General features: G+C 31.7%; 108 protein-coding genes, 3 tRNA genes, 1 other RNA gene and 1 riboswitch. Of the genes, 45 read left to right on the top strand and 67 right to left on the bottom strand.

Annotated features, from left to right (window positions below; translation table 11 throughout):
• The first annotated feature begins 1,038 nt into the window (after positions 1-1,038).
• From thrS to rlmF, 5 genes are all read left to right on the top strand, one after another.
• The gene (thrS, locus tag T1L09_RS02750) at positions 1,039-2,979 is read left to right on the top strand and encodes a threonine--tRNA ligase (protein ID WP_322549418.1); all 1,941 of its coding nucleotides are present in this window, start codon (positions 1,039-1,041) and stop codon (positions 2,977-2,979) included.
• Between the two features lie 28 nt (positions 2,980-3,007).
• Complete coding sequence (infC, locus tag T1L09_RS02745) at positions 3,008-3,559, top strand: translation initiation factor IF-3 (protein WP_322549421.1); 552 nt, start codon at positions 3,008-3,010, stop codon at positions 3,557-3,559.
• A gap of 97 nt (positions 3,560-3,656) precedes the next feature.
• Entirely contained in the window at positions 3,657-3,854 is a 198-nt protein-coding gene (gene rpmI, locus T1L09_RS02740) for a 50S ribosomal protein L35 (protein ID WP_133610709.1), read from the top strand.
• A gap of 162 nt (positions 3,855-4,016) precedes the next feature.
• Positions 4,017-4,361 (top strand): 50S ribosomal protein L20, encoded by a 345-nt coding sequence (gene rplT / locus T1L09_RS02735; RefSeq protein WP_322549417.1) that lies wholly within the window; start codon positions 4,017-4,019, stop codon positions 4,359-4,361.
• A gap of 101 nt (positions 4,362-4,462) precedes the next feature.
• On the top strand, positions 4,463-5,383 hold the full coding sequence (gene rlmF / locus T1L09_RS02730) for a 23S rRNA (adenine(1618)-N(6))-methyltransferase RlmF (protein ID WP_422718386.1): 921 nt from the start codon (positions 4,463-4,465) through the stop codon (positions 5,381-5,383).
• A 62-nt stretch (positions 5,384-5,445) separates the two neighbouring features.
• Here the strand turns inward: rlmF and T1L09_RS02725 are convergent, their stop codons facing one another.
• Entirely contained in the window at positions 5,446-6,291 is an 846-nt protein-coding gene (locus T1L09_RS02725; protein ID WP_322549415.1) for an isoaspartyl peptidase/L-asparaginase, read from the bottom strand.
• A gap of 6 nt (positions 6,292-6,297) precedes the next feature.
• Complete coding sequence (locus tag T1L09_RS02720) at positions 6,298-7,173, bottom strand: cyanophycinase (protein ID WP_322549414.1); 876 nt, start codon at positions 7,171-7,173, stop codon at positions 6,298-6,300.
• Positions 7,174-7,400: 227 nt separating this feature from the next.
• Here T1L09_RS02720 and cphA point away from each other — a divergent pair, with 227 nt between their 5' ends.
• Both cphA and T1L09_RS02710 read left to right on the top strand, forming a co-directional pair.
• Positions 7,401-10,019 carry a cyanophycin synthetase gene (gene cphA / locus T1L09_RS02715; RefSeq protein WP_322549413.1) on the top strand — a complete coding sequence of 873 codons (2,619 nt, stop codon included), beginning with the start codon at positions 7,401-7,403 and terminating at the stop codon, positions 10,017-10,019.
• A gap of 81 nt (positions 10,020-10,100) precedes the next feature.
• Complete coding sequence (locus T1L09_RS02710) at positions 10,101-10,562, top strand: DUF1569 domain-containing protein (RefSeq protein ID WP_322549412.1); 462 nt, start codon at positions 10,101-10,103, stop codon at positions 10,560-10,562.
• On the opposite strand, the gene T1L09_RS02705 is transcribed toward T1L09_RS02710, so the two are convergent.
• From T1L09_RS02705 to tgt, 9 genes are all read right to left on the bottom strand, one after another.
• Positions 10,563-11,840 (bottom strand): asparagine synthetase B, encoded by a 1,278-nt coding sequence (locus tag T1L09_RS02705; RefSeq protein ID WP_322549411.1) that lies wholly within the window; start codon positions 11,838-11,840, stop codon positions 10,563-10,565. It lies immediately after the preceding gene.
• 339 nt (positions 11,841-12,179) lie between these two features.
• The gene (locus T1L09_RS02700; RefSeq protein ID WP_322549410.1) at positions 12,180-12,863 is read right to left on the bottom strand and encodes a response regulator transcription factor; all 684 of its coding nucleotides are present in this window, start codon (positions 12,861-12,863) and stop codon (positions 12,180-12,182) included.
• Positions 12,864-13,661, bottom strand: coding sequence for a sensor histidine kinase (locus T1L09_RS02695; RefSeq protein WP_322549409.1), 798 nt, complete (start codon positions 13,659-13,661; stop codon positions 12,864-12,866).
• A 624-nt stretch (positions 13,662-14,285) separates the two neighbouring features.
• On the bottom strand, positions 14,286-14,594 hold the full coding sequence (locus T1L09_RS02690) for a hypothetical protein (protein WP_322549408.1): 309 nt from the start codon (positions 14,592-14,594) through the stop codon (positions 14,286-14,288).
• A 93-nt stretch (positions 14,595-14,687) separates the two neighbouring features.
• The gene (gene dnaB / locus T1L09_RS02685; protein ID WP_322549407.1) at positions 14,688-16,235 is read right to left on the bottom strand and encodes a replicative DNA helicase; all 1,548 of its coding nucleotides are present in this window, start codon (positions 16,233-16,235) and stop codon (positions 14,688-14,690) included.
• Positions 16,236-16,378: 143 nt separating this feature from the next.
• Entirely contained in the window at positions 16,379-17,332 is a 954-nt protein-coding gene (locus T1L09_RS02680) for an acetyl-CoA carboxylase carboxyltransferase subunit alpha (protein WP_322549406.1), read from the bottom strand.
• Between the two features lie 56 nt (positions 17,333-17,388).
• Entirely contained in the window at positions 17,389-18,291 is a 903-nt protein-coding gene (locus T1L09_RS02675; RefSeq protein ID WP_322549405.1) for a DMT family transporter, read from the bottom strand.
• Positions 18,278-19,366 (bottom strand): LptF/LptG family permease, encoded by a 1,089-nt coding sequence (locus T1L09_RS02670; RefSeq protein ID WP_322549404.1) that lies wholly within the window; start codon positions 19,364-19,366, stop codon positions 18,278-18,280. Before T1L09_RS02670 ends, T1L09_RS02675 begins: the two co-directional genes overlap by 14 nt.
• A gap of 71 nt (positions 19,367-19,437) precedes the next feature.
• Positions 19,438-20,568: a tRNA guanosine(34) transglycosylase Tgt gene (tgt, locus tag T1L09_RS02665; protein ID WP_322549403.1), complete on the bottom strand. Its 1,131-nt coding sequence runs from the start codon at positions 20,566-20,568 to the stop codon at positions 19,438-19,440.
• 175 nt (positions 20,569-20,743) lie between these two features.
• Between tgt and T1L09_RS02660 the strand changes: the two genes are divergently transcribed.
• Positions 20,744-21,589: a transketolase gene (locus T1L09_RS02660; RefSeq protein WP_322549402.1), complete on the top strand. Its 846-nt coding sequence runs from the start codon at positions 20,744-20,746 to the stop codon at positions 21,587-21,589.
• 4 nt (positions 21,590-21,593) lie between these two features.
• A complete protein-coding gene (locus tag T1L09_RS02655; RefSeq protein ID WP_322549401.1) occupies positions 21,594-22,547 on the top strand; it encodes a transketolase family protein in 954 nt (317 codons plus the stop codon).
• Between the two features lie 75 nt (positions 22,548-22,622).
• Here the strand turns inward: T1L09_RS02655 and ric are convergent, their stop codons facing one another.
• From ric to T1L09_RS02605, 10 genes are all read right to left on the bottom strand, one after another.
• On the bottom strand, positions 22,623-23,348 hold the full coding sequence (gene ric, locus T1L09_RS02650) for an iron-sulfur cluster repair di-iron protein (protein ID WP_322549400.1): 726 nt from the start codon (positions 23,346-23,348) through the stop codon (positions 22,623-22,625).
• 12 nt (positions 23,349-23,360) lie between these two features.
• Positions 23,361-23,798: a hypothetical protein gene (locus T1L09_RS02645; RefSeq protein WP_322549399.1), complete on the bottom strand. Its 438-nt coding sequence runs from the start codon at positions 23,796-23,798 to the stop codon at positions 23,361-23,363.
• Positions 23,795-24,184 (bottom strand): group III truncated hemoglobin, encoded by a 390-nt coding sequence (locus T1L09_RS02640; protein ID WP_322549398.1) that lies wholly within the window; start codon positions 24,182-24,184, stop codon positions 23,795-23,797. Before T1L09_RS02640 ends, T1L09_RS02645 begins: the two co-directional genes overlap by 4 nt.
• Positions 24,185-24,196: 12 nt before the next feature.
• Positions 24,197-24,601, bottom strand: coding sequence for a cytochrome C (locus tag T1L09_RS02635; protein ID WP_322549397.1), 405 nt, complete (start codon positions 24,599-24,601; stop codon positions 24,197-24,199).
• An 8-nt stretch (positions 24,602-24,609) separates the two neighbouring features.
• Entirely contained in the window at positions 24,610-24,873 is a 264-nt protein-coding gene (locus tag T1L09_RS02630; protein ID WP_322549396.1) for a hypothetical protein, read from the bottom strand.
• Positions 24,863-25,105: a hexameric tyrosine-coordinated heme protein gene (locus tag T1L09_RS02625; RefSeq protein WP_322549395.1), complete on the bottom strand. Its 243-nt coding sequence runs from the start codon at positions 25,103-25,105 to the stop codon at positions 24,863-24,865. Before T1L09_RS02625 ends, T1L09_RS02630 begins: the two co-directional genes overlap by 11 nt.
• Before the next feature lie 12 nt (positions 25,106-25,117).
• Positions 25,118-26,119, bottom strand: a complete 1,002-nt coding sequence (locus T1L09_RS02620) for a cbb3-type cytochrome c oxidase subunit II (protein ID WP_322549394.1) — start codon at positions 26,117-26,119, stop codon at positions 25,118-25,120.
• Between the two features lie 10 nt (positions 26,120-26,129).
• On the bottom strand, positions 26,130-27,878 hold the full coding sequence (locus T1L09_RS02615) for a cbb3-type cytochrome c oxidase subunit I (RefSeq protein ID WP_322549392.1): 1,749 nt from the start codon (positions 27,876-27,878) through the stop codon (positions 26,130-26,132).
• A 49-nt stretch (positions 27,879-27,927) separates the two neighbouring features.
• Entirely contained in the window at positions 27,928-28,362 is a 435-nt protein-coding gene (locus T1L09_RS02610) for an RrF2 family transcriptional regulator (protein ID WP_322549391.1), read from the bottom strand.
• 170 nt (positions 28,363-28,532) lie between these two features.
• Positions 28,533-29,582 carry an FKBP-type peptidyl-prolyl cis-trans isomerase gene (locus T1L09_RS02605; RefSeq protein WP_322549390.1) on the bottom strand — a complete coding sequence of 350 codons (1,050 nt, stop codon included), beginning with the start codon at positions 29,580-29,582 and terminating at the stop codon, positions 28,533-28,535.
• Between the two features lie 78 nt (positions 29,583-29,660).
• Between T1L09_RS02605 and T1L09_RS02600 the strand changes: the two genes are divergently transcribed.
• Genes T1L09_RS02600 through T1L09_RS02590 form a run of 3 tightly spaced genes read left to right on the top strand, consistent with a single transcriptional unit; the run spans position 29,661 to position 31,120 of the window.
• Complete coding sequence (locus T1L09_RS02600) at positions 29,661-30,050, top strand: RNA-binding S4 domain-containing protein (protein ID WP_322549389.1); 390 nt, start codon at positions 29,661-29,663, stop codon at positions 30,048-30,050.
• On the top strand, positions 30,051-30,617 hold the full coding sequence (locus tag T1L09_RS02595; protein ID WP_322549387.1) for a class I SAM-dependent methyltransferase: 567 nt from the start codon (positions 30,051-30,053) through the stop codon (positions 30,615-30,617).
• Positions 30,618-30,625: 8 nt separating this feature from the next.
• Positions 30,626-31,120 (top strand): phosphoribosyltransferase family protein, encoded by a 495-nt coding sequence (locus tag T1L09_RS02590; RefSeq protein ID WP_322549386.1) that lies wholly within the window; start codon positions 30,626-30,628, stop codon positions 31,118-31,120.
• Here T1L09_RS02590 and T1L09_RS02585 read toward each other — a convergent pair.
• Positions 31,112-31,627: a shikimate kinase gene (locus T1L09_RS02585; protein WP_322549384.1), complete on the bottom strand. Its 516-nt coding sequence runs from the start codon at positions 31,625-31,627 to the stop codon at positions 31,112-31,114. The two genes, T1L09_RS02590 and T1L09_RS02585, sit on opposite strands and share 9 nt — an antisense overlap.
• Positions 31,628-31,756: 129 nt before the next feature.
• On the opposite strand from T1L09_RS02585, the gene T1L09_RS02580 reads away from it, so the two are divergent.
• The 7 genes from T1L09_RS02580 to T1L09_RS02550 all read left to right on the top strand — a co-directional run bounded on the left by T1L09_RS02580 (position 31,757) and on the right by T1L09_RS02550 (position 36,433).
• Positions 31,757-31,829: transfer RNA gene (locus T1L09_RS02580), tRNA-Lys, on the top strand.
• A 27-nt stretch (positions 31,830-31,856) separates the two neighbouring features.
• Positions 31,857-31,929 (top strand) — tRNA-Lys (locus tag T1L09_RS02575).
• Positions 31,930-31,971: 42 nt separating this feature from the next.
• Positions 31,972-32,054, top strand: a tRNA-Leu gene (locus T1L09_RS02570).
• A gap of 633 nt (positions 32,055-32,687) precedes the next feature.
• A complete protein-coding gene (locus tag T1L09_RS02565; protein ID WP_322549383.1) occupies positions 32,688-33,587 on the top strand; it encodes a MerR family transcriptional regulator in 900 nt (299 codons plus the stop codon).
• A 54-nt stretch (positions 33,588-33,641) separates the two neighbouring features.
• Positions 33,642-35,102, top strand: a complete 1,461-nt coding sequence (locus tag T1L09_RS02560) for a phytoene desaturase family protein (protein ID WP_322549381.1) — start codon at positions 33,642-33,644, stop codon at positions 35,100-35,102.
• 2 nt (positions 35,103-35,104) lie between these two features.
• Complete coding sequence (locus T1L09_RS02555; RefSeq protein ID WP_322549380.1) at positions 35,105-35,944, top strand: phytoene/squalene synthase family protein; 840 nt, start codon at positions 35,105-35,107, stop codon at positions 35,942-35,944.
• Between the two features lie 48 nt (positions 35,945-35,992).
• A complete protein-coding gene (locus T1L09_RS02550; protein WP_322549379.1) occupies positions 35,993-36,433 on the top strand; it encodes a sterol desaturase family protein in 441 nt (146 codons plus the stop codon).
• A gap of 114 nt (positions 36,434-36,547) precedes the next feature.
• Here T1L09_RS02550 and T1L09_RS02545 read toward each other — a convergent pair whose 3' ends face one another.
• From T1L09_RS02545 to T1L09_RS02525, 5 genes are read right to left on the bottom strand one after another with little or no spacing between them, the layout of a single operon-like run.
• Entirely contained in the window at positions 36,548-37,051 is a 504-nt protein-coding gene (locus T1L09_RS02545) for a hypothetical protein (protein ID WP_322549377.1), read from the bottom strand.
• Positions 37,052-37,095: 44 nt separating this feature from the next.
• Positions 37,096-37,629: a DUF4252 domain-containing protein gene (locus T1L09_RS02540; protein ID WP_322549375.1), complete on the bottom strand. Its 534-nt coding sequence runs from the start codon at positions 37,627-37,629 to the stop codon at positions 37,096-37,098.
• Positions 37,630-37,633: 4 nt separating this feature from the next.
• Positions 37,634-38,161 carry a DUF4252 domain-containing protein gene (locus T1L09_RS02535; protein WP_322549374.1) on the bottom strand — a complete coding sequence of 176 codons (528 nt, stop codon included), beginning with the start codon at positions 38,159-38,161 and terminating at the stop codon, positions 37,634-37,636.
• Positions 38,162-38,168: 7 nt separating this feature from the next.
• Complete coding sequence (locus tag T1L09_RS02530) at positions 38,169-38,612, bottom strand: hypothetical protein (protein ID WP_322549373.1); 444 nt, start codon at positions 38,610-38,612, stop codon at positions 38,169-38,171.
• Positions 38,593-39,108, bottom strand: a complete 516-nt coding sequence (locus tag T1L09_RS02525; RefSeq protein WP_322549371.1) for an RNA polymerase sigma factor — start codon at positions 39,106-39,108, stop codon at positions 38,593-38,595. Before T1L09_RS02525 ends, T1L09_RS02530 begins: the two co-directional genes overlap by 20 nt.
• Positions 39,109-39,192: 84 nt before the next feature.
• Here T1L09_RS02525 and T1L09_RS02520 point away from each other — a divergent pair, with 84 nt between their 5' ends.
• Positions 39,193-40,608, top strand: a complete 1,416-nt coding sequence (locus T1L09_RS02520; protein WP_322549370.1) for a S41 family peptidase — start codon at positions 39,193-39,195, stop codon at positions 40,606-40,608.
• Between the two features lie 92 nt (positions 40,609-40,700).
• Here the strand turns inward: T1L09_RS02520 and T1L09_RS02515 are convergent, their stop codons facing one another.
• The 4 genes from T1L09_RS02515 to T1L09_RS02500 form a co-directional block, all read right to left on the bottom strand.
• On the bottom strand, positions 40,701-41,660 hold the full coding sequence (locus tag T1L09_RS02515; protein WP_322549368.1) for a T9SS type A sorting domain-containing protein: 960 nt from the start codon (positions 41,658-41,660) through the stop codon (positions 40,701-40,703).
• A 16-nt stretch (positions 41,661-41,676) separates the two neighbouring features.
• On the bottom strand, positions 41,677-42,954 hold the full coding sequence (locus tag T1L09_RS02510) for a T9SS type A sorting domain-containing protein (RefSeq protein ID WP_322549366.1): 1,278 nt from the start codon (positions 42,952-42,954) through the stop codon (positions 41,677-41,679).
• Between the two features lie 69 nt (positions 42,955-43,023).
• On the bottom strand, positions 43,024-44,076 hold the full coding sequence (locus T1L09_RS02505) for a YncE family protein (protein ID WP_322549364.1): 1,053 nt from the start codon (positions 44,074-44,076) through the stop codon (positions 43,024-43,026).
• A 45-nt stretch (positions 44,077-44,121) separates the two neighbouring features.
• Entirely contained in the window at positions 44,122-45,951 is a 1,830-nt protein-coding gene (locus tag T1L09_RS02500) for a TonB-dependent receptor plug domain-containing protein (RefSeq protein ID WP_322549363.1), read from the bottom strand.
• A gap of 29 nt (positions 45,952-45,980) precedes the next feature.
• Positions 45,981-46,244, bottom strand: a riboswitch (cobalamin riboswitch).
• Positions 46,245-46,306: 62 nt separating this feature from the next.
• Between T1L09_RS02500 and T1L09_RS02495 the strand changes: the two genes are divergently transcribed.
• On the top strand, positions 46,307-46,822 hold the full coding sequence (locus tag T1L09_RS02495) for an energy transducer TonB (RefSeq protein ID WP_322549362.1): 516 nt from the start codon (positions 46,307-46,309) through the stop codon (positions 46,820-46,822).
• 118 nt (positions 46,823-46,940) lie between these two features.
• On the opposite strand, the gene T1L09_RS02490 is transcribed toward T1L09_RS02495, so the two are convergent.
• On the bottom strand, positions 46,941-47,093 hold the full coding sequence (locus T1L09_RS02490) for a hypothetical protein (protein WP_322549361.1): 153 nt from the start codon (positions 47,091-47,093) through the stop codon (positions 46,941-46,943).
• A 57-nt stretch (positions 47,094-47,150) separates the two neighbouring features.
• On the opposite strand from T1L09_RS02490, the gene T1L09_RS02485 reads away from it, so the two are divergent.
• The 4 genes from T1L09_RS02485 (at position 47,151) to T1L09_RS02470 (ending at position 51,340) form a co-directional block, all read left to right on the top strand.
• Entirely contained in the window at positions 47,151-48,281 is a 1,131-nt protein-coding gene (locus T1L09_RS02485; protein ID WP_322549360.1) for an ABC transporter substrate-binding protein, read from the top strand.
• Between the two features lie 417 nt (positions 48,282-48,698).
• Entirely contained in the window at positions 48,699-49,724 is a 1,026-nt protein-coding gene (locus T1L09_RS02480) for a FecCD family ABC transporter permease (RefSeq protein ID WP_322549359.1), read from the top strand.
• Between the two features lie 2 nt (positions 49,725-49,726).
• The gene (locus T1L09_RS02475; RefSeq protein WP_322549358.1) at positions 49,727-50,512 is read left to right on the top strand and encodes an ABC transporter ATP-binding protein; all 786 of its coding nucleotides are present in this window, start codon (positions 49,727-49,729) and stop codon (positions 50,510-50,512) included.
• Positions 50,513-50,581: 69 nt separating this feature from the next.
• A complete protein-coding gene (locus tag T1L09_RS02470; RefSeq protein WP_322549357.1) occupies positions 50,582-51,340 on the top strand; it encodes a dienelactone hydrolase family protein in 759 nt (252 codons plus the stop codon).
• A gap of 58 nt (positions 51,341-51,398) precedes the next feature.
• Here the strand turns inward: T1L09_RS02470 and T1L09_RS02465 are convergent, their stop codons facing one another.
• On the bottom strand, positions 51,399-51,965 hold the full coding sequence (locus T1L09_RS02465; RefSeq protein WP_322549420.1) for a pseudouridine synthase: 567 nt from the start codon (positions 51,963-51,965) through the stop codon (positions 51,399-51,401).
• A gap of 169 nt (positions 51,966-52,134) precedes the next feature.
• Between T1L09_RS02465 and T1L09_RS02460 the strand changes: the two genes are divergently transcribed.
• From T1L09_RS02460 to T1L09_RS02445, 4 genes are read left to right on the top strand one after another with little or no spacing between them, the layout of a single operon-like run.
• On the top strand, positions 52,135-54,336 hold the full coding sequence (locus tag T1L09_RS02460) for a TonB-dependent receptor (RefSeq protein ID WP_322549356.1): 2,202 nt from the start codon (positions 52,135-52,137) through the stop codon (positions 54,334-54,336).
• Positions 54,337-54,380: 44 nt separating this feature from the next.
• Entirely contained in the window at positions 54,381-55,754 is a 1,374-nt protein-coding gene (locus T1L09_RS02455; RefSeq protein WP_322549355.1) for a DNA recombination protein RmuC, read from the top strand.
• A gap of 11 nt (positions 55,755-55,765) precedes the next feature.
• Complete coding sequence (locus T1L09_RS02450; RefSeq protein ID WP_322549354.1) at positions 55,766-56,143, top strand: 6-phosphogluconate dehydrogenase; 378 nt, start codon at positions 55,766-55,768, stop codon at positions 56,141-56,143.
• A complete protein-coding gene (locus tag T1L09_RS02445; RefSeq protein ID WP_322549353.1) occupies positions 56,143-56,703 on the top strand; it encodes an acyl-CoA thioesterase in 561 nt (186 codons plus the stop codon). The genes T1L09_RS02450 and T1L09_RS02445 overlap by 1 nt, the downstream gene beginning before the upstream one ends.
• Before the next feature lie 72 nt (positions 56,704-56,775).
• On the opposite strand, the gene T1L09_RS02440 is transcribed toward T1L09_RS02445, so the two are convergent.
• The 5 genes from T1L09_RS02440 to T1L09_RS02420 form a co-directional block, all read right to left on the bottom strand.
• Positions 56,776-57,348: a hypothetical protein gene (locus T1L09_RS02440; RefSeq protein ID WP_322549352.1), complete on the bottom strand. Its 573-nt coding sequence runs from the start codon at positions 57,346-57,348 to the stop codon at positions 56,776-56,778.
• 168 nt (positions 57,349-57,516) lie between these two features.
• The gene (gene secA / locus T1L09_RS02435; RefSeq protein ID WP_322549351.1) at positions 57,517-60,873 is read right to left on the bottom strand and encodes a preprotein translocase subunit SecA; all 3,357 of its coding nucleotides are present in this window, start codon (positions 60,871-60,873) and stop codon (positions 57,517-57,519) included.
• 86 nt (positions 60,874-60,959) lie between these two features.
• Entirely contained in the window at positions 60,960-61,181 is a 222-nt protein-coding gene (locus tag T1L09_RS02430; protein ID WP_264549321.1) for a DUF2795 domain-containing protein, read from the bottom strand.
• A gap of 179 nt (positions 61,182-61,360) precedes the next feature.
• The gene (locus T1L09_RS02425) at positions 61,361-61,930 is read right to left on the bottom strand and encodes a cob(I)yrinic acid a,c-diamide adenosyltransferase (RefSeq protein WP_322549349.1); all 570 of its coding nucleotides are present in this window, start codon (positions 61,928-61,930) and stop codon (positions 61,361-61,363) included.
• A 107-nt stretch (positions 61,931-62,037) separates the two neighbouring features.
• Complete coding sequence (locus T1L09_RS02420) at positions 62,038-62,913, bottom strand: PPK2 family polyphosphate kinase (protein ID WP_322549348.1); 876 nt, start codon at positions 62,911-62,913, stop codon at positions 62,038-62,040.
• 82 nt (positions 62,914-62,995) lie between these two features.
• On the opposite strand from T1L09_RS02420, the gene T1L09_RS02415 reads away from it, so the two are divergent.
• From T1L09_RS02415 to T1L09_RS02390, 6 genes are all read left to right on the top strand, one after another.
• The gene (locus T1L09_RS02415; protein WP_322549347.1) at positions 62,996-63,817 is read left to right on the top strand and encodes a DUF6929 family protein; all 822 of its coding nucleotides are present in this window, start codon (positions 62,996-62,998) and stop codon (positions 63,815-63,817) included.
• 61 nt (positions 63,818-63,878) lie between these two features.
• On the top strand, positions 63,879-64,409 hold the full coding sequence (locus tag T1L09_RS02410) for an RNA polymerase sigma factor (protein WP_322549346.1): 531 nt from the start codon (positions 63,879-63,881) through the stop codon (positions 64,407-64,409).
• A 2-nt stretch (positions 64,410-64,411) separates the two neighbouring features.
• Positions 64,412-65,290, top strand: a complete 879-nt coding sequence (locus tag T1L09_RS02405) for a hypothetical protein (protein WP_322549345.1) — start codon at positions 64,412-64,414, stop codon at positions 65,288-65,290.
• A complete protein-coding gene (locus T1L09_RS02400; protein ID WP_322549343.1) occupies positions 65,290-65,631 on the top strand; it encodes an FEKKY domain-containing protein in 342 nt (113 codons plus the stop codon). The genes T1L09_RS02405 and T1L09_RS02400 overlap by 1 nt, the downstream gene beginning before the upstream one ends.
• Positions 65,632-65,644: 13 nt before the next feature.
• The gene (locus T1L09_RS02395) at positions 65,645-66,346 is read left to right on the top strand and encodes an SIMPL domain-containing protein (protein ID WP_322549342.1); all 702 of its coding nucleotides are present in this window, start codon (positions 65,645-65,647) and stop codon (positions 66,344-66,346) included.
• A gap of 46 nt (positions 66,347-66,392) precedes the next feature.
• Positions 66,393-67,040: a hypothetical protein gene (locus tag T1L09_RS02390; RefSeq protein WP_322549341.1), complete on the top strand. Its 648-nt coding sequence runs from the start codon at positions 66,393-66,395 to the stop codon at positions 67,038-67,040.
• A gap of 78 nt (positions 67,041-67,118) precedes the next feature.
• On the opposite strand, the gene T1L09_RS02385 is transcribed toward T1L09_RS02390, so the two are convergent.
• Entirely contained in the window at positions 67,119-68,750 is a 1,632-nt protein-coding gene (locus T1L09_RS02385; RefSeq protein ID WP_322549340.1) for an ABC-F family ATP-binding cassette domain-containing protein, read from the bottom strand.
• Positions 68,751-68,975: 225 nt separating this feature from the next.
• Between T1L09_RS02385 and T1L09_RS02380 the strand changes: the two genes are divergently transcribed.
• Positions 68,976-69,641: a hypothetical protein gene (locus T1L09_RS02380; protein ID WP_322549339.1), complete on the top strand. Its 666-nt coding sequence runs from the start codon at positions 68,976-68,978 to the stop codon at positions 69,639-69,641.
• Positions 69,642-69,680: 39 nt separating this feature from the next.
• On the top strand, positions 69,681-70,988 hold the full coding sequence (locus tag T1L09_RS02375) for a DNA cytosine methyltransferase (protein WP_322549338.1): 1,308 nt from the start codon (positions 69,681-69,683) through the stop codon (positions 70,986-70,988).
• A 65-nt stretch (positions 70,989-71,053) separates the two neighbouring features.
• On the opposite strand, the gene T1L09_RS02370 is transcribed toward T1L09_RS02375, so the two are convergent.
• Positions 71,054-71,272 (bottom strand): DUF2007 domain-containing protein, encoded by a 219-nt coding sequence (locus tag T1L09_RS02370; RefSeq protein ID WP_322549337.1) that lies wholly within the window; start codon positions 71,270-71,272, stop codon positions 71,054-71,056.
• Between the two features lie 323 nt (positions 71,273-71,595).
• Between T1L09_RS02370 and T1L09_RS02365 the strand changes: the two genes are divergently transcribed.
• Positions 71,596-72,321 carry a DsbA family oxidoreductase gene (locus T1L09_RS02365; RefSeq protein WP_322549336.1) on the top strand — a complete coding sequence of 242 codons (726 nt, stop codon included), beginning with the start codon at positions 71,596-71,598 and terminating at the stop codon, positions 72,319-72,321.
• Positions 72,322-72,438: 117 nt separating this feature from the next.
• Here the strand turns inward: T1L09_RS02365 and T1L09_RS02360 are convergent, their stop codons facing one another.
• The 3 genes from T1L09_RS02360 to T1L09_RS02350 form a co-directional block, all read right to left on the bottom strand.
• The gene (locus tag T1L09_RS02360) at positions 72,439-73,395 is read right to left on the bottom strand and encodes a hypothetical protein (protein WP_322549335.1); all 957 of its coding nucleotides are present in this window, start codon (positions 73,393-73,395) and stop codon (positions 72,439-72,441) included.
• A gap of 17 nt (positions 73,396-73,412) precedes the next feature.
• Positions 73,413-75,164: an MFS transporter gene (locus T1L09_RS02355; RefSeq protein ID WP_322549334.1), complete on the bottom strand. Its 1,752-nt coding sequence runs from the start codon at positions 75,162-75,164 to the stop codon at positions 73,413-73,415.
• Positions 75,165-75,341: 177 nt separating this feature from the next.
• Positions 75,342-76,544 (bottom strand): NAD(P)-dependent oxidoreductase, encoded by a 1,203-nt coding sequence (locus tag T1L09_RS02350; protein ID WP_322549333.1) that lies wholly within the window; start codon positions 76,542-76,544, stop codon positions 75,342-75,344.
• 152 nt (positions 76,545-76,696) lie between these two features.
• Between T1L09_RS02350 and ssrA the strand changes: the two genes are divergently transcribed.
• Positions 76,697-77,093: a transfer-messenger RNA gene (ssrA, locus tag T1L09_RS02345) on the top strand.
• 166 nt (positions 77,094-77,259) lie between these two features.
• On the opposite strand, the gene T1L09_RS02340 is transcribed toward ssrA, so the two are convergent.
• The 15 genes from T1L09_RS02340 to T1L09_RS02270 form a co-directional block, all read right to left on the bottom strand.
• Entirely contained in the window at positions 77,260-78,984 is a 1,725-nt protein-coding gene (locus tag T1L09_RS02340; protein WP_322549332.1) for a hypothetical protein, read from the bottom strand.
• Between the two features lie 3 nt (positions 78,985-78,987).
• Positions 78,988-80,865, bottom strand: a complete 1,878-nt coding sequence (locus T1L09_RS02335; RefSeq protein ID WP_322549330.1) for a hypothetical protein — start codon at positions 80,863-80,865, stop codon at positions 78,988-78,990.
• A 71-nt stretch (positions 80,866-80,936) separates the two neighbouring features.
• A complete protein-coding gene (locus tag T1L09_RS02330; protein ID WP_322549329.1) occupies positions 80,937-82,289 on the bottom strand; it encodes a putative sensor domain DACNV-containing protein in 1,353 nt (450 codons plus the stop codon).
• Between the two features lie 3 nt (positions 82,290-82,292).
• The gene (locus T1L09_RS02325) at positions 82,293-82,985 is read right to left on the bottom strand and encodes a M48 family metallopeptidase (RefSeq protein ID WP_322549328.1); all 693 of its coding nucleotides are present in this window, start codon (positions 82,983-82,985) and stop codon (positions 82,293-82,295) included.
• A gap of 1 nt (position 82,986) precedes the next feature.
• Entirely contained in the window at positions 82,987-86,121 is a 3,135-nt protein-coding gene (locus T1L09_RS02320) for a type I restriction endonuclease subunit R (RefSeq protein ID WP_322549327.1), read from the bottom strand.
• 4 nt (positions 86,122-86,125) lie between these two features.
• Positions 86,126-86,698 (bottom strand): Pycsar system effector family protein, encoded by a 573-nt coding sequence (locus T1L09_RS02315; RefSeq protein WP_322549326.1) that lies wholly within the window; start codon positions 86,696-86,698, stop codon positions 86,126-86,128.
• Positions 86,699-86,711: 13 nt separating this feature from the next.
• The gene (locus tag T1L09_RS02310; protein ID WP_322549325.1) at positions 86,712-87,698 is read right to left on the bottom strand and encodes an adenylate/guanylate cyclase domain-containing protein; all 987 of its coding nucleotides are present in this window, start codon (positions 87,696-87,698) and stop codon (positions 86,712-86,714) included.
• 6 nt (positions 87,699-87,704) lie between these two features.
• Entirely contained in the window at positions 87,705-88,502 is a 798-nt protein-coding gene (locus T1L09_RS02305; RefSeq protein ID WP_322549323.1) for an adenylate/guanylate cyclase domain-containing protein, read from the bottom strand.
• An 11-nt stretch (positions 88,503-88,513) separates the two neighbouring features.
• Positions 88,514-89,476, bottom strand: a complete 963-nt coding sequence (locus tag T1L09_RS02300) for a cyclic GMP-AMP synthase DncV-like nucleotidyltransferase (protein WP_322549322.1) — start codon at positions 89,474-89,476, stop codon at positions 88,514-88,516.
• Positions 89,418-90,521: a CBASS cGAMP-activated phospholipase gene (locus T1L09_RS02295; protein WP_322549321.1), complete on the bottom strand. Its 1,104-nt coding sequence runs from the start codon at positions 90,519-90,521 to the stop codon at positions 89,418-89,420. The genes T1L09_RS02300 and T1L09_RS02295 overlap by 59 nt, the downstream gene beginning before the upstream one ends.
• A gap of 4 nt (positions 90,522-90,525) precedes the next feature.
• Entirely contained in the window at positions 90,526-91,758 is a 1,233-nt protein-coding gene (locus T1L09_RS02290) for a restriction endonuclease subunit S (RefSeq protein WP_322549320.1), read from the bottom strand.
• Entirely contained in the window at positions 91,759-93,318 is a 1,560-nt protein-coding gene (locus T1L09_RS02285) for a nucleotidyltransferase (protein ID WP_322549319.1), read from the bottom strand.
• Positions 93,319-93,324: 6 nt separating this feature from the next.
• Positions 93,325-94,707 (bottom strand): Fic family protein, encoded by a 1,383-nt coding sequence (locus T1L09_RS02280; protein ID WP_322549318.1) that lies wholly within the window; start codon positions 94,705-94,707, stop codon positions 93,325-93,327.
• An 11-nt stretch (positions 94,708-94,718) separates the two neighbouring features.
• On the bottom strand, positions 94,719-96,230 hold the full coding sequence (locus tag T1L09_RS02275; RefSeq protein WP_322549317.1) for a type I restriction-modification system subunit M: 1,512 nt from the start codon (positions 96,228-96,230) through the stop codon (positions 94,719-94,721).
• Entirely contained in the window at positions 96,223-96,807 is a 585-nt protein-coding gene (locus T1L09_RS02270) for a restriction endonuclease subunit S (protein ID WP_322549316.1), read from the bottom strand. Before T1L09_RS02270 ends, T1L09_RS02275 begins: the two co-directional genes overlap by 8 nt.
• 323 nt (positions 96,808-97,130) lie before the next feature.
• Here T1L09_RS02270 and T1L09_RS02265 point away from each other — a divergent pair, with 323 nt between their 5' ends.
• A complete protein-coding gene (locus tag T1L09_RS02265; protein ID WP_322549315.1) occupies positions 97,131-97,646 on the top strand; it encodes a hypothetical protein in 516 nt (171 codons plus the stop codon).
• Positions 97,647-97,779: 133 nt separating this feature from the next.
• Here the strand turns inward: T1L09_RS02265 and mobC are convergent, their stop codons facing one another.
• The 6 genes from mobC to T1L09_RS02235 form a co-directional block, all read right to left on the bottom strand.
• Positions 97,780-98,136, bottom strand: coding sequence for a plasmid mobilization relaxosome protein MobC (gene mobC / locus T1L09_RS02260; protein ID WP_322549314.1), 357 nt, complete (start codon positions 98,134-98,136; stop codon positions 97,780-97,782).
• 108 nt (positions 98,137-98,244) lie between these two features.
• Entirely contained in the window at positions 98,245-99,093 is an 849-nt protein-coding gene (locus T1L09_RS02255; RefSeq protein ID WP_322549313.1) for a toprim domain-containing protein, read from the bottom strand.
• A gap of 188 nt (positions 99,094-99,281) precedes the next feature.
• Positions 99,282-100,259, bottom strand: coding sequence for a replication initiation protein (locus T1L09_RS02250; RefSeq protein ID WP_322549312.1), 978 nt, complete (start codon positions 100,257-100,259; stop codon positions 99,282-99,284).
• 79 nt (positions 100,260-100,338) lie between these two features.
• Positions 100,339-100,617 carry a helix-turn-helix domain-containing protein gene (locus T1L09_RS02245; RefSeq protein ID WP_322549311.1) on the bottom strand — a complete coding sequence of 93 codons (279 nt, stop codon included), beginning with the start codon at positions 100,615-100,617 and terminating at the stop codon, positions 100,339-100,341.
• A 102-nt stretch (positions 100,618-100,719) separates the two neighbouring features.
• Positions 100,720-101,394, bottom strand: coding sequence for a hypothetical protein (locus T1L09_RS02240; RefSeq protein ID WP_322549310.1), 675 nt, complete (start codon positions 101,392-101,394; stop codon positions 100,720-100,722).
• Entirely contained in the window at positions 101,391-102,644 is a 1,254-nt protein-coding gene (locus T1L09_RS02235) for a tyrosine-type recombinase/integrase (RefSeq protein ID WP_322549309.1), read from the bottom strand. The genes T1L09_RS02240 and T1L09_RS02235 overlap by 4 nt, the downstream gene beginning before the upstream one ends.
• A 341-nt stretch (positions 102,645-102,985) precedes the next feature.
• Between T1L09_RS02235 and T1L09_RS02230 the strand changes: the two genes are divergently transcribed.
• The 3 genes from T1L09_RS02230 to T1L09_RS02220 all read left to right on the top strand — a co-directional run bounded on the left by T1L09_RS02230 (position 102,986) and on the right by T1L09_RS02220 (position 105,321).
• Positions 102,986-103,837, top strand: a complete 852-nt coding sequence (locus tag T1L09_RS02230; RefSeq protein ID WP_322549308.1) for a L,D-transpeptidase — start codon at positions 102,986-102,988, stop codon at positions 103,835-103,837.
• 24 nt (positions 103,838-103,861) lie between these two features.
• Entirely contained in the window at positions 103,862-104,830 is a 969-nt protein-coding gene (locus tag T1L09_RS02225) for a flavin monoamine oxidase family protein (RefSeq protein WP_322549307.1), read from the top strand.
• Positions 104,831-105,006: 176 nt separating this feature from the next.
• A complete protein-coding gene (locus tag T1L09_RS02220; RefSeq protein ID WP_322549306.1) occupies positions 105,007-105,321 on the top strand; it encodes an HPF/RaiA family ribosome-associated protein in 315 nt (104 codons plus the stop codon).
• Positions 105,322-105,387: 66 nt separating this feature from the next.
• On the opposite strand, the gene T1L09_RS02215 is transcribed toward T1L09_RS02220, so the two are convergent.
• The gene (locus tag T1L09_RS02215) at positions 105,388-108,015 is read right to left on the bottom strand and encodes a valine--tRNA ligase (protein WP_322549305.1); all 2,628 of its coding nucleotides are present in this window, start codon (positions 108,013-108,015) and stop codon (positions 105,388-105,390) included.
• A gap of 299 nt (positions 108,016-108,314) precedes the next feature.
• On the opposite strand from T1L09_RS02215, the gene T1L09_RS02210 reads away from it, so the two are divergent.
• Positions 108,315-108,740: a DUF1573 domain-containing protein gene (locus T1L09_RS02210; protein WP_322549419.1), complete on the top strand. Its 426-nt coding sequence runs from the start codon at positions 108,315-108,317 to the stop codon at positions 108,738-108,740.
• A 32-nt stretch (positions 108,741-108,772) separates the two neighbouring features.
• Here the strand turns inward: T1L09_RS02210 and T1L09_RS02205 are convergent, their stop codons facing one another.
• Complete coding sequence (locus tag T1L09_RS02205) at positions 108,773-110,089, bottom strand: PDZ domain-containing protein (protein WP_322549304.1); 1,317 nt, start codon at positions 110,087-110,089, stop codon at positions 108,773-108,775.
• Between the two features lie 129 nt (positions 110,090-110,218).
• Here T1L09_RS02205 and T1L09_RS02200 point away from each other — a divergent pair, with 129 nt between their 5' ends.
• Positions 110,219-111,412 (top strand): pyridoxal phosphate-dependent aminotransferase, encoded by a 1,194-nt coding sequence (locus T1L09_RS02200; RefSeq protein WP_322549303.1) that lies wholly within the window; start codon positions 110,219-110,221, stop codon positions 111,410-111,412.
• 151 nt (positions 111,413-111,563) lie between these two features.
• Here the strand turns inward: T1L09_RS02200 and T1L09_RS02195 are convergent.
• The coding region (locus tag T1L09_RS02195; RefSeq protein WP_322549302.1) for a T9SS type B sorting domain-containing protein at positions 111,564-112,280 on the bottom strand (717 nt) is incomplete at its 5' end.

The following is a 112,280-nucleotide window of genomic DNA, read 5'->3' as shown; positions in this document are numbered from 1 at the left end:
TTTTTTTAGCCTTGTTTAATCCTCAATATGTGTCTGAACTTCTTCTCTAATGCGGGTGCAAAAGTAGAAAAATATTTCGCACTCACAAGCCTTTTAGTACTTTATTTTTAATCTTTTTTAACCCGTTGCCTTAACTCTCTGATAACAAGAAGTTAATATACAAAAGTTTTTTTGAAGTTTTTTTATGTTTGCATCATAAAGAAGCAATCTTTGTGATCTATTGCTCGTAGCACATAAGCCCACTCCTATTCAAATTAGTTGTGTCAATTTAAAAATAAAAGCAATTTTGTTGAAAATCGTCGTTTTTGGTTGCTTTTACACAATTCTAGCCGTGAAGCTTTTTAGCATTTTTATTTTAATGCAGATTTAAATTATGGAATTACACTTGAATTTTGGTTGTTTCGAAAAATCAATCCTTATATATAGGTGTGAATTTTACTATTATATTTAAAACACGCTTTTATTGTTTCTTAAATGGGAAGTAATTTAATTCCCAAGATAGGATTTGAAAGAAGCGCTCCTTATATATAGGTGTATATTTTATTATAATATTTAAAGTACGGTTGTATTGTTTCTTAAACAGAAAGTAATTTAGTTCCTAAGATAGGATTTGAAAGAAGCTCTCCTTATATATAGGTGTTGAAATAATGAGATACTGAAACGATTCCCGAAGGATCGGGATTGCAGGATAAGGATTGGCGAAATGGTTGGGGAAATTTATTCCTTATATATTAGGACTAGCAATTGAGACGCTGAAACGAGTCCCGAAATATCGGGATAGCAGGACAAAGTTTGGAAGGAAAGTGAATTGAAAAAATACTAGTGTATTATAGCCCCGATGGAAGTGGCATCCTTTTTAGAAAAACAGCAGGTTCAAAAACCTGGTGGGTTTATAAAAAGATAGAACGCACAGCGGGACCAAAAGTCTTATGAAATCCTAAACGTGTGCTGCTGGGAAAATAAATTTTAACATTATACCTTATATATATTGTATTGATTTTATTAAAGCTTTATATTTGCAGCTTATAAATTATAAAAATGATAAAAGTTACTTTACCTGACGGGTCGGTTAAGGAGATGGCTCAAGGCGTTTCTCCAATGGATGTTGCGAAAAGCATTAGTGAAGGATTAGCAAGAAACGTTATTTCGGCTTCTTACAATGGCACCACTATTGAAACTACGACGGAATTGACCACGGATGGTACACTTATATTATATACCTTTAATGATGTTGCGGGTAAGAAAGCATTTTGGCATTCTACTTCACACGTTATGGCTCAGGTTTTAGAGGAAATGTATCCAGGGATTAAATTGACTTTAGGCCCTGCGATAGACAACGGATTTTACTATGACGTTGACTTTGGTGATTTAAAAATCACAGATGCTGACTTTAAACAGATTGAAGATCGTATCTTAGCGATTTCCAGAGAGAAGCACGAATTTAAAATGCGTTCGGTATCGAAAGCAGAAGCATTAGAAGTATATAAGGATAATGAGTACAAAACAGAATTGATTTCGAATTTAGAAGACGGAACCATTACTTTTTGTGATCATGCTAATTTCTTTGATTTATGTCGTGGTGGTCATATTCCAAACACGGGTATTATTAAGGCGATGAAGATTTTATCTGTTGCCGGTGCTTATTGGAGAGGTGATGAAAAAAACAAACAGTTAACGCGTGTTTACGGAATTTCGTTCCCGAAGCAAAAAGACTTAACTGAATATTTAGAATTATTAGAAGAGGCAAAACGCAGAGACCATAGAAAATTAGGTAAAGAATTGGATTTATTCCATTTCTCTCCAAAAGTGGGTCAAGGCCTACCTTTATGGTTACCGAAAGGTGCGGCTTTGCGCGATAGATTAGAGCAGTTTTTGAAAAAAGCACAAAAGAAAGCAGGTTACGAGCAAGTGATCACACCACATATTGGTATGAAAGATTTGTATGTAACTTCGGGACATTATGCTAAATATGGTGCTGATAGTTTTCAACCAATTCACACACCAAATGAAGGTGAAGAATTCTTGTTAAAACCGATGAACTGTCCGCATCACTGCGAAATTTATAATGCAAGACCTTGGTCGTACAAAGATTTACCTAAGCGTTATGCTGAATTTGGAACGGTTTATCGTTATGAACAATCTGGTGAATTACACGGTTTAACTCGTGTAAGAGGATTTACTCAAGATGATGCCCATATTTTTTGTACTGCTGATCAATTGGATTCGGAATTTAAAAACGTAATTGATTTAGTATTGTATGTTTTTGGTTCATTAGGATTTGAGAATTTTACAGCACAAGTTTCTGTTCGTGATTTAGACAATCCGGACAAATATATTGGAGATGTTGCAAACTGGGAAAAAGCTGAAAATGCAATTATCAGTGCAGCGAAAGACAAAGGTTTAAATTATGTGATTGAATCTGGAGAAGCCGCTTTTTATGGTCCAAAATTGGATTTTATGGTAAAAGATGCTTTAGGAAGAAGCTGGCAATTAGGAACGATTCAAGTAGATTATAATTTACCAGAGCGTTTTGAATTAACCTATAAAGGAGCTGATGATAAATTGCATCGTCCGATTATGATTCACAGAGCGCCTTTTGGTTCGATGGAACGTTTTATTGCGATTTTATTAGAGCACACAGCAGGAAATTTCCCACTTTGGTTGATGCCAGAACAGGCTATAATCTTGTCTTTAAGTGAGAAATATGAAAATTATGCGAAAAAAGTTTTAGAATTGCTAGAAAATCACGAAATTCGCGCCGTGGTAGACAACCGAAACGAAACAATCGGTAGGAAAATTAGAGAAGCAGAAATGCAGAAATACCCGTATATGCTGATTGTAGGTGAGGAAGAAGAGAAAAACGGAACGATTTCTGTTAGAACACACGGACAAGAAGGAAAAGGGAATATAACTACAACTATTGAAGATTTTGCTTCAATGGTGAATGAAGAGATTAAAAAAACATTAAAAGAATTTTAAGTTTAACTAAAATTATAAGGCCATAGCAATTAGAAACAACAGAGGTTTTCAACCTCGTGAAGAGAAAAAAGCAGCACACAGAATCAACAATTTGATTCGTGTTCCTGAAGTACGTTTAGTAGGCGAAAATATTGAGCCTGGAGTTTATAAAATAGCTGAAGCACTTCGTTTTGCCGAGGAGCAGGAAGTTGATTTGGTTGAAATTTCTCCAAATGCTGAACCGCCCGTTTGTAAATTGATGGATTATGGTAAATTTTTGTATCAACAAAAGAAGAGAGATAAAGAATTAAAAGCAAAATCTACTCAAATTGTGGTGAAGGAAATTCGTTTTGGACCACAAACAGATGAGCATGATTATGAATTTAAGAAAAAGAATGCTTTAAAATTTTTACAAGAAGGTGCTAAATTAAAGGCGTTTGTATTCTTTAAAGGGCGTTCAATTATCTACAAAGAACAAGGACAAATCTTATTATTGCGTTTAGCACAAGAATTAGAAGAGTTTGGAAAAGTTGAAGCAATGCCAGTTTTAGAAGGAAAACGTATGATTATGTACATTGCTCCTAAGAAAAAGGCAAAATAATTTAGTGTGTTTCCTAACACATTCAAATAAGAAAAGAGTTGCAGTAAGTGCACTATAAAAATAAGTAAGTAAGATAGATTATAAATACAGGAAGAAAATGCCTAAAATGAAAACGAAATCTAGTGCTAAGAAACGATTCAAAGTTACTGGTTCTGGAAAGATCAAAAGAAAACACGCTTTTAAAAGTCATATTTTGACTAAAAAATCTAAAAAGCGTAAATTAGCTTTAACTCACTCTGCTTTAGTACATAAAACAGATGAAAGAAGCATTAAACAACAATTGAACTTAATTTAATCGCAAAATTTTGTTCCCGAAAGGAGCGAATAAAAACGATAAAATATTTCATTGATTGTTTGGTTAAAACAATTTAGTAACCCTGGAGTGGGCTTAACAAAGTATTTATACTGAGTTTAAAAGTATCGAAAGGTCGCCTTACTACAAAAAACATTTAAAATTATGCCAAGAGCAACAAATTCAGTAGCTACAAAAGCTAGAAAAAAGAGAATATTAAAACAAGCCAAAGGTTTCTTTGGTAGACGTAAAAACGTTTGGACTGTAGCTAAAAACGCGGTAGAAAAAGCAATGTGCTATGCTTACCGTGATAGAAAACAAAATAAGAGAAACTTCCGTGCTTTATGGATTACGCGTATCAACGCTGGTGCAAGATTACATGGTATGAGTTACTCTCAATTTATGGGGAAAGTAAAAGCTAACAACATCGAATTGAACCGTAAAGTTCTTGCAGATTTAGCTATGAACCACCCAGAAGCTTTCACAGCTGTAGTAAACACAATTAAATAATTTACGTCTAACACAGTTTATCTTACTTATATATTAAACCCCGATTTATCGGGGTTTTTTATTGCCAAAAATTATTTAACTTTGCACCATAAACATATCCTATTTTGAATACTACAAAAAGCACTAAAGGTTTCCATCCAAAAAACAAACACAACGGCAAATACGATTTTAAAGCCTTAATCAAAAGCAATCCCGATTTAAAGCCATTTGTGGGTCTTAATGAATTTGGCACAGAAAGTATTGATTTTTCAGATCCTGAAGCTGTGAAGATGCTAAACAAAGCTTTATTGCTCCATTTCTACGGCTTAAAGAATTGGGATATTCCAAAGGGGTTTCTATGTCCTCCTATTCCTGGAAGAGCCGAATATATTCATCAAGTAGCTGATATAATTGAAGAAATGTATGGCACGATACAAACTAAACATAAAATTAATATTTTAGACATTGGTGTGGGTGCGAATTGTATTTACCCCATTATTGGAGTAGCCGAATACGATTGGCGTTTTGTAGGAAGTGAAGTGGATAAAGAAGCTTTTGGAGCAGCAAAAACGAACGTGAATTGGAATCAGAAATTGCGTGAAAATGTAGAAATTCGTTTGCAAAGTTCTAAAAGAGCTATTTTTAAAAACATCATTAGAGCTGGTGAACGCTTCGATGTAACGATTTGTAATCCGCCATTTCACAGTTCAAAGGAAGAAGCACTGCAAGGAACTATTCGTAAAAATAAGAATTTAGGTGCCGACACTACTGAAAAACCAATCTTGAATTTTGGTGGTGTGAATACAGAATTATGGTGTGAAGGTGGTGAATTGGCTTTTATTAGCAATATGATTTATGAAAGTGTTCATTTTAAATTTCAGGTGAAATGGTTTTCTACATTGGTTTCCAAAAAAGACCATTTGAAACCGTTATTTGTTCATCTTAAAAAAGTAAAAGCTACTTACAAAATTGTAGAAATGCAGCACGGAAATAAAGCGAGTAGAATTTTATTTTGGAATTTTAAGGAAGAAGTATTAGAATAAAAGTATAAAAAAACAAAACCCGAAAGCACTACTTTCGGGTTTCTTGTTTTATATAATTAGTTCTAATTAAATACTTCTTCATTTGTACCATCAAAACTGGCAAAAACCATACTGGGATGCGAATCTTGATGAAAGATAGTTCCGTGTTTGTCGATTCCAATTGCTCCAGCAAAACCATCATAAGGTTTTAATTCATTGAAAGTTTTATCAAAGGCTTTCTCAATAGAAAATCCGTCTGTTACTCGAGTCACAATTTTTGCAGCGGTGGCGTTGCTTACAATGTCTTCCCCTACTCCTGTTAAACTTACTCCGCAAAACTCATTAGCATAATTTCCCGCTACAGTTGCTGAGTCAGAAATTCTTCCTGGTATTTCGAATCCTTTTCCTCCTGTTGACGTTGCTACTGCGATATTTCCGTTTTTATCTAAAGCTACACAACCCACGGTTCCGGTTCTTAAAGAAGCTACTTTTGCTTCGTATTCGTTTCTTCTTTGCGGAATTTCAGTTGAAAAAGGTTCAAAACCGTTATTTCTTGCAAAATTAGTTGCACCGCTTCCTCCTAAAATTCGATCATCTACTTGCATTAAAATTTCTGCAACTTGAATTGGATTTTTGACTTCTTCGATATTAATAACACCACTCATTTTTTGCGAAACGCCATCCATAAGCGAAGCACTCATTCTAATTTTTCCATCCGATTGAATTTGCGAACCAATTCCTGCATTAAATAATTCATCATCTTCCAACTGAGAAACAGCATAAACCACAGTTTCTAAAGCGGAATGATTTTGTAAAAACGCGTAAGAATCTTTTACAATTCGTAGAAGCGCTTCTTGTTTTGCAATTTTAGTTGCTGCACTAGTTGAAGATTCTGAAAAAAATCCACCGTGAATAATAATTTTAGCCATTAAAAATTAATTTACGTGTTGCGTATCTTGAATACTCATTTTACGTGTATCTAAATCAAATTTATCGTATTTACTCATTACGTGCGTCACCAAATGATTTATTGAAATAGGCTTTCCAAGTGCAATTTGCGTAATGTTAGTATCTTTAATTTCTCTTCCATCCACTACAATTACTAAACCAGAACCAATTGCTTCCATTTGAAGTCCATTTGTAATTAACAAACCAGTATCTTCTCCAAGACCAATTCCTAATACTTTTGGGTTTCCAACAACAGCCTGAAATAATCGGCCAATTCTTCCTCTTTTAACGAAATGTGTGTCAATAATTACACCATCAATTAAGCCTAAACCCGATGTGATTTTCACTTCTCCTTTTAATAAAGCTTCTGAACTACTTCCTTGATAAATCATATTTGTAGAAGCGGCCGCCGCTCCAGCAGACGTTCCTGCATACATAAATTCAGAATTTCTATATTTATCTAACAAAATAGTATCAAATTGTGTGCCGCCTAAAATAGAAGTCAATCGCAATTGATCACCTCCGGTAAACATAACTACATCAGCCGCTCTTAATCGCTCTAAAACTATAGGGTCGCTTGCTTGTTCTCGTTTCTCGATATAGAGAACATCTGCATTATTTGCTCCTAAATGACCAAATGCTTTTATGTATTCAGGTCCAATTTCTCGTGGAATTACTGACGCTGTTGTAATTACCTCAATACGAGACAATTCTTTATGTTTAGATTCGTTGATAATTCTTTTTAAAATTCCGGCTTCAAAGAAGTTTAAATTCTTTGTAATATCTTTATCAAGGTTCTTTTCTGTAAAACTTCCTCTGTCAACAGCTCCACCAATGATTATTAATTTTCCTTGTATTTCCATTGCGTAAAAATAACTATTTCTTAATACTACACAAACCAAATTGCAGTAAAGAAATAATTATTTTTTATTTATTATTCAAATAAAAAGCAGTTGGTATAATTTCTTATAAAATAAAAAATGAATAAATAAATAATTAAAATATATACTTCTTTTTTAGCGTAATATATCGTATTTTTTTCTATTTTTAACAAAATGATTACCCATTCAAAACACAAATCCCATTTTTTATGAAAATATTAAAAATTCAAGCCTTGAGAGGTCCCAATATTTGGAGTATACGACGCAAAAAGTTAATTCAAATGCGTTTGGATTTAGAGGAAATGGAGCAATTTCCAACAAATAAAATCGATGGATTTAAGGAACGAATAGAAGCTATGTTTCCTTCCATGATTGAACATCGTTGTTCTGAAGGTTGTCGTGGCGGTTTTTTTATGCGTGTAGAACGTGGTACATGGATGGGTCACGTAATTGAGCATATCGCTTTAGAAATTCAAACTTTAGCTGGTATGGAAACTGGCTTTGGTAGAACGAGAGAAACCAAAACTCCTGGTGTATACAATGTTGTTTTTAGTTATTCCGAAGAAAATGTAGGTCTGTTTGCTGCAGAAAGTGCCGTTGCTATTGCTGACGCTTTAATTGCTGGAACTGATTATGATGTTGAGGCAGATATTCAAAAAATGCGTGAGATCCGTGAGCAAGTTCGACTAGGTCCTTCAACAGGAAGTATAGTTGAAGAAGCCGTTGCACGAGATATTCCGTGGATTAGATTGGGAACAAATTCACTAGTACAGCTAGGTTATGGTGTAAATCAAATGCGTTTTCAAGCTACAATTACTTGCAAGACCAGCAATATTGCTGTAGATATCGCTTGTAATAAGGAAGAAACAAAGCGTTTGCTTGACTTGGCATCAATTCCGGTGGCAAGTGGTGGAATTTGTGTTGATGAGGAAGATTTGCAAAAAGTAATAAACAAAATAGGATATCCAATTGTAATTAAGCCATTAGATGGAAATCACGGAAAAGGAGCTTCAATAAATGTAAAAGATTTTGAAACAGCCAAAGAAGGTTTAGCCTATGCTAAAAAATATAGCAGACGTGTTATTGTTGAAAAATTTATTACTGGATATGATTTCCGTGTTTTAATTATCGATAACAAATTAGTTGCCGCCGCCAAAAGAGAACCAGCTCACGTGAAAGGCGATGGAAAGCAAACCATTCAACAATTAATTGATATCACGAATTTAGATCCAAGACGAGGATACGGTCACGAAAATGTCCTAACTCAAATTGATGTAGACCGAGATACGACCGATTTATTAACTAATTATGGTTATACATTAGATACAATTCCAAAAATAGATGAAGTTGTTTATCTAAAATCTACTGCAAATTTGAGTACAGGCGGCACTTCTTTAGATGTTACCGATATGATTCACCCAGAAAATATTTTTCTTTGCGAACGCATTGCGCGCGTAATTGGTTTAGATGTTTGTGGCGTAGATATTATGGCTGAAAATTTGACGCAACCCTTAAAAGAAAATGGTGGTTGTGTTTTGGAGGTTAATGCTGCACCAGGTTTTAGAATGCATTTGGCTCCTTCTGAAGGATTACCGAGAAACGTTGCTGCTCCTGTAATTGATATGTTATATCCGCCAGGAAAACCAAGTCGCATTCCTATTATTGCGGTTACAGGAACTAATGGTAAAACTACCACTACGCGATTGATTGCTCATATTGTTAAAAATAATGGTTATAAAGTTGGATTTACAACTTCAGATGGAATTTATGTGCAAAATCACATGATGGAAAAAGGAGATACAACCGGACCAATTTCTGCAGAGTATATTTTAAAAGATCCAACTGTTGAATTCGCTGTTTTAGAAACGGCTCGTGGCGGTATTTTGAGATCTGGTTTAGGTTTTAGTCAATGTGATATTGGTGTTGTAACCAATATTCAAGAAGACCATTTAGGTATAAATGACATCGATACTTTAGATGATTTAGCGCGTGTGAAAGCAACCGTTGTTAGAAGTGTTAAAAAAGATGGTTGGGCTATTTTAAATGCCGAAGATGAATATTGTATGAAAATTGCAAAAGAATTAAGTTGCAATATTGCTTACTTTAGTTTGGATGAAGATGCACCGGTTGTAAAACAATTAGCAAAAGAAGGAAAAATTGTAGCGGTATACGAAAATGGATTTATCACGATAAAAAAAGGAGAATGGAAAATTCGCGTAGAGCGAGCAACTCACGTTCCTTTAACATTAGGCGGAAAAGCTAAATTTATGATTTCTAATGTTCTCGCAGCTACTTTAGCAGGCTATTTATATGGTTTCAAAACGGAAGACATCAGTTTATCTTTGCAAACTTTTATTCCTAGTGCTGCACAAACGCCAGGAAGAATGAATATTTTCGAATTTAAAAAATTTAAAGTCCTAATTGATTTTGCTCACAACCCGTCTGGATATCGCGGTGTCGAAGACTATTTGAATTCGGTAGAAGCTACCAAAAAAATCGGGATTATTGCTGGTGTTGGCGATCGTAGAGATGAAGATATCAGAGAATGTGCATTGATTGCAGCAAGAATGTTTGATCACATTATCATTCGTCAAGAAAAACACTTGCGTGGTAGAACTGAAGAAGAAATAAATGCACTTATTTTACAAGGAATCGCAGAAAGTGGTAAAAACGTTACACACGAAGTAATTCCTAAAGAAGTAGAAGCATTAAAACACGCTATGAATAGCGCAGAAGACGGCAGTTTTATTACAGCTTTAAGCGACGTAATTACCAATGCAATTGAAGTAGTTCAAGAGTATTTAGATAAAGAAAACGAAGAAGCCTAATAGTTAGTTTAAAAGTGTAAATCCCAAATTCTGTTATGGATTTTGGGATTTATTATATTTATAGAACATAAAAAAATAGAAATGGATAAATTTAATCAATTAATAAACGAGTTAGAATCTAAAATAACACACTATAAAACTGTAAATCTTCAAGTATCTGCGGGAAGTGTGGGTTGGCATATTGAACACAGTTTAAAAACGATTGATCAAATTGTTATGGCTTGCAAAGCTTCAAATCCGGCGGAATACAAATGGAAATTCAATTTGAAACGTTTTATGATTGTTGATGTTTTAAATAAAATTCCTAGAGGAAAAGTTAAAGCTCCAAAATTAGTACGACCAGAAGGAGAAATTTCAAAAGAATCATTAGAATTGAATCTAAAAAATATCAAAGCTAATTTAGTAGCTTGGAATGAATTAGATAAAAATGCTTTTTTCAAACATCCGTTTTTTGATGATTTAAACAAAAAAGCGACAGTGAAATTTTTAGTTCTGCATACGAACCATCATTTTAGAATTATAAATGATATTCTGAAAAGCTAGTTACGTTTTTAACTTCTTTTTGCGTGCAGCTGGAAATAGAACATTGTTCAAAATTAAACGATAACCTGGAGAATTTGGATGCAAATCTAGAACGGTAGGTGCGTCTCCTACTCTATGCTGATAATCTTCTGGATCGTGCCCGCCATAAAATGTGAACATTCCTTTTCCTTTTGTACCGTGAATGTAACGGGCTTCTCCATTGATTTTGCACTCTCCCATTACCAGAATGTTTGATTTTACTTTATCTGGTGCGAAAGCAGTCGTTTGGCCCATGAACCCTTTTACCAATTGGGTATGATTTTGACAAAGCATGGTTGGGATTGGATCCCATTTTGCCGAATATTCCATTAACGTAAAATAATCTTTGTCCATAGTAAAACTTCCTTTACCATGTTCTTCGGTTGTATCTATATTTGAAAATTCATATACTATAGGAGAACGCTCTAATTTATAATCTTTGAAAGCAAAAGTATTGGCATAATCAATTCGAGCTTGATAATTTGCATCGGAATCATCGCCATCAAACATTGGTTCGCAAATATCCACACCTTCTACAGAAAGTGCAATATCGAAACTATCCGTTGCGGAACACATAGCAAACATAAAGCCGCCACCAATTACAAAATCTCTGATTTTTTTGGCTACAGCTAATTTTTCTTCCGATACTTTGTTGTATCCTAATTTCTTGGCAAGTGCTTCCGAATCGGCTTTTTGTTGAATGTACCACGGCGTACTTCTATAATTCCCGAAAAATTTTCCATATTGTCCCGTGAAGTCCTCGTGGTGTAAATGCAACCAATCATACATAATTAATTGATCTGCTAATACTTCTTCATCATAAATCTCAGTATACGGAATTTCGGCATAAGTTAAAACCAAGGTTACAGCATCATCCCAAGGTTGTTTACCTTTTGGTGTATAAACAGCTATTTTTGGTGCTTTTTCCAAAACTACAGTTTCCATATTTTTTGATGGCCCACTAATTTCTTCTAAAACAGAGTTTGTAGCAGCGTCCGAAAGTATCTCAAATGTAACACCTCTAATTTGACATTCTTTTCTAATTTCGGGCGCATCGGGTAATAAAAAAGCCCCTCCTCTATAATTTAGCAACCAACTTGCTTTATAGTTATTCTCTAATGCCCAAAAAGTTATTCCATAGGCTTTTAAATGATTTTGTTGGGTTTCTACTTCCATCGGAATTAGGATAAAAGCCGCCTTACTTGAAAATGATACCAGTAAAACAAAGGTCAATAGGAAGTAATTCAATTTTGATTTCATTCTAATAAAAATAAATATTTGGTCTAATTTATGACATTTTTATAACTTATGAATGGATGAAATGTTAAAATGGCATCCCCGTAAAATTACCTGGTATCTACCGTAAAAATACTTGTTTAATAAATCGGGTAATTTTACGCTTACATGCTGTTTTTAAATCCGATAGCTTTACATTAATTAATAAGATAAAAAATGAATACAACTAAAAATAATTCTTCGCTATTAAATTCTAATGAAATGAAAGCTTTAAAAAAAATCGGGTATATTGTGCTTGTTATGACGATATTAGTATATTTTGTATTAGTATTCCAACTTTGTAGAGTGCATTAAAAACTCCAATTAGATACTTGTAGGTTCGTCTAACTTAACAATTTTGTTTTGAATAGCGAATATAACTAAACCTGCTACATTTTTAGATTGAGTTTTTAATAACAAGTTATTTCTGTGTCCGTCAATTGTTCTGGCACTTAAAAATAATTTCTCGGCAATTTCGGTAGAACTAAGTTGTAAACAAATCAACTCCAATACTTCTTTTTCTCTAAGTGTTAGAAAATCTTCGTCTAAGCGTGTTTTAGAATTTCCGCTTGACAGCACATCCTGATGGATCACTTCCATTACACTTTCACTGTAATAAAATCCTTTGTTTGCCACTTCATTAATTGTCTTTATCATGTCTTGTGGCGAAGCGCTTTTAACTAAATAAGAAGCCGCTCCTACATTAATCATGTTTGCTATAAATGATTTTGTATTGTAGCTTGTTAGTGCAATAATTCTAATTTGAGGGAATTCTTTATGGATGATTTTAGTGGCTTCAACCCCATTAATTGTTGGCATCTTTAAATCCATCAAAATAATATCTGGCAAATTTTCTTTGCTAGTTGCAATTAATTGATCAATTAATTCTTTGCCGTTAGAAGCTTCAAATAGGATTTCAATATTTTTTTCTCTATTCAATAAGAAAAAGATTCCTTTTCGGAATAATTCTTCATCGTCTGCTAAAAATATTTTTATTATATCGCTCATTTATTTAAAATTAAATATGATTTTAACCCCTTCATTAGGTTTTGATTGAATAGAATAGGTACCACCAATGAAATTTATTCTACTTTCTATATTTTGCATTCCCAGTCCCTTTTTATTTTCTATGTCCGAACTATCAAAACCGACGCCGTTATCAATATAAATGCAACTATTTTGATTTTCTAAGGTACTAAATTGAATTGAAATAGTAGTAGCTTTTCCATGACGAAGTGAATTATTTAACAATTCTTGCAAAATTCTGAAGATATGCAAATGTTTATCTGCACTAAAAAACTCAAAATCGATCGTATTATTAAAAACAACATTTACTTTTTTTGTACTATTAAATTCCTCTGCTAACTCCTCAATTCCTGCTTGAAGTCCAAATTTTTCTAGAACTGGCGGGAATAAATCGTGTGCAATACGTCTTGAATTTTCTAAAGCTTTTTGAGTTAAATCGATAATATTGTTCGTTATTTCTACTAACTCGGTTTCGTTTAAATTTGGCGTTTTTAGCAAATAACTATTTAAGGAAACGACGTTTAGTTTAGAACTAATATCATCGTGTAAATCTTGAGCAATTCTTTTACGTTCTTCTTCTTGCGTCATTATAACCGCATTTAATAGCTTTTTTTGATGCTCTATTTCTAAATTTTTCTTGTCTACTTCAATTTGCACAATTTTTTTTCTTGAGAAATAGAAAAAAAAGATCAAGACCATAAACATGGACACGAAAGCTAGAAGAATGAAAAAAACAGCGTTGGCTAACTCTGCATTTTGTATGTTAATTGTATTTTTCATCTTTATTAAAATAAATTAGTTTCCATTGATAAAAGAAAAAACCAAATTTCAGATATTGCAATACTTTATTTATTACTCCTAAGTTATTAAGGATTGTGTTATTTGTTTCTAAAACTGTAAATAACTCATAAAATAAAAAAATAAAAGTACTAGCAAATAGGTATAAAAGTATTCCCAAATTAGCATAATAAAAATCTTTTTGCTTTCCTAGATTATTATATAAATGCATTGTTGCATAAATTATAATTGGCATTGTCCCCAAATACATTTCTAACAAACTATATTCTAGAAACATCTGTGGATTAAAAAGGTAGCGAGATAACAAAAAAATTGGAAGAAAAATTAATAAAATGTAAACCGTTAGTAACTGTTTTTTTGTTTGTAAAAGGGTTGAATAAAAGTAGCTCAACATAACAAATTGAAACAGTACATAAAAATGATGTATGAAAATATTGTAAATTTTGAACCACTTCCAAAGATTTGAAGCTATTATATCAATTAATAATACTCCGATAATATAAAAAGTAAAAATCCTATAGGTTTTTCCTTTTTTAGGAAAACCTATAAGATATAACAAACACAACAATGTCGCGGTGAAATATAAATATTTTGACGCAAACAAAACTAAGGAGTAAAAAGAGGACTTGAAGGATCACATATTTTTGGACAAGGCTCTGTGTGATCATAAATTGAATTATTCTCGCCAATCATGTCATGTCCTGCTGAATCTACACCGACAAACATTAGTTTTTGAGTGTTAGTTTCATCAACGCCCATGTAGGCTCTGACATTAACAACATTTTCCGTTGCTAGCAATTCTTTTAGTGCTGCTCCCGGAATTAAATGGCCTTTTGCTAAAGCTTTAGGTGGATTGTTTCTCCAAGATCTTGCCCATATTATTGCTTGTTCAAGTGAAATTGTAAAATTTGACATTTTCTAGTTTTTTTAAATATTACTTAAATGTATCAAAAAAAAACCTTTAACAAAAAAAAACAGACTAAAAAGTCTGTTTTCTCGTTGAATATCTTAAAAAGGAACATCTGAATCATCATCGAAGGAATTCATAGTGCTTCCAAATGCTTCATTTGCGGTTGGTAAATTTGGTGTGATAAACGGATTACTATCGTCTAAATTCATTTTAGATGGTAGTTCATCAAAAGGAGAATTAAAATCGTCTAAATTTTCAAACTTTCCTAAATTTCCCACAAATTTCAATCGAACGTTATCCAGTCCACCATTTCGGTGTTTTGCAACGATGAATTCGGCTTGCCCTTGCGTTGGCGAATGTTCCTCGTCATCCCATTCGTCAATTTTATAATATTCTGGTCGGTAAATAAATGATACAATATCGGCATCTTGCTCAATTGCACCTGATTCACGAAGGTCAGAAAGTAAAGGTCTTTTACTTGCACCACGTGTTTCAACGGCACGTGACAATTGCGAAAGTGCAATAACTGGAATGTTTAATTCTTTTGCTAAAGCTTTTAAGTTTCGTGAAATGCTTGAGATTTCTTGTTCTCGATTTCCGCCACCTTTTCCATTTCCTCCCGCTGTCATTAATTGCAAATAATCGACTACAATTAATTTAATTCCATATTGTGATGAAAGTCTTCTCGCTTTTGCTCGCAAATCAAAAATAGATAATGACGGCGTATCATCGATATACAACGGTGCTTTTTCTAAATCTTTTACTTTAATGGTCAATTGTTCCCATTCGTGTTTTTCTAATTTTCCTGTTCTTAGTTTTTCAGATGAAAGTCCGGTTTCTGAAGAAATCAAACGTGTAATTAACTGAACTGAAGACATCTCTAATGAGAAAAATGCAACAGGTTTTCCAAAATCGATAGCCATATTTCGAGCCATTGACAATACGAAAGCTGTTTTACCCATACCCGGACGTGCTGCAATAATAATTAAATCGGAAGGTTGCCATCCCGAAGTTAATTTATCTAAAGCGTGGAATCCCGTGGCAACACCACTTAAGCCTTCTTTACCGGCAATTTCTTCAATTCGTTTCCTGGCTTGAATTACTAAACTTTGTGCTGTTTCAGAACTACGTTTGATATTTCCTTGCGTAACTTCATATAATTTAGATTCTGCTTTGTCTAGTAAATCAAAAACATCAGTAGCATCATCATAGGATTCTTCAATAATTTCGCTTGAAATTTTAATCAAGCTTCTTTGAATGAATTTCTGTAAAATAATACGTGAATGAAATTCAATATGTGCGGAAGAAGAGATCTTTTGCGTGAGTTGAATTAGGTAAAAATCACCACCTGAAATTTCTAATTTTCCGTTTTTCTTCAACTGAGCTGAAACGGTTAATAAGTCAACCGGCTGTGTCTCATTAAATAGTTCAATGATAGCCTCGAAGATGTTTTTGTGAGCGACTTTATAAAATGCGTCTGGTTGTAAAATATCAATTACCTCATCTACTCCTTTTTTGTCAATCATCATCGCTCCGAGCACAGCTTCTTCTAAATCCAAGGCCTGAGGAGGTAATTTTCCTTTTTCTAAATTAATAATCGTAGTTTTATCTACTTTTATTGGGTTCATATTTCTGATATTTTCCATAGTGCTAAGGTAGCAAAATTTTGTATGTTATAATTTTAAGTTCTTAGAATTGAGTGTTAATAACTATAAAAAAAATGTTAATAACCCATAAAAAAATCCGAAACGTAAAGGTTTCGGATTTAATATTTTAAATAAAATAAACGTTATTCTTTGAATTCGCCCATTTTACTATATTTATCCATTCTTCTGGTAACTAATTCTTTTGTTGATAAAACTTTTAGTTCATTAAAAGCACTCATTACATATTCCTCTACTGATTTAAAAGTTGTTGCTTTATCGTAATGCGCGCCACCAAGTGGTTCAGGTATTATATCATCAATTAACTTCTGTTTTTTCATATCAAATGAAGTTAACTTTAAAGCTTCTGCGGCTTGCTCTTTATATTCCCAACTTCTCCATAAAATAGAGGAACAAGATTCTGGTGAAATAACTGAATACCAGGTGTTTTCTAACATATAAACTCTGTCTCCTACTCCAATTCCAAGAGCACCTCCTGAAGCACCTTCACCAATTATTACGGAAATAATAGGTGTTTTTAAACGTGTCATTTCAAAAATATTTCTTGCAATAGCTTCACCTTGACCTCTTTCTTCTGCTTCTAAACCTGGGTAAGCTCCTGGTGTGTCGATTAATGTTAAAACAGGAATATTAAATTTCTCAGCCATTTTCATTAAACGAAGCGCTTTTCTATAGCCTTCTGGATTAGGCATTCCGAAATTTCTAAATTGGCGCATTTTGGTATTAATACCTTTTTGCTGTCCGATAATCATAAAGGATTGACCGTCGATTTGACCAAGTCCACCAATCATAGCTTTATCGTCCTTGAAGTTTCTGTCTCCAAAAAGTTCTAAGAAATTTCCTTTAGTAAGATTTGTAATATATTCTAACGTATAAGGACGACTTGGGTGTCTCGATAATTGTACACGCTGCCAAGCAGTAAGGTTCTTATATATCTTTTTCTTAGTTTCTTCTAGTTTCTTCTCAATTTGCTTGCAGGTGTTTGATACATCTACATCTGATTCTTGACCAATAATCTCGCATTTATCTAATTGGTCTTCAAGCTCTTTAATAGGTAATTCAAAATCTAAATATTCCATAGTCGGTTTATTTGGGTTTGTGTTTGTTCTTACAAAGATAAAATTTTCATTGGATTTTATAAACTTATCTTCAAATTGTTGCTGTTTTTTTTACGGCTTTTCATAATTCCGTTGGCAATTACAGTGGCTAAAATGATTAAAGCACCTAAATAAAACATAGGTGACATTTTTTCATTCTCCGGAAAAATCAAAAGCACCAAAACAATTCCATAAATAGGTTCTAAATTAATGGTAAGCATTACCGTAAAAGGGCTTAAAAATTTCATCACTTTTATGGATGCTGAAAAGGCATAAGCCGTACATATAGAGGACAATATAAGTAGCCAAAGTATGTCGTTTATTGAAAGTGCAAAGAATGCAGGTGTAAAACTACCAGCGAAAAACAAGTAAATACTAATGAAAATTACGCCACTACTTAATTCATAAATGGAAATAACATTTGGATTATATTCTTTGGCATATTTTCCGTTGATGACTGAAAAGAGTGCGGATAAAAAAGCGGACGTTACTGCTAAATAAATTCCAGCAGTATATTGTGTTTCTACTTTGAATATGATTCCGAGTCCGAAAATCACGATTAACCCGAAAAGGACTTCATACCAAATTACCTTTCTCTTATAAAAAATAGGTTCTAAAATGGAAGCGAAAAAAGCACCAGTAGACAAACAAGCTAAAGTAATCGATACATTTGAAACTTTAATCGCTTGATAGAAAGTGAGCCAGTGCAAAGCAATAATTATTCCTGAAGCAATGAACCCAGCTAAAACGTGAATTGGTACTTTAATTTTCTCTTTTGTAATTAAAATCACAGCAACCATAATCAGAGCTGCAAAAAACATACGATACCATACTAAATCTAAAGCTTCGAGCGATATTAACTTGCCCAGAACGGCGGTAAATCCCCAAATAAATACAATTACGTGAAGATGTAAATAACTTTTTAGATTATCGTTTTGCATTTCGTAATAAATAATAAGCTAATATTCCAAAAACAGCATTAGGTAACCATACAGCTACAAATGGTGAAATACTTGATTTTTCAGCTAGTGTTCCAAAAACTTTATCAAAGAAAATAAAGACAAATGCAATTACAATTCCAATGGCTAAATTAATACCCATTCCTCCTCTTCGTTTCATTGAAGAAACAGCTACAGCAATAATAGTTAGTATAAAAGCAGAAACAGGTAAACTAAATTTCTTGTGAAAAACCACTAGATAAGTGTTAATGTTTGCATTCCCTCTTTCTCTTTCTTTATTTATGAAAGCATTTAACTGACCAATGGTCATTGTTTCTGCCACATACACCACGGGTGTTAAATCATCTGGTTCAAAATTATATTTTATATCAATTCGCTCACGCGTTATTAGTGCATCATTTATAGGACCAATAATTCTCTGATTGTAATTAAACAAGGTATACTTTTCAGTTTCTAGATTATATTTAATTCTATTTGCTGTAACTTTTTCTAGCAAGACATTATCTTTAAACCGCTCGTAGGTAAAATTAAAACCCGTTTGTGAGAGGTAATTAAAATTACTAACGTAAATGTTTTCTTCTAATTTTCCTTCTTTTTTAATCTGTCTAAAGATATCAGATGTTTCTCTGGTTTGCGAATTTCCTTTTAAATTTTCATACCTAAAATCATTGAATCCTTTACTTGCTTTTGGCACTAAAAAGAAGCCCATCAATAATGAAAAAATGGAAACAATAATTGCACCATAAATAAAAGGACGCATAAATCTGGAAAACGAAATTCCGGAACTTAAAATAGCGATAATTTCAGTATTATTAGCTAATTTGGAAGTAAACCAAATAATTGATAAAAACAAAAATATAGGAAAAAGTAGGTTTGCGAAATAAACGGTGAAATCACCATAATAAATTAAAATATCTAAAATAGGAATTTTCTTCTCTATCATTTTATTCACTTTCTCTGACACGTCAATTGTTATTCCGATGGGAATAAACATAATTAACATCACGAAAAAAGTACCTAAATATCTTTTTAATATGTATTTATCTATTATTTTCATACTTCAAATTTAGAAGTTAGAAGTTAGAAGTTAGAAATATTTAAATAATTTTCTAATCCTAAATTCTAATTTTATAGTCTTTGGTTCATTTGAACTACCATTTTCTCTTTCCAAGCTCTAAACGTTCCTGCAATAATTTGTCTTCTCGCTTCACGAACTAGCCACATATAAAATCCTAAGTTATGAATGGTCGCAATTTGTTTTCCTAAATATTCATCTGCAGCAAAAAGATGACGTAAATAAGCCTTAGTATAATCGGTATCTACCCAAGTATGACCCATTTCATCAATTGGCGAAAAATCATCCGCCCACTTTCTATTTTTGATGTTTATACTTCCGTGTGCTGTAAACAACATTCCGTTTCTTGCGTTACGGGTTGGCATTACACAATCAAACATATCAATTCCTAAAGCAATATTTTCTAAAATATTAATTGGCGTTCCTACACCCATTAAATATCTCGGTTTGTCTTCTGGTAAAATTGCAGTAACTATTTCAGTCATTGCATACATTTCTTCCGCAGGCTCTCCTACTGAAAGTCCGCCAATAGCATTTCCTTGAGCTCCCGTATTCGCGATATATTCTGCCGATTGTTGGCGTAAATCTTTATACGTACTTCCTTGAACAATAGGAAAAAACGTTTGTTCGTAACCGTATTTAAATGGTAAAGTTTCCAAATGATTGATGCATCGGTCTAACCAACGGTGCGTCATGTGCATCGAGCGTTTTGCATAGCGGTAATCACATGGATATGGCGTACATTCATCAAAAGCCATAATAATATCTGCTCCAATAGTTCTTTGAATTTCCATCACATTTTCGGGTGAAAAGAAATGATACGATCCATCAATATGCGATTTAAACTTTACACCTTCCTCCTTAATTTTTCGGTTGGAAGAAAGTGAATACACTTGATAACCACCTGAATCTGTTAAGATATTTCTATCCCAATTCATAAATTTATGCAATCCGCCAGCTTGTTCTAAAATTTTAGTTTGCGGTCTTAAATATAAGTGATAGGTATTTCCCAAAATAATATCTGGATTGATATCATTTTTCAATTCGCGTTGGTGTACTCCTTTTACAGAAGCGACAGTTCCAACAGGCATAAAAATTGGCGTTTCTATAACTCCGTGATCGGTTGTTATTTTTCCTGCTCTGGCTTGGCTTTGTGGGTCTTTGGTAATTAAATCAAACTTCATATTTTGCTTTTATCCTGATGGTTCAACGGGCAAAGATAATTTATTTTAGAATTAAGGAATTAGAATTTTGAAATATTTATGAATAACACTTATTATTAATAACTTCTTATAAAATGATTTGTAGTACCAAGAAAATAAAATTACTTTTACGTCGTATAATATTTATCATAATAAAATGTCTAACACACAACAACTACAAGATTTTACAACACAAGTTCGAAGAGATATTCTTCGTATGGTTCATGCCGTAAATTCGGGACATCCTGGAGGTTCATTAGGCTGTGCAGAATTTTTGGTAACACTTTACCAAGATGTGATGAAACGCAAGGAAGGTTTTGATATGAATGGTATAGATGAAGATCTATTCTTTTTGTCAAACGGACATATTTCACCCGTTTTTTATAGTGTTTTAGCTAGAAGCGGTTATTTTCCGGTAGCAGAATTAGTTACTTTTAGAAAAATAAACTCACGTCTTCAAGGACATCCTACTACTCATGATGGTTTACCAGGGATTCGAATGGCATCAGGGTCATTAGGCCAAGGTTTATCGGTTGCGATTGGTGCGGCTCAAGCTAAAAAACTGAACAAAGATTCCAATTTGGTTTTTGCACTTTTAGGTGATGGTGAATTGCAAGAAGGTCAAAACTGGGAAGCAATTATGTATGCCTCTGCTAAAAAAGTTGACAATTTAATTGCAACGATTGACTTAAATGGAAAACAAATTGACGGAACTACAGACGAAGTTTTGGCAATGGGAAGCATTAGAGCAAAGTTTGAAGCATTTGATTGGGACGTTTTAGATATTGTAAAAGGAAATGATATTGATACAATAAAAGCAGGTTTAGCAGAAGCAAAATCTAAGACAGGAAAAGGAAAACCAGTTTGTATTTTGTTACATACTGAAATGGGTAATGGTGTTGATTTTATGATGCACACTCACGCTTGGCACGGAAAAGCACCAAATGATGAGCAATTAGCTAATGCTTTAGGACAAAATGTAGCAACTTTAGGAGATTACTAGAATTATGAAAAAATATACAAATACAGGAAGCAAAGATACTCGTTCAGGTTTTGGCGCTGGAATGACCGAATTAGGTCAAAAAAACGAAAACGTAGTCGGGCTTTGTGCCGATTTAATTGGTTCACTAAAATTTGATGATTTTAAAAAGAATCACCCAGAGCGTTTTTTTCAAATCGGAATTGCTGAAGCCAATATGATTGGAATTGCGGCAGGATTAACTATTGGTGGAAAAATTCCTTTCACAGGAACATTCGCTAACTTTTCTACTGGAAGAGTTTACGATCAAATTCGTCAGTCGGTTGCTTATTCAGAAAAGAACGTAAAAATATGTGCTTCTCACGCAGGTTTAACACTAGGAGAAGATGGTGCAACGCATCAAATATTAGAAGATATTGGTTTAATGAAGATGTTGCCAGGAATGACTGTAATCAACACTTGTGATTACAATCAGACTAAAGCAGCAACTTTAGCTTTAGCAGATCATCAAGGTCCAGCTTATTTGCGTTTTGGTCGTCCTGTTGTGCCTAACTTTATGCCTGCAGACGAACCATTTGTAATTGGAAAAGCCATTCAATTAACAGAAGGAACGGATGTAACTATCGTTGCTACCGGACATTTAGTTTGGGAAGCATTAGTAGCTGCGGAAGCTTTAGAAGCAAAAGGGATTTCGGCTGAAGTTATTAACATTCACACAATTAAACCTTTAGACGAAGAAGCAATTTTAAAATCTGTTAAGAAAACAGGTTGCATCGTTACTGCGGAAGAACATAATATTATTGGTGGATTAGGCGAAAGCGTTTCAAGAACGTTAGTTTTAAACCATTTGGTTCCGCAAGAATTTGTAGCCGTAAACGATAGTTTTGGTGAAAGTGGCACTCCAGATCAATTGATGGAAAAATATAAACTAAACAATCAAGCAATTGTTGAAGCAGTAGAAAGAGTGATCAAAAGAAAATAATTAGATTTTTCTTAAAATATAAAAGCCGTTTCAATAACTATTGAAACGGCTTTTTTGTGCTTTATAGATTTTGAACTAACTAAAAAGCTCTTTTTCTAATTCAATTGCTCTTGGGAACAAAATATTATTTTCTAAGTGAATGTGTAAATGCAAATCTTGTTCAAATTCTTTCAATAAAGCAAAAGTCACTTTATAAGTATTACAACCATCTTCTGGCGTAGTATAATTATTACTTAATTCTTCTATTAAGCGGAAACGATCTCCTTCATTGGTGTGTTCATCCATCATTGCTTGAATAGGAAACTGAATCGATTCGAAATTTGGAGCAGCCAGTTTTGAACCTTCCTCCTTAGCTTTTACCATTTTTTTTATGAATGGAAAAACAATTAGTTCTTCTTTTTTCATATGCATTGCTAATTCTCCTGCTGTAGCATTGAAATGTTCATTAATCTCCAATAATTCGGGATGACGACCTCCGTGAACACGAGCAATTTTTTCTAAATAAGGTTTGATTTCTAGCGTTTTTTCTTCCACATAACGGTGGTGTTTTTTCTCAATGTATTCCGCTAATAAATCCATTGGCCAACTTTGGTAATCTATTGAACCCGGTTGTTGCGATTGCACTAGTGCATTTAAATCGGCTACAACTAATTTTTCGTCAATTTCTTTTGCTTGGCAAGCGTCGTTAATTGTGCGGTTTCCTTGACAGCAAAAGTCAATATTATATTTTTTAAAAACTGAAGCCGTGCGGTAGTCGTTTGCTACCAATTCTCCGATAATTTGATCTTCTTGAATATTCATTATATGTTTTGTTTATTGTTTACTAAATAATTTAATTCCGAAAATAGTTAGCCAAACTACTTTTATTACTTCCATTCCTACATAATAAAAATGAAGGTTTGAGGCTGCTAACGTTTCTCCCTGAATGTATAATTCGGCTCTATGGTCTAATGTGGGTAAGACCCAAAATGTTTCCAATAGCAACATTAAAAGCGGGAAAAAATAAAGCGTATTTTGACGTGTTAATAATTTTGTTTTTGAGAAAAGTAAATTGCCCATAATTAAAATAGCAAAAACCCATTCCATTAGGTTCAATGCGCCAAAAACCAATCTTCCAATTCCTAAACCAATAGGAACTGTAACTCCAGGAGCACGAAATTTCAACCAAGCTTCCATAAAACTAATCGCACAAACAAATCCAATCCAAAGGAATGTGCTTATAATTGCTATTTGATATTTTGTTGACTTCATATTAAAGGTGTGGAATCATTACTTCTGTGATATTCTATTTTTGAATGAAACATTTCTGCCATTCGTTGGCCTTGCCATTTGGCTTGTTCTGCTTTTTCGCCTTCAAATAAATCATCTACAGTTGTATAAAAAAGGGCTAACCATCTTTCAAAGTGTTCTAGCTTCACGGGTAATTTTGCATGCGGCATAAACGGACTTCCGTAATAAGTATGTTCTTCTAATAATACGGTTTGCCAGAAATTATACATTTTCTGAAGATGTTCTGGCCAACGGTCTTCAATCTTATTATTAAAAATATCTTTTAGTGCTTCGTCTTCACGAATTTTTCCGTAAAAACTATCGACTAAAAGTTTAACATCGGTTAAGTTTTTAATATCTTCTTTCATCTCTTATTTTTTCTAAATACTTATATACGTCACAACATAATAAGCTGCCCATCCAAAAAAGGCAATCAATATAATCCATAACCAACTTGGAATACTTTGAGGTGTTTCACTTCCTTCTATAATAAAATTCTTATGATTTCCTTTATCGTAAGCATTAATCATTAATGGAATGACTCCATCAACAACTGAATTATCAGAAATCCCTTCAATCGAAATTGCAGGGCCGTTTCGAACGATAAATTTTATTTTTCGAATCCCTTCTCTTCCGGATGGCGATTTGCTAACCATTTTCAGCGTATGTTCGCCGTCTGTTAATTTAGTGGTGTCTAATTCAAATTGCACCGGAGCTATCAACTCAGCGATGGGTTGCAAATCATCATCAATAAATACTGTTATTTTACTTTTATCTTCTTGCATCGTAACTACTAGTTTAAGATGGATACTTTAATGTGATCTTTATTTTTTTCACCCGGTTTAATCAAATATTTTAATGAGAAAATAAAAGTTAAAACTGTTATTGCAGCAATTACAGCAATAATTACCCAATCCCAATTGCTATTTGGACCACCGCCGTGCGTTAAACCTTGGGTAATTTTTGGTTGTTGTTTTTCACACGCAGGACAAGCCCATATTATTTGATTGGCAAAGAAAAGTAGTAAGAAGAAAAAATATTTTATCTTATTTTTCATTTCTCCAGTATTTATTTGCTTTGGCAATGGTTTGAAATTCAATCGCTACAACTTGAGCTGAGCTTATCAATTGTGCGGTATCGTCTGCATATTCAGGTCGCATTTGTTTGCGTTTTTCAGGATCCGTTTGGATTGCTCCAATGGTTTTTCTAGCCATCGTTATGGCTAAAGCTCTTCCTTCTTGTGGTGTTTTAGTAATTAAACTTGGTAACCATATTTCTGTACTTGCCATATCTCTATATTTTTATTGGTTATTTTTAATAAAATCCATTAGTTTTTTCACTTCTTCGGTGGTTACTTTTTTTGCATTATTTCCCCAGCTTGTTTTTTCGTGATTGATGATTGCTGTTACTTCTTCCGGTGTTAAATTATTATCGGTTCCAACGCCATTCATAACTGCAAATTCAGGATTTGCGTCGTAACCTTTCATAATGATGTCGACATATAATTCTAAATTATCGCCTAAAACAATTGCACTTCCTTTTAATGGTGGAAACGCTCCTTTTAAACCTTCACCATTAGCTTGATGACAAGCGGCACAATTTTGTGTGTAAAGCATTTCTCCATCTGGCAGATTTGCTTCTGCTCCACTTGCTGCAACAGGCGTTTCTTTTTTCTTGTATAAGAATTCCATTGGTGCTTTTCCGTCCGGCAATGGTGTTTGTTTTAAACTTTGCAAATACGTTACCAATTCGATCGCTTCTTTTTTAGCAACAATTTTCCCTGTAATTCCTTTACGAAATTCATCGGGAACAATAACTTCCACCTCATCTTTTCCTACTTCGTCTTTCACTTCAAAAAGCCAAGGATAAGCCGGCATTATTGATTTACCCACAACTGCTCTAGGTTGATACAGATGCAATAAATTCCAAGCCATACTTGGTTGACGGGCTCCAATATTTGTTAAATCGGGTCCAGTTCGTTCCGTTCCCATTAAAGTTGCGGTGTTTCTCCAGAAATCTGTTCTTGTCATCGCCGCATAATCTGAAGCAATTCCAGGTCTGCTTCCCCATACTTTGTCCATATCTACATTTCGTACTTGTTGCGTATGACAAGCGACACAACCGTTGCTAATATAACTTAGTTTTCCTTGCTGTGCTTGCTCGGTTAGAGGTTCGTAATTTGGCAAAGTCGCGTTATCCAATTGGTTGTTAATTGCTGGTAGTATTGCAACAAAAATCGTCAACACCACAAATAAAGCCAATGCAGATAAGAATAGTTTTTTATGATTATCGAAAAAATCCATTTGATGTATATTATTTAGTTAAATCTAGCGTATCAAGTTCTTTTTTTGCTCTTAAAATGTCGGCTGGGGCAGTTGGTATTACTATTTGCTGTTTTCTTTTTATCATTACATAAAAATTATAGGCGAATAAAATATGAGATAACCACATAAGCGTTCCTCCAATTGCACGCCATAACCAGTACGGAGCCATTAATTCCACACTATCAATAAACGGTTTTCCTTCCATCCACATTAACCCTTTAAGTGTTGAACCGTACATTAATGGGAACGTATAGAACAATAATCCGATAAATGCCAACCAAAAATGAGCACCTACTATTGCTTGAGAAGGTTCTTTACCGGTTAATCTTGGTACAAGTGTATAAATGAATCCCCAAAGCATAAAACAGATAATACCGTACATTGTTAAGTGCGAATGTGCTACTGTAAAATCGGTAAAATGCCAAACTAAGTTCGTAAAACGGAAAGCTTCTGCAGTTCCTTGCAATGAACCTGTAAAGTAAAATATGATTCCAACCAAATAGAAAGGAAGCGTATAACTGCTGGATAACTTGTGCCAAGAACCTTTGAACGTCATTAAGAAGTTGGTTGTTCCGGCAATTACTGGAATTACCATTCCCACACTTCCTACAATCGCAACGGTTTGAAGCCACCAAGGAATTGCACTAAAAATAAAGTGATGTGTTCCAATCAGTGTATAAAATAAAATTTGGGTCCAAAATGCCAAAATACCTAAACTATAAGAGTAAATGGGTTTGTTTAATTGTTGTGGTAAGAAATAATACATTAAACCTAATGTAAAAAGCATAAACCACATGCCTACCCCTTGGTGCATATAATAACCTTGCACGATGGTTTCCCCTAATCCATTTTGCCAAGTTGGCCAATAAGCAACAATTGCAATAACTAATAAAAACATCATTGCTGCAACAATGTACCAATTGGATACGTAAATTTCTTTGGTTGTTTTTCTAGCAATGGTCTTTATAAAATTGAATAATGATATAATAACTCCTATACCGAATAAAGCCATTACGGGCCAAATGTATTCTCTGTACTCGCCGCCACCGTTATTAATTCCTGCCATTAGACAAATACTTCCAATTATTACAGAAAGATTGATTAGAATAAGCGAGTAATACCCCTTTTTTATACTGGCAATAGGCACATTACTAACTCTTGGCACCACATAATAAGCCAATCCCATCATGGCTAAAGAAGCCCAACCCCAAAATACAGCATTGGTATGAACCGGTCTAAGTCTTCCGAAACTCAGCCAACTGTAATGATCCACATCTGGTGCTACAAATTTAATTCCAAGATATTCTCCCATTGTCGTTCCAAATAATAACCAGAAAGTAGCACAACCTAAATACCATAAAATAAGATTTGTCAATTCGGGTTCTACATAAGGGCGCGCTTGTCCTTTTTTCTTTTGTTCGATGAACCGGAAACTATCTGCTTCGGCAACATTATTTATTAATCCTTTTGGATCTTCAGGAATTTCATTTCCAGCTAATTCATTGTTTACCAATGCATATTCTAATGCTATTTTTCTTTGCTCTAGTTTTGTTATTTCTTCTGGATTGAGTTCTTTTAAGTAAGTATTAAATTTTTCTAATTCCTTTTTTTGAAAGTATGATTTGAATAATTTAAAAGCCTTTAAAACAACAATCATCGCTGCAACTAAAACAGGAATTAAAATTAGAATTAGTGTAATGATTATTCCGGACTCGCTAAATAAGTTTTTATTTTCCATTTATTTCTATATGTTGGATGTTTTTATCTTCTATTAATGTAAATTTTTTTTATCTCTTTAAAAAGGTTAACCCTTTCTCAAAATCTTCTGCTAATGATTTTATAGTCGTGTTTTCAAGCATCATTTTCAGTTCATTTCGAATTGATATAAATTGATTGTGAAGTGGGCACGGTTGCCTTTCATTGCAATTACTTAATCCTAGACCACATCCCATATAAATATCATTTCCGTCGATTGCTTCTACAATTGTGCTCAGTTTTATTGTATCAAAATTAGTCTTATCCATTGAGAAACCACCTGTTGGCCCTTTATCTGACCTTATCACTTTATGTCTTGCAAGCAATTGTAGAATTTTCGAAGTGTACGCTGCAGGGGATTCAATTGCATTGGCAACTTCAATTAGTCCCACCTTTCTATTTAAATGCGATTGTTCCGCAATATAAATAGCCGCTCTTATTCCGTATTCGCACGCTTTTGAAAACATATTAATTTTTCTATATCACAAAGATATAAATATTTTTAATAATGGATAAAACTATCCGCTATTATTTTTTAATGAATCTAATTAGTGTCTACGAAGACCAACCTATGTATTGAAATAAAAAAAATCCCAAATTCAATGAAATTGGGATTTATAAATAAGGCAATCAAACTTTAATAAGTTGTGTAAGGTGGTTTTGCGTTCTTATCCAAATGTCGTCTCACGCGTGTAGGAATAGTACCATTACCGGAAGCATCTGGAATTCCTTTTGGCTCCGATTCATCAATAGATGGAGTTAAAGGATTGTCTAAAACTAAATTAAAAGGATAAAGCGCGCTTGTGCCTTGACCTGCTTGTAACGGTAAAGGCTTTTTGATTTCAAACTTGGTTAAAAAACCATCACCATCGTCATCAATATCCAAAAAATCTGGAATACCATCTCCATCAGTGTCATCATCAAAATAGTTATTATTCCCATTTAAATCTTCGTGCTTACTTGGAATACCATCTCTATCGTGATCTCTTTCTTTTATATCATATAGCTTAATTTGAAAAGCAGTTGGTGAATATGCAGGAATATTAGTTCTGGGAGATCCAAAATATCCCAAACCAGAAGGAATAAAAGCAATTACATTGCCAAAATTAACTCTAGTTACAGAACCATCATTATTAGAAACATTTGAAACTTCACTCTTAATCAATTGTAAAACTTGTCTAAAGCCAGAAATTGAAGGATTAGGGTCTGGATAAGAAAACCAAGAGCCTGATTGATTTTCATCAAAAGTAACATTAGTTAAATTCCAACCTTTATACCCTACCAAAGTAGAATCTACTTTGGTGGCACTAGTGCCTCCTCCTTCGTTCAAAAGAATGTAGTATATTTTGTAGTCAATATCATCATCTGAACCACCACTTAATGTGATATTTTTTCTAGTATCATTTTTAACTGTTATTGAAGGAAACGTTAAGCCACTATCCTGCGAATACTGGTTCCAAATCGACATTTGAACACCACCATCTGGAATTTTAGTAACCGTAGCGTCATTATTCACATCTAATTCAATATAATTTGATTTCAGATAATTTTCGATATCTAAAATATTTTCAGCATATACTTCCTGCCTATCTCTTGAAACTAAAGCGGCAGGACCATCATCTGAAGGACAACCAACAAAAGTTAAAGTTAAACACAACAATAAAACTATTTTTAGTACACTTTTCATTATTATAAAATTTATAGGGCGCAAGATACAATTTTCATTTATTTTTGTAGAGATATTAACACGAATTTTTGATTACAGATGAGAATTGATAAATATTTATGGTGCATCCGCTACTACAAGACTAGGAGTATCGCCACAGAAGCAGCAAAGAAAGGACATTTTACCGTAAACGGGCAGGTTGCCAAACCATCTCGTGAGGTTTTTCCCTCTGATAAAATAACACTTAGAAAAGATCAAATAAATTATAAATTGGTTGTACTAGACATTCCATTGAATAGACTAGGAGCAAAATTGGTTGATTTATATCGAAAAGACGAAACTCCGAAAGAGGCTTTTGAACATTTAGAATTACTAAAACTTTCGAAGGAACATTATAGAGCAAATGGAACTGGAAGACCAACTAAAAAAGATCGTCGAGAAATTGACGATTATCTTTGGGATAGTGACGAAACGGAAGAAAAAGAATAGATGAATTACTGGGAAGAGCGATATCAAAAAGGCGAAACTGGATGGGATGCAGGTGAAATTACTACACCTTTGAAAGCCTATATAGACCAAGTAAAGAACAAAGAACTTAAAATTTTGATTCCTGGCGCTGGAAATGGTCACGAATTTGATTATTTAGTAAACAATGGTTTTAAAAATGTGCACGTGATTGACATAGCTCTTTCTCCTTTAGTGCATATTGCCAAAAAAAATCCGAAATTTAAATCAAATTTAATCCACGATGATTTCTTTAATTTAGATGAAAAATTTGATTTGATTATCGAACAAACCTTTTTCTGCGCTTTACAGCCAACGCTGAGAATGCAATATGCAGAGAAAATGCAAAAAATTTTGACTCCTACAGGGAAAATAATTGGTTTATTGTTTAACTTTCCTTTAACTTCGAAGGGTCCGCCTTATGGTGGTTCAAAAGAAGAATATTTATCATTATTTTCGTCAAAATTTATCATACGAACTTTAGAACTCGCTCATAATTCAATAAAACCCAGAGAAAATAAGGAACTCTTTTTTATCTTTGAATCCAAATAACAAATCTTATGGACAATATAATTTTAACACACAAAGAAATTTCACATAAAACCAAACGAATTGCATACCAAATTTACGAAACATTCATTAATGAAGAAGAAGTAATTTTGGCTGGAATTGCTAGCAATGGTTTTATTTTTGCACAAAAAATAGCAGCCGAATTAAACGAAATTTCAGATTTAAAAATTACACTTTGTGAAGTTAAAATCAACAAGCAAAACCCACAAGATTTAGTTGCAACTTCTATTTCTAAAGAAGCGTACCAAAACAAAGGTTTGGTTCTAATTGACGATGTTTTAAACTCGGGAACCACCCTTATATACGGAGTAAAACACTTCTTAGAAGTTCCTTTAAGTAAATTTAAAACGGCCGTCCTTGTTGATAGAAATCATAAAAAATATCCTGTTAAGGCTGATTTTAAAGGAATTTCTTTATCTACTTCACTACACGAACATATTCAAGTTGTTTTTGAAGCCAACAACTCTTATGCTTATTTAAGCTAGTAAACTATTAATTTCATTTGCAATTTTTTCGATCGATTTATTATCAACAGTAATTATTTTATTAGCTTGATGATAATAAAAATTTCTATCGAAAAGATGTTTATTAATAAAATCCCTTAGTGCATTCTCTTCTTGATTATGTAATAATGGGCGAGAATTTTTTTCATTTATCAATCGCTTCACTAACGTATCTGTTGTTGCTTTTAGATAAATAGACAAAATTCCAGTCGCTTTTAGCAATTCGTGATTATTGTAATAACACGGAGTTCCACCTCCGAGACTCAAAACAAAATTTTCTTCGAGCGCTAGTATTTTTTTTAAAACCTCATTTTCCGTCTTTCTAAAATAAATTTCACCCTTGGTTTGAAAAAGTTTTGCAATAGAAATTTGCTCTATTTTTTCAATTTCACTGTCCAAATCATAAAAAGGGATTTGTAGTTTTTCTGATAAAAAACTACCAACTGCGCTCTTTCCGCTTCCCATATAACCTAATAGCACTATTTTCATAAATAAATAATCTCCTATAAATTAAAGAGTTAACAAATTAATTGTAAAAAAAGACAAATTTAAACTAAAATAGGCTTGTAAAATAAATAAATCTTTATATATTTGCACCCGCATTCAAGGAAATAAAATGACTTGGTAGCTCAGTTGGTAGAGCACATCACTTTTAATGATGGGGTCCTGGGTTCGAGCCCCAGCCAGGTCACTACTTTTTGAAATATTTGAATGCACAGACTTGGTAGCTCAGTTGGTAGAGCACATCACTTTTAATGATGGGGTCCTGGGTTCGAGCCCCAGCCAGGTCACGATAAAAAAGTTAAGCATTTGCTTAGCTTTTTTTTATTTAAGGCCATGTGGAGAAACGGTAGACTCGCCATCTTGAGGGGGTGGTGCTCGTAAGGGCGTGAGGGTTCAAATCCCTCCATGGTCACTTTTATCGCCTGTATCATTGAGTTAGCAGCTATTTTATTTAGTCATTAGTCAACACAATAAATACTTTTTTACTCTTAATGCTTATTATTTCAAACAACAAAGACTTCTTGTGCAGATTAGATCAACATTCTAACGCGTTCTTCAGCTTTAATAATTACTTCCACCTTGGAATTCTATGTTGTTATAAAACTCAACCTATATTTTGTATCAAGAGTTTCATTTGAAAAATTAACATGTCTTCAAACTAGATGGATTTGTGAAATATATCGTTCTAATAGAAAATAATCTAATTTATGCGGCTTGTTATGATGATAAGTATAAAATGAAAAAAGTTAAATTTAATTAGGCTGATATATGTTGGTTTCAAACAAAAGCACGGTGTTAATGATTATAAAATCATTAACTAAATATTTAGCAAACATTAAAATTATTTGCTTCAAATTTAGATGGACAATTGAATAAAAAACTCCATTAAGTAAGAAAATTAGGATATTTTTTATTATTTTACCAAACACATGGTGAAATTCACTTATTTGTTCACCCTTTTAAACTATTTATTAAACATTTTTACAATAAAAGTATTTTTGTCTGTTTTTTTTGATTACTTTTGTTTAACCAAAATAAAGAAAAGATGAACAATGTGAGAAATGTTTTTAGTATCAAGGACTTAGAAAACCTATCGGGTATAAAAGCACATACTATTCGTATTTGGGAAAAAAGATACAATGTTTTAGAACCAATGCGTTCTGATACAAATATTAGATCTTATGATATCCGAAATTTACAAAAATTGCTTAACATTGTTCTACTACACAATTATGGATATAAAATATCTAAAATTGCGACTTTAGATCAAAAAGATATGAATAAGCTAGCAACTGATATCATATCTGAAAAAAGTGCGAAAAATCACGCAATAAGCACTTTTAAAATGGCAATGATGAATTTTGATCAATCCTTGTTTTTTAATACTTATAATCAACTGTTAAATGAGAAATCGTTTAAAGAAGTATTTTATACGGTATTTATTCCTTTGATGCAAGAACTTGGGTTTTTATGGCAAACCGAAACAATTACTCCTGCCCACGAACATTTTATTACGTATTTAATAAAACAAAAGTTACTTATAAATACTGAGAAAGTTCAAATATTAGAACCCACCAAAACTGATCGCGTTTTCGTTTTATTTTTACCATTAAACGAAATTCATGAACTTGGTATTATGTACTTAAATTATGAAATTTTACTAAATGGATACCAAACTATATATTTAGGCGAAAGTATTCCGATAACTAGTTTAACCGACTTAAAAAACTCTTTTGAAAAAATAACATTCTTAAGCTATTTAACGGTTGAGCCTAATCAGGAAGAAGTAAACAATTTCGTTCAGGAATTTCAAACTACTATTTTAGATAACACAAAACATGAATTGCTGCTTTTAGGAAGAATGACTGAATTCATTGAACAAAATAACAAATTTGAAAACATAAACATATTCAATAGTATAGAAGAATTAACAGCAAGCTTGTAAAAGAGTTTGTTTTGTTTATCTTTTTCATTACTTTTGTTAAACAAAAATATACCCGTGAATAAAAAAATAGCCATTATAGGTTCAGGATTTTCTGCATTATCAGCAGCTTGTTATTTAGCAAAAGCTGGTAATGAAGTAGTTATATACGAAAAAAATGCAACTATCGGAGGAAGAGCTCGCCAATTAAAGAAGGAAGGCTTTACATTTGATATTGGCCCAACTTGGTATTGGATGCCCGATGTTTTTGAACGTTTTTTTAGTGATTTTGATAAAAAACCCTCAGATTATTATGAGTTAATTAAGCTTTCACCAGCCTATCAAGTATATTTTGGTCATTTAGACTATGTTACTATTGCCGATAATTTACCTGAAATTGTCGCTACTTTTGAATCCATTGAAAAAGGAAGCGGAAAACAATTAGAGCAATTTATGGCAGAGGCGAAAAGCAATTATGATATTGCTATTAAAGATTTGGTATACCGACCTGGTGAGTCTCCTTTGGAGTTAATTACCATTGAAACAGCGATGAAAGTGAATCAGTTTTTTAGTAATATCAAAAAAGATGTTCGAAAAAGATTTAAAAATACTAAATTAGTTCAAATATTAGAATTTCCAGTATTGTTTTTGGGTGCGAAACCAAGCGACACACCATCTTTTTATAATTTTATGAACTTTGCAGATTTTGGCCTAGGAACTTGGCATCCAAAAAACGGAATGTATTCTGTAGTTTTAGCTATGGAAACTTTAGCAAGAGAACTAGGCGTAAAAATTGAAACTAATGCAAATGTTGAGAAAATAGATGTAACTAATGGAAGAGCTTCAGGTATTTTAGTTAATAACAAAATAGTAACAGTTGATATCGTTTTAAGCGGTGCCGATTATCATCACTCCGAAACATTACTAGATAAAAATTACCGTCAATATTCAGAAAATTATTGGGAAAAGAAAACATTTGCACCTTCTTCTCTCTTATTTTATGTTGGATTTGACAAAAAAATAGAAAATGTAGAACATCATTCGTTATTTTTTGATGTCGATTTTGACGTGCATGCAGAAGCAATTTACGACAATCCTAAATGGCCAGAAGATCCTCTGTTTTATGCAAGTTTTCCATCAAAAACAGATGCTAATGCAGCGCCTGAAGGTAAAGAGGCAGGTATCTTTTTAATTCCGTTAGCACCCGGATTAGAAGACACGGAAGAATTACGAGAACGTTATTTCGAGAAAATAATGACACGATTTGAACAGCTTACTAATCAGGATGTGAAAAAAAATATTATCTTTAAAAACTCTTTCTGTGTAAATGATTTTGTTAAAGATTATAATTCATACAAAGGGAATGCTTATGGTATGGCGAATACCCTATTTCAAACGGCTTTTCTAAGACCTAAATTGAAAAGTAAAAAAGTAGCGAATTTATATTTTACTGGTCAATTAACTGTTCCAGGACCAGGTGTCCCTCCAGCATTGATTTCAGGAAAATTAGTTTCCGATTTAATAGAAAAGTATCAATAATTATGAAATCCATTTTTGACAACGTATCATTTGATTGCAGCGTAAAAGTAACAAAAGCCTACAGCACTTCATTTTCTTCAGCTGTAAAAATGTTAGCGCCAAGCATTCGTCAGGACATCTATAATATTTATGGATTCGTGCGTTTTGCAGACGAAATAGTAGATAGCTTTCACGATTATGATAAAGAAGCTTTGTTTTCACAATTTGAAAATGATTTGAATTTAGCAATTGTTCAAAAAATAAGTTTAAACCCTATTTTGAACTCGTTTCAATATACGGTAAACAAGTACAACATTCCTATGGAAATGGTGAATTCATTTATGAAAAGTATGCGATTAGATCTTTCTAAATCGGTTTATAGCACCGTTGAAGAATACAACGAATATATTTACGGTTCGGCCGATGTTGTAGGTTTAATGTGTTTGAAAGTTTTTGTAAATGGCGACGATACTAAATTTGAAGAGTTAAAACATAGCGCAATGCGTTTAGGTTCAGCCTTTCAAAAAGTAAATTTCTTACGTGATTTAAAAGCCGATTTTGAAGATTTAAGCAGAACGTATTTCCCAAATACCGATTTAAGTCGTTTGGATGAAGCAAGCAAACAACAAATTATAGCTGAAATTCAGGCAGACTTCGATGCAGGATTTGAAGGTATTCAAAATTTACCTTTAGAGGCGAAATTTGGAGTTTATACCGCTTATATTTACTACAAAAAATTACTTAGTAAATTGAAAAAAACGCCTTCGTTAGAAATTAAAAATACACGAATTCGAGTTCCAAATTATGAAAAAGCAGGTTTATTGGCGAAATGCTATTTAAACTACCGCTTGAATATCTTATAAAATTTGTAAAACAGAAGTTGAAATTTAATTATAGAAATTTATATTATTATGTGGTTACATATCCTAGTTTTTATCACAACTTTTTTCCTTATGGAATTTATGGCTTGGTTTAGTCATAAGTATATTATGCATGGATTTTTATGGGTTTTACACGCAGATCATCACAAAAAAGATCACGATTCGTGGTTTGAACGCAATGATGCTTTTTTCATCATTTATGCTCTGGTAAGTATTGGATGTTTCTTGCTTTGGCAATATGACATCTTTGTTTATGGCTTAGCCATTGGCTTGGGCATTCTAGGCTATGGTATTGCTTATTTCTTTGTGCATGATATTTTTATTCATCAACGTTTTAAGCTATTTAGAAACGCAAACAGTCGTTATTCGAGAGCTGTTAGAAGAGCTCATAAAATGCATCACAAACACACGGGAAAAGATCATGGCGAATGTTTTGGTATGTTATTATTTCCTTATAAGTATTTTAAATAGTAATTTTATAGCTGCTAAATTAAATACATTTGTTTTATTTTTTTTTCCGCAAAAAAAAATGCCCCAAATAATTTGATACTTTTTGGGGCATTTAAATTTTACTTATTTTTTCTCTCAGTTTTTTTCTAGAAGCACATCAATTGGATTATTACTTCGTGGTCCAAACGACCTTACCTGCCTTTCATTTTCACTGGAACATAAAATATACATATTGTAAGATTGTAATTGCACAGTTTGTTCTTTATATAATCCATTTGCATCCTGAATTTTAATATAAAAATCAGCCGCAGGAAAAGTATTCGTGACCGAAAGTAAGTAGGTATCATCGGAATAAGGAAAGAACCATTTTTGTGTTTCATTGTCTTTACTAATTAAATGATTTTTTACAAAAATTAAGGGTTGATTTCCGTTTTTCCAGCTGTATTTATTACTCTCATTAATTACTTCTTCGCCATTTTCATAAACCAAAGAAATCTTTAAATTTTTAATATTCTCTTTTTTTCCATCCTCGTGCACTTTTACAACCAAATAAGATGTAAAATCAAAGCCACAATGCGGCACTTGACTAAAAGAAAAAAGGGAATAAAGCGTAAAAAAAAATCCTAATTTAAATTTCATAATTTATTATATTTTCAGATCAATACTATAACTTTCAAACAGTATTATTTCATTAATGCTTGTAAAGGTTTTAATTGTTCTAAATTTACATCTGATTTTTGTAAAAGTCTTATCATATTAAATATATGTGTTGGGTTCATATCAGTTCCCAAAACTCTTATTATTGCAAAACCATTTTCTTTTTTTCCTGCTAAAATTACAAATTCTTTAATATGCTCGTCATCTGCACCGACAAAATAAACGGCAGCACCATCGTTGCCAGAACCCGCTTTCATTAATTGTTGATAACTTTCATCTTTCAGAATTTTTTTAACTTCTAAAATCTCTTTGTCGTAAGCAACAGTTTTTGTAGCGTCTGATTTGAAAGCAAGAATATTCATTTTATCAAACGAATTTAAAGCTTCTTTTTCATTTTCAGACAATCTAATTTTATCTGATTTTATAAAGCTTGGGGGCAAATCCACTGCAATGAAATCAGAAGATTCTGTATTCTTCACAAAATACTTCTGAAGCGAAGGTTTGTCTTCACAACTCATTAAAAAAAGTACTCCTAAAAAAAAGATGGCTAACTTTTTCATTGGTTTATTTTTTTGAAGCTTTTTTCAAATCATCACCTCCCGGTAAATTCATTTTTTCGGTCAGTACGGCTATTTCATCCAAATTAAAGTTTCCAGTTAATGATAAAACGATAGTATTTGCGTCTTTCACATTTGAACCTTCAATAAACATTAAAAGCTCTCTTACAATACTATCATTGCCTCCAGATTTTACGTATATTTTTACGTTTTTACCATCTCCATTAACACGCATTAATTCCTCCAACGGATTAGATTTTAAGTAACTCGTTACAGTTGCTTTCATATCCACTCCTAATTTTGCATTACTAGTAGTGAATACTTTTAAATTTTCTAATTTTTTAAGTAAGCTCATATATTGTTGCATTTCTTTGTCTTTTGCATCAACTTTAACTTTACTCATCATTTCAAACATCTTCTTGTTTACAATTACAGAAGCAATTCCTTCTTTATCTTCAAATTTATCAAATACACTTTGTGCAAAAGAATTCCCCGCAGCGACTAAAAAAGCGAATATTACTATTAAATTTTTCATTTTGTTTTTATTTAAAAATTGTTTTTGTTGTATTTTCATATTCTTCAAGATATACTGTACTTTCCATGCCAATATTCACTTGTTCGGAAACCATTAATAAAGCCTTGTGAGTTGCTTTCATTGCTTCCTCAGGATTATCATAAGTTCCTAAATCCGTATTTTTAATTTGCGATGGATATAGAAAAAATGTTGCTAACCCAAACAGAACTAGAAAACTAGCTGCAATTCCCATCCATTTAGCGCTATTCATTTTTCTAGGTTGTATCTTCAGATTTTGTTCAAATTTCGTTGCTTTTTCAGTTTGAAAGTAAGCAAATAACGATTGATATTTTACCAAATGTGGAGCAACACCATTCGAAGAGAAATACGTTTTTAATTGTTTTTCTTCCGCTATAGTAGTCGCTCCTTCAAAATATTTTTCTACTAATTGTTCAATTAATGTAAGTTCCATAATTATGTGTTTTTTCAATTTGTATTCTCAGCGTTTTACGTGCTCGTGATAAAGCAACTCTAACTGCCGTTTCATTCATTTCTAATACTTGTGCAATATCCGAAAATTCATATTCTTCTATTTCCCGAAGTTGTAAAATGAGTCGTTGTTGTTCGGGCAAATCATTGATCAGTTTTTCTGCCCATTGTAATGTGTTTTGATGTTCAATTTGCTTGTCAATACTAGTATCATTATTTTGATAATTTGTATGAACCAATTGTACATTAGTCGCTCTTTTACTTTTTAACTGATCCAAACAATAATTTTTAGTCATTGTCATTGCTAAAGCTTCTACGCTGTTATAACGTTCTAAGTCACCATTTTTATTCCACAAACGCACCATTACTTCCTGAGTAGCGTCTTCCGCTTCTTCCCTACTCACAAGCATTCGTTTTGCTAAACGAAATAACTTATCTTTAAAAGGAGTAACGACTTGTATAAACTCGTTTTGGTTCATTGTAATAGATTGATATATTAAGAAGACGAATGTAAATTGATTTTGTTACAATTAAAAATATAATTATATTTAAAGAAAATTTTTATGAAGAAATTAGGCTTTACTTTACTGTTGTTGCTTTTAGTACAGAGTTTTATAAAATGTTCCGACGATTTTGATGATAAAGTACCTAGTGGATCAGTTAATAACTTTATTTGGAAAGGTCTAAATCAATATTACTACTGGCTAAGTGATTCTCCTGATTTAGCTGACAATCGATTCGCAAATACTAGTGAATATAACAATTTTATTAATTCTTATAATTCGCCTGAAGCACTATTTTCCCATTTATTAGTTGATCCTTCTATCGACCGTTTTAGTGTTCTCTTTTCTGATTATACGCAATTAGAGCAAGCACTGATCGGAACGCAAATGAATAATGGTGTTGATTATGAATTGCGCTATAAACAAGGAAGTTCTACGGAATTATTTGGTTGGGTTCGTTATATCTTACCTAATTCAGATGCTTCGACCAAGGCTATTAATCGTGGTGCTATTTTTTATGCCGTAAATGGAACTCCGCTTACAACCTCAAATTACAAAAGTTTGCTTAATGAAATTAATTATACCTTAAACTTTGCATCTTATGATGCAGGTGCAATCACGCCAAATGGTAATTCTGTTTCTTTAACTAAAACAAACTTCTCGGAAAATCCGGTTTATATGAAAAAGGTATTTGTTGACGGTTCAAAAAAGATTGGTTATTTGATGTACAACGGATTTTATACCAATTATGAGAACGAATTAAATAATGCTTTTGGCTATTTTCAAGGAGAAGGAATTACTCATTTAATTTTAGATCTTCGTTATAATTCTGGAGGTTCTGTAAATACGGCTACACGATTAGCTAGTATGATCACTGGTCAGTTTAGCAATCAAATTTTTGCTAAGCAGCAATGGAACTATAAAATTGAAAATTTAATTAATAATCCTGAACAATTACTAAACAGATTTACTTCTTCAATAGAAAATGGAAATAACATTAATCACTTAAACTTAAGTAAAGTATATATTTTAACTACAAAACGTTCGGCATCAGCTAGTGAATTAGTTATTAACGGTCTTGCTCCTTATATTGATGTAATTCAAATTGGTGACATTACTGCTGGTAAAAATGTCGGTTCAATTACAGTATATGATTCACCATCTTTTAGAAAGCAAAATGTAAATCCAACGCATAAATATGCAATGCAACCCATAGTGCTTAAAATCGCCAATAATGCTGATTTTAGTGATTACACTAATGGTTTAGAACCCGACCAAACGCAATTAGAAGATTTAGGTGATTTGGGTGCGATTGGCGAAAACTCTGATCCTCTTTTAAATGCAGCATTAAATTACATCAATATAAACGGTAGATTTCAGCAGAGATTACCAGCGCAATTGTTCAATCATTTTGAAGATTCTAAATCAATGCGCTTATTTGGTGATGAAATGTATTTAAATAATACTTCAAACTAATTTAAAATAAATAAGATTCTCAGTCTAATAAAAAATAAAAAAACTCAAAACGAATATGTTTTGAGTTTTTTTATTCTATGATCAAAAACTAGTTATTGTACTAGTATCTTCTTTACAATTTTACTTTCTTCGCACTTAAAATGTACAAAATAAGGTCCGGAAGGTAAATCGGAAACGTTTATTCCGTTACTTGAAACAGCTTCCATTTTCTTCACCAAACGAGCCGTAAGATCATAAATTTCGATTTGAACATTTTCCATACAATTGCTGTAGAAAATGTCTTTTATTGGATTTGGATAGATAATCAATTTTTCTGCTGTAAATGTTTCACTACTCAAAACCTTTTCATTAATAACTCCTACCGCTTGTAAATCAAATCCTCCAGAAGAAAAAGCCGTAGGATAAGAATCATTTATTGGATTATTAAAACTATCAAATGTTGCATAAAGTGGATTAATACTTCCTACAACATCAATGACTTTTACATGCGTAATATTTTGTTTGTCTAAAAGTGGACTGTTTGGAATTTCATTTAAATCAAAAGGAGTTCCATAATTTCCGGCATATTTTCCGGCAATGTTGTTTAAATATTCTGCTGCAGGCGATCCAAAAGAACCAATTTGAGTAGCCCTTTGGGTTTCGCTATGTGTTGGAAATCCGAAAAAAGTAACACCATCCGAACTAACTTCTACAATTCCTAATTCCAAAAAAGCAACACCTCCATTTTCAAAAACCGCAAAATCAAATCCTGGTCCATCGAAAATTGGATTTGCAAAAGTAACGGTTGCTTCTCCTCTATCACCTAAACTTACAATATAACCTTGAGGAGTTCCTAATACATTTTCTGGGATTCCAGCATCTGCAAAACCTAAAGAAGTATCTGCGATATTTTGATAGCCTCGCGTTACCCTTATTCCCGTAGCCCAAGCCACGAATTGTCCGTCATCTTTATGTATTGCTGTAGATCCTGGTAAACCCGCTGCCGGAGCATACGATTGTGCATTGATACTATTTGCAAGAAAAATAGAAAACAGTACTATTAATTGTTTCATAATCGTTTTAAAAGAATTATTTCTTAACTAATTTTATAACTTGTTTCTGATTTTCTCCTACTAATTCAACAATATAAATTCCGGCTGAAAAATCAGAAACATCGATTGCGTCTTTAGAAGAGTTTACAGCTTTTAGCATTTTTCCTGATAAATCGTAAATTTTAATTTGCAAGTCACTTGTTGATTTCACATAAAACACATCCGTTGTTGGATTAGGATAAACCGAAATACTAGTTAAAGTACTTGTATTTGTACCTAAATTGCTTTGAGTTGCTTTGTAAATGTGATTTGGATTTTGACCGACTGTGTAAGTATATAATAAAGTGCCCGTTAAATCATATTCATACACAAAACCATTAACTGCATAATTATTTGCATCAGCCACATAAATTTTATCATCGATTACATTTAAACCATAAATTCCAGAATATCCAGTAGCAGTAGTTGTAATAAAAGAAGTAGCTTCTAAAGTATCTGAAGTTAAATTATATCTGTAAATATCAACATTTGAAGTAATGTATAAATTTGTTCCATCAGTATCCATATGAAAAGCAGTTACAGAAGCATCAAAATTTGAAGTTGAAATAACAGTATCGGTAGTTAAATCGATTTTTGCTAAACTCGCAATTGTTGGTCCGCCTGCATGCCAAGTTTGTAAACCTGCTGATAATACATATAGGAAATTCCCAACTTTTATCATTTCTGTTGGAACATCATTCACACTAATTGTTGTCGAAGTTCCAGCAAAAATGTCATAAACCGTAACAATATTTCCTGTATTATAACCGCCTTGGTGAGCGATATAAAGCTTCCCATTAATTTCTTTAATTTTCTCAACCCCTTCTGGCATTGGAATTGGAGCTTCTAAAGTATTAGTAGTTAAATTAATAACTGCTAAATAATCATCTGTTGTATCGCCACCGCTTCCCCAACAAGTTACATAAGCTTTGTTATTATAAACTGCGGTATATCTTGGATTAACAACGCCTGAACTAATTGTGGCAATGTTCTCAAAAGTTTTGTTATTTGCAATTACAACCTTATCAGAACCGTTTAAAGCAACAATTGCAATATTGTTGTGCATGGTTAAACTTTGACCAATTTTTCCCATTTGACCGCCAGAATTTGACAATCCGTATACATTATTGGTAACTTGATTTGTTGCTGAAATAAAGCTAATATCGGAATTTCCACCTTCGTTTAACACCAAAATTCCATCTAAGAATTCTGTTTGAGAAAATGAGAAGAAAGAAGAGAATAAAAATAAAAAGGATAAAATGTAATTTTTTGTCATTATTGAAAATTTAAAATTTGATAAAAAAATGCAGAGGCTTTTGAAACCTCTGCATATAATTTGTTTGAATTAGTTAAAATAAAAGCCATTTGGACCAACACCTACAGTATAGGTATTCAATAAAGATCCTGAAGTTGAATAAATGTAAGCGTTACTATCGGATGCGAAATCTCCACCATCAGAGATATAAATCTTACCATTATTTACTGCAAATCCATACATTGGACCATAAGCTGAAGTAGAAGTATAACTCAGAATTGCTGTTGATGAAACCGTTGTAGCATTAAGCTCTGTTGCATAAACTGAAGTTGAATTACCAGTGAAATAAATTTTACTATCTGCTATTGTTAAATTACTAGGAAAGTCAATAGCTGTTGGAATTACAATAGAACTAATAACTTGATTATTTACCGTATTTATTTTGAAAATATTCGATGCGGCTAAAACATAAAGCACGCCATTTTTTTCTTGCAATGTAGATGGCGAATTACCAGCTCCTAAATCAATTACATCTTCCACTGCATTTGTCGTTGTGTTAATAACTGAAACTGAATTACCACTTCCATAATAACCATTTGAAACATAAACTTTACCATTCGCTTTTGTAATATGATCCGATGAAACTCCTAAAGCAATAGTAGATGTTGTATAATTTGATAAATTTACAACCGTTAGATAATCATCCGCTCCAGTTGACCAATCTGCTTGGTTTACAATAAATGCTTTTCCATTTTCAACAACTCCATATCTTGGATTACTAATGTTTGTTGCAATTGTTGCGATATATTGAAAAGTATAACGATCAACTACAGTAATTTTATTTGCACTTCCAGAAATAATGAAAGCTCTTGTATCATCAAAAAACATATCCTGAAGATATGTTCCAATTTCTTCTGCATTTGGATTAACCGCTCTAAAGATATCTTGTTCTACTGTTCCGTTTTCAGAAATAAATGAGATTGAAGCAGTAGATAAAGCACTATTTCCTTCATTTGTAATAAATATTCCATTATCAAAAACACCTTGTGAAGTGGCAACATTGTTATCATCACTACTACACGAAACCATAAAAAACGAAATTGAAACAGCTAATAAAGCTATCTTTTTAAAGGTTGTTCTCATATTCTTAATTTAATTAATTGTTTAAAATTATTTTGATTGTTCTTGTTAAAATTTAATATTCAAATACATCATAAAGTTTCGACCTGGTAAGGGTCTGTTTTCCACACTTTCATAATAAATATTTAATAAGTTTTGGACTTTAATTCCCAACATATAATTGGATTTAAAAGTGTAATCTGCTCCTAAATTATACACCTGATAAGCGTCTAAATTATAGCGTGAAGTATTATCTGATCGCGTATAAACTTCGCCCACAAAAAGATAATCTGCATAAATGCCCAATTGATTTTTACTGTACGAAATGTGTGCGTTTGCCTTGTGATTTGGAACATAAATCAGATATTTATCAAGCCTTTTATCGCGTGAGGAAGTATAACCATAATTTCCATTGATTTGAAAATGATGATCTCCAATGCTTTTTTTGTAGATAAACCCCGTTTCAAATCCGAAAATTTCTACTTCATCGGTGTTTTGAGGTCGCCAAACAGAACCTGATGGAATCCAACGCAACATATCTTCAACCGAATTGTAAAAACCAGTTACCGAAAATCCGAAATTTTTAAAATTTAATTCATTAATAAGTTCGGCTTGATGCGAAGTTTCTGGTTTTAAATCAGTGTTACCACTTCCTAGCCAATACAAATCGTTAAATGTTGGAATTCTAAAACTTTTTGAAGCATTTAATTTTAAAGTATAAAAATCAGTCGCATTTAATTTCGTTCCTATTGAAAACAAGAACGGACTTTCATAATTATCAGTAATTTCTTTTCGAGCAGTAATTTCGTAGAGAAAATTGCTTCCTATCAAATGACTGAATAGTAAACTAGCCGAACCAATTTGACGTTTTTTGTCTAAAATATCAGAACCATCGCCCTTATTTTGCGTAAAATCGAGTACTGAATTTAATTTCATTTTATCCGAAATGGCATAGGCTAAATCTTGCTTAACTAGGAATGTTTCTACTTTTCCAAAAGTGTAAAAATCATTATTGACGTTTGGAAAATATTTATATGCTTCGTGTAAATGTGCGACTTTTAGACGTGAAGTGAATTTATTGAAATCAACTTGCCATTCGAGTAAATTTCTAAGGTTGTAATTGGTATATTTTGTAGGTATTTCTGTGGGAAGCACTAAAGAAAAATGACGTTCGCCATCAAAAACATTGCTAAAAAACTTAATCGTATTTTTTTGATTGATTTTATAACCGAAATTTGTTGAGAGTGAATAATTCTGGAATTCACCATTTAAATTACGTCTGTTTTTCTTAAGCCATTTGTAATCATTATCGGAACTCGTTTGCGAAAAACCAATTTGCAAACTATACTTTTCAGAAGCTAATTTGGATTGAAAACGCCCTTCAAAAGTATTAAAACTTCCATATTTTAGAAAAACCTCATTTTCAAATTTTTTATAATAATATAGATCGGTATTCAAATGAATGCTTCCGCCAATGGCTCCCGAACCATATAAAACGCTTCCACCTCCTGGTTTTACGGTAACTGAATTAAATCCCAGCGAATTAACCGTGTTGAAATCGGTTTGGCCTAACAGTTGGGAATTGATATTGATTCCGTTCCAAACCACAGCAGTTTGTGAAGCGGTTGTTCCTCTAAAAGAGGGCGATGAAGCACCACCTAATCCATTTTCTTTGAAATAAATTAAGGAATTATAGTTGAGCAATGAAGTCAAGAAACTTGAATTACGCTTGATAATGCTATCGGAAAGTGTAGTAATGTTTTGGGTTTTAGAAAAATCTTTTAGCAAATGATCGGACACTTCTACTTCTCGCAAAAGAATAGCCGTGGAATCTTGTGCCCATAAAGAACAACTCAAAAATAAAAATACAAAAATACTGCTAAGCTGAACTGCTTTCATAAATGCAAACCTTTTTTCCCGAAGATTAGTTACTCTATATGAATGTGGCAGGTCTCCTGGCTTGCGTCTTGTTATTCACCTTCCCATCGAAAGTTAGAATTTAAAAGTCAGAAGTCAGAAATAAAATTTTCCAAATTCAGAATTCTTACATCCAAATTAACGACAGTGGTAATGTAGATAATAACAGGCTTTATAGCTTACAGTTGCGGGTACAGCTTAGGTATTTCACCTAATTCCCTTTTAATGTTGTTTTGAAAAATTCAGAAACAACAACCAAAATTCGAGTGCAAATTTACATTAAATATAACAGAATACAAGATTTAATCCTAAATTTGAATTTATAGAACTTTTTGATATGAAAAATATTGTTACTTTTTTTTTGATTTTATTTGTGATTAATAGTTTTTCACAGACTAAAAAAGCAGAAGTTAAAGAACCTAAAATAGAACCGATTGAAATTAAGGATGGAGATGAAATTCTGGTTCAAACTATTGCTAAGGAATCAGAAGATGACACAGTTCCATTCGCTGTAATAGAACAAATTCCCATATTTTCTGCTTGTGAAAAAGTAGAGAAAACTGCTCAAAGAGAATGCTTTTATGAACAAATGCAATTCCATATCAAAAGAAATCTAAAAACACCTTCAGAAGCTGAAAATGAATCACAAGTTATAAGAGTTATAGTTCAATTTCAAATTGATAAAGAAGGAAAAGTAATAAATATTACAACAAGAAGATCCAACTTTAACGGTGTTTATGAAGCAGAAGTGAAAAGAGTTATTGAAAAATTACCAAAATTTATACCTGGAACACACAAAGGAAAAGCTGTAATAACTAGTTACGCACTTCCTATAAATTTTAGCACTAAGTAACGAAAATCCCTAGCCCTGATAGGAGTGGCATCCTTTTTACAAAATTAAATGGTTTTAGAAACCATTTAATTTTGTAAAAAGATAGAACGGATAGCAGGAAATAGCTCCAAAAAAATTACTATTTCTTATTCATTTTGCGCCACAACCAAATAAAACCAATTACAAAGTGAGCGATGATAATGGTGGCAACGGCGTACATAAATTCGTTTGAATCTCTCATCTTATTTTTTTTTGCGAATTTAGCAGTTTTAGTTGGTTCGTTTTGCATCATTTGTTACAAAAAGTGCCACATTGAAAGTAAAGTACTACTTTTGCAAAAATATTTTTTATGCGTCAGTATTTCTTTTTAGTCGTTTTATTTTTGGGATTAACCCAATGTAAAAAATCAGAAAACCCAACAAATTCAACAGCTACTGTTGCCAATAGTGTGCAATATGCTACTGGTTTTTCAATTCATAAGTACGAAAATTTTTCGATTGTTAAAGTGTCGAATGCTTATCCGGAAGCGCAGAAAACGTTTACTTATATTTTACATAAAAAAGGCGTTCAAATTCCTGATAGCTTGCAAAATTTTACTTCGATTGAAGTGCCTGTGAAAAAAATTATTGTTACATCGACCACGCACATTCCGTCGTTAGAAGCTTTAGGTGTGGAAAAAACTTTGATAGGATTTCCGACTACCGATTACATTTCTTCAGAAAAAACAAGAGCTCTGATTGATGCCGGAAAAGTAAGGGATTTAGGCAGTAATCAAGGGTTAAATACCGAAGTTATTCTGGACATTCAGCCCGATATAATTATTGGTTTTGGTGTCGATGGCGATTTAAAAACCTACAAAAATTTAGAAAAAAACGGACTAAAAGTTTTATTTAATGGCGATTGGACCGAAAAAACACCTTTGGGAAAAAGTGAATGGATTAAGCTTTTTGGTGCGTTATATGATGCGAATGAAAAGGCAAATGAAGTCTTTAATTCGATAGAAAAAGAATATAAAAAGGTAGTCGAATTAGCGAAAAATGCTAATACGCAACCGACGATTTTTTCGGGTGCAATTTATAAAGATCAATGGTTTTTGCCACAAGGCGATAGCTGGGGAGCTTACTTTTTCAAAGAAGCAAACGGTAATTATTTATGGAAAGATTCCAAAGGAACAGGAAGTTTAGCCTTATCGTTTGAAAGTGTTTTAGACAAAGCAAAAGATGCTGATTTCTGGATTGGCCCAGGCCAATTTACCTCCATAGAAGAGATACTCGATACCCATCCGAATTACAAACATTTTAAAGCCGTTCAAAACAAAAATATTTATTCGTTTAGCACGAAAAAAGGAAAAACAGGTGGCGTAATTTACTATGAATTGGCACAAAATCGGCCTGATTTGGTCTTAAAAGATATTGTGAAAATTTTGCATCCAGAGGTTTTGCCAGATTATGAGTTGTACTTTTTTGAACGATTGAAGTAACATTTTTTTTTAAACATATAAGTCAGATAAGTTATGAGATTATTTTAATTTCTTGAATCTGTGTTGAAAAAAGAAGTAGAAATCAATTTCACGAAGTAGTACATTTTTAAAACATATAAGTCAGATAAGTTATGAGATTATTTTAATTTCTTGAATCTGTGTTGAAAAAAGAAGTAGAAATCAATTTCACGAAGTAGTACATTTTTAAAACATATAAGTCAGATAAGTTATAAGATTATTTTTAATTTCTTAAATCTGTGTTGAAAAAAGAAGTAGAAATCAATTTCACGAAGTAGTACATTTTAAAACATATAAGTCAGATAAGTTATGAGAAAATTGAATATTATATTAATTTCTTATAGCTGTGTTGCAAACGATTCTAATTCAAATAATGTAATTTAGCCTAAAATTAAACGAATGCTATTCCTTAAAAAACAAAAAATATTATTTACACTTTTGCTTTTGGCAATGGTTTTTTTGTTTTTGGTCAACATCAGTTTAGGTTCCGTTTCAATTCCTTTAAAAGAAGTGGTAAAAGGAATATTTGGGCAAGAAATGACTAAGGAGAGTTGGGAAATAATTCTTTGGAATTTTAGATTTCCTAAAGCAATTACTGCAATTTTAGTTGGAATTGGACTATCAATGTCAGGTTTATTGATGCAAACTTTGTTTCGAAATCCGTTGGCCGGACCTTATGTTTTAGGATTGAGTTCAGGTGCGAGTTTAGGCGTGGCGTTCGTAATTTTAGGAACGGGATTGTTACCAACTTATATTGCTTTGTTTTTCTTATCAAGTTATGGTTTGGTTGTCGCTTCGAGTTTAGGAGCTTTTTTAGTTTTGTTAGCGGTATTGTTAGTTTCCCGAAAATTAAAAGATACGATGGCAATTCTAATCGTAGGCTTGATGTTTGGCAGTTTTACCAGTGCAATTGTTTCGGTTTTGTCCTATTTTACTACCGCGGAAAAACTACAAAAATTTACTTTTTGGTCAATGGGAAGTATCTCCAATTTGACTTGGCAGGAAATTTCAATTTTATCGTTGTTAACTTTCATAGGAATTGCAATCAGTTTCACAGTAATCAAACCGTTAAATGCTCTTTTATTAGGAGAAAAATATGCCCAAAGTATTGGTATTAACTATAAGAAAACACGTTTTTTAATTATAGTTGCGACTTCAATTTTAGCCGGAAGTATCACTGCTTTTGCGGGTCCGATTGCGTTTATTGGTTTAGCGGTTCCGCATATGGCAAAATTACTGTTTCAAACAAGTAATCATTTGGTTTTGTTTTGGAGCACTTTACTTTTAGGTGCAATCGTGATGCTGGTTTGTGATACCATTGCACAAGTTCCTGGAAATGACATTACATTACCAATAAATGCGGTGACTTCAGTAATTGGAGCACCGATAGTTATTTGGTTATTAGTTCGGAAAAAGACGTTTTGACTATGGAAAACAGAAGTTACATCCTACAAGCTACAAATCTTTCGATTGGTTACGCCAATAAATCGGAAACAAATACGATTGCATCCACTATTAATTTGGGTTTAGAGCAAGGAAAACTGATTGCTTTAATTGGTGAAAACGGAATTGGGAAATCGACTTTATTAAAAACCTTAACCGGAATTATTCCACCTCTAAATGGTGTAGTTACGCTGTTGAATAAATCTTTACAAAGTTTTAAACCATTAGATTTAGCTCAGGAATTAAGTATCGTTTTAACTGAAAAATTGCCTCCAAGTAATTTGACGGTTTACGAAATTATTGCACTGGGAAGACAACCTTACACCAATTGGCTGGGTTCGTTATCCGCAGAAGATACCACAAAAATTAATGAAGCGATTGCATTGACAGAAATTAATCATTTGATTCATAAAAAACACGATGAAATTAGTGATGGTCAGTTGCAAATCGTATTAATTGCACGAGCTTTGGCTCAAGATACATCGATTATTATTTTAGACGAACCGACTACCCATTTGGATTTGGTCCACAAAGCAACTCTACTCAAATTGTTGCAAAAACTAGCTCACGAAACCCAGAAAACCATCCTCTACTCTACGCACGATATTGATTTGGCGATTCAAATGGCAGACGAAATGATCGTTTTTACTCCCAATCAAATTGTGCAAGATCAACCTTGTAATTTGATTCAGTCGGGTATTTTTAATTCCCTTTTCGACACGGAACATTTGACTTTTGATGCGAATATTGGAAAATTTATCATCAAATAATTTATCGAAACTTTATCTTTTGTTTAACTTCAAGAGCTAACTATTTTCTTAATTTTACTAAAAAAAGTTATGAAATATATTTTCAGTGTTCTTATTTTAACAACAATAACCAGTTTTGGTCAAGTTTCCAAAGTAGCTTATTCGGATGGAACCCAGCTATTAGAAGGTTATTTCGCAAAAGCTAAAAAAGCAAATCCAAAGAAAATTGGCGTTATCGTTTTACCCGCTTGGATGGGTGTTGACAACAATGCAAAAGAATCGGCAGAAGCCTTAGCTAAATTAGGCTATCACGCTTTTGTGGCTGATATTTATGGTGTTGGAAATAATCCTAAAAATACCTCAGAAGCTGGGAAAAATGCTGGTTTTTACAAAAATAATCCAGCGGAATATCAAAAGAGAATCCAGTTAGCTATTGATCAATTAGTAAAAGCTGGTGCAGATAAAAATGAAATTGCAGTTATTGGTTATTGCTTTGGCGGAACAGGTGCAATTGAAGCCGCTAGAGGAAATTTAAATGTAAAAGCGGTAGTTTCTTTTCACGGCGGTTTAGCTAAAGCTGAGAATAGTCCGACCGAATCAATAAAAGCAAAAGTTTTAGTTTTACACGGAGCTGATGATCCTTATGTTCCAGTAAAAGAAATTGAGGCTTTTCAAAACGAAATGAGAGCTACAAAAGCAGATTGGCAAATGGTTTATTATGCAAACGCTGTGCATTCTTTTACCCACAAAGATGCAGGAAATGATACTAGTAAAGGTGCAGCTTACAACGAATTGGCTGACAAAAGAAGTTGGGAAGCTATGAAAGCATTTTTCAAAGAAGTTTTATAATTGGTTTTAGTTTATTAAGTTGAAAAGCGGTGATTTCTATTGGAATCATCGCTTTTTTTTATACATCAAAACTAGCTACTTCTAAAACTTCTCCGGCTTTTAAATCATTTAAATGGATGTTTCCAACACGAACACGAACTAATCTCAAAGTAGGAAACCCAACAGCTGAAGTCATTTTTCGAACTTGACGAAACTTGCCTTCTGTTAGCGTAATCGAAACCCAAGACGTAGGCCCGTGACGTTCATCTCTAATTTTTTTACCGCGTTCTCCTAAATTTGGAACTTCATTTAGTACTGAAGCAGTACATTTTTTGGTGCGATATTTTCTACCGTTAAATCCAATTTCTACTCCATTTTTCAATTGTTCGACAGCTTCTTCTGTAATTATGCCATCCACTTGTGCATAATATTCTTTTTCTACTTTTTTACTTCGCACCACTTCACTCATCATTCCGTCTGTAGTTAATAAAAGTAAGCCTTCCGAATCTTCATCCAAACGGCCAATTGCCATCGTATTTTCAGGAAAATTATATAATTCGCCTAACAACTTTTTAGGACGTTTTAATTCGTAAATGAATTGCGACAAATAGCCATAAGGCTTGTGAATTAAGAAATGTTGATGCATCAAAAGTGATTCTTTATTAAAAAACGAAGGTAATAAAAGATAAGCGGAACAAAATTCTATTTTGAAAAATTTCTTAAGGTTATATTAATGGGATTTCGATCCGATTTAACTTTATTAAATGGAATAACAATTGTATTTTTGACGCTTTGTTTCACGTTAAAAAATCCTAATGAACCATTATTATTTTATTTTCGCGTTTTTAGCTTCGTTTGCCTCTCAATCTCAATCTTTCAAAGGAAAAGTAGTCAGTTCCGAAAACAAATCTATAAGCGACGTTTATGTCTTAAATTTAAATAATCAATCGCACGCACATTCCAACTACAAAGGAGAATTTACTTTAGAAAACGCAGTAAGTGGTGATAGCATTAGCATTTCACATAAATCTTTTGAAGAATTACGAACTGTAATTTCAGAGAATAATAGTTTTATTTTAAATACAAAACCAATTAGTTTACGAGAAGTTGTGATTACGAATGAATTAAATCATTTGTACGAAATTGCAAAAATCGATATTAAAACAAATCCAGTAAATTCGCCACAAGAATTATTGCGAATGGTTCCCGGTTTATTTATTGGGCAACACGCTGGTGGCGGAAAAGCAGAACAAATTTTTCTAAGAGGTTTTGACATTGATCACGGAACAGATATTGCGATTTCGGTTGATGGAATTCCAGTAAATATGGTGTCTCACGGACACGGTCAAGGTTATGCCGATTTGCACTTTTTACAACCTGAAACGGTGAACAACATCAACTTTGATAAAGGATCGTACTTTGCAAACAAAGGAAATTTGGCAACGGCCGGATATGTTGATTTTACCACTAAAGATCGAATTAATACTGACGAAATAGCCTTAGAAATCGGACAATTTAACACCCAACGCATTCGTGGAATGTTCAATTTCTTGGATTCTGAAAAAGAAAGTCTGTATTTTTCAGGTTCGTATTTGCAAACCGACAGTTATTTTGATGCTCCACAAAATTTTAATCGAACAAATTTATTTTCGAAATATACGCTGTTTAATGAAGGTTCGAAAGTATCATTTTCTATTTTTCATTTTGATAGCAAATGGAATGCTTCCGGACAAATTCCACAAAGAGCTGTTGATCAAGGTTTAATCGGAAGATTTGGTGCCATTGACGATACCGAAGGAGGAAATACGAGTAGAAGCATCGTAAACTTCAAGCACGACAAACAATTGGACGAAAATTCGACTTTGAAAACAAGTGCTTATCTTTCATTATATGATTTCGAACTGTATTCAAATTTTACTTTTTTCTTAGAAGATCCAATTAATGGTGATCAAATTAAACAGAAAGAAAAACGTACGACTTTTGGTTTAAATTCTGAATATGAAAAACTAACAAACCTTAAAGAAACACCAGTAAAATATCAAGTAGGAATTGGTTTAAGACAAGATAAAGTTGCTGATATTGAGCTTTCGCATACTGTAAATCGTTTGACAACACTTGACAATATTATGTTAGGCAATATCAACGAAAGCAATCTTTCGGCTTATGGAAATGCTGAATTTAAATTCAATAAATTAATCATAAATCCGGGAATTCGTTATGATTATTTTAAATTTGATTATTACGATAAATTAAGTCCAACGTATTCAAACGTGGCAACAAATAAAGGAATTTTAAGTCCAAAATTGAACTTCTTGTACCAATATAATGACAAATTACAATTCGTTTTAAAATCAGGAAAAGGATTTCACAGCAATGATACTCGTGTGAATATTGCTAGTGGCGTTCGAAAAACATTGCCTGCTTCTTATGGTTCTGATTTAGGATTTGTATGGAAACCAACACCAAAATTAATCGTGAATACGGCTTTATGGTATATGTTTTTAGAGCAAGAATTTGTTTATGTTGGCGATGCCGGAATTGTAGAACCAAGTGGGAAAACAGAACGAAAAGGAATTGATATAGGATTGCGTTATCAATTAACAGATTGGTTGTTTTTAAATGCTGATTACACTTATAATAGTGCAAGAAGTATCGAAGAACAAAACGGTCAAAATTATATTCCGTTAGCTCCAAAATCTACTTTTATGGGAAGTTTGAGTGTGATTAAAAATAATTTGTCAGGTTCATTCAAAAGCCGTTATTTAGGTGATAGACCCGCAAATGAAGATAATTCGCTTGTTGCAAAAGGTTATTTTGTATCCGATTTGAATTTGAATTATACGTTTAAAAACTTCACAATCGGTGTTTTAGTCGAAAATATATTTGATACTGAATGGAATGAAACCCAATTTGAAACGGAAACACGTTTGCAAGGTGACCCCAATTCTGTAACTGAAATTCATTTTACTCCTGGAACTCCTTTTAATTTAAGAGGCGTTTTGACTTATAAATTTTAATTTTGTATTTAAAAAAAATGTATCTTTAATTCCAAAATAAGCCTATGTCACCAACCATCATTACATTATTCGCCTTTATTATTGCCTTAGGAATAGGAATTTTCTTGGGTAAACTCTTAGCCAAAACACAAGCTCAATCCGATAAATCCGGTTTGGAAGAACGTAGTAATGGTTTATTAAATCAGATAGAACAATTAAAAATTCAATTTCAAAACGAACGTAATTCGCTAGATAAACAAATTGCCCAATTGGTCTTGGAGAAAGAAAATATTCAAAAAGAAAAGGAAAGTTTTGCGATTCAATTGGCGAAAAAAGAAAATGATTTTGAAAATCTTTGGGAAAGAAATAAAGAGCAAAAGCAAGAAGTGGAACAACTGCAAGAAAAGTTTACCAAAGAATTCGAGAATTTAGCCAACAAAATTCTGGAAGAAAAAACAGTCAAATTTACAGAACAAAATAAGGAAAATATAAAGAATATTCTAACACCTTTGCAAGATAGAATTCAGCTTTTTGAAAAGAAGGTCGAAGACACGCACAAGGAAAGTATCGATTATCACGCTGCATTACGCCAACAAATTTTGGGACTTCGCGATATGAACGAACAAATGAGTAGAGAAACCATCAATCTTACTAAAGCCTTAAAAGGCGATAGTAAAATGCAAGGAAACTGGGGCGAATTGGTTTTAGAACGTGTTTTAGAAAAATCGGGATTAGAAAAAGACAGGGAATATTTTGTACAACAAAGTCACACCACAGAAGATGGAAATCGTGTTTTTCCAGACGTAATCATCAATCTTCCGGATGGAAAGAAAATGGTTATTGACTCAAAAGTGACGCTTACGGCTTATGAACGTTATATTAATGAAGAAGATGAAGCTTTGAAATCGGTATATTTAAAAGAACATATTCTTTCGATAAATCGTCACGTGGAGCAATTAGGAAGTAAAAACTATCACGATTTATATCATATGGAAAGTCCAGATTTTGTGTTGCTTTTCATTCCTATTGAGCCCGCATTTGCGATTGCTTTGAACCAAGACACCACTTTATATAACAAAGCTTTTGAGAAAAATATTGTGATTGTGACGCCTTCTACCCTTTTGGCCACTTTGCGAACAATTGATAGTATGTGGACGAATCAAAAGCAACAAGAAAATGCTATTGAGATTGCTCGTCAAGCCGGAGCGTTGTACGATAAATTTGAAGGTTTTGTACAAGATTTATTAAGAATTGGCAAGAAAATGGACGAAGCCAAGGTAGAATACCAAGGTGCTATGAATAAATTAGTGGACGGAAAAGGAAATTTAATTACTAGTGTTGAAAAATTGAAAAAAATGGGAGCTAAAGCTAAAAAAGCACTTCCGGAAGCGGTTTTAAAAAGAGCAGAAAACAATACAGATGAAGTTTTAATCGAATAAATAAGAAAAAAATGAATACGTTCAAGAAAATTTTAGTGTACGGAATATTGCTAATAACCTTAAGTGCAGTTGGTTATACTTTGTTTATTTATAATTTCACACTAAGCGACGGAATTAAAAGTGGTATTTTAACTAAATTTGGAAACCGAGGTATCGTTTTTAAAACTTGGGAAGGCGAATTAAACGAAGGTTTTGGTGCAAGTAGATTCTTTCCGTTTTCTGTAGAAGGAGATGAACTAGAAGTCATAGAAGATCTAAAAAAATATCAGGGTCAATATGTAAAATTAGAGTATAAAGAACGGATGAAAACGTTACCTTGGTGGGGTGAAACTAATTTCTATATCATAAAGGTAATCCCAGAACAATCACCAAATATGAATATTAAATAATGGAAACAGCAAATACGGTTTCAGCTTCAAAAATCACCTTATCTGAGTTAATGTTGCCTTCACATTCTAATTTTAGTGGCAAAATTCACGGTGGTTATTTATTGCAATTGATGGATCAGATTGCCTTTGCATGTGCTTCAAAATATTCGGGTTCTTATTGCGTAACCGCTTCCGTTGATACTGTAGATTTTTTAAATCCAGTTGAAATTGGTGAGTTAATTACTCTAAAAGCATCTGTAAATTATGTGGGAAACACTTCGATGGTTGTAGGTATTCGTGTAACTTCTGAACATATTCAAACCGGCATCAAAAAACATTGCAATTCGAGTTATTTCACTATGGTAGCCAAAGATCATAAAGGTAGAAATGTAACAGTTCCAAAATTAATTTTATCTACTATTGATGAACTTAGACGCTTTTATGACAGTGTAAACAGACTAGAAAACAAAAGAAAATATAAAGAAATTGAACACAATTTTGATTTTCAATCAAATGAAGCTATAGCAAGTTTAAACTCTTTTAATGTAGTGATTGCTGAAAAACTTAAAGAAATTCTATAAAAATCCCCAACTACTTTCGAAGTGAGGATTATATTTAAAATAAGATCTTAATATATTAGATTTCAAATCAAATTAAAAACCTAATTCTTTTTGAATCTTAGCACTAAAAATCATAGGAAACAAAACATTATCTCTGTCAATAGTAAGGAATTTCCATTTGTTTTTAGTTACATCATCAGCAATACCAACCATAATTGACTGCGATTCTACTCGAAATGAATTTGTAGCTTTATCAAATGTCATCGTATCTGCTTTCATTATACTTTTAAAAGTATCAACCATTTCATTAACATCTTGCACGGGCGTTTTAAATGTCATTGTGTAAACATTTTTATGCTTAATTACACAAAATGTCTTATCTTCTATCTTCGTAATTTTACCAACATTAAATTCCGGATCTATTTCAACATATTTTATACTATATTGTTCATTTTCTAATACTTCAGGAAGCATCTGTTTCATTTCATCTTTTGAAGTAATTTCAAAAAGTTTAGGATAAGTAGTTTCAAAAATAGTATTAAAATCCATTTTAACTGCAGCTTTATATGAAAGTAAAGCTTCAGATTTCAAGCTTTGCATGTCTTGAGAAAAACCATTAACAACTTGCAAAGCAAAAATTGCGCAAAAAATAATTTTTGATTTCATTTCATTTTTTTTTAGATTGTCAAATATAAAAAACATAACCATATAAACCACTATAATCAAGTTAATTTTAAATAAGTGAAAAGATAACATCTCAAAGATAGCCATAAGTAAAAAAAATCCTCAATTACATAAGCAATTGAGGATTTTTATATTTTTTTATTCTATTATCTAGTCATTTACTAAAACCCATTCACCAGAAATTAACATACTTTCTGCTTTTTTGAATTTCATTGTTTCACTTTTTCCACTCATAACATGTTTGATAGTTACGGTGTCATTACGATTGATTTTTGGAGCATCTCTAGTTATTGTCTCTGTAACGGGAGGTCTGTTACTTACACTTTCACCCGCTTGTCTTGCTTCGTTTGCTAAATCATCACTATCCACATCTTCCTTATACTCTGTATAGTCTTCTTTTTGACGCACTTGTTTAGCCTCTTGAATGTCTGATGGATTTTGAGAAGGTAAATCACCTTTAAATAAGAATGAAATTACTTCTTTATTCACATTATCAATCATTTTCTTAAACAATTTAAACGCTTCAAATTTATAGATTAACAAAGGATCTTTTTGCTCATGCACTGCTAATTGAACGGATTGTTTCAATTCATCCATTTTGCGTAAATGCTTTTTCCAAGCTTCATCAACAATTGCCAATGTGATGTTTTTCTCAAAATCAGCTACTAAAGATTTCCCTTGTGAAGCATATGCTTTTTCTAAATCAGTAACAACATTCAACGATTTAATTCCGTCTGTAAAAGGAACAATTATTCGTAAATATTGCCCATTATTGTTTTCGTACACATTTTTAATAATTGGAAAAGCTTCTGCTGCGCTTCTTTCGATTTTATTCGTATAATGGTCTAAAACAGCTTTGTAAGTTTTTCCTGTGATATCTCTTTCTGAAAGTTTTCCAAATTCAGCTTCAGTTATTGGAGCACTAATCGAAAAATAACGAATTAATTCAAATTCAAAATTCTTATAATCACCAACAGCTTTATTTTCCTGAACTACAATTTCACAAGTATCGTACATCATGTTCGCGATATCCACTTTCAAACGCTCACCATGTAAAGCGTGACGTCTTCTTTTGTAAACTACTTCACGTTGCGCATTCATAACGTCGTCATATTCTAACAAACGCTTACGAACACCAAAGTTATTTTCTTCTACTTTTTTCTGAGCTCTTTCAATCGATTTAGTCATCATAGAATGCTGAATTACTTCACCTTCTTTCAAACCAATTTTATCCATTACTTTCGCTACTCTTTCTGATCCGAATAAACGCATCAAATTATCTTCCAATGAAACGTAGAATTGTGAACTCCCGACATCTCCTTGACGACCTGCACGACCACGCAACTGGCGGTCAACACGACGAGAATCATGTCGTTCTGTTCCGATAATAGCTAATCCACCTGCTTTTTTAACCTCAGCGGATAATTTAATATCGGTACCACGACCTGCCATGTTTGTTGCAATTGTTACTACACCAGGATTTCCTGCTTCAGCTACAATTTCGGCTTCACTTTTATGCATTTTAGCATTCAAAACGTTGTGTTGAATTCCTCTAATTTTTAACATTCGGCTTAACAATTCAGATATTTCAACCGAAGTTGTTCCAATTAACACCGGACGACCTGAATTTGATAATTGCACAACATCTTCAATAACAGCGTTAAATTTCTCACGAACCGTTCTGTAGATTAAATCTTCTTTATCTTTACGAGCCATTGGTCGGTTAGTAGGAATTTCCACAACATCTAATTTGTAGATTTCCCATAACTCACCTGCTTCTGTAGAAGCTGTTCCCGTCATACCAGCTAATTTGCTGTACATACGGAAATAATTCTGTAAAGTAACGGTTGCAAATGTTTGAGTAGCTGCTTCAATTTTTACATTTTCTTTCGCTTCAATCGCTTGGTGTAAACCGTCTGAATAACGACGACCATCCATAATACGACCCGTTTGTTCATCAACAATCATAACTTTATTATCCATGATAACATATTCGGTATCTTTTTCAAATAAAGCATAAGCTTTTAACAACTGCGTCAACGTATGAATACGTTCAGATTTTATAGAGAAGTCTTTAAATAATTCTTCTTTACGCTCTGCTTCCTCTTCCGTAGAAAGATTTGCTTTTTCAATATTAGCGATTTCGGTTCCGATATCGGGTAATACGAAAAATTGTGCGTCAGTATCTTGTGATAAATATTGAATTCCGTTATCCGTTAATTCAACTTGATTGTTTTTTTCTTCGATAACAAAGTACAATGCGATGTCAATTTTCGGCATCTCTCTATTGTTATCTTGCATGTGTGCATTTTCAGTTTTTTGGAGTAACTGTTTCACACCTTCTTCAGACAAGAACTTAATTAATGCTTTACTTTTTGGCAAGGCACGGTAAGAACGCAATAAATAAAAACCAGCTTCCTTAGTATTTCCTTCTTTAAAGAGACGTTTTGCTTCGGTTAAACAATCCGTTGCTAATTTACGTTGCAAGTTAATTAAGTTTTCAACTTTAGGTTTTAACTCATTAAATTCATGACGATCACCTTGCGGAACTGGTCCAGAAATGATCAATGGCGTTCTAGCATCATCAACTAATACTGAATCGACCTCATCGACAATTGCGAAGTTATGTTTACGTTGCACCAAATCTTCTGGAGCATGTGCCATATTATCACGAAGATAATCGAAACCAAATTCGTTATTTGTTCCGTAAGTGATATCAGCTTCATACGCTTTTCTTCTTTCTGGCGAGTTTGGTTGATGATTGTCTATACAATCCACCATCATTCCGTGAAATTCGAATAAAGGCGCTTTCCACATGCTATCACGTTTTGCTAAATAGTCATTCACTGTTACTAAATGTACACCGTTTCCAGTTAAAGCATTTAAATATAAAGGTAATGTCGCTACTAATGTTTTTCCTTCACCCGTTTGCATCTCGGCAATTTTACCTTGATGCAACACAACGCCACCGATTAACTGAACGTCATAGTGAATCATATCCCAAGTGATTGCTTTACCGGCTGCATTCCATGAATTTGCCCAAACCGCGTTGTCTCCTTCAATGGTAATGTATGATTTTGTTGCTGATAATTCTCTGTCTTTTGGACTTGCCGTAACAGTGATTGCAGTATTTTCTTTGAAACGACGCGCTGTTTCTTTTACTACAGCAAAAGCTTCTGGTAAAATTTCATTCAATACTTTTTCAGAAATTTCGTACGCTTCTTTTTCAATGGTATCAATTTCAGCGTAAATATCTTCACGAGCATCAATATCTTGAGTGGCTTCTGCGTCTTTCTTCAAAGCAGCTATTTTCTCGTCTTTATCAGCACGAGCTTCTTTAATTTTTAATTTAAATTCAGCCGTTTTAGCACGCAATTCATCATTTGACAACGCTTGTAAAACACTCTCAAATGATTTTATTTTTATTACTAAAGGCTGAATGGCTTTCACATCTTTCTGAGATTTATCTCCTACGAAAGCCTTCAATATGGAATTTACGATGCTCATAATTTTATTTTTCTAGTTTGTTTGCTAATAAAACCACAAAAAAAGTCTCACTGAAGAGACTTTAATTCTGTTGGTTTTATTTATTTCTAATATTCATCCTCATTCCAAAGATAATCTTCGTCTGTAGGATAATCAGGCCAAATCTCTTCCATTAATTCATAAATTTCACCTTCGTCTTCAATAGACTGTAAGTTTTCCACTACTTCTAACGGAGCTCCTGTTCTGATTGCGTAGTCGATAAGTTCGTCTTTAGTCGCAGGCCAAGGCGCATCACTTAAATAGGATGCTAATTCTAATGTCCAATACATCTTTTTACCGATTTAAAGTTTATGCAAAAATAAATTTATTACTTAATAATACAAGTTTATTTTTACTTATTTTTTATTATTTTCAAGAACGTTTATTTTTGTGTTGAAAATTGGTGTTTTATTTTATTATTTAATTCCATAAAATATCCAAAACCATCCACTAAACTGACAAGTAGATGTTATTTCCTAGGTATCCATTGTACCTCATCAGCGTTCAGATCGTGCGACAATTTTCGTGCCAAGACGAATAGATAGTCAGAAAGTCGGTTTAAATATTTAATCACCATCTCATCTGTGGGTTCTATGTCATTTAAATGCACTGCCAAACGCTCTGCTCTTCTGCAAACACATCTTGCAATATGACAATATGACACAGTTTGATGTCCGCCAGGCAACACAAAATGCGTCATTGGTGGCAATGCTTCTTCCATCCTATCAATTTGATTTTCTAAAAACTCGATATCCGATTCAATAATGCCTAAATTTTGCAAACGCGGTTGACCGTTTTTTAATGTTTCCTTTTCTGGAGGAGTTGCTAAAATAGCGCCTACAGTAAAAAGACGGTCCTGAACTTCAACTAATACTTGTTTATAAACGTGATTGATATCTTGGTCACGAACTAATCCAATATGCGAATTTAACTCGTCAACCGTTCCATAACTTTCAATTCTAATATTATGTTTAGAAACACGAGTTCCTCCAAATAAGGCAGTTGTTCCGGTATCTCCCGTTTTAGTATATACTTTCATTATTTATATTTTATTGATTTTATTTTATAATTTTTCAACTGCTCTCAAAACTGCAAGCTTTGTGTTTCCTTTTTTTTATTTTGAAATTGTTATTGAACTTGTCATTGCTACTCCTTCAACTGATCTCGATAAAAATCAATATTTGCTTTCACTTTAGGATCTAGTTCAGGTTCGGTAATGTCTGTTAGTGCTTTTAAAGCTTCCCAAATAATTTTTGCAACAATATAGCGTGCAACTCCTTTGTCGTCTGATGGAATGATATACCAAGGTGCAAAAGGGGTAGCCGTTTTATTAATTGCTTCTTCATAATACCTCATGTAATCATCCCACCTTTCTCGCTCTTTTATATCACCTACACTAAATTTCCAATTATCTTCCGCATTATTCAAGCGTTTCATTAATCGTTTTCCCTGCTCTTCTTTGCTCATGTGAAAGTAAAACTTCAAAATAGTAGTTCCATTTTGAGCAATATGCTTTTCGAAATTCACAATTTGTTCCATTCGATTTTCCCAAAACTGGGGCGTAATGTCTTCCACATTTTCAATACCGGGTAAATTTTCAAATAAAATATATTCTGGATGTACTCGGGTTACCAAAACATTTTCATAGTGGGTCCGATTGAATACTGCAAATTTTCCTTTTTCGGGTAAAGCCAAATAATGACGCCACAAATAATCATGTTCTAATTCGGTTGAATTTGGCGTTTTAAAACTATGCACTACGACACCTCTGGGATTAAATTCTTTAAAAACTTCACGAATTAAGCTGTCTTTTCCACTAGTATCCATTCCTTGCAAGCAAATCAAAAATGCATGCCGATTGTGCGCGTACATTGCATCTTGTTTTTCTGAAAGTTTTTTTTGAATTTTATCTAATGCTTCAACTTCATCCTTTTTATCGGTGTCTAAATATAATTCTGTGGCAAAATCGGCTAATTTAATTGCTCCTTTCACTCTAAAATCTTCGATATTTATATTTTCCATTAGATTTCACTTCTTAATTAGGGTAAAAATACTACTTTTAAAAATTATATGCACTTAAAGCAAAGATAAACATTAGTAAAAAATGGAAAATTTCACACTTACACAACTTTTAACAATTAAAGGCATTAGTGCTGCTTCAGGCCTATTATTTTCACAAAACGTACTCTTCATAATTTCAGATTCGAGTAGTTATTTGTATCAATATGATATCGAAAAGAGTCTTTTATTAAAATTTCCATTGGTAAAAGAACCTGCTGAAAATATTCGAAAACAAGATAAATTTGATTTAGAAAGTATTACCCGAAATGGCAATCAACTTTTGCTGCTAGGTTCTGGTTCCACGGCCAAAAGAACTACGCTGTTTAGCTTAAATTTAAGTAATGATGTCCTTAAAACACAAGACTTACAACCTTTGTATCAGAAATTAAAAACCGTTAGCGAATTAACCGACGCTCAATTTAACATCGAAGGCGCCATTTATGCCAACGAAACTATGGTTTTATTCCAACGAGGCAATTCAAAAGACAGTCAAAACGGAATTTTTCTGATTCCTAATAATCAAAAAGATAACATCCGTTTTATACCGGTAATCCTTCCTACTTTAGACGGAATTGAAACTACTTTTACCGATGCGATTTTGGTAAATGATACCATTTATTTTTTGGCTTGCGCCGAAAACACCGCATCTACTTATGAAGATGGAGAAGTTTTAGGTAGTATTTTAGGCATAATGCACGCTCCTACTTTTGAAATTATCGCTATTAAACTATTATCAGATCATCAAAAGTTTGAAGGCATAACCTTATATAAGAATAAGGATGAAGAAATCGAATTTTTATTGTGCGAAGATAATGATACCGAATCCAATGAATCTATCATTTATAAATTGACTTTAAAAAAATAATTCACTTCCCTCCCAACCTTTTCTTCACTTTTCTACTCTATATAAAAAAGCAAGTTTACCAATGGACGTAAAACAAATACAAGGCTGTAGAAAACAACACCGCGAAGCACAACGCTTGGTGTATGAAACTATGGCGCCAAAACTCTATCGTTTGTGTAAGCGGTATTTAAAAAAAGAGGAAGAAATAGAAGAAGTATTAGCCGATGCGTTTTATACTATTTTCACCAAAATTGAACAACTAAAAGAAGATTTGGCTTTTGAAGCTTGGGCTCGAAAAATAACGGTTAATAATTGCTTGTTGCAGTTAAAAAAGAACCTCAACTTTAATCTTTATTTGGAAGATATAAGTTATTCTTCTCAGCCTTTAGCCGATGAAGTAACCGATTTAGAAGAAGAAGATTTACTGAATTTACTAAATTACATTCCGCAAGGATGCCAAACAATTTTTAATTTATTTGTGATCGAAGGGTATTCACACAAAGAAATAGCTGAAAAATTAGGCATTAGTGAAGGTACTTCAAAATCACAATTGAATGCTGCGAAAAGTAAATTAAAAGAATTGGTACGAACTTTTTATCAAAAAGCAAAATAGTCATGGGAACCGAAGAAAAATTATACAAAAAAATACAACAAGCGGCACAAAATGCAGCGCAAAAAGATTTTCCAGGAATGGAAAATATTTGGGCTCGTGTTGAAAACAAACTAGAAACACAAACCTTGCAACAAGAAAAACATTTGTGGAAGAAAATTGCTGTAGCGGCTTCAATTGTTTTAGTAGGAACGTTAGCATTTTTATTGCTTCAACCTAAAGAAAACATAATTGTTCTAGAAAATACTATTACCGCAATTGATACTACTAAAAATGAAATTCCAACTCCTGAATCGGCAAATGGTTTTGCAACTACAAATCCAGTTATTAAAAAAGACGCCAAAGAAATTTTACAGCAACAAATTGTAATTCAAAACAATATTGTAATCAACGATACTATTAATTATAGTTCGAGAAAAGAAGTAACTATTCATACTCCAATGATGCTGGAGGAAGTTCAGGCAAAAACAAGTTTCGCGCCGGAATTGAGAAATGATGCTAGTAATGCTGCTTTTTTAAGCAACCAAGGTTATGCTGCAAAAGGAAAAGCTTATTCTATCACTACTGTTTCGGCAGAGGATATCTCCCAAGAACCTATTAAAGAAATGATGAATAATGATTTTGTAATTATTAGAGGACAAATTTCTCAAGAAAGTGCAAACGGGAATGAACCTTTGATTGTTTTAAATAATCATCTTGTAACTAAAGCAATTTTGAATGATATTGATCCGAATAGCATTGCATCAGTAACAGTTTTAAAAAATCAAGCAGCAATTTCCTTATATGGTGAAAAAGGAAAAAATGGCGCAATTGTTTTAACAACGAAAAACATTTCAAAACGGGAATTAAAAAAACTATATAAAACCTATAAAACTAAGAAATAATGAATTTTAAGCTACTTATTATTGTTTTCTTCTTGTCTTTTTCAGTTCTTGCTCAAGAACGAAAACAAACTGACACAATTACAATCGAAATCAATTCTAAAACAAAAACTATTTATGTTTTAGGCGGAATTGCTTCGGTAATGACAAAAGAAGACTTGGCTTTTGCGAAAAAATACAACCTGAAATTTTACGATTTTGGCTGTTTAGCTCCCGTTAATTTTGAATTTTATGAAGCTAAAAATAATTTAGTTTTTGAATTTTTAAATGATAATTATGGCGAAATTTGGCAGAAAGACATAAAACCAAATGTAATGGGTTTTGAGAAATGGAATAAATTATAATAAATAAAAAGATATGAAACAATTTACACAAGTAGTGATTCTATTTATAGGACTAATAACATTTAGCCAAGAGAAAAATTTTATTGACAAACCTTATATCGAAGTAGACGGAAAAGCGGATACATTAGTTATTCCAAACCGAATACACTTGGAAGTTTTAATAACTGAAAAAGATACTAAAGGCAAAAAATCAGTGGAAGATTTAGAAAGTGAAATGTTTATTAAACTAAGAGAAATTGGTGTTGATGTAAACAAAAATGTTTATATGAAAGATATGGCAAGTAATTTTAAAAAATATTTCTTAAAAGCAACTGACATCCAAAAATCTAAATCTTATTCTCTTCTGGTTTACGATGCCACCGAAACTATGAAAGTTTTTATAGGATTAGAAGAGCTTGGTATTTCAAATGTAACTATTGAAAAAACCGAACATTCTGAATTCAACAAAATTCAATTAGCGATAAATTCAAAAGCTATGGAAAACGCAAAGAAAATGGCAGAAAGTTATTTAAATCCATTAAATCAAAAAGTTGGAAAAGCTATTTTTATTGGAAGATTAAATAATCTTAATGCGTTACAAGGAAGAGTTTCAGGAATCCGAGTTAGAGGCGCTTCAACCTTAAATGACAGTAAAATTAAAGGTTATATTTCGCCTATTGAATTTGAAAAAATTTCCATTACTAGTGAAATTGGTGTCCGTTTTTCAATTGATTAAAAAGATTTAATTGGCACAAAAATTGTTAATTATTCCTAAAAAAAATATGCGTAATATTTTATTCTTAGTGGCTTGTTTATTAATCTCTTGTAAAAAAGAACGTCAAAATCAACAAGAGATTAAAACCGTTAATAGTATAAAGGTCAGCAATGATACTATTATTCCAAATTATCTAAAACTTCCTTTAGAAAAAAAGTGGACTGACAGCATTATAAATCTTCCTTACGAATTAAAAGAAAATGAAATTAGTGTTGTGATTGGAATTAGCTACGGTTGGTTAGCATTTGATGAGAAAAACCACTATGTCTATTCAAATGATAGTATTGTAAAGCATTTCAAAGAAAAAATTCCAAAATCGTACCTGAAAAAAAATAAGGAAAAGTACAGTTTTAAAGAAGTTGAGATGAAATTCGATTTAAAATCAAGGCTGATTACTAATTTATATGCAAAAGAAACATTGTCTTTTTTAAATTATGACCAAGAGAACTTTAGGTTCAAATCCAACAATTTTATGCTTTGTACGCCTACTGATCAGAATACTTATTCTATTAATTTCATTCAAAATAATAAGATCAAATCATACTGGTATTATGCACCAAAATATGCTCTTGCAAAATGTAAAGATGAAAATATCAATAAAAAAATGCTGGAACAATTCATTATGTTATTAGAAAATTATGACATAAAATTATAATTCTATTTCTTTTTAAGAAGGATACAAAATAAGCTCCAAAAGGAGCTTATTTTAATGAATACAATATTCTAAAATCTACTATTTCTCTATTTCTTTCAGCGATTCCATTTTCTTGTGCGCCAAGAATCCTTTGATATCTTCAAAATGTTCTATTACACGTTTGTGACCAAATTCAAAAACTTTTTCAGCCAAACCATCTAAGAAATCACGGTCATGCGATACTAAAATCAAAGTACCGTCAAAATCTTTCAAAGCATCTTTAATAATGTCTTTGGTTTTCATGTCTAAGTGATTCGTAGGCTCATCCAGAATCAAAACGTTTACAGGTTCTAACAACAATTTAATCATAGCCAAACGCGTTTTTTCTCCTCCAGAAAGTACTTTTACTTTCTTTTGAATATCGTCGCCCTTGAACATAAAAGCGCCTAATAAATCTTTAATTTTCGTACGCACATCGCCCACAGCAATTTGATCAATCGTTTCAAAAATTGTCATATCGCCATCTAATAATGACGCTTGGTTTTGAGCAAAATAACCAATTTGTGCGTTGTGCCCAACTTCTAGCTTTCCTTCAAAATCAATTTCACCCATAATTGCTTTAATCATGGTTGATTTCCCTTCACCGTTTTTTCCAACCAAAGCTACTTTCTGACCACGTTCAATAACCATATTTGCATTATCGAACACTACGTGATTTCCATATTTCTTAGTCAAACCTTCAACAATTACGGGATATTGCCCAGAACGTGGCGAAGGTGGGAATTTTAATTTCAAGGCAGAAGTATCTACTTCATCTACTTCAATAGGAATAATTTTTTCCAACATTTTCACACGCGATTGCACCGATTCTGTTTTTGAAAATGTTCCTCTAAAACGATCAATAAACGCCTGATTATCTGCAATAAATTTCTGCTGTTCGTCAAATGCTTTCTGTTGATGGACTCGTCTGTCTTTTCGCAATTCTAAATATTCAGAATATACAGCTTTGTAATCATAGATTCTTCCCATCGTAACTTCAATTGTACGATTTGTGATGTTATCAACAAATGTTTTATCGTGAGAAATTACCATAACTGCTTTCGCTTGATTGATTAAGAAGTCTTCTAACCATTGAATACTTTCGATATCCATATGATTTGTAGGCTCATCTAACAGAATTAAATCGGGTTTTTTTAATAAGATTTTTGCTAATTCAATTCGCATTCTCCAACCGCCGGAAAACTCAGAAGTATTTCGAGTAAAATCTTCACGCTCAAAACCTAATCCTTTTAATACCTTTTCAACTTCCGATTCGTAATTTACTTCTTCAATTGAATAAAATTTTTCCGATAATTCAGAAACACGTTCAATTAATTTCATATAAGCATCACTTTCATAATCCGTTCGAATCGTTAATTGCTCATTGATTTCGTCAATTTCCTTCTTCATATCCAACACTTCTGCAAACGCTTTTGATGCTTCTTCCATAACGGTGCAATCATCAGAAGTTAGCAAATGTTGTGGCAAATAGGCGATTACAGCATCACTCGGCGCAGATATTACACCACGAGTAGGCTTAGTTAAACCCGAAACAATTTTTAAAAGTGTCGATTTTCCGGCACCATTTTTACCCACTAAGGCAATTTTATCATTTTCATTAATGGCAAAAGTTACTTCACTAAAAAGTGTTGTTCCACCAAATTCAACTGCAACGTCGTTTACTGTAATCATAATGTGAGTATAAAATTTTAAGGGTTAAAAGTTCAAAAGGGTTCCTTAAATTTTTGAAGATGCAAAGATAACTTAATTTAGAAAAGTTACGCTTCTATGTGAAAAAAAAGACTATTCTTTTGGAAGTCATAACAATCAGAAATTATTTTGTCTATATTTGAGTATGCATTTTTGATTTTTTTCAGCCTAATAATTCACAAAATCGTATCGCAAAAGCTGCCTTCTATGACACCAACTGAATTTCAACAATTGAGCAAAGATTTACAATCATTGGTAAAAATCATTCCATTGAATTGGGGTGCAGTCCAAAACGATAGCACTGATTGTCAAATAAATATGTTTAAAATCGATACGTTTTCAGAATTGGAACAACAAATAGCATCACTGACAGAAGCTTCGAAAAGTTATTTTAGAAGGCGGTGGTTTCTGTGGAAAAATGCACAATGTGATGAATATTTATTTTGTTTGAATAAAAATGTAATACAAAATCCAAACGCTAAAGATCAATCGTATGACCTTGAATTCAACGCGAATTCCCAACTTCGATTTGATGTAAAAGGAACCATAATTCCTCGAGGTTTCAGAAATAAAACTGAAGCTGTTGTAAAAGATCCGACAGAAATGATTCAATTTTTCTATGACAATCAAAGTGTTGGAGTTCGAAATAAGAACCAAAACAGATTATTCCTTGTCCACCATTCCTTCAAAAATCAGGAAAGAGAAATGCCATTACGATGCAATTGGGATTTTAAGAAAGAAGTTTATGAAAAATATGCTGAAAAAATAACTTCAAATGCAAATTTCATCAGCTATAAAGAGGTGAAGTCTGATGTTATATTTCTCTTTGAAAATGAAGATAACAGTTTTACATCCAATTTTTTTGCAGTATAAAATTTGAATAGTATCTTGCACCATGTAAACTAGACAAATATGGACATCGCATCAGAAAAACATTCCTTCTATTCTATTTCAGATATTTCAGAAAAACTAAACCTATCCCAAAAAACCATTAGAAGACATATTGCTAGTGGAAAATTAAAAGCTTTAAAAATTGGAGCTTCTTATCGAATTCCGAATGATGCTGTAGAAGATTTTATAAATGCCATTACTGAAGATAATGAAACAACTACATCGTTTGATGTTTTTGGAAAAAAAATCACAATTGACGGTTCAACAAAAGCTAAGAAAGGAAAATCAGTTAATTACAAAAGCAATCCAAATGACGTAATAAATTGGATAGAAATTATTGAAGAGTGGGAAAATCCAAAGCAATCAGAATTAACATTTGTTGATTTATTTTCAGGCGCTGGTGGAATAACCAAGGGATTTGAAATGGCCGGTTTAAACGGAATTTGTGGTTTAGATTGGTTTGAAGCCGCAGGAAAAACATACAGAAGAAACTTCAATCATCCTTTTGTAGCGGGTGATATTAAATTAGAAAGTAAAAAAATAGAATTTTATGCTACCGTAAAAAACCAATTAAACGGCCGCAAATTAAATTTAGTTGCAGGTGGCTTTCCTTGTCAAGGGTTTAGTATGGCAGGAAACCGAATTGTTGAAGACCCACGAAATTCATTATACAAAGACTTGTTGGAAATTGTAATTAACTTAAATCCGGAATTTGTAGTATGTGAAAATGTTGTAGGATTACGTTCAATGCTACAAGGAAAAGTTGAAGAAATGATCTTGGCCGATTTTAAACAGGCGGGTTATGAAATGAACGTAACTGTTTTGCGTGCTGCCGATTATGGAGTACCGCAAAAAAGAGATCGTGTTATTTTTATTGGCAATCGAATTAATAAAAAGAATTATCATCCAAAACCATTTCTTACACCAGAACATTATGTTACTACTGGTGAAGCTATCAAAGATTTAATGGATAGAGATGACGATATTGGCTTTAATCACGTTAAAACCAAACATAGGCCTGACATGGCCGAACGTATGATGGCGCTTGAAGAAGGCAAAAGTCTATACAAAGGATATTCTGATTCTTGGAAAAAATGTCCGTGGAACGAAGCATCGTGCACCATTAAAGAAAATCATGGTGGCGTAAACATTCATCCAAAATTACCTCGCGTTTTAACCGCTAGAGAAATGGCGAGAATTCAGTCCTTTCCAGATGATTTTATTTTCGAAGGTCCAAAAAACAAACAATTAGTTCAATTAGGAAATGCCGTTCCACCGTTATTATCAAAAGCAATTGGACTTGCTATAAGAAAATCATATAATTTGTAAGAAACTAAATAAATTAGAAGGATAAAAAGAAGAGTCTTGATTAATTTCAAGACTCTTCTTTTTGTTTACAAACTCATTCTAAATTCTTCTAAAATGGGATTTACTCTCGCGTAGTGTTTTTCATCTATAAACAATTCCACCGCTAAATCAGTATTACCAAAACCAGCCAAACGGGCGGATTGTAAGTTGTCTTTTTTAATAACATCAACTCCTATTGCTTCAATTTTAACTTTTAATCCATTGGCTAAAATTTCACTTCCCGAATAAATCTTCATTACTCCCATAGCTTTTATTTTTTCATCCTTTTTAAGGAAAATCGTTTAGTTCTATTTTACTTGTAAAAATTGACGAATCGCCAAAAACAAGCTGTCACAAATTTAATGAAAATCTTTTAAATTTCAAGGTTAAAGTCGCTAAACATAAGAACAAAATAAAACAGCAACGATTTGGAATACCAAAATTTAGTATATATTTCGTAAATTGCATCCTATAATTTATATCAATTATTTATGCTTTAAAACAGTCATAAATAAAACAAGAGATCAGTAACTTTAAAAAATTACTATTTTAATGACACAAAATATAATTAATAAAAAATCAGACAGTAATGGAAAATAAAATGAAAATTGAAATTTGGAGTGATGTAATGTGTCCGTTCTGCTATATCGGGAAGCGCAATTTTGAAACCGCTTTAGAACAATTTGAAAATAGTAAACATATTGAAGTAATTTGGAAAAGTTTTCAATTGGATCCCGAAATGTCACAAGTCGCTAAAGAAAATTATGTAGATTATTTGGTACACCGCAAAGGAATGAGTGTAGAACAAGTAAAAGGAATGTTAGCGAATGTAACCGAATCTGCTAAACAAGTAGGTTTATCGTATAATTTAGACAAGTCCGTGTTGGTTAATTCTTTAAATGCGCATAAGTTATTGCAGTTTTCCAATACAAAAGGTTTGGGAAATGACTTAGAAGAACGGTTATTTAGTGCTTTTTTTACAGAAGGAAAAAACATTGCCGATTTAGCAACTTTAACACAATTAGGAAAAGAAATTGGGTTGGATGAAACCGAACTTCAAACAGCTTTTTCAGATGATTCTTATGCTTATATGGTTACACAAGATATTGCTGAAGGCCGTCATATTGGGGTTCAAGGGGTTCCATTTTTCGTATTGGATAGAAAATATGGTGTTTCAGGAGCACAACCGCCCGCAGTATTTTTAGAAAATTTAGAAGCAGCTTTTAAAGAATGGCGCGAACTAAATCCCGAAAGTAAATTAAAAATGGCATCAAATGGTCCAAGTTGTACTCCAGACGGAATTTGTGAAGAGTAGCATATTTCTTGCTTGTTCAGAATTAAAAATAGAAACTCCGATAGAAAATTAAATTCCTATCGTAGTTTTTAGATTGTACTATCTTATTTTCTAACATAGTGCGTAATCTCATTTTTTTTATTTTTCTAATAATTCTAAAATCCATTTGAGACAAACTTCGGAATCCATAATGGACCAGGAATGCGGATTTTTCGTTCCATCCAATCTAACGCCTTTTCCTTGCGATACAATTACTTTTGCGTTTTCATTTCCCATTATTCTTAATTGATTTATGATTGCAATAATATCAATCCCATTCCAATCATTTAAATCGCGATGCCTTTCATTGATTAACCACTCCGAATCTAAATCTGTAAACATAAGAACTGGTATTTCCTTTAAATATTTTGCATTTCCACCTTCTGAAGCTCCATAAGAATAAATAGAATGTTCTCTATATTGCTCTGGGAATTGCTCTGGTGAACCTCCATAAATACTATCATAACTATTCTTAATCCATTTTGCTTCAGCTACTGCTGGTTCATAAATATTTCTTTCAATTTCTCTTTCGCAATATTTATAAAATCGTGCTTTATCTAAAGGCGCGTCTAAAGCAAATACAGCTTTCGGAATTAGAAAAAAATTTTTCGGGTTCTTAACAGCTTGTTCCGCATATGTTAAAGAAATTACAGCGCCATTTGAGAGCCCTCCGATAATAAAATTATCTTTAGAAACTTTATGTTTTTTCACTATATCGCTAAAGATCTGATTTAACATTTTAAATTCAGCTTCACGATCAGCTGTTCCCCAATTTATTGACGGAACGATCACCATAATTCCCTTTTCAACGGCAATTTTATGAAGCGTAATCTGCTTCAAAGTATTCTCAATAATTTCACCTCCAGAGGGAATTATTACTAATACTCCTTTTATTTTTTCTTTAGGAATAAATTTATAATAGAACAATTCTGTTGCCTCATCATCGTTTACATACAACTCGTACGCATCAGTTTTAGAAACGGAAACCTTTTCATATTCTTGGGCTTTACAAGACAATAAATTCAGAAATAAAACAATAACTAGTAGGTTTTTCATTTCAGTTTTTAAATTTTTTATGCTTCTATCGCGTCTACATCGATATTTTGTTTCTTTAAAATTCCTTTTACTAAAACAGCAAAAAGCGTTAAATAAGCAAAACAAACTACCGCAATAATATACGATTGATGAATTCCAATAATATCTGATAATTTCCCTTGAATTGGTGGAATAATTCCTCCACCAAGAATCATCATTACCAAGAAAGCCGAACCTTGTGAAGTATATTTCCCTAAACCAATGATAGATAAACTAAAAATAGAAGGCCACATAATACTACAAGCTAATCCACCAGCTAAAAAGGCATAAATCGCTGTTGTTCCCGTTGTAAATAAGCCAATTAACATCGCAGTAACACCAAAAGCTCCGAATATAATCAAGGTTCTTGCAGGTTTATCTTTACTAAAGAAAAACGCTATAATTTGAACAATTACACAAACAACATAATAATACAAAGGCGTCATATCTTTACCCGATATAATATTTACACCTAGAATTACTCCAAAAGCAATTAATGGAACGATTATTAAAGCAATTGTTTTTTTCATTCCTTGTAAATTAAAAACACTGATGGCTCCGGCCCAACGGCCAATCATCAAACTTCCCCAGTACATCGAAATATAAGGAGCAATTTCAGAAGATTGCAAACCTCCGAATTCATCCAATTTCAATAATTCACCTAAATTACTTCCTATGGCAACCTCGACTCCTACATATGTAAAAATCGCTAACATTCCCAATACCAATTGCGGATATTGCATTGCTCCCCAGCCTTCTGCTTTTTTTCTTGCCGAAGTATATGAGAATAGCAATCCTCCAACAACCACCACTAAAGCTCCAGAAAGCCAATACATTCGACTTTTTTCCAAAGGTTCTTTTAATGCTTTTATTTGATCATATTTATTTGCAATTGTTTTATCAAAATCAACTGACGAGTTTTCTGTTAACTTATTAGATTTTTCTAATTTTGTGATTTCCGTTTCTAATTTTTCAATATTTAAAGCCGCATCACTTTTATAACTTTGGAAAACAGGTGTAAACATTACAGCTAACAAAACCGTCATTACCACCAATGTTCTCAAAGCTTTACTAGCTTTTTCCATCGGTTCGTTTTCCACACCACTTGGTACTTTTTTAGAAAAGTAAAACAAACCTGCAGCGGCGACAAACAATAAGCCAACACAAATATATAACAACACGACTTTACTTAATTCTAAGGCTTTTATTTGCTCATCTGAAATAGATTCAGCAGTCCCAAATAATGCCAATGCCACCACTATTGGTCCGATTGTAGTTCCAAACGAGTTAATTCCTCCTCCAAGATTTACTCTACTGGCTCCTGTTTTTGGATCACCTAATAATATCGCAAACGGATTTGCAGCTGTTTGTTGCAATGAAAACCCTAAGGCTACTATGAACAATCCGACTAACATTCCGGTGTAAACACTTGCTTCAACTGCTAAAATCATTGCTCCTGCTCCTAATGCTGAAAACAATAAGCCATAAACGATACTTTTCTTGTAGCCCCATTTTCCTACTATGTCTTTTCCCGACAAATCACCCAATGCAAATAATAACAAAGCACCAACATAATATGCGGTGTAAAATGCAAAATCAACCAATTGTGATTGAAATTGGTCTAATGAAAAATAGCTTTTACAAAATGGAATAAAAATACTGTTTCCTGCAGCGATAAATCCCCAAAAGAAAAACACGGTGATTAATGTGTATAAAGCTGGATAATTAGTTTTGATTGGGCTTGCGTTCATATTCAATAGATTAGTGGTTGCTTAAATGAAAATCCCTTAAATTAATTGCTAAATATACATTTATTCGGGCTTTTAGAAAATTAGAATTAAAATAATTTTACATCTTAAAGTAATTCATTTGTTCTAAAGCATAAAAAATCCCGATATACACCGGGATTAGAATTCTATTTATTGGATTTATTTTCCATCTACAAAATCTTGCAAATAAGCAAAACGAGGTGTCAATTTTCCGTTTTCTGTCATTTTGGCTCTCGCTAAGATTCCGTCTTTGTCATTATTGAAAAAAGCAGGAATTACGTGCTCCATAAAAGCTTCCCCAAAACCTTCGCTGGCATCTCTTGGTAGTTCACATGGTAAATTATCAACTGACATCACCATAATTGAAGCTGGATGTGTATAAGAAACTTCTTTGTGTTCACTTGGCAAGTAGCCGAAGAAAGGATCAGCAATTGTTGAAGCTTTAGTTGTACAAGCGATCGGACCTGCCACATCGCAAGAAATATCAGCGACTACCTGAATTTTATTATCGTGTGCACGTAGCATTTCATTTGTCAATATATCTGGCGATCCGTTTCCGTGAAAATGTCCGGCCATGAAAACGTCAGACACTTTTGTAAATCTTTCAAAATCAGAAATATATTCTTGTGGATTTTGATAAAAATCTTGCTTGGAAGATTCTTTTCCGTCTTTGCGTTTGTTATAATCTAATGTGTCAATTTGTGTGTAAACTGGCTCTGAATATTTTTTTGTCAAGTAATCTTCAATCGAAATTTGCTTAATTTTCATTCCATCTAAAATTTCTTTAGCACCCATTCCTACTTTTCCGTGTCCGGTCAAGACAATTTTAATATTTGGTAAAGTTTGACGCAATAAACGTGTGATTAAATCCTCTTTTGTTTTTAAAGTTTCTGCTTTGGGCAAAGCGAACAAATCGTATTTAATTCCAAAACCTCTAATTCCGTTGTATGCACCAACGATTCCGGCATATCTTCCAAAACCGATAAGTCGTTTATTAGTAGCATCTACGATAGTTTCGTGATCATACAATTCGATATTTTTTTCTAAAATTGTACGTAGTAAATCCCTATTGTAGGGTTGTTTTTTAATCGTATGCGAAAAGAAAAAATATTTTTTATTGGGAATCAAAGCAGCAATTGGCACTTCTTTTACGCCAAAAAGCACGTCACAATCCGTCATATCAGCAGCAACTTCAATTCCACAAGCGATATATTGTTTGTCATCATATACTCTAATATCAGATGTTTCAACTTTAATTTCTGCTTCAGGATGTTCCGTTTTCAATCGTTTTAACTCTTCCGGAGTAAAAACAACTCTTCTGTCTGGTGGCGTTTTACGTTCTTTGATGATTCCAAATTTCATATTCACTATCTTTTATTATAACTAAACCTTCTAGTTATGTTACAAATATAACTTTTTGCAAGAGTTTTTGCAAACGTTTTTTTATTTCAATTATTCATAGTACTTTTGGCTCACATTTTGATGGGTAACTATTGAAATTAACTTTTTTATTTGGGGTCGACTGGTTTTGACAGCGAGTGGAATTGTTTAGTAAGCACGTCGAGCGTTGTATGTTTAGCTCGTAAATCCAAACGTACAAACCTATAAACGGCGAAAATAATTACGCTTTAGCTGCTTAATCTGAATTATAGTAAGATTTGCCAAGTTCCTATTAGATAGGAAAGCTGGATTCTCCACAAAAGCCTTGGTTTATGGCGGTTGGATTTGGAGAACCGTAAAAGTAAACCTAGATACGGTAATGCTTTAAATCCGTATTGAACCGGTAGAGCTAAGTTAAAAGTGGCGGTTTTCAGCCTTGCTTTTGATCGAAAATTCAAGAGAAAACTAAGCGTGTAGAAAGCTCTTCGATTGCTTGTTTGGACCCGAGTTCGATTCTCGGCGACTCCACAGAAAACCCTGTAAAGCACTTATTTTACAGGGTTTTTTATATTTGGTTGCCGTTTTTGTTGCCGTTCTACATAGTCTATTTAAAAGTAATTCTTAATATCATTAATTTACTACCGTTAATGTATGCCTATGTATTTTTCTATATAAAAATTCGTAAAAAATTATCAAACTAGTTAATATGAAATCTCCATTTATCTGGAAAGAAAGGGGTCTGATAATAAATATGTGCCAAGTCTAATAAATATGAGTATCCTGCATTTTTTGTTCTGTAGTCATATTCAAATTCTGTTTTCTTATTAAGTAACCTTTCTTTAAATTCAGAAAAAACAAGCTCTTTATCAAACAATTTTGTTAGTCGAGTTTCTGATTGGTATCCATCATGAACTGATTTTGAGAACAATTGTTCTTCTAAATCATTATCCTTATCATTTATTAAATGTAAAGAGGTAGAGTTTTTGCTATGATGTGGAACAAAAACGCCTAAATCTATTTTTTTATCTCTAATAAACTCAGAAACAATTTTGTATTCCTCTTCCATATCAAGAATAATTAAATATTCTAATAGCACAGTCAGAAGTGGTGAAGTTGTGTCAGAATAATAAACCGGTTTAATAGAGGTTACTATTAGTTTAATAACATTTTGCACATTATTATTAGCATCTGGTAAATAATCAAACTTACTTTTTGTCATTTGTATTTGATTTAAAACTAAATTTAAATAACTTCTAGCATTATTTATTTCTCCAAATTCAATAAATAAATTTAATACACTTATAATTGTAATTGAATGAATATCAATTAATGGTCTGCTACATACATTGTTATTGTTAATTAAATGAACAATCCTACTATGTATGTTGTTATCATTTTTTTTACCGTTAAAATATCTATTTACATTTAAGAAAAAACTAAGGTATTCCAAATATTCAAAAGTCCTCATTGTATAACCAACTTGTTCATATCTACCCCCATGTTCGCTATATAAACCATCTTTTAAATTTGCAATTGGAATTGTTCTCTCAAAATATTCTAATAAAACTTTGTAATATAAATTAAATACTTGATCAAAGTATGTTGTAATTTTTTTATCATTCTCTAATTTATTTTTAAGAATCCAATACCAAAATCTCAATACTAAATGTGTTAGATATCTTTTTGCTATTTCTAAATTATTATAACCTTTAGATTCTGTATAAATAATGAATCCAATTAGCTTAAAAGTCTCAAATACAAGCTGCCATTTACGAGATAACGTTTTACTTTTAACCCATGTTTCTTTAAAAATAATACTATCTAATAACTCAAAGTAATCTTTTGAAACACCATCAGTAATATTTAAATTAACTAATACTCTATTAAATAATCTTGTAGTATGCGGATCTACTAGTAAAAATTGACCAAATAATTTTTCTGAAAAAAGAATTGTTAATCGTGAAATATCCCAACGATCAAAGACTATATTTTTTAAATTCTTTTGTGTAGCAATAATAAATGATTCATAAGTTGCTTGAACACTTCCACTAATAATCCCATTATGTACTATAATAATTTTTAAAGGCAATTTATCAAATTGAGGAAATGCAGATACATATTTATTATAGCTAGCTTGTGTTATTGAATCTTGGATTCCATCTTTTCCATAGAAATTACTATCTGTTATATTTTTATCATTTCCTCCTTTTAATTCAAAATAAAAACGTTTTTTTTTTCCATCATCATCAACTCCAACAGCAACTATATCTTTACCATATTCAGGTAATCCTATATATTCTGTAGGTTTTGATAAAATTACATATCCCATCGATTCTAAAAGAATAGGAAATATTCTATTAAGTTCATTTTTTTCAGTTAGGGATTCTAAATATCCCTTTACTGTAATATATTTTAGGTCCATTATTTAGAAATTTTCTAGGTTTTGTTCAAAGTTATTTGGGTTCTTGTATGCACGGTTATCAATCATTATGCTTGATTCAAAAAAACCAAGTGGAGTAACCTCTTCTGAATCCTCTGATTTAAATGCTCGTCCTCTAACAATTACCATTGTTTTAGTCATGCTTAAAAAAGAATTACTATTGTTATTTACATTTTTCATCATTTGAGCTTGATTTTCATGCTCTAGTCGATAGTATAATTCCATTAAATTTCTTTCGTTTTCTGTAGGATCTAAATCCTTTATATTTTTTTTTAGTGTTTTTATTTTATTATAATCATCAAGTGCTTTTTGCAATGGTTCAATAAACATCTTGTCACTTTTACTTTCAGTAATGTTATTTTTAATTAATTCTAAAAGAGATTCATGATACACTTCAAAAATTAGTTCTGATAATTTTCTATTTAAATGTTCTTTACTTTCTTCAATCTTTGAATTTCTGATTTTTAATAACATTGGTATCAAATCATCTATTGAATGAGGAAAAATACAAATGCTATCTATTGCATTAATTTGTGCTTGCTTGTCTAGTCTGTTTAAATCTATATTAAATGAAATGGAACGATTAGATAATATAATTTTCAAGGCTAAAAGTGAATATTGCCTATAACTAAATAAATTTAATAATTCATCTTCAAATTGCTCTCTACTAACATCATAGAAATGATTAATAGCATTTTCGAAGATATCAATTGAACCGCGAAAACCAGCGATATCGTAATTACTAATTAAAAGACGATATAAAAATATAGGATTTTTGAAATCATAAAAAAAATCTCTTAATACGAGAAAATTTTTAGTGTTATTCAAATAAATGTTCAATAAATAATATTTTTCATTTTCAAAATCCTTCAATCCATATTGTACATTAGTAAAAGTCGAATGTGAGAAATCATGATTTTCAGATTTAAGAAGTTCTACCACTTCTTTAAAAGATTTTTCCTTTAAAGCTACATCAGTATTATCGTTAGTTATAATATTACATAGTAATTGACTTTTTAATTTTGCATGATCAACACTATTAACTTCAAGTTGTTGCAATTCAATAAATATTTGATTTATTTGATTGGCATCTTTATAGTTAAAACCGCATAGTGCTTTAAAAGCTATAATGGGATTACTTTTAATTTTGCTAATAGCAATATCAAATGCTTCTGTATAATTGGTATTAAAAAGATTTATTAATAGAACTGGTAAAAAGTTTTCGTAATCATTTTCTTTTTTGTAAAATATATAGTCCACTAATTTTTTTGCAACGAAATGATTCGTTTTGGCTATGTTACTTAGAATATTAAATATATAATTTGATGGATATTTTTCGCTTTTATAATATTTAGAACAAGAATTTAAAATAGCTTCCTCATTAGAATTATAAACTTCTAGGTACTTAAAAAATATTTCAATAAAGTCATTCTTTTTATTTCTATCAATTTTCTTATTTTTCAACAAAGAAGTATAATATTCTTCAATAGAATCGTATTGAAACTTGTTAATTACAAAAGGTTTGAATAGGATCTTATAATTAGTAAGATTGATATTTGTATCGATAACTTTGTAATTTTCTGTTAAGTGTTTTTCAAATTCATCAACATAGCTTAAAGCTAATTCTAATTGAGACGGTAGTTTTTTATTAAGTTCTAACTCTATATTTTTTAAAAACTCCTCATTTAAAAAGTTAGATTCAAAATTTAAAATGAATTTTTTAGAATCGCTTTCAATTTGTTTTATTAACCCAGTCTCTAAATAATAATCAAAATTGGTTATATTGATTAGATTATAATTTTCCTCATCGTTTTGGAAACAATAGTCAATTAGAATTTTTATTTTTTCTGAGTTTTGATCCATATTTTTTTATTATTTTTTTTGTTACCTAAGAGAAGTTCATAAAATGAATGGTTTTAACAAAAAATAACTTTTTAGTTTCTTTTATTTAAAAGTATCCTTTTTAGTTTATGACTTTTATTCATGTGATGAACTCTTATATTTTCCCACATTATCAATTTATTTTCGATTCTTGTTATTGTCCTTATGTCACCATCCTGAGAAATAACAAACCCTATGCTTCCAACATTTTCCCAACAATGAGAGAAAATAGCACGATGTCTTGTTCCAAAATGATTTGGTTTTACTGGTTCTAAATTTCTAACACTAAACCTTGCCGTTTTTGATATATAAACCCACTCAGGTAAATTAAAATTTTTAACTACTGCACCGAAACCATTAACTTTGAGTTTGTCATCTAAAACAACTAATCCATCTATACAACTTAGAGAAGCTACAAATCTTATTGCTCCTTTTAATTCATCACTGCTATCTCTTTTGTTATCATTTGATATAGATTCATCTAAATATAAATCTAGTGGAATATCGTTTTCATTTTCAACATCTAGATAATTTTCATAAATTAAATCTGAAATTGTACTATTTTCAATTGAATATACAATTTTGTTTTTCAATGCTTTGTATAATCTATCATATTGAATTCTATGCTTAATGTCTAAATTATTATTTTCAGCATTACTGATTATAAATGATCCACCATGATGATAATTTTGAATTCTAATTAGAATTCTAGAAATGGTTTGAGACCAAAGATTATTAATTTGATTTTTCCATGTTTGATTATCGAAACTATCTAAATCCTTTAGTTTGTAATCAATGTCTTCAATAAGCTTTTGAGAATGAGATTTGATTATTTCGGAAACAATCCCAAACTTGAATACTTCAATATACTTACTGATTAAAGTATTTTGTTTTAGAGATGCAATTAATTCATAATCGATAATAACAAGTAATGAACCAATATTTGTAATTGATGTTTGGAATAATCCAGGTTGTTCTGGACCAGTTTCAGATTCATGATGTAAATAATTTTGATAATGAATTGATTGGTCTATTAACCCCCAAATAAATAGATTTCCTTTTTTATCAAAATCAACAGCTAATGAAGAACTCCATGGGTCTGCTGCTTTAGACAATTTAACTATATTTTGAACATTAAATTCAATTTGTTCTTCAAACTTAATTATACTCCATCTATGTTTTACTTTTCTTTTTGGTGGTTTGGGATCTGGATTTTCGGAATTAATAAGTGTTACTGTAACTTTTGTAAAGTTGCTTTCTTCGGTTTTTAAACTAGCGAAAAATAGACTTTCAAATAAATTAACTAAAATTTGCTCACTTGGTTTATTTGACTGATTTTTTAAGTTTTTAAATCTATTAAAAACAACAGTTGCTAAATCAGAAGGAGTTGCATTAATTTTTTTCATAATTTACATTTTCTCTAATTTTAATTTCCAATGTTTCCAATCCGGAGCTATTTGTTCCAATAGATAGTAAAACTTTTTTGAATGGTTTCTTTCAATTAAATGACACAATTCATGAATAAATACATATTCAATACAACCTGAAGACGCTTTTATTAATTCAGGATTGATTGTTATATTCCCTGAAGAAGTATAACTGCCCCAACGCTTTTTCATGCGCTTAATTTGCATTTCTGGTTTTTGGATTTTGTATTTGTTGAATTTATTCAACGCGTCATTATATACTTTTTCAAAGATTTTTGAAGCTCTTTTATAGTACCACTCTGTCAATAAATGTTTAACATTTTCAGAACTATCATTTTGAGTTTTTACTACAATGAAACTTCCCTTAATATTGACTTTATTCTCATCTGATTTCTCAATTTTTAAAATGTATTTGCGCCCTAAATATTTGTGTGTTTCACCAATTACATATTCTCTTTTTGGAGTTTCAGGAAGAAATTGCTCAAAGAATTTTTGTTGAGTAATTATCCAACGTGAACGCTTTGAAACTATTTTTTTGATGTCATCTATAGAGCAATCAAAAGGAGCTTTTATCTGAACAGAAGTATCTGGATGAACCTCTATAGCAATACTTTTCCTTTTCTTTTCAGCAACAGAAAATGTAATATGTTTTGTTCCGTATTGAATTTGAGGCATCTTAAAAATTATTTTTAGCTACTTTTAAACATTTATCTAATATTATATCTAAATCATCGAAGGTAATATCTACTCCTAAAGATTTACGATGTGCCATAAGGTAATCTTCAACTTCATTTTCCATCTCTTTAATCACATCAATATTTTTTTTCCAGTCTCTAATAATTAATTTTTCAATGATTTTAGAAATATCGATTCCAATATTGGCTAAAACGTCTTTTTGTTGAATTGCAATTTCTTTTCCAAAACTATTTTCAAATACTTCGCTTAAAACACCAAAGAATGCTCTAGCCTCTGGTTTATTAAGTAATGTTTGCGGAATATCTTCCAAATATCCTTTTTCAAATTGATCTCTTATGTTTAATATTGCTTTTAAATATTCAGCTTCTGATATTCTATTTTCTTGAAATGATTTTATTGCATCTTCTAATAACTGTGAAAATTTTTTGTAGAAAGCTTCATCTTTCTCCATGTTTTCCGTTATCACTTTTTTCATTTTGTGTGCAATGAAATCAGCTTTTGAAGCAGGTGTTTTTCCATATTCTTCAATGGCTTCGTTTACCATTTGCTTATCGAAAATGTTCAATTCTTTAGTTATTACAATAACATCGTCAGCTTGAACATAGGTGTCCAATAGTTTTTTTACTCTTGGTTCGTATTCTTTATAGGATACAACTTCGGCATATCTGTTTTGTAATGAAACACGGAGCTTTACAAACATTTTTAATTCTTGCTTGTAAAATTCAATTTGTTCTTCAGAAAACTCAATATAAAATTCATTTGAAGCTAATGCTGTTTGTAACGTTCTTGCAAATTGACTTAATGCTTCATAAAAATCGTCTCTTAAATCTTTTTGTGCTAAATGTCTTTCTAATGCTTCTATATCCTTTTTATTGTAAACTTCTTTAAAACAATCCCATACGTTGGCATGGTGAACTGGTACTTTTCTGATTTCATCAGAAACATCAACAATTGTATTTGTCAAATCTTCTTCATCAAAATCTTCGAAAGCAGCATATGAAGTTAAGGCTTCGTCTAATTTTCCCAAGATACCCACATAATCAATAATATGACCATGCTCTTTACCACTGAATAATCTATTTACTCTAGCAATTGCTTGTAATAAGTTATGAGAATGTAATGGCTTAGCTAGATACAAAATTGTATTTCTTGGCGCATCAAACCCTGTAAGTAATTTACTTACTACGATTATTAATTCAACTTCTGTTCCTTCGTCTTGAAATTTGTTTATGATGTATCTTTCGTATTCATCCTGACCATTATATTTTTCCATCAATGAAGCCCAATATTTTTTTGCTTCATTTGTAGTTTCTTTCCATACATCTTCATAATCCTGGCGGCTATCTGGCGGAGTGAAAACTACAGCTGTATTTATCTTTAATTCTGGATCAGTTTGCTCTTCAAAATATTTTTGATATCGGATAGCAGTTTCAATACGAGGTACTGCTAATTGTGCTTTAAAAACTCCTCCTTGCCAGTTTTGAGTATAATGTTTAGATATATCATAAGCGATTTCGTTTACTACTTGTTCGCTTTCGTAAATTCGACTAATGCTAGCGAATTTCTTTTTTAAATCTTTTTGGGCTTCTTCATTTAAGTTACTTGATAAACGTTGAAATCCCTTGTCTATTTGTTGTTTATTTACTCTTAATTGAGCCGAACGACCTTCATACAATAAAGGTAAAACTGCTCCATCTTTTACCGCTTGATCAATAGTGTACTTATGGATAAAACCACCAAATTTTCTTGCGGTACTTTTCTCATTTTTCATTAATGGAGTTCCAGTAAAACCGATGTAACATGCATTAGGTAAAACACGTTTCATATTAATATGTGCAGTACCATATTGACTACGATGACTTTCATCAACTAAAACAAAAATATTTTCAGAGTTGTCAATAAAGGATGTATTCTTTGTAGCTGTTTGAAATTTATCGATTATTGTAGTTATAATTTCATTTCCTTTATCTTGAAGTAATTCAATTAAATCACTACCACTTTTTGCTTTTTCAACAGATTTCCCACAATTTCTAAAAGTTTTATAAATTTGATTATCAAGGTCGATTCTGTCAGTAACCACAATAATTCTTGGTGAAGGAATTTCTTTGTCTAATACTAAAGCTTTTGATATCATTACCATGGTTAACGACTTTCCACTACCAGTTGTATGCCAAATTACACCACCTTTACGTTTATTATTTGTATCAATTTCTTTTACCCTATCAATTGTATTTTGAACTGCAAAATATTGTTGATATCGAGGCACTTTAATATTTGGACCATCATAGACGAGGTATTTGTATACAAATTCTAATATCCTTTCAATACTACACAGGCTTAGAAGAGATTTGTCTTGAAGAGTAGCTTCACGGTCTTCTTTTTTTATTCCATTTTTTGTAGAATTTATAATCTTTTGAACTTCTTTTTCATTTTCTTCTTTCCAAACTGCCCAAAATTTTTCAGGAGTTCCTACAGCACCATATTTAACTTCATTTGGTTGTACCGCCAATAACAATTTGGCATAATAATATAGTTTTGGAATACCTTCTTCTCTTTTTTGATTTCTAATATGTTGAGAAATAGCTTCAGTTAATGAAGCATTTTTGTCTCTACGTTTGTTCTCAATAACAATAAAAGGAATACCATTGATAAAAAGTACTATATCGGGTCTTCTTTTTTCTTTGATGCCTTCTATCACAAATTCATCTGTAATATGGTAAGCATTGTTTTCTGGGTTTTCCCAGTCAATGTATTTCATCGTATAGGCTTTACGATCTCCTTGAATGGTTTCGTTGAAGCTTTTACCTAAAGTTAGCAAATCGTGGATGTTTTCATTGGTTTTTACTAAACTTTCCTCCGGAATGTTTTTTAGGACGTTGATTGCCGATTGAATATTGGAATTTGAAAACGGATATTCTCGATCTTTATACTCAAATGAATTTATTGCATTCAAACGTTCTGCTAGAATGTCTTCTAATATTACATTAGAGAGTATACCACAGCGTTGCTTTATGGTTTCATCAGGAGTAATATAAGACCACCCCAATTTATTTAGCAAATTGATGGCTGGTTTTTGAGAATCGTTGTGTTCAGAGTAGTTTATAACCGTGCTCATGTTTTTAATTAAAAATTAAATAAATTGAAGCTATAGATAGAATTACAATTGTTGCAATAATTCCCATTAAGAAAATAAATGCTGCAATTTTGAATAGTTGATATTTGAGCCATGATATTCTTGAATTAAAAAGTATTTGTTCTACTATCTCTTTTTCAAATACTGTAAACGATACATTACTATTTACTTTTGATAAAAATTTAGTCTCAAATTCACTTTTATCAATTGTTCTTAAAAAACCATAAAAATGTATGTTTTCAAATACCTCTTCTTTGTCAATCCAATTGCTAAATTTATTTATAAACGCTTTTGAAAATTCATTTTTTCCAATTTTTGAAACATTTGGAAAGACAGATATTAATGAAAATAAAAATGAAAAAAATGCAAATATTCCAAAAACTATAAAAATAATTTTTTGATATAGACTATTTTCGCAAAATTCGATTTGAGTTAAACCAAAGACTATTGCTGCGTTTAAAGTTAGTAAGCCAAAGTTTTTAGCTTCAGCAAATTTCAACCATTCGTTTACGTTAGCGAATATTGAATTTAATTGTTCTTCGTGTTCTAGTTTTGCCATTTGTTTTTTTAGTTTATAGTGTCCATATTGTTTTACCTCCATATATTCTAGTTGCAACATTTTTTATTTGATGTTTTTGTATTTTCCAATGGTTTTCTTTTATATCATTACTAAAAGGATTTGCACTTTTATATCCGTTAAATACTGCCTCAGTCATTAAAATAGGAGGGTAATCATATTTTTCATCTTTTTTTGTAAAACTTATAAATTTTCCACCAGTCATATATAATTCACCAGGTGAGAAGTTGTGTATTGAATTAGCAAATTCTTCACTTGACATATTTACCGTTTCTATTGTGGTTAAATATTGTGGCTCTTTGTTTGGAATTGGTGTCCAAGGAAAATTACCTCCTATTGATCCTAGACCTCTATAACTGTAAAGAGGATTTAAAGGATTTCGTTTCACCTCGAAAAAAGTTTCTGTTATAGATTTATTTGCATTATCGGTTAGCCTTGAAGCGATATTTGCTGGTTTACCACTCCAAACCAAACCTTTATTTTCGTTGTTCTCAATTCCTTTTCTTTCAATTCCTACTTTAATTACTTTCATTTCGCCATAATCTATACCAATACCGCATTTAAAGTCTATGTTGAATTTTGGATTTATTATGAATTCAGCAATATGGTTAATAGAAATAGCACAATCTACCGCATTTGTAAAACAATTAGCTGATGGAAAAACAATCATTACCCTATCACCAATTATATTTCTAATGTGACCATTATGATATCTAGCAGCTTTTAATACCGCTTTTGTAAAAGCAGTATATACTTTACCCATTACTTTTGGATGATCTATTGTTAGCTGTACTGAATTTCTAATGTCTACATATAAAACGCAAGTATTTATGCTTTTTCCTTTCTTTTCAGCTCCACTTTCATAAGTTAATTGACTGTCATCTCTTTTAGGTACTAAATAAGTAAGATTATAAACAAAACCAGTTTTGATTACATCTGCTACTAATTCATCTATTTCTTGAATTGTTTCTTTTATTGCCATATAATATCAAATTATTCCTGGAAATTTCATGTATTTTATTTTTGTATAATCAACTCCTTGTAATGTGTCGATTTCAAATCCTCTACAGGTTACTTTTGTATTATCAAAAATACTAAATAGCCATCCAAGTTTATCATAACTTGAACTACTATAAAAATTTATCGCATTAGGTTTTGATACACTTTCTAATCTATATAAATCAGTTATTGGCTGACCAATGATTGTGTATTCACCATAGTGTTCTCCAGGTACTTTATAATAATTTATCAACCCTTTGTGTATAGCTACTTTTACATTCTTATTTGAACCATGAAATTCTTTTATTACTGCTTCAGCACATTCTTCGGCTTTGTATACATATTCTGGGTTTTCTAAATCAAGAAAAGGTTTGCCAAAAACTACAATAATCCCATCTCCCATTAGTTTTTCTATTTCTCCTCCATACTCATAAATAATGGGTATAATTCGATCATAGTAATCGTCTAAATACGTTTTAATTTGAGCATTTGAAAAACCTTGAATCGTTTTTGAAAACGACGTTATGTCAATAAATAATAAAGCCACATCTTCTTCTTGACTGTTATCAAAATATTTTATTATTTCTGGTTTTACTTTTAAACTTTCATTGATAAATGAAAACATTCTTGTTTCACTAGAACCTTCATTTATTCTAGTTGACTCAAATGCTTTTATAAGCGTATCTCTTGCTTCGCTTTTTTCTAAATAATCTTTTACTCTTTTGTCTTCAGCAGAAAGATTAAAATATTTGCTTTTTAGTTCGTATATCTGATTTAAGTTTGGCATCTTTTTTATTTTTATATTACCGGAAATTTATTTCCTATATGTTTGTTCCAAATGGCTAACGCTTTTTGATGGCTTTCTTGTTTTAAAGCGATTTCCGCTTCGGCAATTAAATTGTCTAATGCTTCGATGAAATTTCTTTTTTGAATACTATCTAATTTTGAAGTTAGATCATCAAATGGAGTAGCAGGATTTCTACAAGAAACTCCCCATGATAATTTACTCTTAATCGATCTAGCTGTCTCATAAAAAGCTATATCATCTCTTGAGTTTGATTTATAATTTTCAGTTACCCAAACTGTGAAAGCAATACCACTAGGCATTTTACGAGCTCGATTATTTGCCCAAACTTTAAAGTATTTAATTAATCTAAGTATTTGACCATTGGTGTCTTTTATTTTGCGTTGATTTTCAAACCAATCGCAAAGCTCTTTCGGGTCACTTTTTTGCCAAAGTGATTTAGTTGCTAAATATGGATTATCATAAGGTGTTTTGTAATAGACTGGTAAATCTATATCAAAATCACCTCTATATCTTACTCTGACACATTTATCTCTATGTTCTACACCATCAATTGTCTGCATTCTAACAGCATTTGCAACGTGATTTTGAATCGTGCTAGGTACATACTGTAATGGATAATTTTTTAAAAAATAAACCCCTAAATCAACATCATAGGTACCTTCTTTATCTAACACCATAGTTTTCATTTTGTATGAACCTTGAATGTAGAATTTTGGCGTAGGAAAATCAGCAAACAAACTAAAATATTTTACTATTCTATCTTGTAATGCTTTACGAGAAGCAATAAGTTTAGCTTTCTTTGATGGAGTCAAAGAGATATTTTGTTCAAACTTTAAAAAGTAGTTGTGTGTATTTGCCATGTCGTTATAATTTTCTTCGTCTTCGGTTAGGATTTTATTGAGTATCAGCCCACCTGCTGCCACTCCCAAAATGCGTAATAATATTGGTAGCATTGTTTTGAAATTCTATGGTTGCTTTTTCTGCTAGTTTTTTTAATCGTTCTTTATCTGATTCATCCATTTCAATATTGCAGCTTTCATCCAATTGAGTATCAACTCTTATATATGTGAAATTGTCTGGTTCTCTCTTATCAATTCCATTCTTCATTAAGCTTATTAGGTTCTGAACTTGCTGTGATTGACCTTGCATAAAAATGTCAATTAATCTCTTCTTACCATCAGCAATCATCCAATATTTAATACCAAACTTTTTTCTAATTTTGGTACTTTTCTGCAATTGGAAAAATTGAAGGATTGCCGTTAAATAACCTTTTCTCTTCTTCAAACCTGCATCACAGAATTTTTGGTGCCCAGTTCCTAATGACAAAATTGCTATATCTTTCAAATCAATATTAAATGCCTTTTGTGCTTCAATTAATCCGTTTAATGTTGGGTTATTAGCAAATACTCCGCCATCAACTTTATTTCCAAAAGGTTTCTCTATGCCATTTAAATCTGTATATGAACTAGAATAAGGATCAAAATAGGTTGGTGCAGCTGATGTTGCTAATGCAGCTTGATAAGCAGGAATATGATAGTCTCTTACAAAAGCATCATGGTATTTACTTTTTAAAACAGATGGTCTACCTTCCATCATATCATAAATAGGAATTGCAACCCCAGTTTTACAATCTAACAATCGAGGTTCTTCACCGTTTTTAGCTTCAGCGAATTTCTTTTTTACCAAATCTTCTAAAGATTTCCTTTTATGACCTGAAACAAAAAATTGTCTAATAGGCAATCTTTTACTTCCAAAAATGGTTTTAGCATTATTTAAGTAGAGTTCATAGATTTCTTTGGCTGGAATACCTAAACCTAATGCGATAGCCATAATACCTCCTGTAGAAGTACCACAGATTAAATCAAAGTTTTGATATATTTGCCATTTCTCAACTCCTTTTGCTTTTAACTCAGCTTCGTAATTAGCTAATACCATTGCAGGAAATACACCTCTAATACCGCCACCATCTATTGATAATATTTTAAATTTTTCTGCCATAGCTTTAATTTTTAACTCTTATTTTACCTGTTAACAACTGCTGCATTAATCCTTGTTTTTGTTTTTGTAATTCAGATAATAACAAAGTATAATATTTTAATTCATTATCAGCTTTCATTAATATTTTCGATATTCTTATTTGTTCTGACCATGAAGGAACAGCTACAACAATTTCTTCGAAAACAGATTTATTTATCATTGGTACTGCTTGATTTGTAGCATATTCAAGTATTCTATTTTTATTAAAAATTAATAGATAATAAACGAATTCATATTCGTAATCGTCATTACAAATAATTGAATTAATTTGTTGATTAGTACTTAACTCTTCCGTTGCAATTGCTATTTTTCCAATTGTTGAACCTATACAAGTATAAAGTATTGAATTTGCGGGTAATCTTCTCGATATTGAATGTCCTTTTAGTGATAATTTGTTATTAGATTTTGTAATATATTTTTCGGTTCCCATATCAACTGGAGAAACAAATAAAAAATCATTTCCATAGTTATCTCTTACATTTGTTGGAGGTGTTGTACCTGTAACAATTTTTCCAATATTCTTTAATTCTGTTTTTTTCCAGGTTTTATTATTTGAATGAAATAACATTTTCATTAATCCTGAATTTCGTTTATTCAAAAAATGTATTATTAATTCAGTTTTTTTAACAGCTTTGTCCCAAGTGGCTAGAATATTTGCTATTTTTTGTTGCTCGGGTAGAGGAGGTAAAGTAATTTTAAATTTTTCTAAGTTTCCTTTAGAAATACCATATACTTTGCTACCTGTTGCGATTGTTTTTAATCGTTTTTTTACTTCAGGATTTTTAAATAAATAAGCTCTATAGCCGTGAGCTGTTTCGTTGTTTTTGTCACGAAGAGCAAAGGTGTGTAAACCTGCTAAAACCTTTTTATCCTTAATATTATAAACCTCTAATGCTTCACCCACTCCTTCATAATCTTCTGATGCATCGGCAATAATTAAATCGCCTTCTTTCAAAAAGTTTGTACTTGGTTTTATGTGTTCTTTTAACACAGGAATGCGAGTTTCTGTGTTAAAATCTAATACTGCATTTTTATAAGTAGCATGAATGTCACCATAATGGATGTAGTAAATGCTATTGTCATCAATTTCATAGTTGATGTCATTTCTAGAAAAAGAACTTGTACCAATAAACTCAAAAACTTGATTTATTGGTTTTGCTGTCCAACCTTGTGGTAGTATATTTTTGTTTTGACTCATTTATCTAATATTTACAAAAAATTCTGAGCTACGTGCGACACAGACTCCGTTTTTAACTATGAAACATTCTACCCAATGAAGCCCAGTGAAAGCTGTAGCATCAGTGTAAATTAAACCACCACTACCTGCTGTTTTTGCTTTAAAAATTCCGCCTCTAAGACAGTCTTTATTCATTGCTTCTTCCCCATTATTTACTACTTGCCAATATACCTCATAAGGTTTAGGTACATTAGTGTCCATAGCTCTAAATGTCAAAAAACAACCTTTTGGTAATATCGTAGAGGTCGTGATGTTTTTTCTTTTATTTCCATCCGTTACATCTTTATAAACCCCAGAAATATTGCAATAATAAATAAGATTTAAATTCCACAAAGGTCTCGCTCTGTGAGAAGCTGATAACATTTGAGCAGAATAATTAATTGGTTTTAGATTTTCATTTATTAATTCGTCATACCCTAAATTCCTTACTGCCTCGTTAACGGCTCTAGTACCTAAAATGTTTTTTAAAATACGATATGCTGTACTCGGATCCATGCTTTGCAATGCTTCAAAGTCACTTCTTGCTTTTTCTAACCATGAAAAGAAATTTTCTTCTCTTTGAGGTTCAGTTGGCCATTTATCTGCAAAATTTTCTTCTTCATTAACAGGATTGCTTATCCACCAAATATTTTTATCGTGTTTTGTACTATACACTTCTTTCATGTATAGATGCATTGTGTTTAAAATATTTATCAAAGCATCAATAACATTTGTTTCTTTATTGTAAGCCTTTGCAGACAAAGTGGTTATAATGATTGATATAGGTTTTTGATCATCACCTCCAAACATAATGTCTCTGTGTCTTTTTAGGATTTGTACAACTCTTACTAGGGGGTCTTTTACTTTTTTATATCCTGGTAGTGGTGTCACACTTTCATTCAGCAAAACAGTTCTAAGAGTATCAACGTTACTTCTTTCTTTAAACCAAGCGGCATAACCAAAAGGATTACTTTTGAGCCATAAAGCGGGATTAGTTTCTGTTTTGTAATTATCTTCTCTTCGGTCTGTTATTCGAAGTGAAATATTTTCTAAATCCGTTTTATCTAAGTTGCTGTATGAACGTTCGCTAAGATTTATATGATTATTATTTCCTACCAAAGCAGGTAGTATATCTAAATGGAATTTATCACCAGAGTAAATAAGTGTCCAACACCGATTTCCTTCTTCATCTAGCATTCTTTTGTAATCTTCATTGTTGTCAACTAATTGGTCTTTAACTTCATGCTTAAGGTCAATTTGAGCCCAATTATTTTCTTTACCAGTTAAGCGACAAACTAAATCAACATCAAGTTCATCTTCTTCCATAATAGGTCTTATCATGGTTCCTAAAAGGAAAGAACCTTGTGGTAAAATTTCAGGTTTGTAAACGCTTAATTTTGAACCATCTTGTGAAAGTTGATTAGCGACAGCTGTATATCTTTGTTCTACTAATTCGTGTTGTGCTTGAGTAATATCAAGTACTTGCCCGATATTTTCGAGCAAGTCATTTATTTTTGTAGTTGTGTTGTATGGCGTTGACATATAAAACTAGTTTTTAATGTTATTTTTAATATCTTCTAAAAGCTTTTTAGTAAGTTTATTTACTACAGATTTTATTTCTTCTTCTGTTATTATTTCAGAATATAATTTTTTCAATAAATAACCACCATTATCATTGTAACTATTAGTATCATTGATTATATAATAATATTGTTGAAACAGTACCCAAACGTTTGTGTATTGACCGAATGTATTTGTACCATCATGTTTGAATCCGCTGTAGGATATTCCTAATCTCAAATCGTCAATTTTTTTTGGTTGTGGTTCTTCCCCATAAATATTTTCAACTGAATTAGATTTATCTTCATAAAGATTTTCAAAAAATTCATCAAAATACTCTATTCCTCTATTCCATGAGCGATTCCCTTCAGCAGAACTCTGAAATTTTTTCTCTACAAACATTTCATCGATTCTTTTTGTTTTGTCAATTAAATCTGTAAATAGTTTTCGAAATGAGTTTTCGTAAAGTTCTTTTATAATTTCATTAGATTTAGCTAATACTTTATCGTCCTTTGATTTTAATTGGCGTTTTAGTAGTTCAATTTCTTTCTCGATATCGTCTTCTTCTTCAATTTCTTTACCTTCAAGAACATCTAATACTATTTGTTCTGAACGTTCAATTAAACCAGCCACATAATAGTAAAAAGCTTCTTTATCTCCTCCATAACCCTGAATATCACTAATGTAGTTGTAGTAAATCGAACGTTCAGATTTTGTAATCCAAAAAGGAGTGTAACCCAGAGCAATCAAAATAAGATTTGTTAGGATTCGAGCAGTTCTACCATTGCCATCATAGAATGGGTGAATTTCTAGATATTCTAAATGAAATTGTAATGCTACATCTATAGGATGCGGTGCATTTTTACTGTTTGATTGAATCGCATCAATAGCTGCATTAGTTCGGTTTAGTAAATCATGCATTCTTTCTGGAACTAATTCTGGAGCAACGAATAAATATTTTTCACCTTTAGAATTGATGATTTCATTAGCTTGTTGTTTCCATTGACCAATTTTGCTTTTCGATTCAGGATTTTCTTCATGCATAATAGCAGAATGAATTTCTTTAATTCTCCTCTCAGAAAGACGAAGTTCACCTTTTCCAATTTTTAAAATATCAGTAATTACTTCATCGTGACCTTTCATTTCTAAAACATCTTTGATAGGTTTTTGATGTACATCTAAATTACCTACCATTACACTACGAGTTTCTTCAATAGTCAAGGTGTTACCTTCCATACTATTGGAATTATAATTCCACTCTAAACGGAACTTCTGGTTAATTTTGTTTATTTGTTCTTTGGTCAGCTTACCATGTTGCACTATTTTTTCTTTAATAGTGTCAATTTTGATTTTTATTTCTTTGTACTTCATAATTAGTATTTTTATAAACCTAGTTCTTCTAGGTAATGTTGCATTTCTTTTCTTACTCCAGATAACTCAATTTCTAGTGAATTAATTTCTTCTTTTACTTTAGCTAAATCGACAGGCTCCTCTTCTTCGAAAGTATCAACATATCTTGGAATATTTAAGTTGAAATCATTCTCTTTAATTTCTTTTAATGTAACTACATTGCTATATTTTTCAATAGTTTCAAAGTTTTGATAGGTTGAAACAATTTTTTGAATATCTGTCTCTCTGAGTCTATTTTGTTTTTTGCCATCTTGATATTCTTTGCTAGCATCGATAAACAAAACTTCTTTTGATTTTTTTGCCTTATTGAAAATCATAATTGCTGCTGGAATCCCTGTTCCAAAGAAAAGATTACTTGGCAAACCAATGACTGCTTCTAATAAATTTTCTTCAATTAATTTTTGACGAATTTTACCTTCAGCTGCACCTCTAAATAATACACCATGTGGTACAATAACACCAATTCTACCATCAGGTAAAGTTGTATCTATCATGTGCAATATAAACGCATAATCTCCTTTACTTTTTGGAGGTATACCTCTCAAAAATCTTTTAAAACGGTCTGTCTCGGCATTTTCTGCACCCCATTTATCTAAGCTAAAAGGTGGATTTGCCACAACGATATTAAACTTCATTAAATGGTCTCCTTCAATTAATTGAGGGTTGTTTATTGTATCGCACCATTCAATGCGAGCTCCATCCATACCATGTAAGAACATATTAAGTTTACTTAAAGCCCATGTGTCTCCGTTACTTTCTTGTCCGTATAACGCAAAGTCTTTAGATCTAGAACCATCTTTTTCTTTTACTTGTTCACCAACTTTAATTAATAGAGAACCAGATCCGCAAGTGGGATCGCATATTCTATCTCCAGGTTTTGGATTTACTAATCGAGCTAATAATTCACTCACTTCATCTGGAGAATAAAATTCACCACCTTTTTTTCCAGCACCACTTGCAAACTCACCAATTAGGTACATGTATGAATTTCCTAAAACATCTTCTACTTTTCCTAATTTTGATGGTCTGAAATCGAGTACAGGGCTTGCAAAATCATCTAAAAGATTTTTTAATCTTCTATTTCTATCTTTTGTTTGTCCTAATTTATCGGAGTTAAAAGATATATTTCTAAAAACACCTTCTAATTTTGCTAGGTTTTTATCCTCTATTTTTGCTAATACTTTATCGATAATTTCTCCAATATTTGTATCATTTCTGTTCTCATATAAATAATTAAATGAGCAATTTTCAGGCAAGACAAAACGCTCTCTTTGAAGTTTTCTTTGAATCAGCTCTTCATCATTTCCATATTGTTCTTTATATTCTTCATAATGATCTTTCCAAACATCACTCATGTACTTTAGAAACATAAAAACCAAAATATAATTTTTGTATTCAGATGAATCAAAAGCACCTCTAAAAGTATCACATGCTCCCCAAAGTGCTTTGTTAATTTGCTCTTGTGTTGGATTTGTATTAGTCATTTTTTATTAATTTTAGTAATTGATTTTGTATTAGTTCTTTTCGATTGGTTTTAATTTTTTCCAAGATTTCAATCTCTCTATTTAATAAAACCGCTGTTTTTGCAATTGCTTTTTGTGTTTTTAAAGAAGGCACCTTAATAGGAAGCTCCATAATATCTTGTTTGTTTAAATTAGGGACATAAGTACCTGCTTTTTTTTCGTTTAAATAGTTTTGAGCTTCTTTTTGATTAATGTACCATACTATATATTCTGGAATAACTTTTTTTTCATCCACTCTAATAACAAAGAATGTAGCTGATGGTACTACTTTAAAATGAATATCCTCAATAGCTATTGCGAAGTTATTTACACCTTTCGAGACAAAAAGGATATCGTTTTTTTGTAAGTAAAATTTATCCTTAAAAATAAAATCACTAACTTTATCAATATTCTGATAATCAAAACTCAAATAGTTGTCTTTGATATCTTTCATTTGAAGAATACCGACATCTCCATTTGGATTATGTTCTATTTTTTCTCTGAATGAATATCCAGAAAAAAGAGCGTCAGATTGTATTAAATTTTTCAACAATAACATTATACATAATTTTTATACTGCAAATATATACATTTATTTTTACATAATCACTATACTGTAAAAAATAATCGACAAAATACACTATTTATCGATCATCACCTTTCTTATTATTCAAATATTTAATATCTTTACCCAAGAAAATATATTTAATCGCGTAAGCTATTAATCTTGGGAATAGAAAACTAGGAATCTTCTAAACAAACCAATAAATTAATAGGCTTACGCCTGTGCATAATACTTGCGTGGGCGTAGTCTTCTGTTTGTTGGGTCTCCTAGTACCTCTATTTCGGTTGGCTAATGTCTCACGCATTTTTTTTATGCTTATGGAAAACTCAACTCTACTTGATGTTAGAACTGTATTTTTAAACATGGTTTTATTTGGAGCTAAAACAACTCCTGAACTTTTAATTGATTCATGTACTTCAGATGATTTTATCAATCTCTTAGATATGGATGATGGCACTGAAAAAGATACTTTTTTTCGTAAGATTTCAATTGAATTTTTGTTGCAATTAAATGTAATGGAGCGAATTAATTTAATTGATATTTTAAGTACCAATGAAACTTATAATCAATTCCTATATGTAATTTATATGCTTACCAATAAAGATAAAAAACAAACAGAAGGGGGTATAAAAATTAAAATTTGTGAAGACTTAATGGAATATAAAAATAATGGTTTAATCACAGATTCAGTTCTAGCTTATTTTAGAGTCATGTTAGATAGATTGATTTTATTTGATTTCAATAAACCCGGAATGATTAATAAATCTGAGTACATGAAAATTTCTACTCAATTGCTTTCAAATAATATGGGAAAATATTTTTTAGAAAATTAAATTTCATTAAATTTGTCTCACTGGAGCTGGGTATAGTCTTGGCGGAGAGAGTAACTTCGGTGAAACCGACCAAAAAGTGAGACCAGACAGAAAAAAGACTTGAGTTAACCAAGTCTTTTTTTGTTGAATAAAATCAACTTTTTAAATCATCGTCTATAATTGAAACTAGGTATTCTAAAAAATATTCTAATTTATCAATGTCTAAATTAGAAAGCCCTCCAGTAGTATTATATTTCTTAGTAATCTGATTTACATTAACTCCTATTCTATTGATAGCTTCAATAAATCTCATGTCCTTTTTTGTGTTTATCACTATATTTTTCTGCCTAAATGTTTTTATGAAAACGTCCCTAATTACATCAGATAAATTATCACCAAATTTACTCAAGTATTGAAATTCTTCTTCGGTAAATCTTACTGTAATTTTTCTATTTCTGTTTTTAGTAGGATTCATTTTTGGCCTCCCTCCTCTGTTATATTTATGACTCATTTACAATAAATTTTATTTATTTCTTAAAAATTATCGAGTTTACGATGATAATTTCAAGGGTTATTGTACGACAATAACATACCTTGCTATTTTCTTTTGAAAACAATTTTATTTTCTTTTCAATGACCAATCATTTAAGTCTTTAAATTCTGAATACAAGTTACTTTTGTCAATCGTATTTGGGTGTTTTGAAAGGATTTGGTTTGTGCAATTTTTGCCAGCTGCATCATTATCTAAATAAAGTTCGATCAAATTATATTTATCCAAAATAGCATCACATTTATTAATTAAAGCAATGGAATTTAGAATTAAAAAATCGCAGTTTTGATTGTACAAAACACTATTGAGGTTTTTATACGATAGGTAATCCATAAAGCCTTCAAACACACAAATAGAGTCAGAATGATTTTCGATTAAGGTAATGTCTTTTTTACCTATACAAATTTTGGTGTATTTGGAGCGTAATTCATAACCAAAACTTCTATTTTGAAATCCAATTGCAAAATAGTTTTTCCCTTTAAGCACATAATGGATCTCTTTCAAATTGGGCTCATTTACAAACGAGTAAACATTTCTACTTTTCAAGTATTGTTTTAAGGCACAGTGCTGAATTTCAGAAACTTTAACTATTTTAACTTTATTATCAGTTTCAACTACTTCAGGTGGCGAATGAAAAGAAAAAGAACCATTTTCAAGATTTTTAATGGCTTCATAAGCTGTTAAAGAATTTAGTTTCATAATTAAATCGATTACGTTTCCACCTTCACCGATACCGAAATCATACCAACAATTTTTAACCAAAGAAACCTTGAATGAAGCATGAGATTCATTTCGAAACGGAGAAATAAACCAGGCTTCTTTTTCAGATTGTTTTTTGGGAATATGTCCGGACCTCTTTAGAGTATCCATTATCGAAAAATTTCGAGCATTTTCGAAAGCTATTTTTTTTTCTTTCATCAGGAAAAAATTTTTTTTTCGTCTAACTTGTTAAATAATTATAGGTTAACCTATTGTACAGTTATGTCAAGCATTTATTTTACTGGGGTTAAGAGATATAAATCACACAAAATGACTAAGTTTTTATTTTCAATTCACACAAAATGACTAAACAAATCACACAAAATGACTAAATAGAACTACATATATCACTTATTTTTAATTGTGTGTGATTTTGGTATTTCTAACTCTGGTAAAATCACATTAACTAATAAACTAAATATGTCCTTTTTAGTTTTATTTCCAGATGTAAGTTCATCATCTAATCTTTGAAATCTATAAAATGCCTTCTCTAAGTTGTTCTGTTGTACTAGAATTTCGGTATAATCTAATGCTTTGGTGTCTTTATAATTAGGAAAATAGAGGTTTAAGAAGCTATAAACGAATATGTAGTGTTTTTCCTTAACTCCAGAAAAACCACTTTTATTTCTATAATTCCCATGAATTTTAATTGAAATTCTTTCGTATTTTTTATTTGATTTTATCAATGAATAAGTGAAAAATAAATCCGCTTTTTCTTTCAATTCACTTATTGAATCATCAAGTACTCTCTGTCTAAAATGCGCTATTTGTTTGTATTTATTTTCTATTGATAAATAAACTTTTAAATCTTCTATTGAACAATTATAGCCACCTTTGTCTTCCCAACGACAACAGAGTTCATATAAAGCTTTAGAATAGATTGAACTTAATCCTATAGCAATTGTCTTCTGAATTGGCGTAAAACCGCCACCTAAATAGCAAAAAAACCGGCAAGCTTGTGAAGGAACAATAAATGAAATGTATTGAGAATTTCTAATATATTTTATACCACTTATAAGCGAAGTAATATTTTCTTGAATCTGTTGCGATTTTCCATTTACTCCTGGAATGTTTATATGATACTCAATTTGTTTTGAAGCTAATGATTTTACTGAATCCTTAATCCTTTGATAATTATTGTTCTTCTCAATTTTTTTTAGCTCAATTGTTATTTCTTGCTCCGAATATTGCATATTGACATCATGACTTTGCGATTTTGTAAGTTCGTCAATTATGAAATAAATAATATTATATTCAATAGTTGACAATGTGAATCGCGCAGTTGAAATGTGATTAGGTTTTTTTATGTAAATAGTATTCTTCAAAGTCTAATTTTTAGCTTGATACAATTTTTCTCAACTATCGCAAACAAAAAAAGATGAGTACAGAATAATAATTCTGTATTCATCTTTTATATTTAATTGACTTTACTATGTTATTAGAATCAAAAATTTGATCATGTTTAATTCTAATTCTATTACCTACATAAAAGGCTTCAATATTGCCTCTTTTAATGTTATTAGTTACGGTTTGATGATTACATCCAAGTATTTTAGCAGCTTCTTGAACAGTATATATTTTTAAAGAATAATCTTCTTTAGGTGCGGTAAGAATCTGTTTTACCATACCTTTCAATTCATTTAACTCTGAATAAATTGCTTCAAATGGATTTGCGTGAGTCATAACATTACGTTTTAAAAAGTTTACCGCAATGTTATGACTGGTTATAGTTTAAGTAGCTTTACATAAGTTTATATAAAGTAAATTTTATATTAATCAATATTTTTAATATATAAAATCTTTAAAATCATCTTCAATGTCTTTAAATTTTTCTAAATGACTTGAATATTTTGAAGTCTCTTTTACATCCTTTTTTTTAGCATTTTTATCTTTCCATTCAAATAAATCATTTGCTACTTTACTATAATGAGCCTCTGAAAAATGTTCAAATTCAAATGAAATATTAATTTGTCTAATAATTTCTGAATTACTAATTTTTTTTCTCAATACAAAATACTGAACGTACAAAAACAAAATAGCTAGATCTGTTTTTCCATTTAAATTTAATTCTGACTTTATATATTTAATTTTATTTACTAAAGCTGAACTAAATATAAACTTCTCATTATAATTTTCTTCAATTTCAAAATTTTTAATTAGTTTCTCTCTATTATTAAAAATATACAGAATTTTTGAGTTAAAATAAATTGCTATAGATAAAACAATTGTTAAAATAATCAGATTTATAGTTAAAGAACAATTCAAAGAATAGTTCATGGAAATAACCAAAAAAATAAAAAAAATAAAAAAAACACTATTTATTGATATAAAGACCAACCGCTTGGAATTTTGTACTTCTATAACGGGTTCATTTAATTGTTTTAATTTATATTTTAAAAAAGGTTTTATGTTATCTATATAATACGCTATATCTTCAAATTTAAAATCTTTTAATTTCATACTACTTTTAATTTAAGTTCAATATTAAATACTTCATCCATTGCCTCCTTTTTTTGCTCACTATCAACTTGATAATATTGGTTTAGGGCTTTAAGGTCGTTATGTCCTGTTATAGAAGCAATTAACTTGTCTGATTTACCTTGACGCTTCATCATAGTAATAAAGGTTCTACGTGCAGTATGAGTAGAAATTCTATCATAGAAAAACAAGTCTTCTTTGATATTTTCTTTACCTTTAGTAGTAACTTTCTGAATTTTATGAGTGTATTCAAGTTCTTCAAAAACATCTTTGATATATTTATTTTGCTTTTGATTTGCTATTAATGGTAATTTATAATCATATTTTGAAAGTAGAAACTTAGAAATAGTAGTTAAGGGTATATTTCTAGCTACTTTATTAGTGTCTTTTTCCTCTTTCAAAAGTATTTCTGTATCAGTAACATTACTTTTAGTAATTAATGACAATTCACCAAAGCGCATTCCGGTAACACAAGCAAATACAAAAACATCTCTAACTCTCTCAAGTTTCTTACTTTCAAATTCATGAGTCAAAAGCTTTTCAATATCTTCAATTGTTAATGCAACCTGGTTAGTAATCACACGCTCCACTTTTTTAAATTCGGTGAATGTATCATTAAAAGTATATTTGTTTTTTTTAGCCCAAAACATAAATGTTTTAAATAACCCTAAATTTCTAGCATAAGTATTATTAATATGCTTTAAATCATCCATGCAATAAGCTGTAAATTCACGATGAAATGCATGATCGATTTTACTAAAAGTCAATTTATACTTTTTTGCTACTTCAAACTTTTCAAGTATATTTCTAATATTCTGATATCTTTTGATGGTAGAATCTGACCATTCTTTCCCTTTTATCTTTTCGGCTGTAAAAACATCATAAGCATCAAAGAAAATATTTTTAACATTCTTAGTCTTCTTAAAAGCTTCATCAAATGCCTTCTTTAGTAACATTGAATTAAAAGGCTCATTGATTCTTTTATAAAGACTTGAAGTTTCTAAATATAAATCTGAATATCTATTTAGTTGCATCTTAATACTTTCAAACCCCTTTGCTTTATTTTTCCCTGCTGCAAATGGGAATTTATTTTGGAAATCAAAATTAATTGGATGTATTTTCTCTCCAGTTGAATAGACAAATTTTTTGTTCTCTTCTTTAAATGAGCAGGTAAAAAGAATTAGCGTTTCCTTATTAGAATTAGGTTCTTTTAATTTGAAAGTATATTTCATACAGTTGCCGTTTTAGTTGCCGTTTTTTATATATTTATATATAAAAAAATGATATATACAAATATAACAAAATCCATAAAGCACTGATAAATATAGCATTTAAATTATTAACAATGTATCAATATATATATTGTTCGATTCTCGGCGACTCCACAGAAAATAATCGTAATTACTTAGTAAAAAGTAGTTACGATTTTTTATTTGTATTAATTCCATTATTTAAATTTATTCATTTTGAGATTGTTCAAGATTTTATACTTTACAATATCCTATAACTTTTTTCAAAAATTATATAAGGCGCACCTCTTTTAATAAGTGCAATTTTACAAAAAATAAAAACCATGAATAATACAGTAAAAACAATTGCCTTAGCCGCTAGTATTCTCTTTCTTTCTTGTGAAGAGAAAAAAGAAGAAAAAATCAAAGTAAGTAAAAAACCAACAATAGAAAGAAATCAACCAAAAGAAGTTGCTTATACATTTCAAAAAAGTGCAGAATGGTTGAAAACTGAAGGTGCAAATTCAAAAGCGATGGATATTGTTTTAGCGATTAATCGTGTGGATGAAAAGAATTTAAAAAAATTAGATTCGATTTTAGTTCCCACAGATGTAACTGGTGATGTTGCTTTCTATATGCCATTCCCATTAGAAATTAGCAGTTTAGACGATGTGAAGAAAGCAGTCCTATTTTCATATACTTCACAAGCATTCGCAGCTTATGAATATGGGACTTTGGTTCAAGTAGGTCCAACAAGTATGGGCTCAAAAATTCACAAAACACCAACGGGATTATTTTTTACGAATTGGAAAGCAGAAAAAACCACTAGTACCTTTAACGACGAATGGGAATTAAAATGGAATTTCAACATTGAAAATGATTTGGGTGTAGGTTTTCACGAATATGAATTACCGGGATATCCTGCTTCGCATTCTTGCTTACGACTATTGGAAAAAGACGCTAAAATTCTCTACGAATTTGCAGACCAATGGGAATTGGCTGATGCAACTACAGTAAGATTAAAAGGAACGCCAGTAATTGTTTTCGGTAGTTATGATTTCGAAGTTAAAAAACCTTGGAATAACGTAAAAGATAGTCCAGAAGCTTTAAATATAGCTGAAGAGGAATTAAATGCAATAATAGAACCTCATTTGCAAGCAATATTACAAGAACAAGTTAAAAGAGAAAAAAAATAATTTCTATTTGACTAATTTTGCTAAATGATAGTAATAATTGGTGCAGGTTTATCAGGTCTATTGACCGCTTATCGTTTAAAACAAGCAGCAATTCCTTTTAAAATTTTAGAGGCAAGAAGTAGAATTGGCGGGAGAGTAAATACAGTTATAGGAACTGGCAAAACTCCTATGGAAATGGGAGCTACTTGGTTCAGTGCGCAACATAATAATCTAATTGAACTTTTACAAGAATTAGAAATTGCATCCTTCGAACAATATATGGATGATTCGGTATTTTATCAGCGTGACGCTAATTCTCCTATAGAAAAGATTCAAATACCAAAACAGTCGCCAAGCTATAGAATTTATGGTGGCAGTTCGAATCTCATCAATACTTTGTGTCAAAAATTAGAGCAAGATGAAGTTTTACTAAATCAAGCTGTTACATCGATTAGATTTAACGAAGATAAAATTCAAGTAATTGCTGAGGATATATTTGAAGCTGATAAAGTAGTTTTATCAATTCCACCAAAGTTATGGGCAAAAAAGATTCTATTTGAACCTGCTTTACCTGAAGATTTAATTAGTATTGCGAAGCAAACGCATACTTGGATGGAGGATTCAATTAAGATTGCATTGTGTTTTGATAAACCCTTTTGGCAAGAAGAAAAGATTCCAGCAACATTGTTTAGTAATGTAGGTCCGATAACCGAGTTTTATGATCATTGCAATTACGAAAGATCAAAATTTGCACTGTGCGGTTTTATGAACAGCTCTTTGAAAAGCTTGGCTGCTGCCGAAAGAAAAGCAATTGTTTTAAACCAGTTGAAAGAAGTTTTTGGTCCGAAAGTACTTGATTATATAGCTTATGAAGAATGTATTTGGAGCAAAGAAGAGCATACATTTGAAAAGTCTGATGAATTGCTTTATCCGCATCAAAACAATGGGAATCCAATATTTAATAATACTTTTTATGAAAAAAACTACTTTTTTCTAGCACTGAACCAAGTTTAGAATCGCCAGGCTATATGGATGGTGCCGTTTATGCGGGAAATTTAACTGCCACAAAAATAATAGAAGAATACAAAAAATTCAAAATAAAAAGTTAAGCTTTATTTAACACTAAAAATCTTGCTTAGTGTACAAAAAAGAAGTAAATTTAGGTAGTAATAATTTAAAACCAAGAAATTATGTTAGTTCAAATCCACACCGACAAAAATATTGAAGGCGGAAGTCGTTTTTCAGAATATTTCTCAGCTGAAATCAAAGAGCAATTAGCTCGTTATAATGAAATTGTAACCCGTATTGAAGTACACGTTACAGACGAAAACGGAAGTAAAACTAGCCCTAACGACAAAAAATGTGTCATTGAAGCAAGGATTGAGAAAAAACAACCTATTGCTGTAACTGCTCACGACGATACTGCTGAAAAAGCATTTTTCGAGGCTTTAGAAAAAATACAACGCGTTCTAGAAACTACAGTAGAAAAAATTAAAGAACACTAATAGTTCTAAACAACAAATAATCCGATTAGCTTCATAACTAATCGGATTTTTGTTTATAATAAATTCTTATTTTAGACTAGCTAAACTTTGCTCAATTGTTGCAATTTTTGCCAAAGCATCTGCTTCTTTCTTGCGCTCGTTAGCAATTACTTGTTCTGGAGCTCCTGCAACAAATTTCTCATTTGATAATTTACCTTGAACTGAACGTAAGAATCCTTTTGTATAATTCAGTTCTTCCGTTAATTTAGCGATTTCTGCTTCAACATCAATATTTCCTGTAATTGGAATAAAATATTCATTTGATTTTACACGATACGATAAAGCGCCATCTACTTTTTCAGCAACGTAAACCAAATCAACAATGTTTCCTAATTTTAAAACTACCGAATCAAAGTAAGTAGATGCATTTTCATTATTCACAATGCGCAATTCAATCACATCTCTAAACGGAATATTTTTATCTTTTCTAATCGTTCTAATTCCAGAAATTACTTCGGTTGCGAAATCAAAATCGGTAATTAATTTCTCATCAAATGCTTTAGATTTTGGCCACTCCCCTACTATTAAAGCTTGTTCTGGAGTTCTATCAGCGATATGATGCCAAATTTCTTCCGTTAAGAATGGCATAAAAGGATGCAACAATTTTAAGTTATTTTCTAACATCTCAATCGCCTTGTCAAAAGTAGCTTTGTCAATTGGTTGTTGATAACCCGGTTTAATCATTTCTAAGAACCAAGAACAGAAATCGTCCCAAACCAATTTGTAAATTGCCATTAAAGCTTCTGATAATCTATATTTTTCAAAATTATCTTCAATTTCTAGTAATGCTTTTTGCAACTTCGCTTCGTACCATTCGATTGCTACTTTCGAAGCTTCTGGTTGTACGATATCGGCTACTTCCCAACCTTTTATAAGTTTAAAAGCATTCCAAATTTTGTTAGAAAATCCTTTTCCTTGATTGCATAATTCTTCGTCGAATAAAATATCGTTTCCGGCTGAAGCACTTAAAAGTAATCCAACACGAACACCATCTGCACCAAATTTTTCAATTAGCCCTAAAGGTTCTGGTGAATTCCCTAATGATTTAGACATTTTTCGTCCTTGACTATCACGCACTAATCCGGTTAAATATACATTTGAAAATGGTTTTTGACCCGTATATTCGTAACCAGCGATAATCATACGAGCAACCCAAAAGAATAAAATATCTGGACCCGTTACTAAATCATTTGTAGGATAATAATATTTAAAATCTTCATTTTCTGGATCTAAAACCCCTCCGAAAACAGCCATTGGCCACAACCAAGAAGAAAACCAAGTGTCTAAAGCATCGGCGTCTTGTCTTAAGTCAGTAGCGGTCAGTTTTGAGTTGGCAGTTTTTACTTGTGCAAGCTCAACCGCTTCATCGATATTTTTTGCTACTACGAAATCATCTTTACCATCACCATAGAAGTAAGCAGGAATTTGTTGTCCCCACCACAATTGTCGCGAAATGTTCCAATCGCGAATGTTGTTTAACCAATGCGCATAAGTATTATTAAAACGGCTTGGATATAATTTAATCTCATTTGATTCTAAAACCGCTTTTATGGCTGGTTTTACTAATTCTTCCATACTTAAGAACCACTGGTCGGATAATCTTGGTTCAATAACCGCTTTTGTACGTTCAGAAGTTCCTACTTTATTTAAATGTGTTTCGGTTTTTGCTAAAGCACCAATTGTTTCTAATTCTTTTGCAATTTCTTCACGTACTACAAAACGATCTTTTCCTTGATAATGCAATCCAAATGAATTCAGAGAAGCATCTTCATTAAAAATATCGATAATTTCTAAGTTGTGCTTGTCTCCCAAAGCTTTGTCGTTAGTATCGTGAGCAGGCGTAACTTTTAAACATCCCGTTCCAAATTCAACATCAACATATTCGTCTTCGATTATTGGAATTACACGGCCACAAATGGGTACAATTGCTTTCTTTCCTTTTAAATGTGCAAAACGTTCGTCATTAGGATTGATGCAAATAGCAGTATCACCAAAAATGGTTTCCGGACGTGTTGTTGCTACGGTTAAAAATTCTGAAGAACCTTCAATTTGATAGTTGATGAAATATAACTTTCCTTGTCTTTCTTCAAAAATTACTTCTTCGTCTGACAATGTTGTTTTTGCTTCTGGATCCCAGTTTACCATACGGAAACCTCTATAAATTAATCCTTTGTTGTATAAATCTACAAAAGAATGAATTACAGATGCTGACATATCTGGATCCATTGTGAATTTTGTGCGACTCCAATCGCAAGAACAACCCAATTGTTTTAATTGTTCTAAGATGGTTCCGCCGTATTTATCGGTCCATTCCCAAGCGTGTTTTAGGAATTCTTCGCGTGTTAAATCATTTTTGTTGATTCCTTCTTCTTTTAATTTTGCTACAACTTTTGCTTCGGTTGCAATGGAAGCGTGGTCTGTTCCTGGCACCCAACAAGCATTGAACCCTTTTAAACGCGCACGACGAATCAATACATCTTGAATGGTATTGTTTAACATGTGTCCCATGTGCAAGACTCCGGTTACGTTTGGTGGCGGAATTACTATGGTGTAAGGCGTTCTATGGTCGGGTTTTGAAGTGAAATAATCATTTTTCATCCAATAGTCGTACCACTTTTGTTCTACTTCTTTAGCGTTAAATTGAGCTGGAATCATATTATCTTTGTATTATATCTATTATGAAATGGAGTCACAAAAAAGCCTAAACTTCGCTAGCTAGCCCCGATGGGAGCGGCATCCCGCCTTTTTCTGGCGGATAGAGCGGACAGCGGGAATATGGTTAATTGATAGGTCCCTAACCCTTCGCTTCTAAAAAAACTTAATTTACACTTTGGTATGTTTTTTGTAATACTCTATGCAAAAGTAACGATATCACGAAAATAAAAAAAATGTAAAGCGTGTTATTAGTTGCAAATAATTATTAATTTTACAGAAACCTATTAATTTATAAAATGATGAAAAAATTTCTTGTTTATTTTACCGTTTTAGTTGGTATGGCCTCATTTGCTCAAACTGGTGCAAAAATTGAGTTTAAGGAAGAGACAATCAATTATGGAGAAGTTGAAAAGGGAAAAGATGATGGTATTCGAATTTTTGAATTTACCAATACGGGAGATGCTCCTTTGACTATTATAAATGCAAAATCGAGTTGTGGATGTACGGTGCCTGAATGGCCAAAAGAACCAATTGCTCCTGGTAAAAAAGGGAAAATTAAGGTTCAATATAATATGAATCCAGGTCCGATAAGTAAAACCATTACAATTGAAAGTAATGCAGTAAATCAGAAAAATGGAATGGTTGCTCTTCGAATAAAAGGAAATGTGGTGGTGAAAGAAGAAGTAAGTCCACTATTGAAAAAGAAAGGTTTTCCCAACTCATAATTTAAAAGTCCCAACATATTTGGGACTTTTTTTTATAGTATTTTTTCTAATTGAAATTCGAAATCTAACTCTTTACTATTTCTTTCAATTGTTATTTTTATTCGTTTTTTGTCTTGAGAATGAAATAAATTAGTAATCGATTCTACCGTTAGTTTGTATGCTTTTTTATTATTTATTTTAATGATCTTATCGCCTACTTTTATTCCTGCTTTTGCTGCTGGTGAATTTTCCCTAACCGCATAAATTTCAAATATAGGTTTTAATTCATATTTGTAGTTGAATTTTATATTTGAATTATCTAGAATAAAATTTTGAGAAGTTTTGTCTTTTTTCGAATTACTCAGAATATTTTCAGATTTTATCCATTCTAAACCAGCATGTTCTATTTCAATTCCGGCCATATTAAATTCAAAAGGTAAATTATAAAAACTGTTTTTCTTAAAATAAAATGCTTTGTTTTCATAATCAAAAACCCAATTAAATCTTTTAATAATTTCGCCTCCTAGGGAACCATTTGTACCGTTAAATATTTTTGTCTGATCTAAAAATATTTTTTCAGGATATACAATTAACGCATCTTTTAAAATGTAATTTTCCAAGACAACTTCTGAGACTCTTGATTTTTTTCCTTCTATATCTCCTGAAAAGCCTGTTCCTAAAACACCTATAAAAAAATTATTATTGCATTGGATACTGTCATTTTCAAACACCCATAATCCATCGCTAAGACCAGTATCAAAAAGTAATTTTAATTGATAGTCTTTATTTTCTAATTTAGTTTCTAAAAAAATGTATGGTTTATTTGCAAAAATTTGTATGTTCAAAAATTTAAATTTTTTTGTAACTTTTAGTAACTTCTTATTTTTCTCTTTATAAAGTATTATTTTATCTTGTTCGTAATCTATTTCAACTAAATGATTTTTAAAAAACGTATTTCCAAGAATACCATTTATAGGAATACCTAATTTAGTTACAATGCTAATATCGTGATCGGTTACGAAAATAGCTTCAAAATTTTGAGTTTTGTATTCTTTAATTTCTGCTTTGTTATTTTTAGATATATATCCATCAATGGCATCATTTGTACCTACACCAGCAACTTTAATTTTATCCGCTTCATTAATTATTAAGGAATCATTTTCCGGAATACTAAAGATTAAATTTTTAGAAGCACCCGTATCTAGAATCATTTTTAGGTTTGTATCGTTAAATTTTACATCAACAATAATCATATTATGAATCAATTCGAAAGGAATAATAATGGTCTCTTTTTTGGTGCTCCACTCAAATTGTGCATGAGTTTTTCCAAGGACCAGAAATAAAAATATAAAGATTAAATACTTTGTCATAAATTTTAAATATTGTTAAAAGTAACTATTTTTTTTATTCCCTATTTGTTTTTAACTTTTTTTAATGTGTTGTTTTACATTTATGACAAAAAAAAATCGCAATTTTGCATATATCTAAATTAAAAAATCATGCCAAAAGTTTCCATTAAAGGCCAACAAATGCCAGAATCGCCAATTAGAAAATTGGTTCCTTATGCTGATATTGCTAGAAAAAAAGGACATAAAGTTTATCATTTGAATATTGGTCAACCTGATATCAAAACTCCAGAGGTAGCTTTGCAAGCTGTTAAAAATGCAGATATTACTGTTTTAGAATACAGCCATTCTGCTGGTTTTGAAAGCTATAGAACAAAACTTTCCCAATATTATAAAAACCATGGATTACCGATAGATACGCAAGATATTATAATAACTACTGGCGGTTCTGAAGCTTTACTTTTTGCGATGGGAAGCACGATGGACTCAGGTGATGAAATTATCATTCCGGAACCGTTTTATGCGAACTATAATGGTTTTTCCGTTGCTTCAGGTGTAAATGTCGTTCCTGTAATTTCGGGAATTGAAACTGGTTTTGCTTTACCTCCAATTGAAGCATTTGAAAAATTAATTACGCCAAGAACAAAAGCGATTTTAATTTGTAATCCAGGAAATCCAACGGGTTATTTGTATTCAAAACAAGAAATTTTAAAGTTAGCAGAAATCGTTAAAAAACACGATTTATTTTTAATTGCTGACGAAGTATACAGAGAGTTTATCTATGATGGAGAAGAACATTTCTCTGTAATGAATGTTCCTGGGTTAGAGCAACACGCTATTATGATCGATTCAGTATCGAAACGCTATAGCATGTGCGGTGCACGTATTGGTTGTATCGTTTCTAAAAATAAAGAGGTAATGACTACTGCAATGAAATTTGCACAAGCCCGTTTGAGTCCACCAACTTATGCACAAATTGCGAGTGAAGCCGCTTTAGATACGCCACAAAGTTATTTTGATGATGTAATTTCAGAATACAGAGAAAGAAGAGATACTTTAATTTCAGAGTTGCAAAAAATTGACGGACTTACCGTTGCTACACCAAAAGGCGCTTTTTATTGTATTGCAAAATTACCAATTGACAATGCAGATAAATTTGCACAATGGTTGTTGGAATCGTATGACTTAAATGGTGAAACTGTCATGGTAGCTCCTGCAGCTGGTTTTTATTCAACTCCAGGTGTAGGTTTAGACGAAGTTAGAATCGCTTATGTTTTGAAAAAAGAGGATCTAGTAAAATCGGTTCAAATTTTAAAAGAAGCAATTAAAGCTTACAATAATAAATAGTTTTAAAAATTATAAAAATAAAAGCTTAATTCTATTCTAGTATTGGGCTTTTTTAGGTCTTTTTATTTTCAAAAACACAATGCTTTATTTAGCAAAAAAAGCGGTACTAAAATAAGTACCGCTTTTTTTTAGGACTAGTAAATTATCCAAACTATCTTACTAATGAGAAATGTGCTTTAAATTGTTTGCTAGCTCCATTTTCTAAGTAGTCTACTGTAAACCAATAATCTGTTGATGGAAGCTGGTTATCATTGTATAAGCCATCCCATCCTGTTGGGTCTGCTGGACGAATACTTCTGATTAGTTTTCCATAGCGATCGTATATAAACACAACAGCATTTTCTTGGTCTTGTAATCCAATAATATTCCACGTATCGTTGTGTCCATCGCCGTTTGGTGTGAAGTATTTTGGATAATCAATCACTAAAACATCTTGCGTTAAATAAGTACAACCTTCCGTATCCACTACCGTTACGGTATGAAGTCCTGCACTTACGCCTTCAAAGATATTCGATGCTTGTAATGCCCCTTGGTCTAATTGATACAATAAAGTGCCTGTGCCATCTGGAACTGTTACTGTAATGGTTGCATTGTCTGTAAAGGCATCCGTAACTACTGTCGTAAATGAATTCGCTGGATATACAAAGTCAACCGTTGCAAACACTTCCTCTGATTCACACGTTGTTGTAGTATTGGTTACTATTACAGAATACAATCCTACTTGATTAGCTACCAAAGTTGGTCCGTTTGCTGCAGGAATTAAAGCACCGTCTAAAAACCAATCAAAACTGTTTCCTGCTGCTGATAATCCTGTGTTTAAAGTATACGTTTGATACACTTCTCCCGTTGCTTCAATAATACATAATGT

The sequence above is a fragment of the Flavobacterium psychraquaticum genome, from assembly GCF_034497725.1.
GTDB classification, from domain to species: Bacteria; Bacteroidota; Bacteroidia; order Flavobacteriales; family Flavobacteriaceae; genus Flavobacterium; species Flavobacterium psychraquaticum.
The sequence above is the reverse complement of the archived record's forward strand: the minus strand, read 5'-3'. Positions and strand labels throughout refer to the sequence as shown.

What these genes read in the sequence shown, in the direction of transcription:
- T1L09_RS02290 (WP_322549320.1), bottom strand. Translation starts at nt 91,758, where the DNA reads ATGAGTCAAAACAAAAATATACTACCACAAGGTTGGACAGCAAAACCA.
- T1L09_RS02365 (WP_322549336.1), top strand. Translation starts at nt 71,596, where the DNA reads ATGGAAAATAAAATGAAAATTGAAATTTGGAGTGATGTAATGTGTCCG.
- rpmI (WP_133610709.1), top strand. Translation starts at nt 3,657, where the DNA reads ATGCCTAAAATGAAAACGAAATCTAGTGCTAAGAAACGATTCAAAGTT.
- T1L09_RS02510 (WP_322549366.1), bottom strand. Translation starts at nt 42,954, where the DNA reads ATGACAAAAAATTACATTTTATCCTTTTTATTTTTATTCTCTTCTTTC.
- T1L09_RS02520 (WP_322549370.1), top strand. Translation starts at nt 39,193, where the DNA reads ATGAAGAAATTAGGCTTTACTTTACTGTTGTTGCTTTTAGTACAGAGT.
- T1L09_RS02415 (WP_322549347.1), top strand. Translation starts at nt 62,996, where the DNA reads ATGGAAAATTTCACACTTACACAACTTTTAACAATTAAAGGCATTAGT.
- T1L09_RS02395 (WP_322549342.1), top strand. Translation starts at nt 65,645, where the DNA reads ATGAAACAATTTACACAAGTAGTGATTCTATTTATAGGACTAATAACA.
- T1L09_RS02600 (WP_322549389.1), top strand. Translation starts at nt 29,661, where the DNA reads ATGAGAATTGATAAATATTTATGGTGCATCCGCTACTACAAGACTAGG.
- T1L09_RS02315 (WP_322549326.1), bottom strand. Translation starts at nt 86,698, where the DNA reads ATGGCAAAACTAGAACACGAAGAACAATTAAATTCAATATTCGCTAAC.
- T1L09_RS02565 (WP_322549383.1), top strand. Translation starts at nt 32,688, where the DNA reads ATGAACAATGTGAGAAATGTTTTTAGTATCAAGGACTTAGAAAACCTA.
- T1L09_RS02420 (WP_322549348.1), bottom strand. Translation starts at nt 62,913, where the DNA reads ATGGAAAATATAAATATCGAAGATTTTAGAGTGAAAGGAGCAATTAAA.
- rplT (WP_322549417.1), top strand. Translation starts at nt 4,017, where the DNA reads ATGCCAAGAGCAACAAATTCAGTAGCTACAAAAGCTAGAAAAAAGAGA.
- T1L09_RS02675 (WP_322549405.1), bottom strand. Translation starts at nt 18,291, where the DNA reads ATGCAAAACGATAATCTAAAAAGTTATTTACATCTTCACGTAATTGTA.
- T1L09_RS02255 (WP_322549313.1), bottom strand. Translation starts at nt 99,093, where the DNA reads ATGAAAGAAAAAAAAATAGCTTTCGAAAATGCTCGAAATTTTTCGATA.
- T1L09_RS02670 (WP_322549404.1), bottom strand. Translation starts at nt 19,366, where the DNA reads ATGAAAATAATAGATAAATACATATTAAAAAGATATTTAGGTACTTTT.
- T1L09_RS02215 (WP_322549305.1), bottom strand. Translation starts at nt 108,015, where the DNA reads ATGATTCCAGCTCAATTTAACGCTAAAGAAGTAGAACAAAAGTGGTAC.
- T1L09_RS02515 (WP_322549368.1), bottom strand. Translation starts at nt 41,660, where the DNA reads ATGAAACAATTAATAGTACTGTTTTCTATTTTTCTTGCAAATAGTATC.
- T1L09_RS02440 (WP_322549352.1), bottom strand. Translation starts at nt 57,348, where the DNA reads ATGAAATCAAAAATTATTTTTTGCGCAATTTTTGCTTTGCAAGTTGTT.
- T1L09_RS02480 (WP_322549359.1), top strand. Translation starts at nt 48,699, where the DNA reads ATGCTATTCCTTAAAAAACAAAAAATATTATTTACACTTTTGCTTTTG.
- T1L09_RS02210 (WP_322549419.1), top strand. Translation starts at nt 108,315, where the DNA reads ATGAAAAAATTTCTTGTTTATTTTACCGTTTTAGTTGGTATGGCCTCA.
- T1L09_RS02305 (WP_322549323.1), bottom strand. Translation starts at nt 88,502, where the DNA reads ATGCCAAACTTAAATCAGATATACGAACTAAAAAGCAAATATTTTAAT.
- T1L09_RS02545 (WP_322549377.1), bottom strand. Translation starts at nt 37,051, where the DNA reads ATGAAATTTAAATTAGGATTTTTTTTTACGCTTTATTCCCTTTTTTCT.
- T1L09_RS02450 (WP_322549354.1), top strand. Translation starts at nt 55,766, where the DNA reads ATGAATACGTTCAAGAAAATTTTAGTGTACGGAATATTGCTAATAACC.
- T1L09_RS02390 (WP_322549341.1), top strand. Translation starts at nt 66,393, where the DNA reads ATGCGTAATATTTTATTCTTAGTGGCTTGTTTATTAATCTCTTGTAAA.
- T1L09_RS02325 (WP_322549328.1), bottom strand. Translation starts at nt 82,985, where the DNA reads ATGCCTCAAATTCAATACGGAACAAAACATATTACATTTTCTGTTGCT.
- T1L09_RS02655 (WP_322549401.1), top strand. Translation starts at nt 21,594, where the DNA reads ATGAAAAAATATACAAATACAGGAAGCAAAGATACTCGTTCAGGTTTT.
- T1L09_RS02370 (WP_322549337.1), bottom strand. Translation starts at nt 71,272, where the DNA reads ATGGGAGTAATGAAGATTTATTCGGGAAGTGAAATTTTAGCCAATGGA.
- T1L09_RS02445 (WP_322549353.1), top strand. Translation starts at nt 56,143, where the DNA reads ATGGAAACAGCAAATACGGTTTCAGCTTCAAAAATCACCTTATCTGAG.
- T1L09_RS02280 (WP_322549318.1), bottom strand. Translation starts at nt 94,707, where the DNA reads ATGAAGTACAAAGAAATAAAAATCAAAATTGACACTATTAAAGAAAAA.
- T1L09_RS02540 (WP_322549375.1), bottom strand. Translation starts at nt 37,629, where the DNA reads ATGAAAAAGTTAGCCATCTTTTTTTTAGGAGTACTTTTTTTAATGAGT.
- T1L09_RS02485 (WP_322549360.1), top strand. Translation starts at nt 47,151, where the DNA reads ATGCGTCAGTATTTCTTTTTAGTCGTTTTATTTTTGGGATTAACCCAA.
- dnaB (WP_322549407.1), bottom strand. Translation starts at nt 16,235, where the DNA reads ATGGAAAATATCAGAAATATGAACCCAATAAAAGTAGATAAAACTACG.
- T1L09_RS02490 (WP_322549361.1), bottom strand. Translation starts at nt 47,093, where the DNA reads ATGATGCAAAACGAACCAACTAAAACTGCTAAATTCGCAAAAAAAAAT.
- T1L09_RS02695 (WP_322549409.1), bottom strand. Translation starts at nt 13,661, where the DNA reads ATGAAAAATACAATTAACATACAAAATGCAGAGTTAGCCAACGCTGTT.
- T1L09_RS02295 (WP_322549321.1), bottom strand. Translation starts at nt 90,521, where the DNA reads ATGGCAGAAAAATTTAAAATATTATCAATAGATGGTGGCGGTATTAGA.
- T1L09_RS02265 (WP_322549315.1), top strand. Translation starts at nt 97,131, where the DNA reads ATGGAAAACTCAACTCTACTTGATGTTAGAACTGTATTTTTAAACATG.
- T1L09_RS02585 (WP_322549384.1), bottom strand. Translation starts at nt 31,627, where the DNA reads ATGAAAATAGTGCTATTAGGTTATATGGGAAGCGGAAAGAGCGCAGTT.
- T1L09_RS02270 (WP_322549316.1), bottom strand. Translation starts at nt 96,807, where the DNA reads ATGTTATTGTTGAAAAATTTAATACAATCTGACGCTCTTTTTTCTGGA.
- T1L09_RS02330 (WP_322549329.1), bottom strand. Translation starts at nt 82,289, where the DNA reads ATGAAAAAAATTAATGCAACTCCTTCTGATTTAGCAACTGTTGTTTTT.
- T1L09_RS02495 (WP_322549362.1), top strand. Translation starts at nt 46,307, where the DNA reads ATGAAAAATATTGTTACTTTTTTTTTGATTTTATTTGTGATTAATAGT.
- T1L09_RS02310 (WP_322549325.1), bottom strand. Translation starts at nt 87,698, where the DNA reads ATGGCAATAAAAGAAACAATTCAAGAAATAGATGAATTAGTAGCAGAT.
- T1L09_RS02355 (WP_322549334.1), bottom strand. Translation starts at nt 75,164, where the DNA reads ATGAACGCAAGCCCAATCAAAACTAATTATCCAGCTTTATACACATTA.
- T1L09_RS02535 (WP_322549374.1), bottom strand. Translation starts at nt 38,161, where the DNA reads ATGAAAAATTTAATAGTAATATTCGCTTTTTTAGTCGCTGCGGGGAAT.
- T1L09_RS02465 (WP_322549420.1), bottom strand. Translation starts at nt 51,965, where the DNA reads ATGCATCAACATTTCTTAATTCACAAGCCTTATGGCTATTTGTCGCAA.
- cphA (WP_322549413.1), top strand. Translation starts at nt 7,401, where the DNA reads ATGAAAATATTAAAAATTCAAGCCTTGAGAGGTCCCAATATTTGGAGT.
- T1L09_RS02320 (WP_322549327.1), bottom strand. Translation starts at nt 86,121, where the DNA reads ATGAGCACGGTTATAAACTACTCTGAACACAACGATTCTCAAAAACCA.
- T1L09_RS02475 (WP_322549358.1), top strand. Translation starts at nt 49,727, where the DNA reads ATGGAAAACAGAAGTTACATCCTACAAGCTACAAATCTTTCGATTGGT.
- T1L09_RS02630 (WP_322549396.1), bottom strand. Translation starts at nt 24,873, where the DNA reads ATGAAAAATAAGATAAAATATTTTTTCTTCTTACTACTTTTCTTTGCC.
- T1L09_RS02375 (WP_322549338.1), top strand. Translation starts at nt 69,681, where the DNA reads ATGGACATCGCATCAGAAAAACATTCCTTCTATTCTATTTCAGATATT.
- T1L09_RS02605 (WP_322549390.1), bottom strand. Translation starts at nt 29,582, where the DNA reads ATGAAAAGTGTACTAAAAATAGTTTTATTGTTGTGTTTAACTTTAACT.
- T1L09_RS02590 (WP_322549386.1), top strand. Translation starts at nt 30,626, where the DNA reads ATGGACAATATAATTTTAACACACAAAGAAATTTCACATAAAACCAAA.
- T1L09_RS02690 (WP_322549408.1), bottom strand. Translation starts at nt 14,594, where the DNA reads ATGTCAAATTTTACAATTTCACTTGAACAAGCAATAATATGGGCAAGA.
- T1L09_RS02500 (WP_322549363.1), bottom strand. Translation starts at nt 45,951, where the DNA reads ATGAAAGCAGTTCAGCTTAGCAGTATTTTTGTATTTTTATTTTTGAGT.
- secA (WP_322549351.1), bottom strand. Translation starts at nt 60,873, where the DNA reads ATGAGCATCGTAAATTCCATATTGAAGGCTTTCGTAGGAGATAAATCT.
- ric (WP_322549400.1), bottom strand. Translation starts at nt 23,348, where the DNA reads ATGAATATTCAAGAAGATCAAATTATCGGAGAATTGGTAGCAAACGAC.
- T1L09_RS02410 (WP_322549346.1), top strand. Translation starts at nt 63,879, where the DNA reads ATGGACGTAAAACAAATACAAGGCTGTAGAAAACAACACCGCGAAGCA.
- T1L09_RS02225 (WP_322549307.1), top strand. Translation starts at nt 103,862, where the DNA reads ATGATAGTAATAATTGGTGCAGGTTTATCAGGTCTATTGACCGCTTAT.
- T1L09_RS02455 (WP_322549355.1), top strand. Translation starts at nt 54,381, where the DNA reads ATGTCACCAACCATCATTACATTATTCGCCTTTATTATTGCCTTAGGA.
- T1L09_RS02385 (WP_322549340.1), bottom strand. Translation starts at nt 68,750, where the DNA reads ATGATTACAGTAAACGACGTTGCAGTTGAATTTGGTGGAACAACACTT.
- T1L09_RS02725 (WP_322549415.1), bottom strand. Translation starts at nt 6,291, where the DNA reads ATGGCTAAAATTATTATTCACGGTGGATTTTTTTCAGAATCTTCAACT.
- T1L09_RS02405 (WP_322549345.1), top strand. Translation starts at nt 64,412, where the DNA reads ATGGGAACCGAAGAAAAATTATACAAAAAAATACAACAAGCGGCACAA.
- T1L09_RS02595 (WP_322549387.1), top strand. Translation starts at nt 30,051, where the DNA reads ATGAATTACTGGGAAGAGCGATATCAAAAAGGCGAAACTGGATGGGAT.
- T1L09_RS02720 (WP_322549414.1), bottom strand. Translation starts at nt 7,173, where the DNA reads ATGGAAATACAAGGAAAATTAATAATCATTGGTGGAGCTGTTGACAGA.
- T1L09_RS02635 (WP_322549397.1), bottom strand. Translation starts at nt 24,601, where the DNA reads ATGCAAGAAGATAAAAGTAAAATAACAGTATTTATTGATGATGATTTG.
- T1L09_RS02245 (WP_322549311.1), bottom strand. Translation starts at nt 100,617, where the DNA reads ATGACTCACGCAAATCCATTTGAAGCAATTTATTCAGAGTTAAATGAA.
- T1L09_RS02350 (WP_322549333.1), bottom strand. Translation starts at nt 76,544, where the DNA reads ATGAAATTTGGAATCATCAAAGAACGTAAAACGCCACCAGACAGAAGA.
- T1L09_RS02660 (WP_322549402.1), top strand. Translation starts at nt 20,744, where the DNA reads ATGTCTAACACACAACAACTACAAGATTTTACAACACAAGTTCGAAGA.
- T1L09_RS02335 (WP_322549330.1), bottom strand. Translation starts at nt 80,865, where the DNA reads ATGGATCAAAACTCAGAAAAAATAAAAATTCTAATTGACTATTGTTTC.
- T1L09_RS02550 (WP_322549379.1), top strand. Translation starts at nt 35,993, where the DNA reads ATGTGGTTACATATCCTAGTTTTTATCACAACTTTTTTCCTTATGGAA.
- T1L09_RS02645 (WP_322549399.1), bottom strand. Translation starts at nt 23,798, where the DNA reads ATGAAGTCAACAAAATATCAAATAGCAATTATAAGCACATTCCTTTGG.
- T1L09_RS02700 (WP_322549410.1), bottom strand. Translation starts at nt 12,863, where the DNA reads ATGAGCGATATAATAAAAATATTTTTAGCAGACGATGAAGAATTATTC.
- mobC (WP_322549314.1), bottom strand. Translation starts at nt 98,136, where the DNA reads ATGAGTCATAAATATAACAGAGGAGGGAGGCCAAAAATGAATCCTACT.
- T1L09_RS02640 (WP_322549398.1), bottom strand. Translation starts at nt 24,184, where the DNA reads ATGAAAGAAGATATTAAAAACTTAACCGATGTTAAACTTTTAGTCGAT.
- T1L09_RS02705 (WP_322549411.1), bottom strand. Translation starts at nt 11,840, where the DNA reads ATGAAATCAAAATTGAATTACTTCCTATTGACCTTTGTTTTACTGGTA.
- T1L09_RS02285 (WP_322549319.1), bottom strand. Translation starts at nt 93,318, where the DNA reads ATGTCAACGCCATACAACACAACTACAAAAATAAATGACTTGCTCGAA.
- T1L09_RS02615 (WP_322549392.1), bottom strand. Translation starts at nt 27,878, where the DNA reads ATGGAAAATAAAAACTTATTTAGCGAGTCCGGAATAATCATTACACTA.
- T1L09_RS02680 (WP_322549406.1), bottom strand. Translation starts at nt 17,332, where the DNA reads ATGGAATATTTAGATTTTGAATTACCTATTAAAGAGCTTGAAGACCAA.
- T1L09_RS02235 (WP_322549309.1), bottom strand. Translation starts at nt 102,644, where the DNA reads ATGAAATATACTTTCAAATTAAAAGAACCTAATTCTAATAAGGAAACG.
- T1L09_RS02205 (WP_322549304.1), bottom strand. Translation starts at nt 110,089, where the DNA reads ATGACAAAGTATTTAATCTTTATATTTTTATTTCTGGTCCTTGGAAAA.
- T1L09_RS02430 (WP_264549321.1), bottom strand. Translation starts at nt 61,181, where the DNA reads ATGTATTGGACATTAGAATTAGCATCCTATTTAAGTGATGCGCCTTGG.
- T1L09_RS02620 (WP_322549394.1), bottom strand. Translation starts at nt 26,119, where the DNA reads ATGGATTTTTTCGATAATCATAAAAAACTATTCTTATCTGCATTGGCT.
- T1L09_RS02525 (WP_322549371.1), bottom strand. Translation starts at nt 39,108, where the DNA reads ATGAACCAAAACGAGTTTATACAAGTCGTTACTCCTTTTAAAGATAAG.
- T1L09_RS02400 (WP_322549343.1), top strand. Translation starts at nt 65,290, where the DNA reads ATGAATTTTAAGCTACTTATTATTGTTTTCTTCTTGTCTTTTTCAGTT.
- T1L09_RS02530 (WP_322549373.1), bottom strand. Translation starts at nt 38,612, where the DNA reads ATGGAACTTACATTAATTGAACAATTAGTAGAAAAATATTTTGAAGGA.
- T1L09_RS02710 (WP_322549412.1), top strand. Translation starts at nt 10,101, where the DNA reads ATGGATAAATTTAATCAATTAATAAACGAGTTAGAATCTAAAATAACA.
- T1L09_RS02380 (WP_322549339.1), top strand. Translation starts at nt 68,976, where the DNA reads ATGACACCAACTGAATTTCAACAATTGAGCAAAGATTTACAATCATTG.
- T1L09_RS02240 (WP_322549310.1), bottom strand. Translation starts at nt 101,394, where the DNA reads ATGAAATTAAAAGATTTTAAATTTGAAGATATAGCGTATTATATAGAT.
- T1L09_RS02200 (WP_322549303.1), top strand. Translation starts at nt 110,219, where the DNA reads ATGCCAAAAGTTTCCATTAAAGGCCAACAAATGCCAGAATCGCCAATT.
- T1L09_RS02460 (WP_322549356.1), top strand. Translation starts at nt 52,135, where the DNA reads ATGAACCATTATTATTTTATTTTCGCGTTTTTAGCTTCGTTTGCCTCT.
- T1L09_RS02340 (WP_322549332.1), bottom strand. Translation starts at nt 78,984, where the DNA reads ATGGACCTAAAATATATTACAGTAAAGGGATATTTAGAATCCCTAACT.
- T1L09_RS02230 (WP_322549308.1), top strand. Translation starts at nt 102,986, where the DNA reads ATGAATAATACAGTAAAAACAATTGCCTTAGCCGCTAGTATTCTCTTT.
- T1L09_RS02300 (WP_322549322.1), bottom strand. Translation starts at nt 89,476, where the DNA reads ATGCTACCAATATTATTACGCATTTTGGGAGTGGCAGCAGGTGGGCTG.
- T1L09_RS02220 (WP_322549306.1), top strand. Translation starts at nt 105,007, where the DNA reads ATGTTAGTTCAAATCCACACCGACAAAAATATTGAAGGCGGAAGTCGT.
- T1L09_RS02360 (WP_322549335.1), bottom strand. Translation starts at nt 73,395, where the DNA reads ATGAAAAACCTACTAGTTATTGTTTTATTTCTGAATTTATTGTCTTGT.
- thrS (WP_322549418.1), top strand. Translation starts at nt 1,039, where the DNA reads ATGATAAAAGTTACTTTACCTGACGGGTCGGTTAAGGAGATGGCTCAA.
- T1L09_RS02425 (WP_322549349.1), bottom strand. Translation starts at nt 61,930, where the DNA reads ATGAAAGTATATACTAAAACGGGAGATACCGGAACAACTGCCTTATTT.
- T1L09_RS02625 (WP_322549395.1), bottom strand. Translation starts at nt 25,105, where the DNA reads ATGGCAAGTACAGAAATATGGTTACCAAGTTTAATTACTAAAACACCA.
- T1L09_RS02505 (WP_322549364.1), bottom strand. Translation starts at nt 44,076, where the DNA reads ATGAGAACAACCTTTAAAAAGATAGCTTTATTAGCTGTTTCAATTTCG.
- tgt (WP_322549403.1), bottom strand. Translation starts at nt 20,568, where the DNA reads ATGAAGTTTGATTTAATTACCAAAGACCCACAAAGCCAAGCCAGAGCA.
- T1L09_RS02275 (WP_322549317.1), bottom strand. Translation starts at nt 96,230, where the DNA reads ATGACTAATACAAATCCAACACAAGAGCAAATTAACAAAGCACTTTGG.
- T1L09_RS02555 (WP_322549380.1), top strand. Translation starts at nt 35,105, where the DNA reads ATGAAATCCATTTTTGACAACGTATCATTTGATTGCAGCGTAAAAGTA.
- T1L09_RS02610 (WP_322549391.1), bottom strand. Translation starts at nt 28,362, where the DNA reads ATGTTTTCAAAAGCGTGCGAATACGGAATAAGAGCGGCTATTTATATT.
- T1L09_RS02470 (WP_322549357.1), top strand. Translation starts at nt 50,582, where the DNA reads ATGAAATATATTTTCAGTGTTCTTATTTTAACAACAATAACCAGTTTT.